We start from the raw sequence: 115,343 nt of genomic DNA on the forward strand, positions 1-115,343 counted from the left end.
CGCCTCGCCGCCGGGCACGGGCGCGAGGACGTACAGCAGCGCCTGACGGACATGGTCGAGATCATGGGGCACGCGATGGCTCAGGGTGACGCGCTCACGTTCTCCCGTGCCGACTCCGAGTTCCACTCGCTGCTCATCCAGGTCGCGGGCAACCGCATGCTGGAGCACCTGTCCGGGATCGTGTCCGCGGCCCTCCAGGTGTCGGGCGGACCGGTCACGGGCTGTGACCGGCCGAACGAGGCGGCCCTGGCGCACCACGGCCGTATCTGTGACGCCCTCGCCGCCGGTGACGGGGCGGCGGCCGAGGCGGCCATGCGGCAACTCCTCACGGTCCACCCTGAGGTGGAACGGGTCGTGCCCGCCCCACGCGAGCACTGACCGCGTTCCGCGGGCGGCGCGGCCGGGTGTGCCACCCCCCTCCTGTGGCAGCGCCTGACCGGTGATCCGCCTCCCGTCGGACCCCGTGGGATTCTGGTGATCCCACGGGGTCCGACGGCGCGAAGGGACCGATGTCCCGCGGGGCGGACGGGCCCGCACGAAATATGACCCCTTACGTCAGCGTCTGACCGTTTTTGTTCGCTTACGGGGTGTGACTCGGGCCACGCGGATTGGGCGTAACGCTAGCGGGAAGAACGCGATGACCTAAGAGGTGACTGCCGCGGAGGGAATACGGACGCCGTTCAGGGCGCTGTGCATCTTCCCGGCCCCCGCCCGCGCCGTCGGCCCATCCCCAAGCCGGCGGTCGGCTCCTGTCCACGTTGGACGGGGCCGGAAGCCGTATTCCAACGTTCCGAGAGGTTGTTCGTGTCGGCCAGCACATCCCGTACGCTCCCGCCGGAGATCGCCGAGTCCGTCTCTGTCATGGCGCTCATTGAGCGGGGAAAGGCTGAGGGGCAGATCGCCGGCGATGACGTGCGTCGGGCCTTCGAAGCTGACCAGATTCCGGCCACTCAGTGGAAGAACGTACTGCGCAGCCTCAACCAGATCCTCGAGGAAGAGGGTGTGACGCTGATGGTCAGTGCCGCAGAGCCCAAGCGCACCCGAAAGAGCGTCGCAGCGAAGAGTCCCGCCAAGCGCACCGCCACCAAGACGGTCGCGGCCAAGGCGGTGACCACCCGGAAGGCCACCGCCACCGCCACGTCGGCGGCGCCCGCCGCCGAGCCCGCCGTCGAGGAGGAGGCGCCCGCCAAGAAGGCGGCTGCCAAGAAGACGACCGCCAAGAAGGCGGCCGCGAAGAAGACCGTCGCCAAGAAGACGGCGGCCAAGAAGACCAGCGCCAAGAAGGACGACGCCGAGATCCTCGAGGAGGAAGTGCTCGAGGAGGCAGCCCCCGGCAAGCCCGGTGAGGAGCCCGAGGGCACCACCGAGAACGCCGGCTTCGTGCTTTCCGACGAGGACGAGGACGACGCGCCCGCCCAGCAGGTCGCCGCCGCCGGCGCCACCGCCGACCCGGTCAAGGACTACCTCAAGCAGATCGGTAAGGTCCCCCTGCTCAACGCCGAGCAGGAGGTCGAACTCGCCAAGCGCATCGAGGCCGGTCTGTTCGCCGAGGACAAGCTGGCCAACGCCGACAAGCTCGCCCCCAAGCTCAAGCGCGAGCTGGAGATCATCGCCGAGGACGGCCGCCGCGCCAAGAACCACCTCCTGGAGGCCAACCTCCGTCTGGTGGTCTCCCTGGCGAAGCGCTACACCGGCCGCGGCATGCTCTTCCTGGACCTCATCCAGGAAGGCAACCTCGGTCTGATCCGCGCGGTCGAGAAGTTCGACTACACCAAGGGCTACAAGTTCTCCACGTACGCCACCTGGTGGATCCGTCAGGCGATCACCCGCGCCATGGCCGACCAGGCCCGCACCATCCGTATCCCGGTGCACATGGTCGAGGTCATCAACAAGCTCGCGCGCGTGCAGCGCCAGATGCTCCAGGATCTGGGCCGCGAGCCCACCCCGGAGGAGCTGGCCAAGGAGCTCGACATGACCCCGGAGAAGGTCATCGAGGTCCAGAAGTACGGCCGCGAGCCGATCTCGCTGCACACCCCGCTGGGCGAGGACGGCGACAGCGAGTTCGGTGACCTCATCGAGGACTCCGAGGCGGTCGTCCCGGCCGACGCCGTCAGCTTCACGCTCCTCCAGGAGCAGCTGCACTCCGTCCTCGACACCCTGTCCGAGCGCGAGGCGGGCGTGGTTTCCATGCGCTTCGGCCTCACCGACGGTCAGCCGAAGACCCTCGACGAGATCGGCAAGGTCTACGGCGTCACGCGTGAGCGGATCCGCCAGATCGAGTCCAAGACCATGTCGAAGCTGCGCCACCCGTCCCGTTCGCAGGTGCTGCGCGACTACCTCGACTGAGTCAGGTCGCACGGCACGCAAGGCCCGGTTCCCGAACGGGACCGGGCCTTCGCGGTGCAGCGCCGCCGCGGGTGCGGGGTCCCGCGCGGTGGATCACTCTGGGTTTCCCACGGACACCACGGAGTGAGGAGTGCGTATGCGTCGCCGTCTGGCACGAGCTCTGTCCTGGCCCTTGGCCCTGACAGCCGCGGTACCCGCCCTGGTCATGGGCTCCAGTGCTCCTGTGGCCGCCGACAGCGTGGTCATAGGCGGCTTTCCCGTCGAGGTGTCCCAGAGCCCGTGGACGGTCGCCCTGTCCAGCCGTGACCGGTTCGGGGGTACGCGCGCGGGTCAGTTCTGCGGAGGTGTGGCGGTAGGCCGCACGACCGTGCTCACCGCGGCCCACTGCCTGGACGAGAACGTCCTGGGCGGGCCGCCGGAGCGAGTGCAGGACCTCAAGGTCATAGCCGGACGCACGGACCTGCTCGCGGACCACGACGGCCAGGAGATCGACGTGCGCCGTACCTGGGTGAACCCCGCCTACGACGGGATCAGCAATGCCGGGGACTTCGCTGTGCTCACTCTCGCCGAACCTCTGCAAGGTGAGTCGATCACCATGGCGGCCGGCGGCGATCCGGCATACACCGCGGGTCAGACCGCGACGGTGTACGGGTGGGGTGACATCTCGGGGGCCGGGGAGTACCCGGACAGTCTGCGGGCGGCGCGTGTGCGTGTGCTTCCCGATGCGCTGTGCGAAGAGGCGTATCCGGGCGGAGCGGAAGGCACCTACGACGCCACGAGCATGCTCTGCGCCGGTGAGGTCGAGGGAGGCCGGGACGCCTGCCAGGGCGACAGTGGGGGTCCACTGGTGGCCCAGGGACGCCTGATCGGACTCGTGTCCTGGGGGATCGGCTGTGGTGAGGCCGGCAACCCTGGCGTGTACATGAGGGTGTCCGACATCATGCGGACACTCGGCTGGAGACGGGCGCCGTCCGCGGGCCTGTGAGGCGTCCGGACGGAGCCTGCGCCGGGCCGGCGAACGCGGACGGGCGGTTGCCTCTGGTGATCAGAAGCAACCGCCCGTCCACCGGCCTGTGCCGGGCTGGCTCGTCGTCGGACGCGAGGTGTCAGCGCTCTTCTTCGACGGCGTTCGCGGGAACGGACGTGAGCCGCTCCGTCTCGTCCTGTATCTCAGCGGCGATCTTCTTGAGTTCCGGCTCGAACTTGCGCCCGTGGTGGGCGCAGAAGAGCAGCTCTCCGCCGCTGAGCAGGACGACGCGCAGGTACGCCTGGGCGCCGCAGCGGTCGCAGCGATCAGCGGCCGTCAGCGGGCTCGCGGGGGTCAGAACAGTAGTCACGTCGCCTCTTCTCTAGCTCGACGAGCTGTCGTACCAGGGTCAACATCCAACCAGCCCCAAAACGTTCCCGCTCGTGGCTTTTCCTCGAAAGAATCTTGCGAGGCGGCTGTCTGCTGCCGGTTGGCGGCGAATGTGCCGTATTGCGTGTCTATGTGTCTTACGGGGCTTCGCGTTGTATCGGTGGTCGGTCCTCCCGGCTGGGTTGCCGGTTGTTCATGAGGACGTGCCCGGAGCCTAAATGGTTCATGCCTCGAAGGGAACGTGATGTGTACTTCACTCCATCGAGGGATCGAACACTCATACGAGTGTGGACTAGTGTGAGTTTTCGACGAGGGTGGCGTTACAACGGCTCTACCAGGCCTCGGTACCCTCTCACCGGTGACTGAAGCCGCGCCCTTACCCACAAGGGCGCCATCCGAAATTCAGCGAGGAGCGAACCGCGTGACCGCCGAGACGTCCGTGCCGTCCACAGCTCTGCTGGCAGGAGCAGACCGGGACGGATCCAACTACACCGCGCGGCACCTGCTCGTCCTCGAGGGGCTCGAGGCCGTACGCAAGCGCCCGGGCATGTACATCGGGTCGACCGACAGCCGTGGTCTGATGCACTGCGTCTGGGAGATCATCGACAACTCCGTCGACGAGGCCCTGGGCGGGTACTGCGACCACATCGAGGTGATCCTCCAGGACGACGGATCGGTCGAGGTCCGGGACAACGGCCGGGGCATCCCGATCGACGTCGAGCCCAAGACCGGCCTCTCCGGTGTCGAGGTCGTCATGACCAAGCTGCACGCCGGCGGCAAGTTCGGTGGCGGCTCCTACGCCGCCTCCGGCGGTCTGCACGGCGTCGGCGCCTCCGTGGTGAACGCCCTGTCCGCGCGGCTGGACGTCGAAGTGGACCGTGCCGGGCACACCCACGCGATCAGCTTCCGGCGCGGTGTTCCCGGCGCCTTCGCGGGGAACGGCCCGGACGCCAAGTTCGAGGCCAAGGGCGGCCTGCGTAAAGCCAAGAAGATCCCGAAGACCCGTACCGGCACGCGCGTGCGGTACTGGGCCGACCGCCAGATCTTCCTCAAGGACGCCAAGCTCAACCTGGAAACGCTGCACCAGCGCGCCCGCCAGACGGCCTTCCTGGTGCCCGGCCTCACCATCGTCGTGCGCGACGAGTACGGGCTCGGCGAGGGCGGCAGCAAGGGCGAGGAGTCCTTCCGCTTCGACGGCGGCATCAGCGAGTTCTGCGAGTACCTGGCGAACGACAAGCCGGTCTGCGACGTGCTCCGCTTCTCCGGGCAGGGCACCTTCAAGGAGACCGTCCCCGTCCTCGACGACCACGGCCAGATGACGCCCACCGAGGTCACCCGCGAACTCGGCGTGGACATCGCGCTGCGATGGGGGACGGGCTACGACACGACCCTCCGCTCGTTCGTGAACATCATCGCCACCCCCAAGGGCGGCACCCACGTCGCCGGCTTCGAGCAGGCCGTCGCCAAGACGATGAACGAGGTACTGCGCACCAAGAAGCTGCTGCGCGTGGCCGAGGACGACATCGTCAAGGACGACGCCTTGGAGGGCCTGACCGCGGTCGTCACCGTGCGCCTCGCCGAGCCGCAGTTCGAGGGTCAGACCAAGGAGGTCCTCGGCACCTCGGCGGCCCGCCGCATCGTGAACAACGTGGTCACCAAGGAACTCAAGGCGTTCCTCACGTCCACCAAGCGGGACGCCGCACAGCAGGCCCGTGTCGTGATGGAGAAGGCCGTCGCCGCCGCTCGCACGCGCATCGCCGCCCGGCAGCACAAGGACGCGCAGCGTCGCAAGACGGCCCTGGAGTCCTCCTCGCTGCCGGCCAAGCTGGCCGACTGCCGCAGCGACGACGTGGACCGCAGCGAGCTGTTCATCGTCGAGGGAGACTCCGCACTCGGCACGGCGAAGCTCGCCCGGAACTCCGAGTTCCAGGCGCTGCTGCCGATCCGTGGCAAGATCCTCAACGTCCAGAAGTCGTCCGTGACGGACATGCTGAAGAACGCCGAGTGCGGCGCGATCATCCAGGTCATAGGAGCCGGCTCGGGCCGGACCTTCGACATCGACACCGCCCGCTACGGCAAGATCATCATGATGACCGACGCCGATGTCGACGGCTCGCACATCCGTACCCTGCTGCTGACGCTGTTCCACCGCTACATGCGGCCCATGGTCGAGGCCGGCCGGGTCTTCGCGGCGGTGCCGCCGCTGCACCGCATCGAGATCGTCCAGCCGAAGAAAGGCCAGGACAAGTACGTCTACACGTACTCCGACCGCGAACTGCGCGACAAGCTCATGGAGTTCCAGAGCAAGGGCATCCGCTACAAGGACTCGATCCAGCGTTACAAGGGCCTCGGTGAGATGGATGCCGACCAGCTGGCCGAGACGACGATGGACCCGCGCCACCGCACACTGCGCCGGATCAACCTCTCCGATCTGGAGTCCGCCGAGCAGGTCTTCGACCTGTTGATGGGCAACGACGTGGCGCCGCGCAAGGAGTTCATCTCCAACTCGGCGGCGACGCTCGACCGCTCGCGGATCGACGCGTAGCGCTTCGTCTGTCCCCGGCCGTGTGGCGCCGCCGGTCGGCACGATGGCCGGTCGCTCCCCGCGGCGATCCGGCATGCCTGACAGCCGATCACGGGCCTGTGGCGCCGCGGCTCCGCCACGTCGGCGCGGGCGCCGGGAGAAGGGCGTCCAGGTCCTGGGTGCACGCTCTCCGCAGGTATGGCTGCGAACAGTGTCTCTCCCCCCCCGGGTGGAGAGACACCGCGCCGGGAATCACCCCATGATCCACCCAGGCTCCGATCCCGTGGTCTGGGTGGATCGGTAGCGCCGTAGGCATCGGCGGCACTCGCTGCCGACATCCCCTCTCCCCGCACGGGACAGCCTCGTCCTGCCGTGAAGACCCACATCAACAACCTCTTCACCAAGACCGGACTCAAGGACCTTGCGCTGGCGGTGCGTTACGCCTACGGCAAGGGACTCACGCGGCCACCAGCGGTTTAGTCACCTGATGGGGTGAAGTGGGAGGGGAAGAAGAGTCGGGGATCTTCCCGTTCTGTCCATCCTTGGGTATGCAGCAGAGCAAGGGCCGTCCCCGCGGCGGCGGAACGGACCAGGAGAGTCCGGCCGACATCCTCGACGGCCCGGTCCCGGTCCTGGCCGAGGAGGCCGAACATTTCAGGTACGACGATCCCTGGTACGACGCTCTCGCCTCCGGTTGGGGCGAGTCGGCCGATGACGGGGCGCACGCCCATGCGCTGGTTCCGCCTGCGCGCGGGGAGGACCGAGCGGGGCCCGCGGCGGCCGATGTGTATCTGGAAGTGCAGCGCAGTGCGGCCTTTCAGGAGGTGCGACGGCGCTACCGGAGGTTCGTGGTGCCGGCGTTCGTGGCCTTCTTCGCCTGGTACGTGGGCTACGTCGTCGCTGCCACGACCGCGCCGGAGTTGATGGCGCGACCCGTCGCGGGAGCGGTGAACGTGGCGATGGTGGCGGGGCTGGGGCAGTTCCTGTCGACGTTCCTGCTCACCTGGGCCTACGCACGGCACGCGCGGCTGCGCAGGGACCGGGCGGCGCTCGAACTGCGGTGGGACACACAGGAACTGGCGCGTGGTGTGAGCGGTGACAGGCCGTGACGGGGGAACACCAGACACTGGCGTTGCTGCTCTTCAGCGCATTCGTCGCGGTCACGCTGGGGATCACCACCTGGGGCAGCCACAACAGACGCGGTTCGGCTGAGGAGTTCTACGCCGGAGGGCGGCTCTTCTCACCCATGGAGAATGGTTTTGCCATCGCGGGTGACTACATGTCGGCCGCGTCCTTCCTGGGAGTCACCGGACTCATCGCGCTGTTCGGCTACGACGGGCTGCTGTATGCCGTGGGGTTCCTCGTGGCATGGCTCGTGGTGCTGTTCCTGGTCGCCGAACTGGTCCGCAACTGCGGCCGGTTCACCCTCGCCGACGTGGTGGCGGCACGGATGAGGGAGCGGCCGGTCCGGATCGCGGTGGGAACGTCCTCGGTCACGGTCTCGGTTCTGTACCTGGTGGCGCAGATGGTCGGCGCGGGCAGCCTGGTGGCGCTGCTGCTCGGCGGTACGAGCGACGCGGCTCGGTCCTGGACGGTCATCGGCGTGGGCGCGCTCATGGTGATCTACGTGTCACTGGGCGGGATGCGGGCGACCACATGGATCCAGATCGTCAAGGCCGTCCTGCTGCTGGGGGGCACCGTCGCGCTGACGGTGCTCGTCCTGATGCGGTTCCACGGCGACGTGGACCGGCTGCTCAGCACGGCGGCCGAGCGCAGCGGGCACGGGGAGGCGTTCCTGACACCGGGACTGAAGTACGGCGGGGACTGGACCGCCCGCTTCGACTTCGTCAGCCTGGGCCTGGCCCTGGTGCTGGGTACGGCGGGGCTGCCGCACATCCTGTCCCGCTTCTACACCGTGCCCACCGCGCGCGCCGCCCGCCGCTCGGTCGTCTGGGCCGTCGGACTCATCGGTGGTTTCTACCTCATGACGATCGTGCTCGGGTTCGGTGCGGCCGCCATCGTGGGGCCGGACGCGGTACGCGGGTCGAACGCGGCCGGAAACACGGCGATTCCGCTGCTGGCGCTGGATCTGGGCGGTGGTGCGGGGTCCACGGGGGGGACGGTTCTCTTCGCGATCGTCGCCGCGATCGCCTTCGCGACGATCCTCGCCGTGGTCGCCGGCATCACACTCGCGTCCTCGGCATCAGTGGCCCACGACCTGCACGCCTCCCTGCGGCGCCGCGGAGCGAAGCCGCGCAGCGAGGTGGCGGTGGCCCGCGTCGCGGCCGTCGGCGTCGGTGTGGTGGCGATCGGGCTCGGTCTGCTGGCGCGGGACCTCAATGTGGCGTTCCTGGTGGGCCTGGCCTTCGCCGTCGCCGCGTCGGCTAACCTGCCGGTGCTGCTGTACTCCCTGTTCTGGCGCGGCTTCACCACACGGGGCGCAGTGTGGGCCGTCTACGGCGGCCTCGTCCCGGCCGTGGTGCTCGTCGTGTTGTCCCCGGTGGTCTCCGGTAGCCCCGAGTCGCTCTTCCCGGCCCTGGACTTCCAGTACTTCCCGTTGCAGAACCCGGGCCTGGTCTCGATCCCCCTCGGCTTCCTCTCGGGCTGGCTGGGGACGGTCACCTCGGCGGAGGCCCCGGACGAGGCCAAGCACGCGGAGACCGAGGTGCGGTCGCTGACGGGCGCGGGAGCGGCGTAGGGGCAGCGCGCTCGGTGAGGACACCGGCCACCAGGACTTCTGGGCCGGCGTCCTAACCGCGGGTCGCCCACACGTAACGGTGTTCCGGGCGGCCCGCGTCGCCGTACTTGAGGGTGAGCCTGGCCCGTCCTGTGCGCTCCAGGAGCTTCAGATAGCGCTGGGCGGTCTGACGGCTCACCCCGGTCCGCTCGGCGATCTCCAGGGCGGACAGGGGCCTCTCCGCGTGCATCAAGGACTGGCGGACCAGCTCCGCGGTGGTGGGGGAGTGGCCCTTGGGCAGGTCCGGCTCCGACGGTGCCGACAGCGCGCCGAAGATGCGGTCCACCTCGGCCTGTTCCGCCTCCCCGCCGCCGTCCAGGGTGCGGCGCAGTTCCGCGTAGGCCTCCAGTTTGCCGCGCAGGCCGGCGAAGGCGAACGGCTTGACCAGGTACTGCAGAGCGCCGTGCCGCATCGCCGCCTGCACGGTGGAGACGTCCCGGGCAGCCGTCACCATGATCACGTCGGTCTGGTCGCCGCGCCGTCGCATCTCCTGGACGACCTCGAGCCCGGTGGCGTCCGGCAGGTAGTGGTCCAGGAGCACCAGGTCCAGCCGCGGCAGCGTCTCCAGCCGATGCAGCGCGTCCGCCGCGCTGTGGGCCTCACCGGCGACGTGGAACCCCGGCACCTTCTCCACGTAGGCGGCGTTGACCCGTGCGACTCTCACGTCGTCGTCCACGACCAGGACCTCGATCATCACGACTCCTTCTCGGCGGTCTGCGGAGCTGCCGGCACGGTCAGGACGGCCGGTTCCGGGCCGGGCTCGGATAGGGCCTCGGGCAGGACGACGGTGAACTCCGCGCCTCCGCCGTGTGCTTCGCCGACCGTGGCGCTGCCACCCTGCCGTTCGGCCAGCCTGCGTACCAGGGAGAGCCCGAGACCCCGCTCGCGGTGAGCCGGGGGCTTCTTCGTAGACCATCCCGTGGTGAAGATCAACTCCCGGTGCTCCGGCGGGATCCCCGGCCCCGTGTCCCGCACCCCGAGGATCACCGTGCGCCCCTCGGCGCGCAGTTCGACCTCCACGCGCGCGTGCGGCTCTCCGGCGACGGCGTCGAGGGCGTTGTCCACCAGGTTGCCCACGACCGTGACGAGACCCTGCGGGTCGACGAGCCGGTCGGGCAGCCGGGTCCGGTCCGACACCCACAGGGTGACGCCCCGCTCGGCCGCGACGGTCGCCTTGCCGACCAGCAGGGCGGCGAGCAACGGGTCCTCGATCCGTTCGGTGACCTGTTCCGCGGTGGCCCGGTGATCACCGACCACCTCGCCGACGAACTCGACGGCATCGTCGTACATCTCGAGTTCCAGCAGCCCCAGAAGCGTGTGCATGCGGTTGGCGTGCTCGTGGTCCTGGGCGCGCAGGGCGTCGATCAGGCCGCGGGTGGAGTCCAGCTCGCGGCCCAACTGCTCCAGCTCGGTGCGGTCGCGCAGGGTGGCCACGGCACCGCCGTCGTCGGTGGGCATGCGGTTGGCGACCAGCACCCGCTGGCCGCGCACCGTGAGCAGATCCGTGCCGGTGACCCGTCCGGCCAGCACATCGGCCGTACGGCCCGTGCCGAGCGCTTCGTCGGGGGAGCGGCCCAGCACCGCCTCCCCGATGCCCAGCAGGCGCTGTGCCTCGTCGTTCACAAGGCGGATGCGGCCGGTGCGGTCCAGAGCGACGACGCCCTCCCGGATGCCGTGCAGCATCGCCTCACGTTCGGACAGGAGCGCCGCGATGTCCGAGAACGCCAGGTCCCTGGTCTGCCGCTGGACCCGCCGTGAGATGACCCACGCGGCGAGCGCGCCCACGGCCAGGGCTCCGCCGGCGTACGCCAGGAGCCCCGGTATGGCGTGGATCAGCCGCGCCCGGACGCTGTCGTAGGCGATGCCGACCGAGACCGCGCCGATGACGCTGCCGTCGCTGTCGCGCAGTGGCACCTTGCCCCGGGCGGAGCGGCCGAGGGTGCCGCTGTCGATCTCCATGACCTCCTTGCCGGCCAAGGCCCGGCCGGGGTCGGTGGAGACGGTGCCGCCGATCTGCTCGGGGTCGGTGTGCGACCAGCGCACGCCCCGCCAGTCCATCACCACGATGTACTCGGCCCGGGTGGCCTTGCGGATTCGCTCGGCTTCCCGCTGGACCGGGCCGTTCGGCGCGGGAGGGGTGTCCCGCAGGTCCTCCGCGAGGTCGGGCAGTTGCGCGGTCGTCTGCGCGATCGCGAGCGCGCGGCGCATGGCCTGGTCGTCCAGCTGGTTGCTCAGGGGCGCGAGGAACAGCCCGGTGGCCAGCACCGCGACTCCCGCGGCGATCACCACCTGCATCAGCAGCACCTGTGAGAAGACCCTCCGGGGCAGGCCGAAGCGCAGGCGGCGTGCGGGGGGAGTGCGGCTCATACCCACGACCGTACGTGCGGACGGCTACCTGCCCTAGACGGGTGTGGCGTGGATCTCCAGATCAATGTGGGCAAGCGGGTGCGTCAAGGTCCTCAAGGGGCAGCATCCATGCTTGACGGGGGCGTCAATACTTGATCACGGCGTCCATACCAGCAGCCCGCAGCGGTAACCCTGCGCCTCGTAGCGGAAGCCCGGATGTCAGCCGGCCAGTGCCGTCGCGAGTCGCAGCTCGCGCACCGCCACCACGTCCATCCGAGCGGGCGAACCGAGCACGGACGCCCCGCAGCTCTCCGGGCGGGGCGGCAGACCCGCGCTCTGTGCCACGTCGACCTGCCAGCGGCGTCCGTCGATGTGGGCGAGGGTCACCTCCCAGCGCGGGGCGGCGCCGGCCGTTCGGACGACGCTCAGCGCCTCCGCGGTGAATTCGCCGATCCTGGTGCGCACGGCGAGTTCGGCAGCCTGGCCGGGCCGGTCCCAGGCCGAGCTGCCCCGGCACCCCTCCACGACGATGCGCCCCTCCTGGGCGCCGTGCAGGACTTCCTTGAGGGAGTGGGCCTCGGCCCGCCCGTACGCGTATCCGTACGGCAGCACGAGCGCCGTGGGGGAGAAGCGGTGACCACCCAGATGGGTGACCTCCCAGACGCCCTCGACCCCGGACGTCGCCAGTTCGGCCGCGAGGGGACGGCCGAGGAGGGCGCAGCAGCGGTCACGCTTGCCGTTGGTGCACACGAGGGCCAGCGGGCCGCCCTCGTGGGGCCGGCCGCCGAGCAGCGCGTCGAACGTGCGGTGGTCGCCCCGGCCGAGCGCGGCGAAGTCGAGGCCGAGCAACTGCCCGGGGTCCGAGGTCGAGGCGCTGTGCAGCCACACGTTCCCCGGGACCACGTGCCCCACGTAGACCCGGCGCGTGGAAGGCATGCGGCGGTCCGCGTGGCGCCCGGGGCGGCGGATGAGCGCGATCCGCACGCCCGTGTCCTTGGCGGCCGACTCCATGGCACGCCCCAGGGCGGGGTCCAGGTGGCTCGAGGTGAGCGCCTTGGCACCCCATGGACCTGGCTGTTCCAGCAACAGCCAGGTCGTGGCGATGGCCGCGGTTCCCGAAACGGGCTCGTCGAAGTTCCGGGAGACGCTTGAGCACGTACTCACAGAGGTGAGCCTAACCTGACTTGGGTCGTGGCGGCCTCCGGCCCCGGCGCGCTCTACTCCGGCAGTGGCTGAGGAGGCTTCGGACCTGCGTAAAGACCGCTCGGCCGCATTCGCAGCGGCCGTTCGCCGTACTCCTCCAGGGCGTGGGCGATCCAGCCCGCCGTGCGGGCCACGGCGAAGATCGTCTCGCCTGCGGTCGGTGCCATGCCGCACGAGGCGGTGAGTACCGCGAGCGCCAGGTCCACATTGGCGTGCAGGGGGGTGTGGCGGGCGGTGGTCTCCACGATGTCGCGGGCGGCGAGGAGAGCCGGTTCCGCGCGGGGGATCCGTTCCAGGAGGGCGAACAGGGCACGCGCGCGTGGGTCCTCCCCGGAGTACAGCCGGTGTCCGAGGCCGGGGATACGGCGTCCGGCGCGCAGTTCGTCCGCGATCACGGGGGCCGGGTCGCCCTGTTCCAGGACGTCCTGCAGCAGCCGGTGGGCGAGCCCGCTGGCCGCGCCGTGGAGCGGGCCCTCGATCACCCCCAGCCCCGCGGAGACCGCCGCGTAGGGATGGGCGCGGGCCGACGCGGCGACCCGCACCGCCAGAGTGGAGGCGGCCAGGTCGTGGTCGACCAGGAGGGCCAGCGCGGCGTCCAGGGCGCGCAGGGAAGCCTCGTCGGGGTCCTTGCGCATCGACAGCCTGCTCCACAGCCGGTGGGCCAGGGGGCCCTCGTCGAGGCGGTGACGCCCGGCAGGAGGCAGTGCGTCGACGAGTGTGGGGATGAGGGCGCGCGCGGTGCCGAGCACGGCGTCCTCGGACAGGTCGAAACGCAGGGGGTCGGCGGTCGCGGCGGCGATCGTGGCCACCCGCAGCAGGTCCGTGGGGGCGGCGTGTTCGGGCAGTGCGTCGACGGCGCGGCGGGCGACGGCGACGGAGGCCGCGGGCGCGGTGAACGTGCTGCCCGGGCGCATGTGCCCCGTCCACAGCCACTCGGCGACCTCCTCGTAGGTGTGCCGTGTGGCCAGGTCGACCGCGTCGACACCGCGGAAGAAGTAGCGGTCGCTCTCGATGAGTGTGATGCGGGTGCGTACGGACAGCTCGCCGCCCGGACCGGAACCACCTGCGCCGTCCCGCCTGTTGCGCCGGGCGAGGGCCTCGACCTCCGTGGCGTCGAAGGTGCTGCCGCGTCCGCCGCTCACCCGCCGGCTGCTGAGCTGGCCGCGGCTGACGTACGCGTACACGGTCTCCGGCTTCACACCGAGCAGCTCGGCGGCCTCCTTGGTACTCAGCCGTCGTTCCGCGCCGAGGGGGGCGGGTTCTTGATCGCGCATGGGGGCCACCGTATCCGTCCAGCGAACCATTGACTCATCTATTGATTCAATCAATATTGACAAGCTCAAAGTCAATCATGGACAGTCAAATCAAGTCCAGGGAGGAACTCATGCCCGACAACAAGTCAGCCGCCATCCTTCTCGAAGCACCTCGGGGTCTCGCCGGAGTCGTCGTCACCGACACCCGCATCGGCGACGTCCGCGGACTGGAGGGCTTCTACCACTACCGGCAGTACTCGGCCGTCGATCTCGCGCGGACCCGCGGCTTCGAGGACGTCTGGCATCTCCTCGTGCACGGTGAGCTGCCGGACGCCGCGCGCAGCGCGGCCTTCGCCGCCGAGACCGCCGCGCTGCGCGGGCTGCCCGACGAGGTGCGAGCGGCACTGCCCGCCGTCGCGGCGGCCTGCGGACGTTCCGGACCGCTGGCCGGGATGCGTACGGCCCTGTCGCTGCTGGGCGCGGCGAAGGGGTTCCGCCCCGTGTACGACATCGACGCCGACCGGCGCCGCCAGGACACGATCGAGGCGTCCGCGGCCGTACCCACACTGCTCACGGCGCTGCACCGGCTGGGCCGGGGCCTGGAACCGCTGGAGCCGCGTGAGGACCTGTCCTACGCGGCGAACTACCTGTACATGCTGACGGGTTCGGTGCCCGCCGAGCCGCACGCACGGGCGATCGAGCAATACCTGATCTCAACCATTGATCACGGATTCAATGCGTCAACCTTCACGGCCCGGGTCATCGCCTCGACGGGCGCGGATGTGGCGGCGTGCCTGGCCGGGGCGGTGGCGGCGCTGTCAGGTCCGCTGCACGGGGGCGCGCCCAGCCGGGCGCTGGACACCCTGGACGCCATCGGCACACCGGACCGTATCGAGCCCTGGGTGCGTCAGCGGGTGCTCGCCGGTGAGCGCATCATGGGGTTCGGGCACGCGGTCTACCGCACGGAGGACCCGCGGTCACGGATGCTGCGCGAGGTCGCCCAGGGGTTCGGCGGACCGAGGGTGGACTTCGCCGTCGAGGTCGAGCGTCGGATCGAGGCCGTCCTGGCGGAGCTGAAGCCCGGCCGGGAACTGCACACCAACGTCGAGTACTACGCGGGCGTGGTCATGGAACTCTGCGGTCTGCCCCGCGAGATGTTCACTCCGACCTTCGCCGCCGGGCGGGCGGTGGGATGGAGCGCCAACATCCTGGAGCAGGCTGAGGACACGAAGATCATCAGGCCCGCGGCACGGTACGTGGGGCCGGAGGCGCCGGCGCCCGTGCCCGCCTGAGGTGTCCTCAGCCGGGTTGCGGGGGCGTCGCCCCGAGTGCCGCGGAGGGCCGGCCCCAAGACGCCCCCGAAGACGGGGAGGCGGGCGAGCACAGTGGTTCACCTCGGCATGGATCTCACGGCTCGTATTCTGGGGCGGCATCCCCATCCCCCACGTGTGCCGGGAACGCGAGCCGGTGCACGCGACGGCGCGAGAAAGGTCGCACGGTGAGCCAGCCGAGCCCGCACCCGCAGCAGATCCCGGTCGTCGTCCTGACGGGATTCCTCGGCTCGGGGAAGACCACCCTGCTCAATCACCTCCTGCACCGCAGTGGCGGCAGCCGTATCGGGGCCATCGTCAACGACTTCGGGGCGATCGAGATCGACGCCATGGCCGTGGCGGGAGCACTCGGCGACTCGACGGTCTCCCTCGGCAACGGCTGTCTGTGCTGCGCCGTCGACGCGAGCGAACTGGACCAGTACCTGGAGCGGCTCGCGGAACCCTCCCTCGGCATCGACGTCATCGTGATCGAGGCCAGTGGTCTCGCCGAACCGCAGGAACTCGTGCGGATGCTGCTGGCCAGCGAGCACCCGGGGGTTATCTACGGCGGGCTCGTCGAGGTCGTCGACGCCGCCGAGTTCGAGGACACCCGGGGCCGGCACCCCGAGATCGACCGGCACCTCGCGCTGGCCGACCTCGTCGTGGTCAACAAGCTCGACCGGGCGGTGGACGGCGAGCGCGTCCTCGGGCTGGTCCGGTCCCTCGTCGACCGGGCCGCCGTGGTCCCGGCCATTTACGGCCGGATCGACCCCGAGTTCCTCTTCGACTGCCGGCCGAGCGAGGAGCGCATCGGGCAACTGTCCTTCGACGACCTGCACGAACACGGCCCCGAGGGGAGCGAGGACCACACGGGCGCGGACCACACCGGGCATCTGCACACCGCCTACGACAGCCTGTCGTTCGTCTCGCCCGAGCCCCTCGACCCGCGCCGGCTGATGACGTTCCTCGACAGCCGGCCGGAGGGGCTGTACCGGATCAAGGGCTACGTCGACTTCGGGCCGTACGACCTCCGCAACCGCTACGCCGTCCACGCCGTCGGGCGCTTCCTGCGCTTCTACCCCGAGCCCTGGCCGGCCGGCGACGAGCGCCTCACCCAGCTCGTCCTCATCGGCTCCGGCATCGACGCCGCCGCTCTCGGCAAGGAACTTCAGGTGTGCAAGAACGACGCCCCGCACGCCGACGAGCACGGCATGTGGGGCGTCCTGCGGTACGTGCGCCATCCCGAGGAGGACGGCGCCGACCCGGCGTGGAGCGACCCGGCCTAGACCGGCCCGGCCACGACCGCCACCGTCTTCGCCAGGGACACCCCCGAGCCGTCGCGGCGCGGGTCGATCTCCGGGAGCTCGGCCGGGGTGCCGTTCTTCTGCGCCGCCAGGGCCGGGGCAGGGCCCGCCCAGGCCAGGGACAGGCAGTCCTCGCCCTTCAGGAACCGCTGGCAGCGGACTCCGCCGGTGGCGCGGCCCTTGCGCGGGTACTGGTCGAACGGGGTCAGCTTGGCCGTCGTCTGGACCGAATCGTCCAGCGTGCCCCGGGAGCCCGCGACGGTGAAGACGACGGCGTCCACGGCCGGGTCCACCGCCGTGAACGAGATGACCTTCGCGCCCTCGGCGAGCTTGACGCCCGCCACACCGCCGGCCGGACGGCCCTGCGGGCGGACCTGGGCCGCCTGGAAGCGCAGCAGTTGTGCGTCGTCGGTGATGAAGACCAGATCCTCCTCGCCGGTGCGCAGCTCGACCGCGCCGACGATCCGGTCGCCCTCCTTGAGGGTGATCACCTCGAGCTCTTCCTTGTGGGCCGGATAGTCCGGCACCACGCGCTTGACGACGCCCTGAGCCGTGCCCAGCGCCAGGCCGGGCGACGCTTCGTCGAGTGTGGTCAGACAGACCACCGTCTCGTCGTCCTCCAGGGAGACGAACTCCGCCAGCGGGGCCCCGCCCGCGAGGTTCGGTGACGGCAGCGACTCCGGAAGCTGGGGCAGGTCGATCACGTTCAGCCGCAGCAGTCTGCCCGCGGAGGTGACCGCGCCCACCTCGCCGCGGGCCGTGGCGGGCACCGCCGAGACGATCACGTCATGCTTCACGCGCTTGGCACCGGCGTCCTCCGCGAACGGCTCGCCGTTCGCCGTACGGGCCAGCAGACCGGTGGAGGACAACAGCACCCGGCACGGGTCGTCGGCCACCTGCAGCGGCACGGCCGCCACCGGGGCACCGCCCGACTCCAGCAGGACCGTACGCCGGTCGGTGCCGAACTTCTTGGCGACCGTGGCCAGTTCGGAGGAGACCAGCTTGCGCAGCTCCGCGTCCGAGTCGAGGATCCGGGTCAGCTCCTCGATCTCCGCGGTGAGCCGGTCCTTCTCGGCCTCCAGCTCGATGCGGTCGTACTTGGTGAGACGGCGCAGCGGCGTGTCCAGGATGTACTGCGTCTGCACCTCGCTCAGCGAGAACTGCTCCATCAGGCGCTGCTTGGCCTGCGCGGAGTTCTCACTGGAGCGGATCAGCCGGATGACCTCGTCGATGTCGAGCAGGGCCGTCAGCAAGCCCTCGACCAGGTGGAGCCGGTCGCGCTTCTTGCCGCGGCGGAACTCCGAGCGCCGCCGTACGACGTTGAAGCGGTGGTCGAGATAGACCTCCAGGAGTTCCTTCAAGCCCAGCGTGAGCGGCTGGCCGTCGACCAGCGCGACGTTGTTGATGCCGAAGGACTCCTCCATCGGCGTCAGCTTGTAGAGCTGCTCCAGGACCGCCTCCGGCACGAAGCCGTTCTTGATCTCGATCACCAGACGCAGGCCGTGCTCGCGGTCGGTGAGGTCCTTGACGTCGGCGATGCCCTGGAGCTTCTTCGAGCCGACCAGGTCCTTGATCTTGGCGACGACCTTCTCGGGGCCGACCGTGAACGGCAGCTCCGTGACGACGAGGCCCTTGCGGCGGGCCGTCACGGGCTCGACCGACACCGTCGCCCGGATCTTGAAACTGCCGCGGCCTGACTCGTAGGCGTCCCGGATGCCGGACAGGCCGACGATGCGGCCGCCCGTCGGCAGGTCGGGGCCCGGGACGTGCTTCATCAGGGCGTCGAGATCGGCGTTGGGATGCCTGATGAGGTGGCGGGCGGCGGCGATGACCTCGCGCAGGTTGTGCGGCGCCATGTTCGTGGCCATGCCGACCGCGATGCCCGAGGCGCCGTTGACCAAGAGGTTCGGGAAGGCGGCGGGCAGGGCCACCGGCTCCTGCTCCTGGCCGTCGTAGTTGGGGTTGAAGTCGACCGTGTCCTCGTCGATGGACTCCGTCATCAGGCTGGTCGCCTCGGCCATCCGGCACTCGGTGTACCGCATGGCGGCCGGCGGGTCGTCGTTGCCCAGCGAGCCGAAGTTGCCGTGGCCGTCGACCAGCGGGACCCGCATCGAGAAGGGCTGGGCCATGCGCACGAGGGCGTCGTAGATCGACGCGTCGCCGTGCGGGTGCAGCTTGCCCATCACCTCGCCGACCACGCGGGCGCACTTGACGTACCCCCGCTCGGGGCGCAGGCCCATCTCGCTCATCTGGTAGACGATGCGGCGGTGCACCGGCTTGAGGCCGTCGCGGGCGTCCGGCAGGGCGCGGGAGTAGATGACCGAGTACGCGTACTCGAGGAAGGAGCCCTGCATCTCGTCGACGACGTCGATGTCGAGGATCCGCTCCTCGTACGAGTCGTCGGGCGGCGGGGTCTTCGTGCTGCGGCGGGCCATCGCTGCCGGCTCCTTCTGTTTCCTGGTCGCTCGCCTATGGGCACTGATGCCGGTGATGCGAGGCCGATCGTGCTCAACCCTTCGGGCCTCCGCGCGCTCGCCCTCTCATCACCGGCGCGCCCTTCGGCTCGCTCATGCTGAAGCGTGAACGAGAACTGACGCCGACCATTGTGGACCGCCGCACTGACAACCGGGACCGCGACCCGGTCCGGGGCACATCCCGTGCTGCGGGGAAAAGGTCGCCGCCGGGAACTTCACCAGGGCTCCGCGCGCTTGCATACAGTGGCAGGACCGGCAGAAATCCGCGGTCTGAACAACCGCTCAGCGATCGAGGGGACGTACATGCCCATGGGTCACACGGCCACAGCCCAGGCAGGCTCCGGGGGCCTGACAGCGACCGAGCACCGCCTGGCCAACGGCCTGCGCGTGGTGCTCTCCGAGGACCACCTGACCCCGGTCGCGGCGGTGTGCCTCTGGTACGACGTCGGCTCACGCCATGAAGTCAAGGGACGTACCGGCCTGGCTCACCTCTTCGAGCATCTGATGTTCCAGGGCTCCGCGCAGGTCAAGGGCAATGGTCATTTCGAGTTCGTCCAGGGCGCGGGCGGCTCTTTGAACGGCACGACCAGCTTCGAGCGGACCAACTACTTCGAGACCATGCCCGCCCACGAGCTGGAGCTCGCCCTCTGGCTCGAGGCCGACCGTATGGGTTCGCTGCTGACCGCGCTCGACGACGAGTCGATGGAGAACCAGCGCGACGTCGTCAAGAACGAGCGCCGCCAGCGTTACGACAACGTCCCGTACGGCACCGCCTTCGAGAAGCTGACCGCCCTCATGTACCCGGAGGGCCACCCGTACCACCACACGCCGATCGGCTCGATGGCCGACCTGGACGCGGCGACCCTGGAGGACGCGCGCGCCTTCTTCCGCACCTACTACGCGCCGAACAACGCCGTACTCTCCGTGGTCGGCGACATCGACCCGGAGCAGACCCTCGCCTGGATCGAGAAGTACTTCGGCTCCATCCCCGGTCACGACGGCAAGCCCGCCCCCCGCGACGGCTCGCTGCCGGAGATCATCGGCGAGCAGCTGCGCGAGGTCGTCGAGGAGGAGGTACCGGCCCGTGCCCTGATGGCCGCCTACCGGCTGCCGCACGACGGCACGCGCGCGTGCGACGCGGTCGACCTGGCCCTCACCGTTCTCGGCGGCGGCGAGTCCTCCCGCCTCTACAACCGGCTCGTGCGCCGCGACCGTACGGCCGTGGCGGCCGGCTTCGGCCTCCTGCGGCTCGCCGGGGCGCCCTCCCTGGGGTGGCTGGACGTGAAGACGTCCGGTGACGTGGAGGTTCCGGTCATCGAGACCGCCATCGACGAGGAGCTCGCCCGGTTCGCCGAGGAGGGCCCCACGGCCGAGGAGATGGAGCGCGCCCAGGCCCAGTTGGAGCGCGAGTGGCTGGACCGGCTCGGCACGGTCGCGGGCCGCGCCGACGAACTGTGCCGGTACGCCGTGCTGTTCGGCGACCCGCAGCTCGCCCTGACCGCCGTCCAGCGCGTGCTGGAGATCACGCCGGAGGAGGTCCAGGAGGTCGCCAAGGCCCGCCTGCGGCCCGACAACCGAGCGGTCCTCGTCTACGAGCCGACCGCCCCCGAGACCCCCGCCGACCAGGACGAGAACGAGGAGGCGGCCCGGTGACCGAGCTCGCCACGATGGACTTCCACCCCCGGCCGCAGGCGGGCGACGCCAAGCCGTGGGCCTTCCCCGCCCCCGAGCGCGGTGCGCTCGACAACGGCCTGACGGTGCTGCGCTGCCACCGACCCGGCCAGCAGGTCGTCGCCGTGGAGGTGCTGCTCGACGCCCCCCTGGACGCCGAGCCCGCCGGCCTCGACGGTGTGGCCACGATCATGGCCCGGGCGTTCTCCGAGGGCACCGACAAGCACTCAGCCGAGGACTTCGCGGCCGAGCTGGAGCGCGCCGGCGCCACCCTCGACGCGCACGCCGACCACCCCGGCGTCCGGCTCAGCCTGGAGGTGCCGGCCTCCCGGCTCGCCAAGGGAATGGGGCTGATCGCCGACGCCCTGCGGGCGCCCGCGTTCGCCGACAGCGAGGTCGAGCGGCTGGTGAACAACCGCCTCGACGAGATCCCGCACGAGCTGGCCAACCCCTCCCGGCGTGGCGCGAAGGAACTCTCCAAGGAGCTCTTCCCGGCGGACTCCCGCATGTCGCGGCCGCGACAGGGCACCGAGGAGACCGTCGCCACGATCGACTCCGCGGCCGTACGGGCTTTCTACGAGAAGCACGTCCGCCCCGCCACCGCCACCGCGGTGGTCGTCGGCGACCTCACCGGCATCGACCTCGACGCCCTGCTCGCGGACACGCTGGGCGCCTGGACGGGCTCCCCGGCCGAGCCGCGTCCCGTGCCGCCGGTGACCGCCGACGACACCGGCCGGGTCGTCATCGTGGACCGCCCCGGCGCCGTCCAGACGCAGCTGCTGATCGGCCGGATCGGTCCGGACCGGCACGACCGCGTCTGGCCCGCGCAGGTGCTCGGCACGTACTGCCTGGGCGGCACCCTCACGTCGCGCCTGGACCGCGTCCTGCGCGAGGAGAAGGGCTACACCTACGGCGTCCGGGCGTTCGGCCAGGTCCTCAGGTCCGCTCCGGACGGCACCGGTGCCGCGATGCTCGCCATCAGCGGTTCCGTCGACACGCCCAACACCGGCCCCGCCCTGGAGGACCTCTGGACGGTGCTGCGCACCCTGGCGGCGGAGGGCCTGACCGACGCCGAGCGGGACGTCGCCGTGCAGAACCTGGTCGGCGTGGCGCCGCTGAAGTACGAGACGGCGGCGGCCGTCGCGAGCACGCTGGCCGACCAGGTCGAGCAGCACCTGCCGGACGACTACCAGGCCACGCTGTACCGGCAGCTCGGCGCCACCGGCACCGTGGAGGCCACCGCGGCGGCCGTCAGCGCCTTCCCGGTGGACCGTCTGGTGACCGTCCTCGTCGGTGACGCGGCGCAGATCAAGGCGCCTGTGGAGGCCCTCGGCATCGGCGAAGTCACCGTCGTCACCGCCGAGTAGCCGCACGCGCGTGCAGGGGCCCTGGTTGTCTTCCAAGACACCAGGGCCCCTTTATGCCCGAATTGGGATGGGAGTTGCCTGTCTGCCCTGTGGGATGCGCTACAAAAGCCGGGATCCGTTTGGGAATTGAAAGTGGCGCCGCTTAGCGTCGTCCGGGCTGTTCGTCAGGCAGTGCGCCGCGCCCGCGGCACCGGACAGTCATCGCCGAGTCCCCGTACGGCGCGAGCCAGGGGAGCCGGGGACCCACCGCAGTCCCTGGGGTGAATCGGACGCCCGCGCGTGCCGCGAGGGAGTCCGTAGGAGACCTTCCTGCTCCGAACCCGTCAGCTAACCCGGTAGGCGAGAAGGAAGGAAAGGATCAGCCACCACATGGCGTTCACTCGCGCCACCGGGAAGCACCGTCGTCCCAGCAGGATCCAGCGCGGCACCGCCCGCGCGGCGGGCGTCGCGGCCCTCGCCACCACGGGCGTGATCGGCACCGTGGCGGCCCCCGCGGCCTTCGCCGCCGAGCCCAGCGCCGAGCAGACGGGTCTCACCCCGGTCGTCACCATGGGCGACACCGTGGCCCAGCAGATCGACGCCCAGGCCGTCGCGCAGCAGCAGGCCGCCGACGAGGCCGCCGCCAAGCAGAAGGCCGAGGAGGCCGCCCGCAAGCGGGCCGCCGAGGTGGCCGAGAAGGCGAAGGACGCGGCCGAGAAGGCCCGTGCGGCCAAGGAGCGCGCCGCTCGCGAGGCCGAGCGCAAGCGCCTCAACACCTTCGTGTCCCCGATCTCCGGCTCGTACGTCTCCACCGCCTACAAGGCCAGCAGCGGGCTGTGGTCCTCCGGCAGCCACACCGGCGTGGACTTCCACGCCGCCAGCGGCACCTCCGTCCACGCGGTCGGCATGGGCGAGGTCGTCGAGGCCGGCTGGGGCGGCTCCTACGGGAACAACATCGTGATCAAGATGAACGACGGCACGTACACCCAGTACGGTCACCTGTCGTCCATCGGCGTCTCGGTCGGCCAGAAGGTGACCCCCGGCCAGCAGATCGGCCTGTCCGGCGCGACCGGCAACGTCACCGGCCCGCACCTGCACTTCGAGGCCCGTACGAGCCCCGAGTACGGCTCCGACATCGACCCGGTCGCCTACCTCCGTTCGCACGGCGTCAGCCTCTGACCGGCCACCGCGACGCTGTTCCCGAAGGCCCCGGCTCCCCGAGCCGGGGCTTTCGGCGTTCGCGGCCCCCGGACGGCTCCCTCTGAAGGCCCCCGGGACGGCTCCTTGGATGTCCGCTGTCCAAAAAATATCCATGGATTCCCGCTTGCCGTCGGAAATTCCGGCTCATTGCAATAGAGTCACGGAACACGCGCCGCTCGCCGGCGTTTCACGGGGATTAAGCGGAGGTCGGTCATGCGTATTCCCGCGCACTCGGTGTGCACCGCCATCCGGGACGACATCGTCGCGGGGGTCCACGCGCGCGGCAGCCGGCTCACCGAGGAACTCCTCGCGCGCCGCTACGGCGTCTCGCGGGTGCCCGTCCGGGAGGCGCTGCGCACACTGGAGGCCGAGGGCTTCGTCGTGACCCGCAGGCACGCAGGAGCGTGCGTGGCCGAACCCACCGAGCAGGAGGCGGCCGACCTGCTGGAGATGCGCATGCTCCTGGAGCCGCTCGGTGCGGCCCGAGCCGCCCAGCGCCGCACCGAGGCGCATCTGAAGGTCCTGCGCGGCCTGGTCCGGCTGGGCCAGGACCGGGCCCGTCGCGGCACCGGCGAGGACCTGCGCTCCCTGGGCGTGTGGTTCCACGAGACGCTCGCCCAGGCCTCCGGCAGCCCCGCCCTGACCTCGATGCTCACCCAGCTCCGCCACAAGATCACGTGGATGTACACCGTGGAGGCGCCGCTCAGCCCGGTGGAGTCCTGGACGGAGCACGGCGCGATCGTGGACGCGGTGGCGCGCGGCGACGGCGAGCGCGCGCGGGCGGTCACGGCGCTGCACGCCGAGCGCGCGACCGGGGCGCACCGCCTGCGTATCGGCTCCGCCGGGGAGCGCGCCGACCGTGTGAGGAACTCGCAACATGCCGTAAACACGGCGAGCCTGCGGCATTAACACGGCAGCCGTATACAAAGACAGGGTAATTCTCGGAGTTCCTCGGGTTTTCTCGGGGTTCCCGAGGGTTTTGTTTCTGCTGCCCGGAATCGGTAAATACTTCTCGCTGCCGACCGGTAATGGTGAAGGGCTCGTCCGGTGAATTCGGACGAGCCCTTCACTGTGCGCCGGACGGGGCGCCGGGGAAATCAGACGGTCTCGGGCAGTTCCTCGAGACCCTCGGAGACCAGCTTCGCCAGCCGGTCGAGGGCGGCGTCCGCGCCCTCGGCGTCGGAGGCGAGGACGATCTCCTCGCCTCCCTGGGCGCCGAGGCCCAGGACGGCCAGCATCGAGGCCGCGTTGACGGGGTTGCCGTCAGCCTTGGCGATCGTCACCGGGACGCCTGCGGCCGTGGCGGCTCGGACGAAGATGGAAGCGGGGCGGGCGTGGAGGCCCTCGGCCCAGCCGACGTTGACGCGGCGCTCAGCCATGTGTTGCTGCCCTTCGGTGTTCAGGGTTGTCTAGACCAGTTTCCCATATCGTGAAGCCCACCCGGAGTGGTCCTCTCGTTCCACTCCGGAGGTGCCGTCGGATCGCGGCCTCGACCCGACTGACGCCCTCCACAGACTGCCTCGCGCCGTTGTCAGGCGCTAGCCGTACTCTGGGGCCCATGCAGACCTCGCCGGACCGGCACGCGTATCCCGCCCACTGGGAAGCCGACGTGGTGCTGCGCGACGGAGGCACCGCACGCATCCGGCCCATCACCGTTGATGACGCCGATCGCCTGGTCAGCTTCTATGAGCAGGTCTCCGACGAGTCGAAGTACTACCGTTTCTTCGCGCCGTACCCGCGCCTGTCCGCCAAGGACGTCCACCGCTTCACGCACCACGACTTTGTGGACCGGGTGGGACTCGCGGCCACGGTCGGCGGCGAGTTCATCGCCACCGTACGCTACGACCGGATCGGCGCGGACGGAACGCCCGCGTCGGCACCCGCCGACGAGGCCGAGGTCGCCTTCCTCGTGCAGGACGCCCACCAGGGCCGCGGAGTCGCCTCCGCCCTGCTCGAACACATCGGAGCCGTCGCCCGCGAGCGCGGCATCCGCCGCTTCGCCGCCGAGGTGCTGCCCGCCAACAACAAGATGATCAAGGTGTTCACGGACGCCGGCTACACCCAGAAGCGCAGCTTCGAGGACGGCGTCGTCCGCCTGGAGTTCGACCTCGAACCCACCGACCGCTCCCTCGCCGTGCAGTACGCACGCGAACACCGCGCCGAGGCGCGCTCCGTGCAGCGGCTGCTGGCCCCCGGCTCGGTCGCCGTCATCGGCGCCGGCCGCACACCCGGCGGCGTGGGCCGCAGCGTCCTCGGGAACATCCGGGACGCCGGGTACACCGGCCGCCTGTACGCGGTCAACAAAGCCCTCCCCGACGGGCACAAGGAGCTCGACGGCGTGCCCGCCCACCGTTCGGTGCGGGACATCGACGGCCCGGTCGACCTCGCGGTCGTCGCCGTCCCCGCCGAGCACGTCCCCGAGGTCGTCACCGAGTGCGGCGAACACGGCGTGCAGGGGCTGGTCGTGGTCTCCGCCGGGTACGCCGAGAGCGGCCCCGAAGGACGCGAACGCCAGCGCGCCCTGGTCCGGCACGCGCGCACGTACGGCATGCGGATCATCGGCCCGAACGCCTTCGGCATCATCAACACCTCCCCGCAGGTACGCCTCAACGCCTCCCTCGCCCCCGAGGTGCCGCGCCCCGGCCGGATCGGTCTGTTCGCCCAGTCCGGCGCCATCGGCATCGCCCTGCTGTCCCGGCTGCACCGGCGCGGCGGCGGCGTCACGGGCGTCACCGGCGTCTCCACCTTCGTCTCCTCCGGCAACCGAGCCGACGTCTCCGGCAACGATGTCCTGCAGTACTGGTACGAGGACCCCGACACCGACGTCGTCCTCATGTACCTGGAGTCCATCGGCAACCCCCGCAAGTTCGCCCGTCTCGCCCGCCGGACGGCCGCCGCCAAGCCCCTGGTCGTCGTCCAGGGCGCGCGGCACGGCGCCGCTCCCCAGGGGCACGCCGTCCGGGCGACCCGGCTCCCGCACGCGACCGTGTCGGCGCTGCTGCGGCAGGCCGGCGTCATCCGCGTCGACACCATCACCGAGCTGGTCGACGCGGGTCTGCTCCTCGCCCGCCAGCCCCTGCCCGCCGGGCCCAGGGTGGCGATCCTCGGCAACTCCGAGTCCCTCGGTCTGCTGACGTACGACGCGTGCCTGGCCGAGGGCCTCAGGCCGCACCCCCCGCAGGACCTGACGACGGCGGCCTCCGCGGCCGACTTCCACGCGGCCCTGTCCCACGCGCTGGCCGACGACCGGTGCGACGCCGTCGTCGTCACCGCCATACCGGCGGTGGGGGAGGGCTCGGTCGGCGACGCGGCCCTCGCGCAGGCCCTGCGCTCGGCATCGGCTGCGGCTCCGGCCAAGCCGGTCCTGGTGGTCCACGTGGAGCTCGGCGGCCTCGCGGAAGCCCTGTCGGCGGCGGCCAGCACCGCACCGCAGGCCGCAGCGGAGGCCGATGACGTCCCCCGCCCGGCACACACGGGACGACGCATCCCGGCCCCGGATGCCCCGGTCGACGCCGAGGCCGCCGAGGACACCCACCTCATCCCCGCCTACCCCGCCGCCGAGCGCGCCGTCCGGGCACTCGGCCAGGCCGTCGCCTACGCACAGTGGCGGCGCGACGCTGCCGAACCCGGCAAGGTGCCCGAGTACGACGACATCGACGAGAAGGGTGCCGCGGCCCTGATCGAAGGCCTGCTCGCGCGCGGGCAGGGACTCACCCTCGGCACGGACGAGACCTGCGACCTCCTCGGCCACTACGGGGTTCAGGTCCACCGCGCCCTGCCCGCCCCGACCCCCGACGCCGCCTCGGAAGCCGCCCGCAGCCTCGGCTATCCCGTCGCCCTCAAGGCCACCGCCCCGCACCTGAGGCACCGGGCCGACCTGGGCGGCGTCCGTCTCGATCTCGCGGACGAGGACCAACTGCGCCGCTCCTACGCCGAGTTGACCGAGCTGTTCGGTGCGCCCGAGGAGCTGCGGCCGGTGGTGCAGCGGATGGCACCACGGGGCGTGGACGTCGTCGTACGGGCCGTCATCGACCCCGCGGCCGGAGCGGTGCTCTCCTTCGGGCTGGCCGGGGCCGCCTCGCAGCTGCTCGGTGACACGGCGCACCGGCTGATCCCGGTCACCGACCGGGAGGCGACCTCGCTGGTGCGCTCGATCCGCACCGCCCCGCTGCTGTTCGGCTGGCGCGGTTCCGCACCGGCCGACACGCGGGCCCTCGAGGAGCTGCTGCTGCGGGTGTCCCGGCTGGTCGACGACCACCCCGAGGTCGTCGCGGTCACCCTGGAGCCCGTCGTCGTCGCCTCGCACGGTCTGAGCGTCCTCGGCGCCTCGGTGCGCCTCGCACCCCCTCCCGCCCGCGACGACCTCGGCCCGCGGACGCTCCCGGCGTACTGACAGCAGGCGACCTGTCCCTCGCAGTCAGTGGTCCCCCGTAGGATGGGCGTCATGGCCAAGACCAGTACGACGACCCAGGGGCTGCGGGCGGCGATCGAGCGCAGCGGCTACTACCCGGCCCTCGTGGCCGAGGCGGTGGAGGCCGCCGTGGGCGGCGAGCCCATGCGGTCGTACCTGGTCCACCAGGAGACCACGTTCGACCAGAACGAGGTGCGGCGGCACGTGACGGTGCTCGTCCTCACGGACACCCGCTTCATCGTCAGCCACACCGACGAACAGGCCGCCGACAGCACCTCCCCGACGCCGTACGCCACCACGTCGACCGAGTCCGTGAAGATCGGCCGCATCTCGTCGGTCGTGGTCAGCCGGGTGGTCGCCAACCCCGAGTCGTACAAGCCGGGGACGCTGCCCCGCGAAGTCGTCCTGACCATCGGCTGGGGTGCCGTCTCCCGTATCGACCTGGAGCCGGCCGCCTGCGGCGACCCCAACTGCGAGGCGGATCACGGCTACACCGGCAACTCGACGGCGGACGACCTCAGCCTGCGCGTCAGTGAGGCCGGGGACGGACCGGAGACCGTGCGGGAGGCCCTCGCCTTCGCGCAGGCCCTTTCCGAGGCGACCGCGGACACGACCCGCTGATGGCGCAGCCCCATACGGCGTGGGACCAGCATCCCGAACCGCTCACCGTCGCCTCCGCACCCGTCCCCGAGTACGGCAGCGGATCGCTGGCCGACCTCCTGCCCACCCTGGCCGCCGGCCTGGGCGTTCCGGACATGAGCGCCACGATCACCGAGCTGGCCCCCGCCGACCGGAACTGCGTGTTCCTGATCGACGGTCTCGGCTGGGAGCAGCTCCGGGCGCACCCCGAGGACGCCCCCTTCATGACGTCCCTGCTCGCCACCTCCCGCGGTGGCACCGGACGTCCGCTCACCGCCGGCTACCCGGCGACCACGGCGACCTCCCTCGCCTCCGTCGGGACCGGTCTGCCCCCGGGCGCCCACGGTCTGCCCGGCTACACCGTCCGCAACCCCGACACCGGCGAGCTGATGAACCAGCTGCGCTGGCAGCCCTGGACCCCACCCGGCCCCTGGCAGCCGTACCCCACGGTCTTCCAGCTGGCGCACGCGGCCGGGGTGCACGCCGCGCAGGTCTCGTCCCCGACCTTCGAGAACACCCCGCTGACCAAGGTCGCGCTCAGTGGAGGAACCTTCCTCGGCCGGCTGTCCGGCGAGGACCGCGTGGACCTGGCGGCCGAGCAACTGGCCGCGGGCGACCGCTCCCTGGTGTACACCTACTTCGCCGAGGTCGACGGCGCCGGCCACCGCTACGGCGTCGACTCCGACACCTGGCGCGGCCAGCTCATGTACGCCGACCGCCTCGTCCAGCGCCTGGCCGAGCAACTGCCGCCGCGCAGCGCGCTCTACGTCACCGCCGACCACGGCATGATCGACGTGCCCTTCGACGAGCAGCACCGCATCGACTTCGACGAGGACTGGGAGCTGAGCGCGGGTGTCGCCCTGCTGGGCGGCGAGGGCCGCGCCCGGCACGTCTACGCGGTGCCGGGTGCGGCGAACGACGTCCTGACCTGCTGGCGTGAGGTGCTCGGCGAGCAGTTCTGGGTGGCCTCACGCGACGAGGCCATCGCCGCGGGCTGGTTCGGCCCGCGGATCGACGAACGGGTGTACGGCAGGATCGGCGACGTGGTCGCGGCCGCCCGGGACGACGTCCTGCTCATCGCCTCCGAGCGGGAGCCGAAGGAGTCGGCGATGGTCGGCAACCACGGTTCGATGACCCCCGCCGAGCAGTTGGTTCCCCTGCTCGAAGTACGCTCCTGAGACAGCCCCACCCGAGCCCGCCTCGGCCCCGCCCCGACCTCCCACGCCGAAAGGTGCTCAACTCCACATGCCCGAGCTGGTGTTCTTCTGCGGAACGATGGACTGCGGGAAGTCGACGCTGGCTCTCCAGATCGAGCACAACCGCTCGGCGCGAGGCCTGCAGGGCATGATCTACTCGCGCGACGACCGCGCCGGTGAGGGCAAGCTGTCCTCCCGCCTCGGCCTGGTGACGGACGCGGTGGAGGTGGGGGACGGGCAGGACCTCTACGGCCACCTGGTCGACCACCTCTCGCAAGGCGGCCGCGCCGACTACGTCATCGCCGACGAGGCGCAGTTCCTCGCGCCGGAGCAGATCGACCAACTCGCGCGCGTGGTGGACGACCTGGGCCTCGACGTCTATGCCTTCGGCATCACGACCGACTTCCGCTCCAAGCTGTTCCCCGGCTCGCAGCGGCTGGTGGAACTGGCCGACCGGGTCGAGGTCCTCCAGGTCGAGGCCCTGTGCTGGTGCGGAGCCCGTGCCACGCACAACGCCCGCACGATAGGCGGGGTGATGGTCGTCGAGGGCGCTCAGGTGGTCGTCGGTGACGTCACCCACTCCGCCGACGAGGTCGGCTACGAGGTCCTGTGCCGGCGCCACCACCGCCGCCGGATGACCGCGGCGACGTCCCGCGCGGCGGCCCTGTCACCGGACGTGCTGCCGGTGACGTCCGCCTGACCCCGGCCGGCTCGCCGTACGTCAGCTCGGCCGTTGCAGCAGCGCGAACCGCGCCCCTTCGGGGTCGGCCACCTTCACCACCCGCCCGTGGGCGGTGTCGTGCACCGGCTCGAGGACCTGCCCGCCCAGGCGGACGAGGTGCTCCGAGGCGTCGTCCGCGTCGGCCACCTGGAAGTACGTGACCCAGTGCGGTCCCCGGTCGCGAGGCAGGGCGTGTCCCAGACCGCGGATGCTGGCGACGGGCTCGCCGTCGAGGTGCAGGGACACGTAGTCGATGTCGGCGGAGACCACCGGTTCCTCCTCGTAGCCGAACACCGTGCGGTAGAACTTGGCGACACCGGCCGACTCGAAGGTCAGCAGCTCGTTCCAGGCGGGGGTTCCGGGTACTCCCGCGACGGCGGTGCCGAGGTGCGTGGCGGCCTGCCAGATGCCGAACACCGCGCCCGAGGGGTCGGAGCCGATGGCCAGACGGCCGGCGTCGGCGGCGTCGAGCGGGCCCACCCCGATCGTGCCGCCGCGGCTGCGCACCGTCTCGGCCGTCAGATCGGCGTTCTCCGAGGCGAAGTAGGGCGTCCAGGCGATGGGCAGGTGGCGGTCCGGGGGAAGCCGTCCGATGCCGGCCACCTCGCGCTCGTCCAGGAGGGCGCGCACATACGGGCCGAGCTGCTGGGGGCCCGGCCGGAACTCCCAGCCGAACAGCGCTCCGTAGAACTCCTCGGTCGCGTCCGGGCCGTGCACCATCAGACTCACCCAGCAGGGTGCGCCGGGCACGTGCCGAGCGGGTGTGTCGCCGTTCGGCCCGGCGGACTCCCGTGCGTCGGTCATCGTCACTCTCTTCTCGGCCTCGCGGTGGCCGTGCTCTCCGCAGCCTGGTGGGGCGGCCCTGTGGGGTGTCCCATGTCCGGGAGAATGCCCGATGTGCGGGCACCTGTCCCTCGCGGCGCGCTTGTCGGCGGTTGTCGTTCAGCTGTACAGCATGTGCTTGTTCCCGTACGCCGAGTGATCGCCGCGCTCCGGCCGAGCAGAGTAGCCGGACGAGGGCGGCTCGGCCACCCCCGTGCGCGAGGATGGGGACCATGAACGCCATCATCAGCGCATCCGATCTCGCGCAGGACCTCGCGGGATCCCGCCCGCCGGTCCTGCTCGACGTCCGCTGGCAGCTCACCGCGGCCAAGGCGGCCGGTGAGCCGCCGTTCGACGGCCGCGCCGCGTACGAGGCAGGGCACCTGCCCGGGGCCGTCTACGTCGACCTGGACCGGGAGTTGGCCTCAGCGCCTGGCGAAGGCGGCCGGCATCCCCTGCCGGACCTCGCCCGCTTCGGTGCCGCGATGCGCCGGGCCGGCGTCTCGGCCGGAACACCGGTGGTCGTCTACGACGGCGGCCAGGGCTGGGCGGCGGCCCGGGCTTGGTGGCTGCTGCGCTGGACGGGTCACCCGGAGGTGCGAGTCCTCGACGGCGGGTTGCCGTCCTGGGAGGGGCCGTTGGAGCAGTCCGTGCCGACGGTGGAAGAGGGCGACTTCGTGCCCGAGCCGGGGGTGACGGGGCTGCTGGACGCGGATGCCGCCGCGGCGCTGGCCCGCTCCGGGGTGCTGCTGGACGCGCGGGCGGGGGAGCGGTACCGGGGTGAGGTGGAGCCGATCGACCCCGTGGCCGGGCACATTCCGGGCGCGGTGTCGGCACCCACCACGGAGAACGTGGGCGCCGACGGGCGTTTCCTGCCCGCCGGGGAACTGCGCGAGCGGTTCAAGGGCCTTGGCGTGACCGAGGGGTCGCGGGTCGGCGTGTACTGCGGTTCGGGGGTCTCCGCCGCACACCAGGTCCTGGCCCTGGCGGCTGCCGGCATTCCGGCCGAGCTGTACGTGGGGTCGTGGTCGGAGTGGTGCTCGGACCCGGACCGTCCGGTCGCTGTCGGTCCGGACCCGCAGTGACCTGACACGACGAGGGGCCGTGCCCGGACGGCGCGGCCCCGTTGCTCACCGGTCGACTCGCTACTCCTGCTTCTTGCGCCGGGTCCCGAACACGATCTCGTCCCAGCTCGGGACGGCCGCCCTGCGCCCGGGGCGCACGCCGTCCGCCTCGGCCTGGCGGTCGGTGGCGCCGATCAGCCGGTCGCGGTGGCTGCCCACGCTGCGCGGCATGAGGACGTCCGCGTAGGCGGAACCGGCCGAGGCGGCGGGAGCCGGGGGCTCCTCTTCCTCGACCTCGGCGACGACGGGCTCCTCCTCGGGCTCCGCCGGGGGGAGTTCCGGAACGACCAGGTCACCGCGGAAGCTCGGAACCGCCTCGAGCAGGCTCGTCAGCGAGTCGCGCTCGCTCGTGGTCTCCTCGATGGGCTCGGATGCCTGCGCGGGCAGGCTGGGCCGCTCGCGCTCGGGGCGGTCGAGCGGTCTGTCGCGCGGCAGCCGGGCGATCCTGGGCACGAACGGGAAGCTCGGCTCGGGCGCGGACAGGTCGTCGGACTCGCCGATCAGGGAGCGCGCCTCGTCGTCGACGGCCTGGACGAGCCGCCGGGGCGGGTCGTACGTCCAGCTCGCCGAGTGCGGTTCGCCGGCAACGCGGTAGACCAGCAGAACTTCCCATGTGCCGTCGTCGCGGCGCCATGAGTCCCACTGCACGGAGTCCTTGTCGACGCCGCGCAGCAGCAGCCGCTCCTGCACGGCCTCGCCCAGGGGCGGGCCGGAGTTCTCTCCGGGGCGGCGGACGGGTGTCTTGCGGGCCCGCTCGGCCATGAAGGCGCGCTCGGCGAGCACGGGGCCCTCGAAGCGGCGCACCCGGTCGACGGGGATGCCGGCCATCTGCGCGACCTCTTCCGCGGTCGCGCCGGCACGTATACGCGCCTGGATGTCGCGGGGGCGGAGGTGGCTTTCGACCTCGATCTCGATCTGGCCGAGACGGGGACGGTCGCCGCGCACGGCGGCGCGCAGGCGTTCGTCGATCGGAAGCGTGTACTCCGTAGAGTCGGCAGCCTTCAGCACCAGCCGTGTGCCGTCATTCGAGACGGCCACGACACGCAGTTCGGGCATGGGGACCTCCCGGGTGGTGCCTGCCGACGTCACGTGCGTCGCTGCTTCCGCTAGTCGAGTGTGGCCTGCCCGGGTGCAGCCTGCCACAACCTTGCCGAGTTGCCCGGCGTGTCGGGCGCGGGCCCTGGATCGCCGTTATGGCACGGTAACCTATTCGCAACGTTAAGTGACGAACTCTGTCACCCTGTGCAACTAGCCCCCTCCCGGCGGTCCTAAAGGCCCTGTACACCCTGATGGGATACCGGACCCAGGGCTCGCAACAGTACTCCATTCGGGCCACGTGCGTGGATTGGCACGCCGCCCAACTTCTGGCAAGGGGTGGGACTTGGCCTCCCCTGCCCCCATCTCTCGATCTTGAACGTGGGGGACTTCACATAATCACCAGAATCGGAACTAAGCGTTTCGCGCGCACGTCCCCTTCTTGTGCAGTTGAACGACCCTGTACGGAAAGGCCGGCAAGGTCCGGGCGAGCGTGAAAGGTCCGACGGCGTAGAGGAGTCGGGCGATACGGGGGCGGAGAAGTCCCAGCGGATCGACCCGAACGTGCCCCAGTCGCGGGCGGCGCCGTCGCTGTGGACGCCACCTGGGGCGGCAACCTCTTCCAGCGCTTCTTCAAGCCACCGGCGAGCGGATTCGCCGTGTGGCGCCGGTGGACGCACCGCCGGTGATCGAGCCGGTCGGTCAAACCCCTCCGCGACCCGGTGGGTTCAGCGGCGCTGTCTACCGCGCGGGCCGAGCGCCGCTCGCGGCGCTCGTCGTCTTCGCCTGACGATGGCCGGAATCACCGCCTTGCGAGCCGGCATCGAGTCGCACTCTGCAACTCCCGCGTCCAGGAGGCCCCCACGGCCGGTCCGTGCGGCGCGCAGCAGAGCGGGACCGTCGCCCTCACTCGGGAGAGCGACGGGACGGGGCCCGGGCCGGCCGCCTCCCCGAGTGCCAAGGGGGAGTGAGGAGACCGGGAGCGCCACCCGAAGTGCGCCCTACGCCCCCAGAACCCTCCGCAAGTAGTCGTTCTGGAACCGCCGATCAGGGTCCAGACGATCCCGCAGCGCCGTGAACTCGCCGAAGCGCGGATACACCCGGGAGAAGTACTCGGCGTCCCGGGTGTGGATCTTGCCCCAGTGCGGACGGCCTTCGTGGGCGGTGAAGATGCGCTCGGCGGACGTGAAGTACCGCTGGTAGGGGGTGCCCCGGAACATGTGGACGGCGATGTACGCGCTGTCCCGGCCGGAGGCGGTGGACAGGGTGATGTCGTCGGCGGGGGCTGTGCGTACCTCGACCGGAAAGCTGACCCTGAGACCGGAGCGGTCGACCATCGCCGCCAGCTCACGCAGCGTCTCGACGACGGCCGCGCGCGGAACGGCGTACTCCATCTCCACGAAGCGCACCCGGCGCGGTGACGTGTAGACCTTGTACGGGATGTCCGTGTAAGTCCGTGCGGACAGGGCCTTGCTGGAGATCTGGGCGATCGCGGGAATCGTGGCGGGCACCGCGCGGCCGACCCAGTTGGCCACCTGGAACGCCCCGTTGGAGAGGAGCTCGTCCTCGATCCAGCTCTTGAGCTGCGGCACGGGCTTCTCCGGGCCCGCGCTGCGGTTGTTGCGCTTGGTGTTGGTGTTGCCGGTGTGCGGGAACCAGTAGAACTCGAAGTGCTCGTTCTCGGCCCAGAGCTCCTCGAAGTCCGCAAGGACGCGGTCCAACGGCATCGGTTCCTCGCGGGCCGTGAGCAGGAAGACCGGCTCGACCGCGAAGGTGATCGCGGTGACGAGCCCCAGGGCGCCGAGGCCGATGCGGGCGGCGGCGAAGACCTCCGGGTTCTCCTTCTCGGAGCACGTGAGAACCGATCCGTCGGCGGTGACCAGCTCCAGGCCCTTGATCTGGGCGGCGATCGAGCCGGAGTCGCGGCCCGTGCCGTGGGTGCCGGTGCTGGTGGCTCCGGAGACCGTCTGCTCCATGATGTCGCCCATGTTGGTGAGCGACAGGCCCTCACGTGCCAGGGCCACATTGAGCCTCTTGAGCGGGGTGCCTGCCTCCACCGTGACCGTCATGTTCTCGCGATCAATGCTGCGGATGCCGGTCAACAGTTGAGGACGGATCAACACACCGTCCGTCGCGGCTATGGACGTGAAGGAATGCCCCGCGCCGACCGCCTTCACCTTCAGTCCGTCCTCGGCGGCCCGCCGCACGGCGGCGGCCAGCTCGTCGACGGAGGCAGGGGTGACCTCCCGCGCGGGACGTGCCGAGACGTTGCCGCCCCAGTTACGCCACGTGCCGTTCTTTCCGTTCGCTGTGCTGCTCAACGGAGCCTCCCCGACCCGGTGCCGGTCGCTTGAGCCGGCGGAACCCGAGGAAACCCACCGCGACCGCGACGGCCCCGGCCACCGCCGGAACCCCGTACCCCGCACGCGCCCCGGCCGCGTCGATCACCCAGCCGGCCGCGGCGGAGCCCAGTGCGACTCCCACCGCGAGCCCGGTGCTCACCCAGGTCATGCCCTCGGTGAGCTGCGCGCGTGGTACGTGCTCTTCGATGAGGGACATGGTCGTGATCATCGTCGGCGCGATGGACAGACCCGCAACGAACAGCGCCACGGCCAGAAACGGCAAGTTTCCGACCAGTAGGAGGGGGATCATACTCACGGCCATTGCGCATACGCCCAGCAGCCACCGTCGTTCCGGCGCCCCGGCGAAGTGCAGCAGCCCGAAGATCATGCCCGCCACACAGGAACCCGCCGCATACAGGGCGAGGACGAGGCTCGCTGCGGCCTTGTGACCCTCCTCTTCGGCGAAGGCCACGGTGACCACGTCGACGGCTCCGAAGATCGCCCCCGTGGCGACGAAGGTGGCCACCAGGACCTGGAGCCCCGGTGCCCGCATCGCGGTGCCGCCGCCACCCTTGCGCTGCCGGGGGTGCGGCTCGGGTTCGGAGGCGCGCTGCGCGGTCAGCCAGAACACGCCGGCGGCCAGGAAGCACGCGGCGAGCAGCGGGCCGGCCTCCGGGAACCAGGCGGTGGAAAGGCCGATGGAGATGATCGGCCCGAAGACGAAGCACACCTCGTCCACCACGGACTCGAACGAGTACGCCGTGTGCAGTTGCGGCGTGCCCCGGTACAGCGCCGCCCAGCGGGCCCGGATCATCGCGCCGACGCTCGGCACGCAGCCGATGCCCGCGCAGGCCACGAACAGCACCCAGTCCGGCCACCCGTAGTGCGCGGCGAACAGCAGGACCGCCGCGGCCGTCAGTGAGATCAGGGTGGCCGGGCGCAGCACCCGCCGCTGCCCGTACTGGTCCACCAGGCGGGAGACCTGGGGCCCGGCCGCCGCGGCGGCCAGCGCGATGGTCGCCGACAGGCCACCGGCCAGCCCGTACCGGCCGGTGAGCTGCGAGATCATGGTGACGACGCCGATGCCCATCATCGACAGCGGCATCCGGCCGAGGAAGCCCGCAGCGGAGAAGCCCTTGGAGCCGGGGGCTGCGAACAGGGCGCGGTAGGGGCTGGGCAACGGGGTCTCCGGGAAGCTCGTAAGCTGCGAACGCAGTCGACACAGCTTACGGCGCGGAACGCTCACCATGCACCCGCCCGCCCCCCCCGCGGAATCGCCCGCCGTGCCCGTCCAGCCCCGCGCCGAACTCCCCGACACGCCCCGCCAGCCTCGTGAAGGCTCGTCTCGACACGTCCCGCTCCGGTCCTCGCGTGGGAGCACCCCAACGTCCGCCCGCCCGGCCCGGCCGCGCATCGCCCCCGCGCGCGTCGGCCGCGCCGGTGTCACCCGTCGTTTTCCGGCTGTCGGTGCAGGGTGGCAGGATCGACTCATGCCAGACGCGCGTGATGTCAGCCCCTACGACGCCCTGCTCCTGCTCTCGTTCGGCGGCCCGGAAGGTCCCGACGACGTGGTTCCGTTCCTGGAGAACGTGACCCGTGGGCGCGGCATCCCCAAGGAACGCCTCAAGGAAGTCGGGCAGCACTACTTCCTGTTCGGCGGGGTCAGCCCGATCAACGACCAGAATCGCGCCCTGCTGGACGCCCTGCGCAAGGACTTCGCCGACCACGGCCTGGACCTGCCGGTCTACTGGGGCAACCGCAACTGGGCGCCGTATCTGACGGACACCCTGCGCGACATGGTCCGCGACGGCCGCCGCCGCATCCTGGTCCTCGCCACCAGCGCCTACGCCTCCTACTCGGGCTGCCGCCAGTACCGCGAGAACCTCGCCGACGCGCTCGCGACCCTGGAGGCGGAGGGTCTTGAGCTGCCGAAGGTCGACAAGCTGCGGCACTACTTCAACCACCCGGGCTTCCTGGAGCCCATGGTCGACGGCGTGCTCCAGTCCCTCGCCGAGCTCCCCGAGGACGTCCGGGACGGGGCGCACCTCGCCTTCTCGACCCACTCGATCCCGACGGCCTCCGCCGACACCTCCGGCCCCGTCGAAGGACACGGCGACGGCGGCGCCTACGTGAAGCAGCACCTGGACGTGGCACAGCAGATCGCCGACGCCGTCCGTGAGCGCACCGGCGTCGACCACCCCTGGCAGCTCGTCTACCAGTCCCGCTCCGGCGCCCCGCACATCCCGTGGCTGGAGCCCGACATCTGCGACCACCTCGACGAGCGGCACGCGGCCGGCGTCCCGGCGGTCGTCATCGCCCCGATCGGTTTCGTCTCCGACCACATGGAGGTCCTCTACGACCTCGACACGGAGGCCAAGGCCAGGGCCGGGGAACTCGGTCTGCCGATGCGGCGCTCGGCCACCGTCGGCGCCGACCCCAGGTTCGCCGCCGCGATCCGTGATCTCGTCACCGAGCGGGCCGCTGTCGAACGCGGGCAGGACGTCACCCCGTGCGCCCTGGGCGCCCTGGGGGCGAGCCACAACCTCTGCCCGGTCGGCTGCTGCCCGGCCCGCGCCCCCCGGCCCGCCGCCGCGGGCGCCGACAGCACCTACGCGTGAGGAGCCCCGTGACCGACCCCCTGCACACGGACCTGCTCGACCTCGCCCAGGAAGCCGCCCACCGCGCCGGGGCGCTGCTGAGGGACGGCCGTCCGGCCGACCTCGCGGTCGCCGCGACGAAGTCCAGCCCCATCGACGTCGTCACCGAGATGGACATCGCGGCGGAGAAGCTGATCACTGGCCTGATCGCCGAGCGCCGCCCGGACGACGGCGTGCTCGGCGAGGAGGGCGCCTCCACCGAGGGCACGAGCGGCGTCCGCTGGGTGATCGACCCTCTCGACGGCACCGTGAACTACCTGTACGGGCTGCCCACCTGGGCTGTCTCCATCGCCGCCGAGCAGGACGGCGAGACCGTCGTCGGAGTCGTCACGGCCCCGATGCGCGGCGAGACGTTCCACGCGGTCCGCGGCCGCGGCGCCTGGGCCACCGGCGCCTGGGACGGTGAGCGCCGGCTGGCCTGCCGCCCCGCGCCGCCCCTGGACCAGGCACTGGTGTCGACGGGCTTCAACTACGTCGCCGACGTCCGTGCCCACCAGGCCGACGTGGCCCAGCGGCTGATCCCGCTGCTGCGCGACATCCGGCGCGGCGGCTCGGCCGCGGTCGACCTGTGCGACGTGGCCGCGGGGCGCCTCGACGGCTACTACGAGCGCGGCCTGCACCCGTGGGACCTCGCGGCGGGGGACCTGATCGCCCGGGAGGCGGGTGCCCTGACCGGTGGACGCCCCGGAGAGCGTCCGTCGGGCGGTCTGACGGTCGCGGGTACCCCCGGCGTCTTCGAGCCGCTCCAGCGCCTCCTGGAGGATTTCGGAGCCTGGCACGACTGAGCGGGCGGCCCGGAGCGCACCGCGCGACGACGAAGCACCGAACATCAGGTGAACGGCCCCCTGGGGCAACGCGACGGGCCCCGGCGCTGGATTCGCCGGGGCCCGTCGCGTACGGCCTGATCAGACGCTCGTCGCGCCGACCTGCACACCATGCTCGGCGGCGAGACGGTGCAGGTCGTCGAGCTCGCCCTGCTCCACGTCGACGAGGAACTCGTCGCCCTCGTCTCGAGCCCGGGACAGATCGGACTCGGTCGCCCTTATGCGCTGCAGAAGTCCTGCGGTGAATGCGTCCATGCTGCGCCCCCTCGTCCTGGGTCGTGGGTCGATGGCACGGGGGTGTGCCGTTCGGAAGGGACGATCACGCCGCATGTGGATGCCCAGCGCCGCTCGGCCGGGCGGCGACGGTGCCGGACACCCACGCCCACCCTGCGGCAAGCGGATTGATGCGCACCGCATGGTGGTGCGGCGCCAGCAGAGCGTGATCGTGGGATGTAAAGCCGTCCTCCCCAAGCTCCCTTCCGTGGAAACCTAACCGGAGGAGAAAATCTCGTATTCCCACTCGGGTCACCTCCTCCTCACCCGCCTTACCTCCGACTTATGGCCGAAAAGGGCAGGATGGAGGGCAACACACCAAGGCACCGTCGAAGACCCCTGCCCACGTGCGCCCAGTGCAGGGCTACGCGGGTGGACATGAGGAAGGACCAGGAACGTGCGCGTACTCGTCGTCGAGGACGAGCAACTGCTCGCCGATGCGGTGGCCACCGGACTGCGCCGGGAGGCCATGGCCGTCGACGTCGTGTACGACGGTGCGGCCGCCCTGGAGCGCATCGGAGTCAACGACTACGACGTGGTCGTCCTCGACCGCGACCTCCCCGTCGTGCACGGTGACGACGTCTGCCGCAAGATCGTCGAACTGGGCATGCCCACGCGCGTGCTGATGCTGACGGCCTCCGGTGACGTGAGCGACCGGGTCGAAGGACTGGAGATCGGCGCCGACGACTACCTGCCCAAGCCGTTCGCGTTCAGTGAGCTCATCGCGCGGGTGCGCGCCCTCGGCCGGCGCACCAGCGTGCCCCTGCCGCCGGTCCTGGAGCGCGCCGGGATCAAGCTGGACCCCAACCGGCGCGAGGTCTTCCGTGACGGCCACGAGGTGCAGCTCGCCCCCAAGGAGTTCGCGGTCCTTGAGGTGCTGATGCGCAGCGAGGGCGCCGTCGTCTCCGCGGAGCAGCTCCTGGAGAAGGCCTGGGACGAGAACACCGACCCGTTCACGAACGTCGTGCGCGTGACCGTCATGACCCTGCGCCGCAAGCTGGGCGAGCCCCCTGTCATCGTCACCGTCCCCGGCTCGGGCTACCGGATCTGATCCCCCGTGGCAGCGACCCCCGCGCCCCCGCAGGCGCCCCCCAAGCCCACCTGGGACCCCAGAAGGCCCGTGCCGCCCTTCCCGTGGCTGCGCCCGACCATCCGCATAAGGCTCACGCTGCTCTACGGCGGCATGTTCCTGATCGCCGGCATCCTGCTGCTGTCGATCATCTACCTGCTGGCCGCGCAGGCACTGCACGTGGGCAGCGACCTGCCCTTCAAGATCGTCGAGGGCAAGGTCACCAGCGACATCTGCAACCTGCCCGACCAGGCATCGCCGAGCGAGTTCAACGACGCGATGAACGCCTGCGTCAACGAGCAGCGCCGGCACGCCCTGGACGACCTGCTCAGCCGCTCGCTGCTGGCACTGCTGGGTCTGGCGGTCATCGCCTTCGCCTTCGGCTACGCAATGGCCGGCCGCGTCCTGTCGCCGCTGGGCCGGATAACCCGTACCGCCCGGGCGGTGGCGGGCTCCGACCTGTCCCGCCGGATCGAGCTGGACGGCCCGGACGACGAGCTCAAGGAGCTGGCGGACACCTTCGACGACATGCTGGAGCGGCTGCAGCGCGCCTTCACGGCCCAGCAGCGCTTCGTCGGCAACGCCTCGCACGAGCTGCGGACGCCACTGGCGATCAACCGCACGCTCCTCGAGGTGCACCTGTCCGACCCGAACGCCCCCATGGAGCTGCAGCAGCTCGGCAAGACGCTGCTGGCCACCAACGAGCGCAGCGAGCAGCTCGTCGAGGGCCTGCTGCTGCTCGCCCGCAGCGACAACCAGATCGTCGAGCGGGGCCCCGTGGACCTCGCCGAGGTCGCCTCGCAGGCCATCGACCAGGTGCACGGCGAGGCCGAGAGCAAGGGCGTCACGATCCGAGGTGAGCAGAAACCCGCGGTCGTGCAGGGCAACGGCGTGCTGCTGGAGCGAATCGCACTCAACCTCGTGCAGAACGCCGTGCGCTACAACGTGGCGGAGGGCGGCTGGGTCGAGGTCACGACCGACGTCCAGCACGGCCAGGCGGTCCTGGTGGTCTCCAATACGGGCCCCGTTGTACCGGCCTACGAGATCGACAACCTCTTCGAGCCGTTCCGGCGGCTGCGCACGGAGCGGACGGGCAGCGACAAGGGCGTGGGGCTCGGGCTCTCCATCGTCCGGTCGGTGGCCCGGGCGCACGGCGGGCACATCTATGCCCAGCCGCGTGAGGGAGGTGGACTCGTCATGCGCGTCACGCTGCCGATCTGAGATCATGTCGCCGATCAACTCGGCGACACTCGGGGATGTTCGCTTTGCGCGGAATTTCTTATGCTTCGCCGCGCGTGCGCCGTGTGTGATCGATCACAGGGACGCCTTTCCGGCCATCTACTCTCCGTGATCATGCACGCTGTCGTAAAGCCGGGAAAATCCCGGTTTTCGGGGGTCTTGATCACGGGAAGTACACGGTGAGACGCCTTTGGCGTGCAGCATTCGGACCGTGTACGGTCCCCATCGCCATCCAAGCCGATCACTCGTCAGGAGTCCGGTTGGGTGTCGATTGAGTAACAGACCTTGATGTGAGGCAAAATCTCCGCCTCAGGTCGGGCACAAGTCCGGCCTCTCACGCGTTACGTGCGCTGGAGACACCGCAGACACCCAGAGGGGGAGAGCGACCATGGCCACCGATTACGACACTCCACGCAAGACCGACGACGACGTCGACTCGGACAGCCTCGAAGAGCTGAAGGCCCGGAGGAACGACAAGTCGGCTTCCGCCGTGGACGTCGACGAGTTCGAGGCCGCCGAAGGCCTGGAGCTGCCCGGAGCCGACCTCTCGAACGAGGAGCTGGCCGTCCGGGTGCTCCCGAAGCAGCAGGACGAGTTCACATGCATGAGCTGCTTCCTGGTGCACCACCGCAGCCAGCTGGCCCGCGAGAAGAACGGTCAGCCGATCTGCCGCGACTGCGACTGAGGACGGGTCGGCCGTGACTGGCTCGACCCCTCCCTGGAAGCGCCGCTTCTCCAAGCGAAAAGCGGACGAAGGGCCGATCGACGGCCCGCAGCACCACGCGCGTGACGACGAGCGAGGCTCAACCGGTCAGGAGACGGCCTCGCTCGAACCGGCAGCGGACCGGGGTGACCTCCCGGCGGCCGTGGACGTCCCCGCACCCGTCGCGAGACGGCGGGCGGGGACGATCCGGGATCGTGCCAGGGAAGGCGCCCGCAAGGGCGGCGACCGGGCCCGCGCCGGACTCGCCTATCTCGCCGACCGGATCATCGAGCTGGCTCCGCGCGTCCCCGTACGGGACCTGGCGACCCTGCGCAGGCAGTTCCCGGGCCTCGGCCCCGAAGAGCTTGCGGACAGGCTGGTGGCGGGCGCCGCCAAGGCGACGGCGACGGTCGGAGCCGGCATCGGCGCGGCCGCGATGCTCCCCGTGCCCCCGGCGATGCCGACGGAACTGGCCGCCGAGGTCACCGGCGTCGCCGCGATCGAGCTGAAGCTGATCGCCGAGCTCCACGAGGTCTACGGCGTACGGCCGCCGGGCAACCTCAAGCAGCGCAGCACCGCGTACCTCGACTCCTGGTCGGGGGAGCGAGGGATCGACGCGACCAAGCCGTCGACCCTCAGTACGGCGCTGAACAGCCGCATGAAGCGCGAACTGCGGCAGCGGATCATGAAGCGCACGGTCCGCAACATGCCGAACCTGATGCCCTTCATGGTGGGTGCCGCGGTGGGCGCGGCCATGAACCGCGGCGAGACGAGAAAGCTCGCCGGGCGGATCCGCCGGGACCTGCGCAAGATCCAGGTGCCCTGGGAGGCCCTGGACGCGCTCCCGACGCTGGAACGTCCGGCGGACGCCCTGGAGATGGGCGAGATCACACACGACCCCCTGGGCCGCCACGAGGGCCGCCGACGCGACGACGGCGGACACGACGGAAGACGCGGCGGCGGGCGCTGAGACGGCGGGTGCGGCGATGCCGAGCCGAGACGCCGGACGCGGCGACAGCGCCGAGACGCTGGGCGAGGCGACAGGCGCTGAGGCGCTGGGCGCGGGGACGGTGCCGAGAAGGCAAGCGGGGGGACGGTGCCGAGAAGGGGCGCGGGGGTGGTGCCGAGAAGGCGAGCGCGGGGGTGGTGCCGGGACATGAGCGCGGGGACGGAGGCCGGGCCGGGGCTCGTCAACACTTCGGTCGGGTGACCTCCCGCGCGGGTGTGCTACGGCTTCGCCGTCCGCAGGGCCTCCGCCAGGCGCTCCGGCTCGCGCGTGGACAGGTACAGGTAGGGAGTCGGGTCCTGCGGGTCCGTGACCTCCACGCGCAGGGCCGTGGGGATGTACGCGCGCAGCAGGAGGAAGGCGCGCGGGTCGGCCTTGTAGGTGCGCCAGGCGCGGGCCTCCTCCGGGTCCAGCACCTCCGCCTCGCCCAGCGCCGCCAGCGGGATCTTCGCCTCGCCCGCGATCAGGGAGTCGCCGACCACGCGGATGCGCACCGAGCCGTAGGAACTCGCGGCGACGGCCGCGACCGCGGTGCCCCCGGCCAGGCCGCCCAGCGTCGGCAGCGTGCCGAAGGGGAGCAGGATCAGGGCCATCGAGACGCCCACGAGGAACGAGATCAGCCACCAGGTCCGCGGGGCGGTGAGGCGTTCTTCGTACGGGGCGGCGGAGAGCTGCATGGAGCCAAGCTTGACACGGTGTCCGGAAGGGGCCGACGCGCGGGTAAGGTCTCCGGCTGTGAGTGGTACTTCCCCGGCTCTTCAGCCCCCGGCCGACGCCGTGCAACCGGTGCGGCACCCGGACGCGCCCGCGCCCGGTGAGCTCCTCGGCGCGCACTACGGCCAGTGTTTCGGCTGTGGTGGTGACCAGCCGCACGGGCTGCACCTGGAGGCGCGGGCCGGTGACGGCGTGTCACTCACCGCAGAGTTCACCGTCCAGCCCGCCCACCAGGGTGCCCCTGGCCTCGCGCACGGCGGCGTGCTCGCCTCCGCGCTGGACGAGACCCTCGGCTCGCTGAACTGGCTGCTGCGCACGATCGCGGTGACGGGACGGCTGGAGACCGACTTCGTGCGGCCCGTGCCCGTCGGCACGATCCTGCACCTGGAGGCGGAGGTGACGGCCGTGGCGGGGCGGAAGATCTACTCCACCGCGACCGGACGCGTCGGCGGCCCGGAGGGGCCCGTGGCGGTGCGTGCCGACGCCCTCTTCATCGAGGTGAAGGTCGACCACTTCGTCGACCACGGCCGCCAGGAGGAGATCCAGGCTGCCATGAACGACCCGGACCAGGTCCGGCGGGCCCGGGCCTTCGAGGTGAACCCGTGAGCGCGGAACGACCTGTGCGCGCCGGGAGCACCACGGAGACCGTCAGCCCCTCGGGCACCGCAGGCCCGGACAGCCCCGTGACTCCTGCGAGCCCCGCGAGCCGGCCGCCGCTGCACGTACTGATCCGGCGCCTCGATCCGGAAGTGCCGCTTCCGTCGTATGCGCAGCCCGGGGACGCCGGAGCCGATCTGCGCACCACGGAGGCGTGCCAACTGGAGCCGGGCGAACGGGCCGTACTGCCCACAGGCGTGTCTGTGGCGCTGCCCGAGGGGTACGCGGCCTTTGTGCACCCGCGATCCGGTCTGGCCGCTCGCTGCGGCGTCGCCCTGGTGAATGCCCCGGGGACGGTTGATGCCGGGTACCGTGGGGAGATCAAGGTGATCGTGGTGAATCTCGACCCGCGCGAGGCCGTGCGGTTCGAGCGCTTCGACCGGATTGCCCAACTGGTGGTCCAGCAGGTCGAGAGGGTTCGCTTCCAGGAGGTGGCGGAACTTCCCGGCTCCGCGCGGGCCGAGGGGGGCTTCGGGTCCACCGGAGGTCACGCCGCGGTGGGCGGGACGAGCGGCACAAGCGGTCAGGCCGCCGTGGGCGGTCAGGCGGGTGGGAATCGATACGCTTCGGTCGTATCCGACCGGGAAGGACAGTGACGTGTTCGGACGTCGCAAGAAGAGGGATGCCGCCGAGGACGCGGCCGGCGAGACCGAGCAGGTCGTCGACGGTGTCGACACCGAGGCGGACGAAGAGCGCGAGCGCCTGAGGCTGGAGCCCGCGCCGCGCCCCGACGGCCCCTGGGACAGCTCCGAGGTCCGTGACCCGGGCGAAGGCCGGGTCGACCTGGGCGGTCTGTTCGTGCCGGGCGTCGACGGCATGGAGCTCAGGGTCGAGGTCGCGGGCGACGCGATCGTGGCGGCGACGGTCGTGCTGCGCGACAGCGCCATCCAGCTGCAGGGCTTCGCCGCGCCCAAGCGCGAGGGCATCTGGGGCGAGGTGCGCGAGGAGATCGGCACCGGAATCACCCAGCAGGGCGGCATCGTCGACGAGGTCGAGGGACCGCTCGGCTGGGAGCTGCGCGCCCAGGTGCCCGTGCAGCTGCCGGACGGCACCGGCGGCTTCCAGGTCGTGCGGTTCGTCGGTGTGGACGGCCCCCGCTGGTTCCTGCGCGGGGTCATCTCGGGTCAGGGCGCGGTGCAGCCGCAGGCCGCCGGGCTGCTCGAGCAGATCTTCCGGGACACGGTCGTGGTCCGCGGCGAGGGCCCGATGGCGCCCCGCGACCCGATCGTCCTGAAGCTGCCGAACGACGCCCAGATGGTCCCCGAGGGTGTCCAGCAGGAGGAGGGCTCCCGTTTCGCCGGCGGAATGGGTCAGCTCCAGCGCGGACCGGAGATCACCGAGGTCCGCTGAGCACGCAGAGGCACAGAGACACCAGGGCCGCATCCCGCCGGGTTTGCGGCCCTTTCTCATGCGCGGGACCTCGTCGCGGGACCTCATGCGCGGGACCCCTGAACCCCCTGCGCGGAACTCGTGAGCGGGACCTTGACGGCCCATTGGTCTGTACCTATGGTCTCCGTCCAACGCGTCTGTTCATAAAGGCGCTTCACGTTCACATACAAGAACGGAAGGCCCCCCACCTATGCGCAGAACCGCTCTCCTCGCGACCGCGGCCGCCCTCGTCGCCGGTGTCCTCACCCGGCCCGCCGACGCCGCACCCAGTGCCCCCGCCACCTTCGTCCACCCCGGAGTCACCGTCTCGCAGGGCCAGTTGGACTTCGCCCGGTCCAAGGTCAATGCCGGAGCCCAGCCCTGGAGGGGCGCCTTCGACCGGATGATGGCGAGCAAGTACGCCGACCTGAACCGCACGCCCAGGCCCCGGGCGGTCGTCGAATGCGGCTCGTACTCCAACCCGAATCTCGGCTGCACCGACGAGCGTGAGGACGCGATCGCCGCGTACACCCACGCCCTCGCCTGGTATCTCACCCGCGACGAACGGCACGCCCGCAAGGCGATCGAGCTGATGGACGCCTGGTCCGCGGTGATCAGGGACCACACCGACAGCAACGCGCCCCTGCAGACGGGCTGGGCCGGCTCCTCCTGGCCCAGGGCCGCCGAGATCATCAAGTACACCTACACCGGCACCTGGGCGAACTCCGGCCGGTTCGCCACCATGCTCCGCACCGTCTACCTGCCCGAGATCATCAACGGCTCCCACTCCAACGGCAACTGGGAGCTGTCGATGATGGAGGCCGCGATCGGCATCTCCGTCTTCCTTGAGGACAAGGCGTCGTACGACAAGGCCATGGCGAGGTTCCGCACGCGCACGGCCGCCTACGTCTACCTGGAGTCCGACGGCCCGCTGCCGAAGACCGTGCCGAGCCAGAACCTGAACACCCGGGAGAAGATCGTCAAGTACTGGCAGGGGCAGTCGACCTTTGTGAGCGGCCTCAGCCAGGAGACCTGCCGCGACTTCACCCACACCGGCTACGGCCTCTCCGCCGTCTCACACGTCGCCGAGACCAGCCGCATCCAGGGCCGGGACCTCTACGGCACCGACGTGGGCGAGCGGCTGCGGCACGGGCTCGGGTTCCACGCCAGGTACCAGCTCGGTGCCGGCGCCGAGGGCTGGCTGTGCGGCGGCTCGCTGAAGCTCGGGCTCGGGCCGGTCACCGAGGTCGGCCACAACGCCCTGGCCAACCGTCTCGGACACGCCATGACCAACACCGCGACGCTCACCCTGCGAGGCCGCCCGGCCGGCAGCAACAACCTCTTCGTCGCCTGGGAGACCCTCACCCACGGCGACAACCCCGCCTGACCCCCTGACCGGCCGGGCGCCGGGCGGGCACCCCGCTGCCGGTCCGGCCCCAGCCGTGGACCGGCAGCGTCAGGGTTCCGTCAAAGTGTGCCCAGGATCCCCTGCCCGGCGCCGCACGGGGCGCTGGACGGCCGTAGGGTCGACGCTGCGCAGTCGGCACGGGACCGGAAGACAATGGGGCGATGGCACGCGGCAAGCTTCGGATCCACCTCGGCGCGGCGCCCGGTGTCGGCAAGACGTACGCGATGCTGTCCGAGGCCCACCGCCGCGTCGGGCGGGGCACGGACTGCGTGGTGGCCTTCGTCGAGCACCACGGCAGGCCCCGCACCGAGGTCATGCTGCACGGCCTGGAGCAGGTACCGCGCAAGGAGCTGGAGTACCGCGGCGGCGTCTTCGCCGAGATGGACCTCGACGCCGTCCTCGCCCGCCGCCCCCAGGTCGCCCTGGTGGACGAACTCGCCCACACGAACATCCCGGGCTCCCGCAACGCCAAGCGCTGGCAGGACGTGGAGGAACTGCTCGCCGCCGGCATCGACGTCGTCTCCACCGTCAACATCCAGCACCTGGAGTCCCTCGGCGACATCGTCGAGTCGATCACCGGGGTGCGGCAACGGGAGACCGTGCCGGACGAGGTGGTCCGCCGGGCCGACCAGGTCGAGCTGGTCGACATGACGCCCGAGGCCCTGCGGCGGCGGCTGGCGCACGGCAACGTCTACCAGCCGGACGAGGTCGACGCCGCCCTGTCGAACTACTTCCGCCCCGGCAACCTGACCGCCCTGCGCGAGCTGGCGCTGCTGTGGGTGGCCGACCGGGTCGACGCCCATCTCACCCGGTACCGCAGCGAGCACCGGGTGTCGCAGATCTGGGGCTCGCGCGAGCGGATCGTGGTCGGTCTGACCGGCGGTCCCGAGGGCCGCACGCTCATCCGCCGGGCCGCCCGGCTGGCGGAGAAGGGTGCCGGCGGCGAGGTGCTGGCCGTCTACATAGCCCGCAGCGACGGGCTGGCCTCGGCCTCACCCAACGAGCTCGCGATGCAGCGGACGCTGGTCGAGGACCTCGGCGGAACGTTCCATCATGTCGTCGGCGACGACATACCGGCCGCGCTGCTCGCCTTCGCCCGGGGCGTGAACGCCACCCAGATCGTGCTGGGCTCCTCCCGCCGCAAGAGCTGGCAGTACGTCTTCGGACCGGGCGTCGGCGCCACCGTCGCGCGGGAGTCCGGCCCCGACCTGGACGTGCACATCGTCACCCACGACGAGGTCGCCAAGGGCCGCGGGCTGCCGGTGGCCCGGGGCGCCCGGCTCGGGCGGTCCCGGCGGGCGTGGGGCTGGCTGGTCGGGATCGTCGGACCCCCGGTCCTGACGGTGCTGCTGAGCGCCGTCGACCTCGGCCTGGCCAACGACATGCTGCTGTTCCTGGCGTTGACGGTGGCGGCGGCCCTGCTCGGCGGACTGCTGCCCGCGCTCGCCTCGGCGGCGGTTGGCTCCGTGCTGCTGAACTACTTCTACTCGCCGCCCCTGCACCGCTGGACCATCGCCGACCCGAAGAACATCGTCGCCATCGTGATCTTCGTAGCGGTCGGTGTGGCGGTGGCCTCCGTGGTCGACCTGGCCGCCCGCCGCACACAACAGGCGGCCCGGCTACGGGCGGAGTCCGAGATCCTGTCCTTCCTCGCGGGCAACGTGCTGCGCGGCGAGACCGGCCTGGAGGACCTGCTGGAACGGGTGCGGGAGACCTTCGGCATGGAGTCGGCGGCCCTGCTGGAACGGGCCGACGACGTCGGGCCCTGGACCTGCGCCGGACGGGTCGGCCCGGGGCGTCCCGTCGAACGGCCCGACCAGGCGGACGTGGACATGCCCGTCGGGGACCACATGGCCCTGGCGCTCACCGGCCGGGTGCTGCCCGCGGAGGACCGCCGGGTGCTGTCCGCCTTTGCCGCCCAGGCCGCCGTCGTCCTGGACCGCCGACGGCTCCGGGAGGAGGCCGACCGGGCCCGCGCGCTCGCCGAGGGCAACCGCATCCGCACGGCGCTGCTGGCCGCGGTCAGTCACGATCTGCGGACCCCGCTCGCCGGCATCAAGGCGGCCGTGACCTCTCTGCGCTCGGAGGACGTCGAATGGTCCGAGGAGGACCGGTCCGAACTGCTGGAAGGTATCGAGGAGGGTGCCGACCGTCTCGACCACCTCGTCGGCAACCTGCTGGACATGTCCCGCCTCCAGACCGGCACCGTCACCCCACTGATCCGCGAGATCGACCTGGACGAGGTCGTTCCGATGGCGCTCGGCGGCGTGCCCGAGGGCAGCGCCGACCTGGACGTCCCGGAGAGCCTGCCCATGGTCGCCGTCGATCCCGGACTCCTGGAGCGGGCGGTGGCCAACCTCGTGGAGAACGCCGTCAAGTACGCCCCGCCCGGCACGCCCGTGCTGGTCGCCGCCAGTGCGCTCGCCGACCGGGTCGAGGTGCGGGTCGTCGACCGGGGGCCGGGCGTTCCCGACGCGGCCAAGGATCGCATCTTCGAACCGTTCCAGCGGCACGGCGACGCCCCGCGCGGGGCCGGGGTGGGTCTCGGGCTCGCCGTGGCGCGCGGCTTCGCCGAGGCCATGGGCGGCACCCTGAACACCGAGGACACCCCCGGCGGTGGGCTGACCATGGTCCTCACCCTCCGCGCGGCGGGGATGCGCCCGGAGCCCCACCACGCGGCAGAACCGGAAAGGCAGGCCTCATGACCCGTGTCCTGGTGGTCGACGACGAGCCGCAGATCGTGCGCGCCCTCGTGATCAACCTCAAGGCACGCACCTACGAGGTCGACGCGGCCCACGACGGGGCCACCGCGCTCCGGCTCGCCGCCGCCCGTCACCCCGACGTGGTCGTCCTCGACCTGGGGCTGCCCGACATGGACGGCGTCGAGGTGATCAGCAGACTGCGGGGCTGGACCCGGGTGCCGATCCTGGTGCTGTCCGCCCGGCACTCCTCCGACGAGAAGGTCGAGGCGCTGGACGCGGGAGCGGACGACTACGTCACCAAGCCGTTCGGCATGGACGAGCTGCTGGCCAGGCTGCGGGCCGCGGTGCGCCGGGCCGAGCCGGCCCGGGGTGAGGGCGATGTGATCGTCGACACCGGTGAGTTCACCGTCGACCTGTCCGCGAAGAAGGTCGACCGGGGCGGCAAGGACGTGCGGCTCACTCCCACCGAATGGCATCTGCTGGAGGTCCTGGTGCGCAACAGCGGCCGCCTGGTCGGGCAGAAGCAGCTGCTCCAGGAGGTGTGGGGGCCGTCGTACGGCACGGAGACCAACTATCTGCGCGTGTACATGGCGCAGTTGCGACGGAAGCTGGAGGCGGACCCCGCACATCCGAAGCACTTCATCACGGAGCCGGGGATGGGGTATCGCTTCGAGAAGTGAGGGGCTTGGCCGACGGCCGGGGGTCCGGGGGTTGCCCCCCGGGGGATGCGGTATCACGGAGCCGGGGATGGGGTACCGCTTCGAGAAGTGAGGGGCGTGGCCGACGGCCGGGGGTCCGGGGGTTGCCCCCCGGGGGATGCGGTATCACGGAGCCGGGGATGGGATGTGGCTTCGAGGCGTGGGGGCGTGCCTGGTCAACGGGGGTGGTCTCCACAGGGCTACGGAGATGTCGGCACGCCCCGGTACGCTTCAGATATGAGTGCTGTTCCTCGTTCCGAAAAGCCGGTGGGCCGGTTCCGGCGCATGCTCGACCGGCTCTCCTCGTCGCAGGAGGACCTGGAGTCCGAGGAACTGCGGGAGGACAGCGAGACGGCCGGCTGCATCCGGATCGGTGACTGTCAGGACCGCGAGATAGTGACGGTTACTGGTACCTTGCGCACGGTCACCCTTCGGCCGCGCGCCGGAGTCCCCGCCCTGGAGGCCGAGCTGTTCGACGGCTCCGCCGCGCTGGATGTGGTGTGGCTCGGCAGGCGCTCCATCGTGGGGATAGAGCCCGGGCGCAAGCTGATCGCGTCGGGCCGGATCTCGATGAGCCGGGGCCGCCGGGTGCTGTTCAATCCCAAGTACGAACTGAGACCCCTCGGACGGGAGTAGCCGGTGACGTCGCTCGACAAGCCGACCGAAGAGACATCTGCGGACGACGCCCGGGCGGTGACCGAGGCCGCCCTGTTCGAGGCGTTCGGCGGCGTGCGGGGCATGGTGGAGACGGTGGTCCCCGGCCTCCTCTTCGTCACCATCTACACGATCAACAAGGACCTGCACCTGTCGGCGATCGCAGCGCTGGCCGTGTCGCTGGTGCTGGTCGTGGTCCGGCTGGTGATGAAGGACACCGTCAAGCACGCCTTCAGCGGTGTCTTCGGCGTGGCCTTCGGTGTCGTCTTCGCGATGATGACCGGCAACGCCAAGGACTTCTACCTGCCCGGCATGCTCTACACGCTGGGACTGGGCCTCGCCTACATCGTCACCACCCTGTGCGGGGTGCCGCTGATCGGGCTGATCCTCGGCCCGGTCTTCAAGGAGAACCTCTCCTGGCGCACCCGGAACCCGGGCCGCAAGAAGGCGTACGCGAAGGCCAGCTACGCGTGGGGCGCGATCCTGCTCGCCAAGTGCGCGATCCTCTTCCCGCTGTACTGGTGGGCCGACACCACGCAGCTGGGCTGGGTCCTGGTCGCCCTGAAGATCCCGCCGTTCCTGCTCGCGGTGTACCTGACCTGGGTGTTCCTGGCGAAGGCGCCCGCGCCCATCGACGTGTTCGCGGAGATGGAGGCGGAGGAGAAGGCGGCCGAGGAGCGCGAGCGGCAGGCCGCCGCGCGGTCCGCGGAGCAGTGACCCTCCACCGCTGACGGACAGGGGCGTCCCGAGTACTCGGGACGCCCCTGTCCGTTCGCTTCCGTTCGGCCGGAGACCGGCTCAGCTCGCCGCGTCGCGTCGTACGGACAGCAGGTCCTCCAGTTGCTCCTCGCGGGCCTGGGCGGCCACGAAGAGCAGTTCGTCGCCCGCCTCCAGGGAGTCCTCCCGGGACGGGGTCAGGACGCGGTTGCCGCGGATGATCGTCACCAGGGACGTGTCCTGCGGCCAGTCGACGTCGCCGACCTGCGTGCCCGCCAGGGCCGACTCCTCCGGCAGGGTCAGCTCGACCAGGTTGGCGTCGCCGTGGCTGAAGCGGAGCAGACGGACCAGGTCGCCCACGCTCACCGCCTCCTCCACCAGGGCCGACATCAGCCGCGGAGTGGAGACGGCGACGTCCACGCCCCAGGACTCGTTGAACAGCCACTCGTTCTTGGGGTTGTTCACCCGGGCGACGACACGGGGGACGCCGTACTCCGTCTTGGCCAGGAGCGAGACGACCAGGTTCACCTTGTCGTCGCCGGTCGCGGCGATCACGACGTTGCAGCGCTGGAGCGCCGCCTCGTCCAGGGACGTGATCTCGCAGGCGTCGGCCAGCAGCCACTCGGCCTGCGGGACGCGTTCGACCGAGATGGCCGTCGGCGCCTTGTCGATCAGGAGGACCTCGTGGCCGTTCTCCAGCAGTTCGCCCGCGATCGAGCGGCCGACGGCGCCGGCTCCGGCAATGGCGACCCTCATCAGTGACCGCCCTCCTCTTCGGGACCCTTGGCGAACGCCGCCTCGACCTTGTCGACCTCGTCGGTGCGCATCATCACGTGCACCAGGTCGCCCTCCTGCAGCACCGTCTGCGAGGTGGGCAGGACCGCCTCGCCGAGCCGGGTCAGGAACGCAACGCGCACGCCGGTCTCCTCCTGGATCCGGCTGATCTTGTGGCCGACCCAGGCGGTGGAGGTGTGCACCTCGGCGAGCTGGACACCGCCGGTGGGGTCGCGCCACAGCGGCTCGGCGCCGGAGGGGAGCAGACGGCGCAGCATCTGGTCGGCCGTCCAGCGGACGGTCGCGACGGTGGGGATGCCCAGGCGCTGGTAGACCTCCGCGCGGCGGGGGTCGTAGATGCGGGCGGCGACGTTCTCGATGCCGAACATCTCGCGGGCCACACGGGCGGCGATGATGTTGGAGTTGTCACCGCTGGAGACGGCGGCGAAGGCGCCGGCCTCCTCGATGCCCGCCTCGCGCAGGGTGTCCTGGTCGAAGCCGACACCGGTGACCCGGCGGCCGCCGAACGAGGAGCCCAGCCGGCGGAAGGCCGTGGGGTCCTGGTCGACCACTGCGACCGTGTGCCCCTGTTGCTCCAGGTTCTGGGCCAGTGCGGAACCCACCCTTCCGCAACCCATGATCACAATATGCATCGCGTCACACCGCGCTTCCTGCAAGCCCTCTGGGCCTCATGAATGTCGTGCTCATGTCTCTCTCTCGGCTCGCCCGGCATCGCGTCGCGACCCGCGAGCGGGCCGCCGGGCAACATCATGCCGGTGGAATCACGCCATGATGCCCTCCGGGGGCGGTGCCGCGTTCAACTGCCCGAGTCCAACGTATCCGCAAAGCCGAGGGCGTTGCCGAGGCCCTGCCTGCCGGCGGCCGGGCCGGCGGCCGTCGTGAGTCAGGAGAGCGGGAGCCGCGGAGCGGGGCGGCGGAGGGCCAGGGGGAACCGAGGGGGAGCGGGAGCGGTCCGAGCAGCCGCCCGGCCCCGAACGCTAGCGCGCCCCGGACGAGACGTCGTTGCGGCGGCTGATGCTGCGCACACTCGCCAGGGTCAGGATTCCGAGGGCGATGAGGGTGGCCGCGGCGCCGATCAGCTGGGCGGGGGTGTGCATGGGACCTCCAGGGACGGCAACGGGCCGGAAACGGACGGGGCTTAGTCATATAGGCATGGGAAGCGGGTGACCTGCGGAATCCTCAGCCGCATGCGCCTCTGAATTCACTCGGAGAGCAGACGGAACGCCGATGGGGGGTGGCGGGTGGGCGCCCCGGCAATCGAACGCCTACGATCCTCTGTTGTGTCCAAACTGACCGACGTGCCCAAACGGATCCTGATCGGGCGCGCACTGCGCAGTGACCGGCTGGGCGAAACGCTCCTGCCGAAGCGCATCGCACTCCCCGTCTTCGCCTCCGACCCGCTCTCCTCCGTGGCGTACGCGCCCGGCGAGGTGCTGCTGGTCCTGTCGATCGCGGGAGTGACGGCGTACCACTTCAGCCCGTGGATCGCCGTTGCGGTCGTCGTGCTCATGTTCACCGTGGTCGCCTCCTACCGGCAGAACGTGCACGCCTACCCGAGCGGCGGCGGCGACTACGAGGTGGCGAACACCAACCTCGGCCCCAAGGCCGGCCTCACGGTCGCGAGCGCCCTGCTCGTGGACTACGTCCTCACCGTCGCCGTGTCGATCTCCTCCGGCATCGAGAACCTGGGCTCCGCGGTCCCCTTCGTGGTCGAGCACAAGGTGCTCTGCGCGATCGGCGTGATCGTGCTGCTGACGCTGATGAACCTGCGCGGGGTGAAGGAGTCCGGCTCGCTGTTCGCGATCCCGACGTACGTCTTCGTCTTCGGCGTCTTCACCATGATCGCGTGGGGCGCCTTCCGTGGACTGGTCCTGGACGACACCATGCGGGCACCGACGGCGGACTACGTCATCAAGCCCGAGCACCAGGGCCTGGCCGGCTTCGCGCTGGTCTTTCTCCTGCTGCGCGCCTTCTCCTCCGGCTGCGCCGCCCTCACCGGCGTCGAGGCGATCTCCAACGGTGTCCCGGCCTTCCGCAAGCCCAAGTCGAAGAACGCCGCGACCACCCTCGCCATGATGGGCCTGCTGGCCGTCACCATGTTCTGCGGCATCATCGCGCTCGCCGCCGCGACCGACGTCCGCATGGCCGAGAACCCGGCCAAGGACCTCATCCACAACGGCGTCCCGCTCGGCCCCGACTACGTGCAGAACCCGGTGATCTCCCAGGTCGCCGAGGCCGTCTTCGGCAAGGGCAGCTTCCTGTTCATCATCCTGGCCGCGGCCACGGCGCTGGTGCTGTTCCTCGCGGCCAACACCGCCTACAACGGCTTCCCGCTGCTCGGCTCGATCCTCGCCCAGGACCGTTACCTGCCACGCCAGCTGCACACCCGCGGCGACCGGCTGGCCTTCTCCAACGGCATCGTGCTCCTCGCCGGCGCGGCCGCACTGCTGGTGGGCATCTACGGCGCCGACTCCACCCGCCTGATCCAGCTGTACATCGTCGGCGTGTTCGTGTCCTTCACGCTCAGCCAGACCGGCATGGTCCGGCACTGGAACCGCCACCTGGCCACGGAGAAGGACCAGGCCAAGCGCCGCCACATGATCCGCTCCCGCGCCATTAACGCCTTCGGTGCCTTCTTCACCGGCCTCGTGCTGGTCGTCGTCCTCCTCACCAAGTTCACCCACGGAGCCTGGGTCGCCCTGCTCGGCATGGTGATCTTCTACGTGACGATGACGGCCATCCGTAAGCACTACGACCGGGTCGCCGCCGAGATCGCCGCCCCCGAGGGCCCCACCGACGACCTGGTACGGCCCTCGCGGGTCCACTCGGTCGTGCTGATCTCCAAGATCCACCGCCCGACGCTGCGCGCCCTGGCCTACGCCAAGCTGATGCGCTCGGACACCCTGGAGGCGCTGAGCGTCAACGTCGACCCGGCGGAGACCAAGGCGCTGCGCGAGGAATGGGAGCGGCGCGGCATCGACGTACCGCTGAAGGTCCTGGACTCGCCCTACCGCGAGATCACGCGGCCGATCATCGAATACGTCAAGAGCCTGCGCAAGGAGTCCCCGCGCGACGCGGTGTCCGTGATCATCCCGGAGTACGTGGTCGGCCACTGGTACGAGCACCTGCTGCACAACCAGAGCGCCCTGCGGCTCAAGGGCCGGCTGCTGTTCACGCCCGGGATCATGGTGACCTCGGTGCCGTACCAGTTGCAGTCCTCCGAGGCCGCCAAGCGGCGGGCCCGCAGGCAGCAGGACTGGAACGCGCCCGGCTCGGTGCGGCGGGGGCCCGCGCAGGTGCGGTCGAAGGAGTCCTCCGAGCACAAGTCCTGAGGATCTCCCCGGACGACGGCTCGTGTGAAAGGGCCGGGTGACAGCCACGTAGACTGGTGGGCTGTTGTCCGGCCGTTTCCGTTCGGCCCTTCCCCCTCACGTGTTTTGGAGTCACCCCGCCATGCAGGCAGAACCGAGGAAGTCGCTGGTGGGGGAGGAGTACGAGGTCGAGGTCGGCCCCGTCGCCCACGGCGGTCACTGCATCGCCCGCACGTCCGAGGGCCAGGTGCTGTTCGTACGGCACGCGCTGCCCGGCGAGCGGGTCGTGGCGCGTGTGACGGAGGGCGAGGAGGGCGCGCGGTTCCTGCGCGCTGACGCGGTGACGGTGCTCGACGCCTCCAAGGACCGCATCGACGAGCCCTGCCCGTTCGCCGGCCCCGGCCGCTGCGGCGGCTGCGACTGGCAGCACGCGAAGCCCGGGGCGCAGCGGCGCCTGAAGGCCGACGTCATCGCCGAACAGCTCCAGCGCCTCGCCGGGCTCACCCCGGAGGAGGCCGGCTGGGACGGCACGGTGCTGCCCGCCGAGGGCGACAAGGTGCCGGCCGGCCAGGTCCCGGCCTGGCGCACCCGTGTGCAGTACGCCGTCACCGCCGACGGCCGGGCGGGCCTGCGCCGGCACCGCTCGCACGAGGTGGAGCCGATCGACCACTGCATGATCGCCGCGGAGGGCGTCAGCGAGCTGGGCATCGAGAAGCGGTCCTGGACCGGCATGGACTCCGTCGAGGCGATCGCGGCGACGGGTTCCCAGGACCGCCAGGTGATCCTCACCCCGAAGCCGGGCGCGCGCCTCCCGCTCGTCGAACTCGACCGCCCCGTCTCCGTCCTGCGCGTGGACGAGCGTTCCGGCGGTGTCCACCGGGTGCACGGCCGCCCCTTCGTCCGCGAACGGGCGGACGGCCGCACGCACCGCGTCGGCAACGGCGGCTTCTGGCAGGTCCACCCGAAGGCCGCGGACACCCTGGTGACCGCGGTTATGCAGGGCCTGCTGCCGCGCAAGGGCGACATGGCGCTCGACCTGTACTGCGGCGTCGGCCTCTTCGCGGGCGCGCTCGCCGACCGGGTCGGCGACCAGGGCGCGGTCCTCGGCATCGAGTCGGGCAAGCGGGCGGTGGAGGACGCGCGGCACAACCTGGCTGACTTCGAGCGCGTCCGCATCGAGCAGGGCAAGGTCGAGAGCGTGCTGCCGCGTACGGGCATCACGGAGGTCGACCTGGTCGTACTGGACCCGCCCCGGGCCGGGGCGGGCCGCAAGACAGTGGAGCATCTGTCGTCGCTGGGTGCCCGGCGCATCGCGTACGTGGCGTGCGATCCGGCGGCGCTGGCCCGGGACTTGGGGTACTTCCGGGACGGCGGCTACCGGGTGCGGACGCTTCGGGCGTTCGATCTGTTTCCGATGACGCATCATGTGGAGTGCGTGGCGATCCTTGAGCCTGCTGGGAAGGGGCACTGACCTGCGGTTTTGCCTGGTGTGCATGATGTGCGCTGTGGGCGTTACGGGCGATGTCTTGACGCACGAGCGACGCATGTGACGCGCGTCTGACGCACGCTTGACGCACTTCCTGATGAGGTGTCAGGCGTATCAAAGCCGCTCTGAGTTGGGATGGCCCTGTGGCTCACCCACCGCCTTCGGCGACGACTGCGTCGGAGGAGTGGCGGCGAGGGCAGGGCGGTCCCACGACTCCGAGGAGGGTCGGCCACGCAAGAGCGGGTAGCCGCGGCGTGTGGAACTTTCGGTGTGGCCGAGGTCAACTGGTCCACCCTGGAAGGTCAGTCACGGCGCTCACTCGGTTCAACGAAAGGCGCGAGAAATCGACCCTATGAGTTTCGGCCGAGAACGGCCCCCCGCCCATCGGCGGGACCGGCGCGCGATTCGCGCCACGTAAGCGGTCGGCCCACCCGGGCGGGGCAGGTGTGACGGCGTTCCGTCACCGCCTCACTCGGGCACCTCGGCGGTCACCGCCCACCGCGTGTCCCCGTCTAGGCGGTTCACGACGAGGGAGCCGCCGACGAGGGCCAGGCGTTCCCTCATGCCCGTGAGGCCGTAGCCGGGCGCGTGGTCAGGGTCGGGGAGACTCGAAGTCGGCGTGGCGTTCTCCACGGTGAGCCGCAGCGCGTCCGCGCGGTACTCCACCGTCACCCCGATGGTCTCGCCGGGGGCGTGCTTGGCGGCGTTGGTCAACGCCTCGCGTGCCGTCTGGACCAGCGAGACCGTGGCCGCCGGAGAGAGTGGCCGCAGTTCGCCCACGATGTCCACGTGGACCTCGCTGAGGTGGTTCGAACGGTGCTGCCCGGCGAGGCTCTTGAGTGCCTCGGGGAGCGAGGGCACATCCCCCCGCAGGGCCGCCACCGCGTTCCGCGCCTCGACCAGGCCCTCGTCCGCCAGCCGGTTGGACCGGCGCACCCGGGCCAGCGCCCCGGCCGAGTCGCCCTTCTCTATCAGTGCGGTGGCGACCTTGAGCTGGACGCTCAGCGCGCCCAGGGAGTGTGCGAGTACATCGTGCATCTCCCGTGCGATCCTGCTGCGTTCAGCGAGCGCGGCAGCCCGGGCCTGCTCCTGCTGGATCAGCTGGTTCTGCGCCAGCAGTTGCTCGGCCTGCCTGGCCCGGCCCTCGTACTGGCGCCGGTTGAGGCCGAACAGCGTCAGCACGAGGGCCAGCATCGTGTAGCCGAGCACGTATGTGAGCGGCTGCCCCGCCGCCATGCAGCTGACCCAGATGGCCACCAGGCACGCGCACGTCACGACCGTGAGGGTGCGCGCGGAGGAGGTGATCATCGAGGTGAATCTGCCGAGCAGTACGCACAGCATGATCACCGCGGTCGCGTCGTCGGAGTACCCCACCACCAGGGCCGGCAGCAGTGCGCTCGTCGCCAGCATGGCATTGGCGGCCTCGGGCCGGACGGGGTGCAGGACCATGAACAGGGTCCAGCACAACAGACTCGCCGCGTACACGCCCCAGACCCAGAGCGTGTCCTCCCTGGCCGTGACTATGGCCACGACGAGCACGGCCGTGCCAAGGAACTGCACCACGAGCCAGGCAGGCGCCAGCCGGTCCACGATGCGCCAACTACCGCGTGCGGGTGCCTTGTTCACCTTGCTCCAACGATGTCGCGCGACGGCCCCGGGATGCATGGGCGAGCCTATTTGGGGCCCGTTCTCCGATAGATGATGATCATGGCGGTCAGCACGAGGATAACCGCTGCCACCACGATGCCCATCTTCCACAGTCGGTCCAGCAGCACCGCGAAGAGGATGTCTCCCGCTTCCTCGCCGTCTGCCTGGACGGTCATGGCCGACCGCGCCGCCCGAACCGTCCCGCTCATGAGCGGCCACCGTCCTTGGTGATGCGGTCCAGGGCCCGGCGCCGATCCCGCACGATGTGCTCCACCCGCCTTCTGAGGGCGCCGAGATGGCCGCTTCGCTTGAGACCGATCAAGATCGCGAAGGCGATGATCACGAGCACTGCGATGGCGCCGACGATCAGGGCGAAGCGGATCAACAGGATGGTCATGACCGTATCGAGGTCGAGGGCCAGGCTCATATGCGTTCCTTCCGGGGAATGCCCAGAGGGTAGGAACGAGGGACCGTGCCGCGGGCCCACCCTGTGGTGGAGATCAGGGCGGAGATCCTCGGTCGGGTCCTCCCCGGCCTGCGCAGTGACCCTCCCGGCGGTCGCCCACGCGGTCTGGCCGGTCCGTGGATTGCGGGTAGGTTGGGTCGCCGAAGGAAAGCGGGGGACGCCTGGTTCGGCGCCCGCGCTCGGACCGCAAGAGGTGTGGGGGTCGCAGGCGTGGATGCTGAGCCCGGTTCGGCGCGGATTCGCGTCATGGTCGTGGATGATCAGCACATCGTTCGTGAAGGTCTGATGTCGTTGCTCGATCTGATGGATGACATCGAGGTGGTGGGAGGCGCGGCCGACGGCGCGGAGGCGGTTCGCCTGGCCAGTGAGACCTCGCCTCGGGTGGTGCTCATGGACCTGCGAATGCCGGGCATGGGCGGTGCGGAGGCCACCCGGCGGATTCTGTCGGAACACCCGGACGTGGCCGTGCTGGTGCTCTCGACGTTCGCCGACGACGAGTCCCTCGTCGACGCGCTCAACGCTGGGGCGTGCGGCTATCTGACCAAGGACGCCAACCAGGAGCAGATCGCGGTGGCCATCCGCAGCTCCGCCCAGGGTCAGTCGACCTTCGATCCGGCGGTGACCCGCCGGCTGGCCGCGGCGCTCAGCGTGCCCGCGGCGCCTGCGGTCACCCCGAGCCAGTCCCCGCAGCCGCCGTCCGCCCCGGCCCCGGCCAGGCGCCGGGTCAACCCCGACGGTCTGACTGGCCGCGAGGTGGATGTGCTCAAGCTGATCGCCCAGGGTCTGAGCAACGGGGAGATCGCCTCGACGCTCTTCATCGAGGAGACGACGGTCAAGACGCACATCAACAACGCGTTCGCCAAGATCAACGCGCGCAACCGGGCCGACGCCGTGCGCTACGCCTACCAGCGGGGGCTTGCGCACCCCTCTGACCGCACGTCACGGGACGGCCCGAACCCCTACCGTTGAGGTTCATTTGAGGTTGAGGACCCCCGAGGGGCGGGCGTGGCGTAAATCACGTCCGCGCCGTCTTAATGTCACCCCGAGGGGGCACATCCCCTCGTGGAACTCGGCCTATGCGCCTCCGGACCCCTGCGCCATCCCCAGTGCCGGGGTGTCGCAACCCCTCCACGTGACCGCGCAGCCCCTAATAGGGGTACCCCCTACTTTGATCATGCTGCCTAATATTGCTGCCATCGGCGAGTACGTCGCACCGAGCACTTAATTGAAGGTGGAACGGCAGCCAATGATTCAATCTATAACCAACACGCCCTGGCTGGTACGGTTCCGGTCGGCCTCGCAGGCCAGGACCCGTCTCGTCTGCTTGCCGCACGCGGGTGGCTCAGCATCTTTTTACTTTCCCATGACCCGGACGGTAGCTCCCGATACGGATGTTCTCGCGGTGCAATACCCGGGACGTCAGGACCGACGGTCCGAACCCTGTCTCACGGATTTGGGAGAGCTGGCCGACGAGATCGCGTCGGCTCTTCAGCCGTGGCTCGAACTGCCCACCGTCCTTTTCGGCCACAGCATGGGGGCGACGCTCGCCTTCGAGGTGGCGCGACGGCTGGAGCGGGATCCGGCATTCACTCCGCGGAGGATCATCGCCTCAGGGCGGCGCGCGCCTTCCACGCACCGTGAAGAGACGGTCCACAAGCGCGACGACGACGGCATCATCGCCGAGATGCGCCTGCTCAGTGGCACTGATGCCCGGATCCTCGCCGATGAGGAGTTCCTCCGGATGGCGATGCCGGCCATCCGGGGCGACTACACCGCGATCGAGACGTACCGGGTCGAGCCGGGCGCCAAGGTGCGCGCGCCGATCACCGTGCTCACCGGTGACACCGACGTACGGACGAGCGCGGAAGAGGCCGCCGCGTGGCGGCAGCACACCACCGGTGACTTCGAACTGCACACGTTCGCGGGCGGCCACTTCTTCCTGGCCGATCACCTGGAGCAGGTCGGCGGAATCGTTTCCGACTGTCTGCTCTAGCCGACTGCGCAGACCCGCGCCCGCATGACCAGGCGCGCGAGGGTTTTGCGGATCGCGTTCATTGACAAAGCATTTACCGCCAGGCTTTCCCTTTCCTTGCGAAAGCCCCGGCGCCTCGGGGGAGGAATATGTTCCTGGACACGCACTATGTCGAGCGGGAAAAGCAGCGGGCCCTGCTGAGAGAGCTCCTGGAAAAATCGGGTGAGGGGCAGGGGCAGGTCGCACTGCTCAGCGGTGCGGTCGCCAGTGGGAAATCAGCGCTGTTGATGCATTGCGCCGACCAAGCGTTGGCGGAGGGCGCGCTCCTGCTGGACACGGCAGGGGTCCAGGCCGAGCGTGCCCGGCCGTTCGGCCTCCTCGGCAGGATCTTCGCGAGCGCGCCGCTGGCCCCGGGGGGCCACGCGGAAGTGGCCCGGCTGATCGACGGAGTGGCCGGGGGCGAGTCATCGGTCCACGACCAGATGCTGGCCATGCCTCAGCTGAGCGCGGTTCTCCTCGACTTGGCCAAGGATCACCTCGTGGTGATCGCAGTTGATGACGTGCATGACAGCGATCAGGCCTCACTTCGGTTTCTGCTCTATCTGACCCGCCGCATTCGCCACGTCCGGATGCTGGTCATCCTGACCGAACCCGCCAGACTCGATGCGGGGAAGCGGGGATTCCACACGGAACTCGCGCACCTGCCCCACTGCACACTGCTGCGACTGAAGTTGCTGTCGCCGATGGGGACCGTAGGACTGCTCAGTGAACATTTCACGCCGTCGACAGCCGCGCGCCTCGCCCCGGAACTGCACGACATCACCGGCGGCAGCCCGCTGCTGCTCCGGGCGCTGGTCGAGGACCGCCTCACCGCCACCGAGGCGGGCGACCCGTACCAGCCGCTCGTACGAGGCGACAACTACGCACAAGCCGTCATCGACTGCCTGCACCGGTGCGGGCCCGAAACGCTGGAGATCGCGCGGGGCATCGCCGTCCTCGGGGCGCACACCGGGCCGGGGCTGCTCAGCCGCCTCCTCGGCCTCCACCTCAGGGATGCCGAGCAGGCCGTCGCCGACCTCGGCCAGTGCGGGCTCCTGAGCGAAGGCCGCTTCCGCGACGAGCACGCCGCGTCCTTGGTACGGGACGCCATGCCGGCGGACCGCCTCTCGCGGCTGCGCACCCAGGCCGCCGAACTCCTGCACCAGGACGGCTCGGCCGCGTACGACATCGCACACCACCTCGTCGCGGCCCGGGACACGGCGGACCTCTGGGCGGTCCCAGTGCTCCAGGAGGCCGCCGACTACGCCCTGGCCGACGGCGACATGGACTTCGCCCACCGCTGCCTCGCCCTCGCCCGGAACTCCTCCCGGGACGACCGGGTGCGCGCCTCGCTCACCGTCAAACTGGCCGGTGTCGTCTGGCGCACTGATCCGGCGGCCGTCGACATCGATGCCTCGACGCTCCTGCTGGACGCGAAGGCGGGCAGGCTCTCGCCCGGTGACCTCGTGGTGTCCCTCTCATATCTGGCCTGGTCGGGCCAGCTGCATGAGGCGGGAGAGGTGCTGGAGGCCCTCGAAGGCACCGAAGGCTGGTCCGGGCGCGAGGAACGGACGGCCCTGACCGCCGCCCGCCGCTGGCTGACCGTACTCAGCCCCTCGCTGGACATGGAGCCCGGCGACGAGGAGCCGATGCGCCCGGGGCCCGCAGACACCCTCGCGGGAGACGCGGAGATCGCCCACCTGCACGCCTCCTCCGCGGTGGCGGCCGCCCTGTCGGAGAGCAGGCGCGCGGACGCGGTCGCCGAGGCCACCCGGGTGCTTCAGCGCTACCGGCTCGACGACGGCTATGTGCAGCCCCTGGCCCTCGCCCTCTGGGCGCTGGTGTACGCCGGCCGGCTGGATCTCGCCGCTCCCTGGTGCGAGCGATTGCTCAACGAATCAGCAGCCCACCACGCCCGGCCCTGGCAGGCCCTGTTCACCTCCGTACGGGCCGAGACGGCCCTGCGCCAGGGTGACTTGCCCGGGGCGAGGGTGCACGCCGAAGCGGCGCTGCGGCAGTTGGGGCCGCGGGGCTGGTCCCTCGCCCGTGCCTTCCCACTCGCCACGCTGATCCAGGCGCACACCGGCATGGGGCAGTTCGATGAGGCGGAGAGCCTGCTCGGCCAGACCGTGCCCGAGGTGTTCCGGCACACCCTGCCCGGCCTGCACTACGCGCGTGCCCGGGGCCGCTGGAACCTGGCCATCGGCCGCTACCACGCCGCTCTCGGGGACTTCCTCGCCTGTGGCGAGGCCCTTGAGGAGTGGGGTATCGACGCTCCCGAGCTGGTGCCGTGGCGGCTCGACGCGGCGGAGACCTGGCTGGCCCTCGGCCACCCCGAGAAGGCCCGGAGCCTGGCCGAGCAACAATTGCTGAGCAGTCCTGACCGGGCGCGCGGCACGGCTCTGCGGCTGGTCGGCGCGACCGGCGAGGGCCGCCGCGGCCTCCAGCAGCTCCAGGAGGCGGTGGAGATACTGGAGAACGGCGGTGACCGGCTGCAACTAGCATTGTGCCTGGGAGAGTTGGGGCGCCTGTATCGGGCGATGGACGATGTGAATCGAGCCCGGATGCTCGTGCGCAAGGCGTGGCAGGTGGCCAAGTCGTGTGGCGCCGAGCCGCTCTGCCGCCAGCTGATACCGGGCGGCACGGACCCCGAACGGGAGGCGCCGCGTCACGAGCCCGTGCTGCCGCAGGACACGGCCGCGCTGACCGAGGCGGAGAGCCGGGTGGCCGTGCTGGCGGCCCACGGCAACACGAACCGGGAGATCGCGGCCAGGCTGTACGTCACCGTGAGTACCGTGGAGCAGCATCTGACGCGCATCTACCGGAAGTTGAAGGTCAACAGGCGACGCGACCTCTCGACCCGGCTGGCAGGCGGTGGCGACGCCCAGTTCGCGCTGAACGGCAGGCAAACAGTCGCCGATCTGGTTCCGATGGAGGTGACGTGCTGTGGAACCGGCAGCCGCAACTAACCGCATCTGTACCTGACCTCGACACCAGCCAGGTGTCCTGACCGGAGCTGACCATCCGGTCACCCCCGTTCCGCCAGACCGCCGCGGAACGAAAGGGGCGCAGTACTCCCGCACCGCGGGCATTGCAACGGGGAAGCGCAGTGGCAGTCGGATCCCGGCCTCGGCCGGGACAGCGGTCCCGGCCGCCGCAGCGCACATCGCAACGGGGAAGCACGACGTGCAGGCAGGACCAGCCGACCGCTGGCGTGTCCGTATCTCGTCGCCACCCGTGAGCGACGGAGGGAAGGACACGTGGCCATGACGGTGTATCGGGGCGAGGAAACGGCGCGGCTCCGCGAGTTTCTCGAGGCGGACTCCAGGACGGCGAGACCCGGCCCCCGCCTCGCGGTCATCAGCGGCGCGGCCGGCATGGGCAAGACCGAACTCCTCCATGCGGTCGCGGACTTCGCCGCGGCGAACCGGGTCACCGTCGTGAGCGCCGTGGCGGCGCCCACGGAACAGGACCTGCCGTACGCCGTCTTGGAACAGCTCCAGCAGGGCATGCCGGCCGAGCCCCAGCAGGAGCACCGGACCGACCCGGACCGCTCCGAAGCCGCGGCGCCCTCCGCGCCCGCCTCCCAGGTCCCGCTGCGAGTACTGCGTGAACTGACGCGCGAGTTCGGCGCACCGGCCGCTGCCGGGCGGGTGCTGATCACCGTCGACGACATCCAGTTCGCGGACGCCCAGTCCCGCCAGGTCCTGCAGTACCTCCTGCGACACTCCGGGTTCTCCGGGCTGTCCGTGGTGGTGACGGAAGGGCCCGCGCCGACCGGGGAGGTCTTCTCCGCCGACGCGTCGCCGGAACCGGATCGTGTGCTGCGTATGCGGCTCGGACCGCTCGGCGTCGAGGACGTCGGCCGGCTGCTCGCCGACCGGCTCCCCGCCACCGAGGCCGCTCACCTGGCCCCGGAATTCCACCGGGCCACGGGCGGCAATCCCACGCTGCTCAAGGCGCTCGCCGCGGACCGGATCCTGGTGTCGCCCACCCGCCGGGGCGGCGGGACACCGCAGGCCGGTGACTTCTTCCGGCAGGCCGTGCTGCGCTGTGTGCAGCGCAGTGGCCCCTACGCCATGGCCGTCGCACGCGGTATCGCGCTGCTCCGGGAGCCCCCAACCTCGCCGAACGTGACTCTGCTGCTCAGAGTCGAGGACCGGACGATCCGGTCGGCCGCGGCCGCCCTGGAGGACGCGGGCATCCTGCGCGGACGGCAGTTCCATCACGAAGCGATGGGGCAGGCGGTACTGGACGACCTGCCGACCGAGGAGGCCGCGCGGCTGCACTATTCCGCGGCCGAACTGCTGCACCGGAGCGGTGCCGACCCCGTGCGCGTCGCGACTCAGCTTCTGGCCCAGGACCTGCGGGGGCCGGTGGACGAGGCATGGGTGTGGGAGGTCCTTCAGGAGGCCGCCCGCCAGGCACCGGCCGGGGGTGAGCCGGACTTCGGGGTGCGGTGCCTGCAAATGGCCGAGCGTTGCTGCCGGGACGAGCCGACCCGGTTGTCCATCCGGGCCCAACTGGCCGAACTCAACTGGGGGCACCAGCCAGCGACCGCCGCCCAACAGGTGCGGTCACTGGCCCTGCCGGCCCGCGACGGCCGGCTGCCGGTCAGTTACACCCTGCGGCTGGTCCCCAAGCTCATGTGGTACGGGTACGTGGACGAGGCGACCGCCGCCCTGCGGCAGGCGACGACCGCCGCCGAGACGCACGCACCGCGCCTGGACGACGAGGTCAGGGCAACCCGGTGGCAGGTGGCCGGTACATATCCGGACGCCCTCACGGAGAACGACCGGGCTCCGTACGTCGAGCCGCGTCCGGAACCGGAGGCGGCCACCGCGTCCGCGCCCACCACGGCGACCGGATCCATGCCGCCGAAGTCCATGGCGACTCACCCCACCCCGGCCGTACTCACCACGACCGCATCCGCCCCGACGAAACCCGCCCCGGGTGCCGCGGCCCGCGCCCGGGTACGGGTCTTCGGGGCGCTGAACTCCGTACTGGGTCTGCGGTCGGAGACGACGGCGGTGGCAGACGCCGAGCAGAGCCTGCGGTCCATCATGCTGACCGAGACCACCGCCGAGATGCTGCTGGCCGCGCTGGGAGTCCTCATCCTCAGCGATCTGCTCGACTCCTCGGCCCGCTGGTGCGACCGGCTGCTGGGGCAGGCCCGCGGCAAGCGCGCCATGGCCATGCTCATGGCCATCCGGGCGCACATCTTCCTGCGGCAGGGCAATCTCACCGCGGCAGCGGAGCGAGCCGAGGCATCGCTGGCGCGGCTGCCCGCGCACGGCTGGGGCGTCGGCATCGGACTGCCCCTGTCGGCGCTGGTGGAGGCCCACACCCGCATGGGGCACCACAAGGCGGCGGCGGAACTGCTCGAACGACCGGTACCCGACGCGATGTTCAGGACCCGCTACGGACTGTCCTACCTCCACGCGCGTGCGGGGCTACAGCTGCAGACCGGGCGTCACCACGCCGCTCTCGCCGACTTCCTGCGGTGCGGCGAACTCATGATGGCCTGGGGCATGGACTCTCCCGCCCTGGTGCCGTGGCGCACCGGCGCGGCGCAGACCTGGCTGAAGCTGCAGGATCCCGAACGGGCCGCCGCCCTGGTGAACGACGAACTGTCGCGCACGCATCCCAAACATCTGCGCACCCGGGGCGCCGCTCTGCGGGTGCTGGCCGCCACCCGTCCCCTCTCGAAACGGCCCGCCCTGCTGGAGGAAGCCGTGCGACTGCTCCGCGACGTCGGTGACTCGTACACCATGGCCCTGGCGATGACCGACCTCGGCCACGCCTACAAGCGGCTCGGCGCACCGGCCAAGGGACGTGGACTGGTCCGGCAGGCGGGGCAGGTGGCCGACATCTGCGGCGCGTACGAGCTGTTCCGGTCTCCCCGGCCCGCCGCGGCCCGCGTCGCCCCCGCCCGGGTCGCCCCGGCCGGCCCCGAAGCCCTGCCCAAAGAGCCGGAACCCAGCACCGGGACCGGGATCCGCGCGGAGGAGGCCCTGACGGAGGCCGAACGCCGGGTGGCCAGGCTGGCCGCGCTCGGCCACACCAACCGCGAGATCTCCAGCAAGCTCTTCATCACCGTCAGCACGGTGGAGCAACATCTCACCCGGGTCTACCGGAAGATCAACATCAGGCGCCGACAGGACCTGCCGACCACTTTGGACTTCGATGTCGCCGACTGTGCATGAACGACAACTCCTCGCCGTGAGCGATCTGCACGTCGGGATGGCCGACAACTGGCCGATCACAGAATCCCTGCGCCCTGAGGGCGACGGAGACTGGCTGATCGTGGCCGGAGACGTCGCCGAACTGACGCAGGACATCGAACGGGCACTGCGTATGCTGGCCGACCGGTTCGCCAAGGTGATCTGGGCGCCGGGCAACCACGAACTGTGGACGCCGCGCGAGGATCCGGTCCAACTGCGCGGCGAAGCCCGCTACCGGCATCTGGTGGAACTCTGCGAAAGTCTCGGCGTGGTCACGCCCGAGGACCCCTACCCGGTGTGGGACGGGCCGGGAGGGCCCCTCGCAGTCGCCCCGCTCTTCGTGCTCTACGACTACACCTTCCGGGCGCCCGGCGCGCGGACCGAGGAGGAGTCACTGGCGCGCGCCTATGAAGCGGGCGTGGTGTGCACGGACGAGTTCCTGCTCCATCCCGACCCCTATCCCGGCAGGGCCGCGTGGTGCCGGGCGCGCGTGGCGGAGACCGAACGCCGGCTGGCGGCGCACGACCCGGGCCTGCCCCTCGTCCTCGTGAACCACTTCCCGCTGGTGCGGCAGCCCACGGACGTCCTGTGGCACCCGGAATTCGCCCAGTGGTGCGGCACCGAGCTGACCGCTGACTGGCACAGACGCTTCAACACCGCCGCCGTCGTTTACGGGCATCTGCACATTCCGCGTACCACCTGGTACGACGGGGTCCGCTTCGAGGAGGTCTCCATCGGCTATCCGCGCGAGTGGCGCAAACGGGGCCACCCACGAGGCCTGTTGCGCCGGATCGCTCCGTTCACACCGGAGACCGCGGCCCCTCAGGGCACTGCCGACCGACTGAAAGGGCCGGCATGATCAGCCAACTGATGCCGAAGACGGTCGTCTGCGCGGAAGCCTTCGAGGACGGGGAGAGGCCGGAGACTGCCCTGTACCCGCAGGAGGCGGCCCTCATCGGATCCTCGGTGCCTGAACGGCGCGCGGAGTTCGCGACCGTACGGGCCTGCGCGCGGCAGGCGCTCGCCGGTCTGGGGCTGCCGCCCTCGCCGGTGCTGCCGGGGATGCGCAACGTGCCGCAGTGGCCGCGGGGTGTGGTGGGAAGCATGACCCACTGTGCGGGTTACCGGGCCGCGGCGCTGGCCAAGGCCGACGACGTCCTGGCGGTCGGCATTGACGCGGAGCCCGACGGGCCGCTCCCCGACGGGGTGCTGGGGGCGATCGCGCTGCCCCGTGAGGCCGCGTGGGCGCTCGCCCCGGGGACGGCCGGTCCCGTGCACCGGGACCGTTTGCTCTTCAGCGCCAAGGAGTGCGTCTACAAGACCTGGTTCCCCCTCACCCGGCGAGAGATCGACTTCGATGACGCGGAGATCACTTTCAGCGGTGCCGGCGGATCGTCCGGGATGTTCTCGGCGCGGATCCTGCGTCCGGGGCGGCTGCCCGACGGGAAACCGCTGACGGGTTTCACCGGCCGTTGGCTCGCCCGGGACGGCCTGCTCGTCACCGCGATCGCGCTGGAGGCCCAGGAGCCCGCCCGCCCGTAAGGATTCGCCCGCCCACAAAAAGCGGACGCCGGTTCCGACGGTCGATCGGAACCGGCGCCCGCCGGACGCTGCCGGACGGGGGACCGGCAGCGGGTTCAGGGGGGGCTGACAGGACGTCAGGCCCGGGTCACGCGGTGGAGGTGGCGGTAGCTGTGGCGACGAGCGACTCGAGGTGGGTGACGACCTCGCCGATGCCCGGAAGGCCGAGCATCTGCCGGTGGGCGCTGCGCATGCCCGCCTGGATCCGGTCGTCGCCGAGCACCTGCTTGCAGGCCAGGGCGACGCCCTCGGCCGTCACGTCGGTGACATGGGCGCCCAGGCCCAGCTCCGTCAGCCGCTCGGAGTTGTGCAGATGGTCGCCGAACTGGGGCAGCGACACCATCGGCACACCCTGCCGGATGGCCTCACGCACACTGTTGTAACCACCATGCGTCACGAACAGCTGTGCACACTCCAGGAGTTGCTGCTGGGGCAGCCAGTCCATCACGGTCACGTTGTCCCCCACCGTGACGCCGTCGACGGGGAAGCCCGCGGTGCCCACGACCGCGTAGCAGTCGAGTGCGGAGAGCCCCTCGATGATGGCCCGCAGCGTCTCGGACGGGTGGAGCATGCCCTCGGGCGGCTCGACGCCCTGCTCCTTCATGCCCATCACCGTGGGCAGTGCGCTGCCCACCGACGCCACCACCAGCGGGCGGTCGCCCGGCAGTCCGGCCAGCTCGGCGGAAAGGCCCCGCGTGTCGTGCAGTGCCGCGGGCTGCTGGTAGGCGAACGCCTCCGGCGCCGGGTAGCGCGTGAAGGAAAACGTCTGGGGGACGCAGTCGATGCGGCTGAAGGGGTAGACCGACCACGGCTCCGTGCGGGGCGGCAGGCCGACTTCCACGCGCCGCTCGTTCAGGAAAGGCAGCAGGCCTTCGGGATCGGTGACATTAGTCGGGCCCGAGGGGCAGGAGACGTGCGGAATGCCGAGCGCTTCGGCGACCAGTACGCCGGTCAGTTCGCCACCGTCCCGCAATACCAGGTCGGGATTCCATTCCCGGGCGATCGGAATGATCCGCTCGAAGGTGGTGGTGATATGCGGGCCGCCGCCCCAGAGGATCATCTGCAACCTGTTGTCGACGACGATCTCCTCGCCGGGGTTACTCTCCTCGAAGCGGGCCCGCAGGGAGAATATGGAGTGCATGATCTCCGGAATGCCCGGCATCACGGGCCGTACGGTGACCGGCGAGCCCTCGAATACGTGGACGAGATGCTCGGGCACTGTGGCGAGAACCTCGTGGCCCGCCTCGGCCAGTGCCCGTGCCAGCGGCAGCACCTCATTGGCGTGCCCCTGAGTTCCGGTCACCGTACAGAAAACTCGCATTTCCAGATCTCCCTGACGTTCCGTGTGTGCCGAGCCGGCCCAATTTCCTGAAATGAATGTTTCCGGCCGGCGAGAGGCGGCGACAACCCCTACCCGCCCCTCCCGTCCGACGGTCAGGCAGCGGTGGTCTGCCTGGTCCGCCCCGCGGGCGCCACGGGCCGCGGCCGCCGGATCCAGCGGATGCCGACGCCGACCGTGCGGACCAGAACCATGGCCATGGCCATCAGGACGAAGAAGGCGGCCACCCCGTCGGGGTCGATCTGCTGCTCAACCGTCCACTTGCCGAAATCAGCGCGGAAGGAATCGATGTTCTCCAGCGACCAGATGAACGTGAGCCGACTGACGAGTACGACCATCCAGATGGCGAGGTAACTCCAGCCAGCCCGGGTGTAGGTCTTCCCGGTGGTCGCGTCGTTCTCGACGCTCATGGTGTAGAGCAGTCCGACACCGATGACCACGCCAATGGCGATTCCGACACCGGCTGACGTGAGATTGGGTTGCGTCGTCTTCATGTTGTGCAGCATGTCGTAGGCGAAATAAGCCACGAGTCCCAGCGGCATGAGCAACTTGAGGAGTCCGAAGCGATGCCGCCCCACCTGGGTGGTAAGGACGATGGTGATCAGGATCCCGGCCAGGAACAGAGCATCCAACATGGCGTCAGTCACTGCGTACCTCCGATTCGTTCTCGTGCTTCGTTCTTGCGTATGAAGGAAGACTAGGAGCCGCGCCATTTCCGGTCCTGAGGTCAGGGGTGGAGAAAGGGGGTGGAGACCGAGGCTTCGGTTTCCACCCCCCCTCAGCCCTCCGCAGGGAGGACCCGGACGGATCGCTACGCCGACGGGTCGAGGCGCGAGAGCCACTCGTGCACGGCCCGCGCCGTCTCGCCGGCGTGCTCCTCCATCATCGAGAAGTGGTCGCCCGCGGTGTCCAGCGCACTGTGCTCAAGGCGCCAGGAGGACTGCCAGTCAACCGTGTGCCGCCAGTTCGGCAGCGGTTCCGATGCCCTCACCAGCAGCGTGGGCGTGGCGATCGGCTGCGGCTGCCATGCGCCGAAGACGCGGAAGTACCCGGCCATCGCGGTGAGCCGCACATCGCCGAGCGCCCCCAGGCCGCCCGCCGTGGCCCCGGAGCCCGGCCCCCGCGCGTCGTCAGGGGATCCGGCGCCACCGATCCGCGTCTGGACCCCCGCGAACGCCTGCGCGTTCAGCGGATAGATGTCCATCAGGACCAGCCCGCGCGGCTGTACGCCCAACGACTCCAGCCGGCTCACCAGCGCGTGCGCCAGCATGCCTCCCGAGGAGTGCGCGGCCAGCACGAACGGCTTGCCGTCCGTGTGGGCGAGCAGCGATTCGGCGTGTGCCGCGGCCAGCGCGTCCACACTCGCCGGCAGCGGCTCCCCGGGAACGAAACCGGGCGCCGGCAGCACCGACACATCACGCACATCGCGGAGCGCGGCGGCGAACCGGGCGTACTCGTGCGGCCCCGACATCGGCAGGACCGAGGGAATGCAGACCAGTTCGGCACCGGAGTCGCCCTTGGCCAGCCGGACCACTTCCAGCTCGTCGGACAGCTCCGCGGACGACGCGAACGACGGCCGGAACTCCGAGGCGCTGGTGAGCAGCGTGACGAACTCCTGGAGCCGGCCCAGCTCGCCCGCACGCCGCGCCATCGCCCCGAACACGCTCTCCTGACCGGTCGCGGCGGGCGCATCCCCGTCCTCGGGACGCGACGCGGCCGCCGCCCCCATGGCCCGGGTGAGATAGGCGGCCAGCGCCTCTGAGGTGGGGTTCTCGAAGGCGACGGTCGCCGGCAGCCGTACACCGGTCGCGGCGCCCAGACGGTTGCGCAGTTCGACGGCGCTCAGCGAGTCGAAGCCCATCTCCAGGAACCTTCGGGTGGGAGCCACCGCGTCCGCGTCGGCATAGCCGAGGACAGAGGCGGCCTGAGTACGGACGTACTCCAGCATCGCCGCACCCCGCTCGTGCTCCGGCAGCGCGGCCAGCCGCTCCGTCAGTGACGGGCCCGCGGCCTGTGCCCCGCCGGCGGAACGCCGGGCGACGGTCTTGACCAGGCCACGCAACAGCGGCGGCACGCCCGCCGGATCCGCCTGGGCGCGCAGGCCCGCCAGGTCCAGCCGCATCGGCACGAAGAGGGTGCGCTCGTGGTGCCATGCCGTGTCGAACAGCTCAAGCCCCTCCCGCGAAGTGAGGCCGGGGATCCGGTTCCCGGTGCGGGCGGCGGCGTCCTCGCCGTTGGCCTCCCCTATCGCGCCGAGGCTGTCCAGCCACAGGCCCCAGGCCATCGAGGTGGCCGGCAGGCCCCTGACGCGCCGGTGCTGGGCGAGGGCGTCGACGAACGCGTTGGCGGCCGCGTAATTGGCCTGGCCGGGGTTGCCCATCACACCGGCAGCGGACGAGAACAGCACGAAGGCACTGAGGTCCAGGCCCTCGGTCAGCTCGTGCAGGTGCAGCGCGGCGTCGACCTTGGGGCGCATGACCTTCGCCAGCCGCTCGGGGGTGAGCCCGTCGAGGACACCGTCGTCCAGCACTCCGGCGCTGTGCACCACCGCCGTCAGCGGATGACCGGCGGGCACATCGGCGCACAGCGCTTCGAGCGCGGCCCGGTCGGAGGTGTCGCAGGCCACCAGCCGGACATCGGCGCCCAGCGCGGTGAGTTCGGCCGTCAGCTCGGCGGCTCCCGCCGCTTGCATGCCGCGCCTGCTGGTCAGCAGCAGATGGCGCGCGCCGTGCTCCGTCACCAGGTGGCGGGCGACCAGGGCGCCCAGCGTCCCGGTGCCGCCGGTGATCAGCACGGTCCCGTTCGGGTCGAGGACCGTACGCGGCACCTCACCGGCCGCCGGATCCACCCCCGCACCGCTCTCGCCGGTCACCGGGAGCCGCGCGAGACGCGGGGTCAGCGCACTGCCCGCACGCAGAGCGATCTCCGGCTCCCCGGAGGCCGCCGCGGCCCACAGCGCGTCGGCCGAGGACCGCTCACCGTCGAGGTCGACGGTGACGAACCGGTCCGGGTTCTCCGCACGCGCGGAACGCAGCAGACCCCACACCGGGGAGTCGGCCAGGCCGGGAACGTCCTCGTCGAGACCGGTGGCCACCGCGTTGCGGGTCACCACGACCAGACGCGCGTCCGCGAGACGCGGCTCCGCCAGCCACGCCTGGACCAGTTCGAGCGCCTCACGGGCCGCGCGGTGCGCGGCCTCGGCAATACCGGCCGCACCACCGGAGCCGGCTTCGGATGCCAGGCCGAGCGGCGCGAAGACCAGCTCGGGGACCGGCCCGCCCGCCGCCAACGCGGCGGTCAGCGCCCCGAGATCGGCGTGTACCGGGCCCGTCGCGCCGGGCAGACCGGCACCGAGCACGGCGTACGGTGCCTGCGCGCCGGCCGCCGGGAGCGGCAGCGGCACCCAGTCGACCTGGAACAGCGACTCGTGGTGGCGCGTGCTCGCCGCGCTCAGCTTCTCGGCCGAGATCTGCCGCACCACCAGCGCGTCGGCGGCCACGACCGGACGCCCGGCGGCGTCACCGACCTGGAGGGAGAGCGCCTCCTCGCCCTCGACCGGCGCGAAACGCACCCGCAGGGCCTTCGCACCCTTCGCGTACAGGCTGACGCCGCGCCACGAGAAGGGCAGCCACAGCCCGCCCGCGTCCGACCCGTCCGCCCCGTCGACCGTCCCCGCCGCCACGGCGTGCATCGCCGCGTCCAGCAGAGCCGGATGCACCCCGAACTCCGCCGCCGCGGAGTGCAGTTCCTCCGGCAGGTCGATCTCGGCGAAGATCTCCGAGCCGCGCCGCCACACCCCGCGCAGCCCCTGGAACGCCGGTCCGTAGCCGATCCCGGCGGCGTGGAACTCGTCGTACAGGCCGTCCACCGGCACCGCCTCGCCGCCCTCGGGCGGCCACGCCGTGAAGTCGAACGACGCGGGCGCGGCGGATCCGGCGAGGGTGCCCGTGGCATGCCGGGTCCACGGCTGCTCGCCGGTGGCATCGTCGGGGCGGGCGTGGACGCCGACCGCGCGCCTGCCCGTGGCATCCGGCGCACCGACGACGAGCTGCACCGCGACACCGCCCTCCGCGGGCAGGATCAGCGGGGCCTCGAACGTCAGCTCCTCAAGCACCCCGCAACCCACCCGGTCGCCGGCGTGCAGGGCCAGCTCCACGAAGGCGGTCCCCGGCAGCAGCACGGTGTCCAGCGCGGCATGGTCCGCGAGCCACGCGTGCGTGCGCAGGGAGAGCCGACCCGAGAGCAACAGACCGTCCTCGTCGGCCCGTTCGATGACGGCGGCCAGCAGCGGATGACCGGCCGGGACAAGCCCGGCGGACGTCACGTCACCGTCGTAGGGCCCCGGCTCCAGCCAGTAGCGGCTGCGCTGGAACGCGTACGTCGGCAGCTCCACCCGGCCCGCGGGGCTGGGGCTGATCACCGCGTCCCAGGCGGGCTCGGCCCCGGCGGCGTGGGCGGCGGCCAGGGCGCCGAGGAAGCGCCGCGCCCCTCCCTCACCGCGTCGCAGGGTGCCCTGGACGACGGCCTCGCCACCGGCGCTCTCCAGGATGCCCTGGAGCGGCACCGTCAGCACCGGATGCGGGCTGACCTCGATGAACATCTGGTGACCCGACGCCAGCAACTCGCGTACCGTGCCGTCGAACTCAACGGTCCGCCGCATGTTCTCGTACCAGTACGCGGCGTCCATCGTGGCGGTGTCGAGCAGCTCACCGGTGACGGTCGAGTACAACGGCACCCGAGCCGCCCGCGGCACGACCGGGCCGAGGTCGGCGAGGATCCGCTCCCGCAACGGCTCGACCTGCGCGGAGTGCCCGGCACCCAGCGCGCCCGGCACACGCCGCACCCGTATCTCCGCCGCCTCCATCGCGGCGACGAACTCGTCGACGGCGTCCGGCACACCGGCCACCACACACGCACCGGGCCCGTTCACCACCGCGATCGACAGCCGGTCACCGTAGGGCGCGATCCGCTCCCGCACCGACTCCACCGGCGCGAGCACGGACGCCATCGCGCCCTTGCCGATCAGCGCGAGCAGCGCCCTGCTGCGCAGCGCGACGATGCGGGCGGCGTCCTGGAGCGACAGCGCGCCCGCGACGTACGCGGCGGCGACCTCACCCTGCGAGTGGCCCACGACGGCGGCGGGCTCCACGCCGCAGGACCGCCACAGCGCGGCGAGCGACACCATCGTGGTGAACAGCATCGGCTGGAGCACGTCGAGGCGTTCCCGGTCCGGTGCGCCCGGCGCCCCGCGCAGGGCGTCGGCCACCGACCAGTCGAGGAACTCGGCGAAGGCGGCATCGCACTCGGCGACGGAGGCCACGAACACCGGCGACGACTCCAGCAGGCCCGCGGCCATGCCGAGCCACTGCGAGCCCTGCCCCGGAAAGACGAAGGCGATCTTCCGGTCCGGCCGGGCCATGCCCTGGACGATCAGCGCGTCCCCGGCCTCCTCGCCCGTCTCCGTGGCGCCGTCCGCGAGCGCCGCGAGGCCCCGCAGCAGCCCGTCACGGTCGTCGGCGACCACGGCGGCCCGGTAGTCGAACCGGGCGCGCGTGGTCACCAGGGAGTGCGCCACATCCGCCGGGTCCAGCTCGGGCCTGGCGGCGACATGGGCGCGCAGCCGTTCGGCCTGACCGCGCAGCGCCTGCTCCGACTTGGCGGACAGGAGCCAGGGCGCGGCGACCTCCGCCAGCGGCCGGGCGGCGGCCTGCGGGGAACCCTCGGCGTTCTCCACCGGGTCCCGCGGCGCGGACCCGGCGTCCACCGGCTCGGGGGCCTGCTCCAGGATCACGTGCGCGTTGGTGCCGCTGACGCCGAACGACGAGACGCCCGCACGGCGGGGCTCCCCGGACTCGGGCCACGGTCGCGCCTCCTTGAGTACCGCGACGGAACCGCCCGACCAGTCGACCTTCCGCGTCACCTCACCGACGTGCAGCGTCTTCGGCAGCACCCCGTGCCGCATGGCCATCACCATCTTGATGACACCGCCGACACCGGCCGCGGCCTGCGTATGCCCCACGTTGGACTTGAACGAGCCGATCCACAGGGGCCGTTCGGCGCCACGCGCCTGACCGTACGTGGCGATCAGCGCCTGCGCCTCGATCGGGTCGCCGAGCGTGGTCCCGGTGCCGTGCGCCTCCACCGCGTCCACCTGCTCCGGTGCGAGCCGGGCGTTGGCCAGCGCCTCCAGGATGACGCGCTGCTGGGAAGGCCCGTTCGGGGACGTCAGACCGTTGGACGCGCCGTCCTGGTTGACCGCCGTACCCCGGATGACGCCCAGGATCCGGCGGCCGTTGCGGCGCGCGTCGGAGAGCCGCTCCAGGAGCAGCATGCCCGCCCCCTCGGAGAACCCCGCGCCGTCCGCGTCCTCGGAGAACGCCTTGCACCGGCCGTCCGCCGCCAGCCCCTGCTGCTTGCTGACCTCGATGAAGGTGCCCGGCGCGCACATGACGGTCGCGCCGCCCGCCAGCGCCATGGTGCACTCGCCGCCCCGCAGTGCCTGAACCGCCAGGTGCAGCGTCACCAGCGACGACGAGCACGCGGTGTCCACGGTCACGGCCGGACCGACCAGGCCGAACGTGTACGACACCCGGCCCGAGGCCACGCTCCCCGAGGTGCCCGTGCTGAGGAAACCGCCGACGCCTTCCGGCAGCACGGGTGCCTGCGCCAGGTAGTCGGTGTTGTTCATCAGGCCCGCGAACACACCGGTCCTGCTGCCCCGCAGCTCGGCCGGGTTGATCCCCGCGCTCTCGAACGCCTCCCAGGACGCTTCGAGCAGCAGCCGCTGCTGCGGCTCCGTCGCGAGCGCCTCACGCGGCGAGATGCCGAAGAACGCGGGGTCGAACTCGGCGGCGCCGTGCACGAACCCGCCGTACACGGTGTCGGAGGTGTATCCCTCACCCTCCTCGCCGGAGCCCTGGAGCGCCGCGATGTCCCAGCCGCGGTCGGTGGGGAACTCCGTGACGCCGTCCCGGCCGTCGCGCACCAGCTCCCAGAGCCCGTCCGGGTCTTCCACCCCGCCCGGGAAGCGGCAGCTCATGCCGACGATCGCGATGGGTTCGTGCGCGCCCGCCTCCAGCTCGCCGAGGCGCTGACGGGTCTGGTGCAGATCGGCCGTGACCTGCTTAAGGAAGTGGCGGAGCTTTTCCTCGTTGGACATGGTGACGCTCTTCTCCTAGCGGGTCAGGAAATGCCGAATTCTCGGCCGATGAACTGGAACATCTCGTCGTCGCTCGCGGAGTCGATCGCGTCCGCCACCGACTCCGTCTCGGCGCCCTCGTCGCCGCGGCCCTCGCCCAGGCGGGCCAGCAGCGTCTGGAGGCGGGTGCTGATACGGACCCGCTCGCCGCCGTCCGGGTCGAGCGAGGAGAGCAGCGACTCGAGAGCGTCCAGCTCGTCGTGCACACTGCGCCCGGCTCCGTCGCCGTCGGGCAGCGCGCCCAGCAGGTACTCGGCGAGTTCGACCGGGTTCGGGTAGTCGAAGACCAGCGTGGCGGGCGGCCGCAGTCCGGTCGCCCTGCCCAGCTGGTTGCGCAGCTCGACACCGGTCAGCGAGTCGAACCCCAGCTCCCGGAAGGCACGGTCCGCGGGCACCTCCGACACACTCGCGAAACCGAGCACCGACGCGGCCTGCCGCCGTACGAGATCGAGCAGCGCGGCACGCCGCTCCTCACGCGACAGCCCGGCGAGTCGCTGCGTCAGCGTTTCGCTCTCGGCCGGTGAAGTTGCCTGCGCGGTACGGCGGTTGGGGGCGCGTACGAGTCCGCGCATGAGGGGCGGTACGCCGGTCGAGGTGGCCTGGGCGCGTACGGCGGCCAGGTCGAGGTGCATGGGCACGAGCAGGGCCTGCTCGGTGTCCCACGCGGCGTCGAGGAGGTGGAGGCCTTCGGCGTGGGTGAGGCCGGTCATGCCGCCGCGGCTCATGCGGTCGGCGTTGGTGCCGCCCAGGTCGGCGGTCATGCCGCCGGTCTGTTCCCAGGCGCCCCAGGCGAGTGAGGTGGCGGGCAGTCCGTGGGTGTGGCGGTGGTGGGCGAGGGCGTCGAGGAAGGTGTTGGCGGCGGCGTAGTTGGCTTGGCCGGGGGTGCCGAGGACACCGGCGGCGGAGGAGAAGAGGACGAAGGCGGAGAGGTTCAGGTCCTTGGTGAGGTCGTGGAGGTTGAGGGCGGCGTCCGCCTTGGGGCGGAGCACGGTGTCGAGGCGTTCGGGGGTGAGGGAGTTGATGACTCCGTCGTCGAGGACGCCGGCGGTGTGGATGACGGCGGTGAGGGGGCGCGCGTCGTCGACCGAGTTGAGCAGCGTTTCGAGGGAGCCGCGGTCGGCGGCGTCGCAGGCGGCGATCTCCACGGTGTCGGCGCCGAGTTGGGTCAGTTCGGCGGCGAGCTGCGGGGCGCCTTCGGCGTCGAGTCCTCGGCGGCTGGTGAGCAGCAGGTGGCGTACGCCGTGTTCGGTGACGAGGTGGCGGGCGACGAGGGAACCGAGGGCGCCGGTGCCGCCGGTGACGAGGACGGTCCCGGCCGGATCCAGGCCAGGGCCGGTCTGGTCGGTGGCGGTCTGGGCGGTGCCGGTGCCGGTGATGGGCTCCCGGGCCAGACGCGGCACGCACAGAGCGCCGTCACGCAGTGCGGCTTCCGGCTCGTCGGAGCCGAGGAGCGACCACAGCGAGGTGAGTTCCGAGGTCGCCTCGTCGAGGTCGAGGAGGACGAACCGGTCGGGGTTCTCGGCCTGCGCGGCGCGTACGAGGCCCCAGACCGTCGCGTTCGCCAGGTCGCGCACCGTGTCGTCCGGACCGGCGGCGACGGCACCGCGCGTGACGAACACCAGCCGGGAACCGGCGAAACGGTCGTCCGCCAGCCACTCCTGGACCAGGGACAACGCGTGATGCGCGGCCCGATGTGCGGCGGTGCCCGTGTCCGTGCCTTCGTGGGCGGGGACGGCGGCGAGAACGACCTCGGGAACGGACCCGGAGCCGGCGAGTTCCGCCAGGTCCATGACGGTCACCGCGTCGACACCGGAGCCCTTGAGCAGGCGCTGGAGGACGTCATCGGCCCCGACGACGGCACAGGAGAGCGCCTGGGCGGTCGGGTCGGCCGTGGGGGTGGTCAGTCCGGTCCAGTCGACGCGGAAGAGAGCGTCGTGCGTGGCCTCGCGGCCCCCGGTCAGCTGCTCGGCCGCGAGCGCGCGCAGCGTCAACGACTCCACCGACGCCACGTGGGCTCCTGTCTCGTCGGCGACGGTCAACGACACCGCGTTGGCGCCGCCGGACCCGGCGGTACCGGCCGGGGACAGCCGCACGCGGAGCGCGGAGGCGCCGGTCGCGTGCAGGGAGACACCGTTCCACGCGAAGGGCAGCCACGGGCCGCTCTCCGGCTGGCCCTCGCCCGGCGCTCCCACGAAGTCGCCCAGGGCCACGGCGTGCAGGGCGGCGTCGAGGAGGGCGGGGTGGAGCCCGTAGCCGCTGGTGGCGGTGGACTCGGGCAGCGCCACTTCGGCGTAGACGTCGTCACCGAGTCGCCAGGCGGCGCGCAGGCCCTGGAAGACCGGGCCGTACGCGAGACCGGCCCCCATGAGATCGGCGTAGAGGCCCTCCGTGTCCAACGGCTCGGCGCCCTTGGGCGGCCACACGACCAGGTCGGCCGAGGTGCCCGGGGTGTTCTCCGCCAGGAGACCGGAGGCGTGGCGGGTCCACGGCTCCGCGGCGTCCGCCTCGTCCGGACGGGAGTAGATCCCGACCTGACGCAGCCCGTTCTCCTCGGCGGCACCCGCCGTCACCCGGAGGGCGATACCACCGCGCTCGGGGAGGACAAGGGGGGCTTCGAGCGTCAGCTCCTCGACCAGACCGCAGCCGACCTGGTCACCGGCGTGGATGGCCAGCTCGACCAGTCCGGTCCCGGGGACGAGAACGGTGTCCATGACGGCGTGGTCGGCGAGCCAGGGGTGCGACTGGAGGGACAGACGGCCGGTGAGCAGGACGCCGTCGGAGTCGGGGAGAGCGATCGCGGCGCCAAGCAGCGGATGGCTGGTGGCGGACTGACCGAGCCCCGACGCGTCACCGGTGGTGGACAGCGGCTGGAGCCAGTAGTGCTGGTGCTGGAAGGCGTAGGTGGGCAGGTCGACGCGGCGGGCGTCGTGGCCTGCGAAGACGCCGTCCCAGTTGAGTTCGGCGCCGTGGATGTGGGCGGTGGCGATGGCTTGGGTGAGGGTTTCGGTTTCGGGGCGGTTCTTGCGGAGTACGGGCGTGAAGAGTGCTTCTTCGCTGTCGGACGCGATCTCCTGGGCCAGGGCGGAGAGGGTGCCGTCGGGGCCCAGCTCGATGTAGGTGGTGACGCCTTGTTCGGCGAGGTGGGTGATGCCGTCGGCGAAGCGGACGGCTTGGCGGACGTGGCGGACCCAGTACTCGGGTGAGCTGATGTCGTCGGGGGTGGCGAGCTGGCCGGTGAGGTTGGAGACGACCGGGATGCTCGGGGTGCCGTAGGTCAGGCCTGCCGCGATGGTGCGGAACTCGTTCAGCATGGGTTCCATGCGGGGGGAGTGGAAGGCGTGGCTGACGCGGAGCTGGTGGACCTTGCGGCCCTGTTCACGCCAGTGCTCGAGGACCTCGATCACCGCAGCCTCGTCGCCGGAGATCACGACGGATGTGGGTCCGTTGATGGCGGCGATGGCGATCTCGTGCTCGCGGCCTTCGAGCGTCTCCAGAACCTCAGCTTCGGTGGTCTGGATCGCGGCCATGGCCCCACCGGCGGGGAGGGCCTGCATGAGGCGTCCACGAGCGGCGACGAGCTTGGTCGCGTCGTCGAGGGTGAAGAGCCCGGAGACGTGCGCGGCGGCCAGTTCGCCCACGGAGTGCCCGACGAGGAAGTCAGGGGTCAGCCCCCACGCCTCGACCAGGCGGAAGAGTGCGACCTCGATGGCGAACAGTGCGGCCTGCGTGTAAACAGTGTGGTCGATCAGACCGGCGTCCGTCCCGTCCGTGCCGAAGACGACATCCTTCAGCGGACGTTCCAGATGCAGGTCGAGGTAGGAGCACACCTCGTCGAAGGCGGCGGCGAACACCGGATACGTGTCATAAAGCTCACGGCCCATTCCGGCCCGCTGGCTGCCCTGCCCCGTGAACAAGAACGCCAGCTTGCCGCGCCGCACGCTGCCTGAGGTGACGGCACCGGACGGCTCGCCCGTAGCCAACGCCTGTACACCCGCGAGGAGTTCATCGACATCGGAGCCGGTGACGACGGCCCGGTGCTCGAAGCGGGCCCGCGTCACGGCGAGGGAGTAGCCCACGTCCGCCGGACGCAGCTCGGAGTTCTCCCGCAGGTAGGAGTGCAGCCGCTCGGCCTGCGCCCGCAGCGCCCCCTCCGTCTTACCGGACAGGACCCACGGCACAACCCCACCGACCGCGCCCGGCGCGGTCGTCGGCACTGGCTCGGCTTCGGCCGCGAACTGCTCGATCACGACGTGGGCGTTGGTGCCGCTGATGCCGAAGGACGACACCGCCGCTCGGCGCGGCCGGTCGGAGCCGGACCACTCCCGTGCCTCGGTCAGCAGGGAGACGTCGCCCGTCGACCAGTCGACGTGCGGGGAGGGCTCGTCGACGTGGAGGGTCTTGGGCATGACGCCGTTGCGCAGCGCCATGACCATCTTGATGATGCCGGCGACGCCGGCGGCGGCCTGGGTGTGGCCGAGGTTGGACTTGATCGAGCCGAGCCACAGCGGCTCGGAGCCCTCGCGGTCCTGGCCGTACGTGGCCAGCAGCGCCTGCGCCTCGATCGGGTCACCCAGTCGCGTGCCTGTGCCGTGTGCCTCGACCACGTCCACGTCACCGGGTGTCAGGCCCGCCGACGCCAGGGCCTGGCGGATGACGCGCTGCTGGGAGGGGCCGTTGGGGGCGGTGAGGCCGTTGGACGCGCCGTCCTGGTTGACGGCGGAGCCGCGGACGACGGCGAGGATCTGGTGGCCGTTGCGCTTGGCGTCGGAGAGGCGTTCGACGAGGAGCATGCCCACGCCCTCGGACCAGCCGGTGCCGTCGGCGGCGCCCGCGAACGGCTTGCAACGGCCGTTCAATGCGAGGCCGCGCTGAAGGGCGAAGCTGGAGAAGGTGTCCGGCGTCGGCATGACCGTCACACCACCGGCCAAGGCCAAGGAGCACTCGCCCCGGCGCAGCGACTGCGCGGCCAGATGGAGGGCGACGAGCGAGGACGAGCACGCGGTGTCCACGGTCACGGCCGGCCCCTCGAACCCGAACGTGTACGACACCCGTCCCGAGATGACACTGCTCGATCCGCCCGTGCCGAGGAAGCCCTCGACACCCTCCGGGATCTCCGTCGGGCGCGAGGCGTAGTTGTGGTACATCACGCCGGCGAAAATGCCCGTTGAACTGCCGCGTACGGAGGCCGGGTCGATGCCCGCGCGCTCCAGCGCCTCCCAGGAGGCTTCGAGCAGCAGCCGCTGCTGCGGGTCCATCGCCACGGCCTCACGCGGGGAGATCCCGAAGAAGGCAGGGTCGAAGTCGCCCGCGCCCCGCAGGAATCCGCCTTCCAAAGCGTACGACTCTCCGTTGAGCTCCGGGTCCTCGCCGAAGACCCGCTCAAGGTCCCAGCCGCGGTCGGTGGGGAAGGGGGTGATGCCGTCACCGCCGTCGAGCAGGAACCGCCACATCCCCTCGGGCGTGGTGATTCCGCCCGGGTAGCGGCAGGCCATGCCGACGATCGCGATGGGCTCGTCGTCGGCGGGCGCGTCCGCCGAGGCCGCGGCCTCGATCACCGCATGGGTGTCCGTCAGCTCGGCCACCAAGAAGTCGGCGACGGCCGTCGCGTTCGGGTGGTCGAAGACGAGGGTGGCGGGGAGACGGAGCCCGACAGCCGTACCGAGTTGGTTGCGGAACTCGACGGCCGTCAGTGAGTCGAACCCGAACTCCTTGAACGCCTTCTCGGGGTCGACCGATTCGGCATCGGGATAGCTGAGCACCGCGGCGACCCGCGCCCTGACCAGCCCGAGCGCGAACGCGTGCCGCTCACTGGGCGCGTGCGCGACCAGCTGCTTCGCCCACTCGCCGCGCGCCGCCCCCGGAACGCCGGTGCGGGCACTACGGCGGTTGGGTGCGCGGACGAGTCCGCGGAGCAGCGGGGGTACGCCGGTCGAGGTGGCCTGGGCGCGTACGGCGGCCAGGTCGAGGTGCATGGGCACGAGGAGGGGCTGGTGCTGACGCCATGTGGCGTCGAGGAGGTGGAGGCCTTCCGTTTCGGTGAGGCCGTTGAGGCGGTGCCGGTCGGCGTCGGTGAGGTCGGCGGTCATGCCGCCGGTCTGTTCCCAGGCGCCCCAGGCGAGTGAGGTGGCGGGGAGGCCGAGGGTGTGGCGGTGGTGGGCGAGGGCGTCGAGGAAGGTGTTGGCGGCGGCGTAGTTGGCTTGGCCGGGGTTGCCGAGGACACCGGCGGCGGAGGAGAAGAGGACGAAGGAGGAGAGCCCGAGATCCCGCGTGAGTTCGTGGAGGTTGAGGGCGGCATCGACCTTGGGACGCAGGACCGCGTCGAGGCGTTCGGGGGTGAGGGAGTTGATGACTCCGTCGTCGAGGACGCCGGCGGTGTGGATGACGGCGGTGAGGGGGCGGATGTCGTCGACCGAGTTGAGCAGCGTCTCCAGTGAGCCGCGGTCGGCGGCGTCGCAGGCGGCGATCTCCACGGTGTCGGCGCCGAGTTCGGTCAGCTCGGCGGCGAGCTGCGGGGCGCCTTCGGCGTCGAGTCCTCGGCGGCTGGTGAGGATGAGGTGGCGTACGCCGTGTTCGGTGACGAGGTGGCGGGCGACCAGGGAGCCCAGAGCACCCGTGCCGCCGGTGATAAGGACGGTCCCGGGCGGGTCCAGGTCAAGGGTCGCCGGGTCGGTGCCGGTGACGGGCACCCGGGCCAGACGCGGCACGCGAACCGTGCCGTGACGGAGCGCGGCCTCGGGCTCGTCGGAGGCGATGACCGGCCACAGCGCGCCGAGTTCCGGCGACACTTCATCGGTGTCGATCAGGACGAACCGGTCGGGGTTCTCGGCCTGCGCGGACCGTACGAGGCCCCAGACGGGAGCGTTGGCCAGGTCGGTGACAGCGTCCTCGGGACCGGCGGCGATGGCACCGCGCGTGACGAAGACCAGGCGGGAGTCGGCGAAGCGGTCTTCCGCCAGCCACTCCTGAACCAGGGCCAGGGCCCGGTGAGCGGCGAGGCGTGCGGCGTCCGCTGTACCCGTGCCCTCCTCGGCATCGAGGGGGACGAAGACGACCTCGGGGATCGTGTCGGCGGCGACGAGGCCGGTCAGGTCCGCGAACAGAGGACCGTTCGCGAAGGAGGTCGCCCCACCCAGTACGGCGTAGGCCTTGGACTCGGCGTCCGGCACCGACAGCTCCGGCCACTCCACGTGGAACAGGGACTCGGCGAAGTTCCCGATGTCTGCGGTGAGTTGTTCGGTGGTGATGGCGCGGAGTACGAGGGAGTCCGCGGTGGCGACGGGGGTGCCGGTTTCGTCGGTTGCGGTGATGGATACGGCGTCGGTGCCGGCGGGTGTGAGTTTGACGCGGAGTACGGAGGCTCCGGTGGCGTGGAGGGTTACGCCGGTCCAGGCGAAGGGCAGGTGTGCGTGGTCGGTTGTTTCGGTGAAGTCGCCGAGGGCTACGGCGTGCAGGGCGGCGTCCAGGAGTGCGGGGTGCAGTCCGAAGCCGTCGGTGGAGGTGTCCTCGGGGAGGGCGACCTCGGCGTAGACGTCGTCACCGAGCCGCCAGGCGGCACGCAGGCCCTGGAACACCGGCCCGTACGAGAGACCGACCGCCGTCAAGTCGACGTAGAGACCGTCGAGTTCCACGGCCTCGGCGCCCTTCGGCGGCCACACCGACAGCTCGGGCGAGGCGACCGGGGCGGTGTCGTTCAGCGAGCCGACCGCGTGCAGGGTCCATGAGGTGTCGGGCTCGGCGTCGTCGCGGCGTGAATAGATGGCGACGGACCGGCGTCCCCCCTCGTCGGCGGCCTCCACTGCGACGCGCAGCGCTACACCCCCGTGCTCGGGGAGTACGAGCGGGGCCTGGAGCGTCAGCTCCTCCAGGGACCCGCAGCCGACCTGGTCGCCGGCGTGGATGGCCAGCTCGACCAGTCCGGTCCCGGGGACGAGGACGGTGTCCATGACGGTGTGGTCGACGAGCCAGGGGTGCGACTGGAGGGACAGCCGCCCCGCGAGGAGCACCTCGTCGGACTCCGGGATGGTCACGGCGGCGCCCAGCAGCGGATGCCCGGTCGTCCCGAGGCCGAGGCTGGTCGCGTCACCACCGGGGGCCGGCATGTCCAGCCAGTAGCGCTCGTGCTGGAAGGCGTAGGTCGGAAGATCGACGCGCTGTGCGCCCCGGCCTGCGAAGACGCCGTCCCAGTCGAGATGCCGTCCGCGTATGTGGGCTTGGGCGACGGCCTGGGTGAGTGTTTCGGTTTCGGGGCGGTTCTTGCGGAGTACGGGGGTGAAGAGTGCCTCTTCTGTGTTGGTGAGGGTTTGCTGGGCCAGGGCGGAGAGGGTGCCGTCGGGGCCCAGCTCGATGTAGGTGGTGACGCCTTGTTCGGCGAGGTGGGTGATGCCGTCGGCGAAGCGGACGGCTTGGCGGACGTGGCGTAGCCAGTACTCGGGTGAGCCGATGTCTTCGGGGGTGGCGAGCTGGCCGGTGAGGTTGGAGACGACCGGGATGCTCGGGGTGCCGTAGGTCAGGCCCGCTGCGATGGTGCGGAACTCGTTCAGCATGGGTTCCATGCGGGGGGAGTGGAAGGCGTGGCTGACGCGGAGCTGGTGGACCTTGCGGCCCTGCTCCCGCCAGTGCTCGAGGACCTCGATCACCGCAGCCTCGTCACCGGAGACCACGACGGATGTGGGTCCGTTGATGGCGGCGATGGCGATCTCGTGCTCGCGGCCTTCGAGCGTCTCCAGAACCTCAGCTTCGGTGGCCTGGATGGCTGCCATGGCCCCACCGGCGGGGAGGGCCTGCATGAGGCGTCCACGAGCGGCGACGAGCTTGGTCGCGTCGTCGAGGGTGAAGACCCCGGAGACGTGCGCGGCGGCCAGTTCGCCCACGGAGTGCCCGACGAGGAAGTCAGGGGTCAGACCCCACGCCTCCACCAGTCGGAACAGCGCGACCTCGATGGCGAACAGCGCGGCCTGCGTGTACACGGTCTGGTCGATCAGACCGGCTTCCGTCCCGTCCGTGCCGAAGACAACGTCCTTCAGCGGACGCTCAAGGTGCCCGTCAAAGTGCGCGCACACTTCATCGAATGCGGCGGCGAACACGGGATACGTCTCGTAAAGCTCGTGGCCCATTCCGGCCCGCTGGCTGCCCTGCCCCGTGAACAGGAACGCCAGCTTGCCGCGGCGCACGCTCCCCGAGGCCACGGCGCCCGACGCATCTCCGTCCGCCAACGCCCGTACACCCGCCAGGAGTTCGTCCATATCGGAGCCGGTGACGACGGCCCGGTGCTCGAAGCGGGCCCGCGTCACAGCGAGGGAGTAGCCCACATCCGCCGGACGCAGCTCGGAGTTCTCCCGTACGAAGGAGTGCAGCCGCTCGGCCTGCGCCCGCAGCGCCCCCTCCGTCTTACCGGAGAGCACCCACGGCACCACCCCACCAGCAACAGGAGCCTCGGGGGCCGCTTCGGTGTCGGCGGTCGGGGCCTGCTCCAGCACCACATGGGCGTTCGTGCCACTGACGCCGAACGACGACACCGCGGCCCGTCGGGGTCGGCCGGTCTCCGGCCACTCCCGTGCCTCGGTCAGCAGCGACACCGCGCCCGCGGTCCAGTCGATCTTCGAGGAAGGAGCGTCCACGTGCAGGGTCTTCGGCATGACACCCGCGCGCAGCGCGAGGACCATCTTGATGATGCCCGCGACACCGGCCGCCGCCTGCGTGTGACCCACGTTCGACTTGAACGACCCCAGCCACAGGGGCTGCTCCGCGGAACGCTCCTTGCCGTAGGTGGCCAGCAGCGCCTGGGCCTCGATCGGGTCACCCAGCCGCGTGCCCGTGCCGTGGGCCTCGACGACATCCACATCGGCCGTCGACAGGCCGGCGTTCGCGAGGGCCTGGCGGATGACGCGCTGCTGGGACGGGCCGTTGGGGGCGGTCAGGCCGCTGCTCGCGCCGTCCTGGTTGACGGCCGAGCCGCGGACGACCGCGAGCACCTTGTGGCCGTTGCGCTCCGCGTCCGAGAGCCGCTCCAGGAGCAGCATGCCGACGCCCTCGGAGAACCCCGTTCCGTCGGCCGCGTCGGCGAAGGCCTTGCAGCGGCCGTCGAGCGCGAGGCCCCGCTGGCGTGAGAACTCCAGGTACGTACCGGGAGTGGCCATCACGGTGGCGCCACCGGCCAGGGCGAGGGTGCAGTCGCCGTTGCGCAGCGCCTGGGCGGCCAGGTGCAGTGTCACGAGGGACGACGAGCACGCCGTGTCCACGGTCACGGCGGGGCCTTCCAGACCCAGGGTGTAGGAGACGCGGCCGGAGGCGACGCTGCCGGAGCCGCCCGTGCCCAGGAAGCCCTCCAGGCCCTCGGGGATGCCCTCCTGCGCGGGAGACGGCGTGTAGTCGGTGTTGTTCATCAGGCCCGCGAACACACCGGTCTTGCTGCCGTGCATCGACTCCGGGTCGATCCCGGCCCGCTCGAAAGCCTCCCAGGAGGCTTCGAGCAGCAGTCGCTGCTGCGGGTCCATCGCCAGCGCCTCACGCGGCGAGATCCGGAAGAAGGTGGGGTCGAAGTCCCCGGCGCCTTCCAGGAATCCACCGCGCGGCACCCGCTTCTCGCCGGTTTCGCCGACCGCCTCCTCGTCCGCGAGTGACAGGGCGTCGAGGTCCCACCCGCGATCGGCGGGGACCTCCGTGATGCCGTCCCGCCCGTCGGCGACCAGCTGCCACATCTCCTCGGGCGTGGTGATTCCACCCGGGTAGCGGCAGGCCATGCCGATGACGGCGATCGGCTCGCGATCCTTGTCCTGCGCCTCCTGGAGGCGGCGCCGGGTATCGCGCAGGTCGGCCGTCGCCCGCTTGAGGTAGTCGACCAATTTTTCTTCGTTCGACACTGAGGTCACTCCACTGTGAGGGCTACGACGTGCGGGTTTCAGGACTGGCCAAGTTCGTTGTCGAGCAAGTCGAACAACTCGTCGGCTGTCGCCGACTCCAGCGCGTCGTCCGGTGCCGCGCCGTTCGTTTCGGTCTGGGCGTCGGTCCACTTCGACATCACGGCCCGCAGCCGGGCGGTGATCGCGGAACGCTCGTCGGCGCCGCCGCCGATCTCCGCGAGCAGCGATTCGAGCTTGTCCAGCTCGGAGTGGACGGACAGCGCGGACGCGCCCGTCTCCGTGCCGAGTTCCGCCGCGAGGTAGTCGGCCACGGCGGCCGGGGCCGGGTAGTCGAAGATCAGCGTGGCCGGCAGCCGGAGCCCGGTCGCCTTGCCGAGCTGGTTGCGCAGTTCGACGGCCGTCAGCGAGTCGACACCCAGCTCCAGGAAGCCGCGCTTCGGGTCGATGTCATCGGGTCCCGCGAAACTGAGGACGGCGGCCGTCCGCGTACGGACGAGGTCGAGCAGCAGCTCCGCGCGCTTCTCCGCGGTGAGGCCGGCGAGACGCTCCGTGAACGCCTGCGACTCGACGACCGCGGTGGCCTGCCGCGCACTGCGGCGGTTGGGTGCGCGGACGAGTCCGCGGAGCAGCGGGGGTACGCCGGTCGAGGTGGCCTGGGCGCGTACGGCGGCCAGGTCGAGGTGCATGGGCACGAGGAGGGGCTGGTGCTGACGCCATGTGGCGTCGAGGAGGTGGAGGCCTTCCGTTTCGGTGAGGCCGTTGAGGCGGTGCCGGTCGGCGTCGGTGAGGTCGGCGGTCATGCCGTTCGCCTGTTCCCAGGCGCCCCAGGCGAGTGAGGTGGCGGGCAGTCCGTGGGTGTGGCGGTGGTGGGCGAGGGCGTCGAGGAAGGTGTTGGCGGCGGCGTAGTTGGCTTGGCCGGGGTTGCCGAGGACACCGGCGGCGGAGGAGAAGAGGACGAAGGCGGAGAGGTTCAGTTCGCGTGTGAGGTCGTGGAGGTTGAGGGCGGCGTCCGCCTTGGGGCGGAGCACGGTGTCGAGGCGTTCGGGGGTGAGGGAGTTGATGACTCCGTCGTCGAGGACGCCGGCCGTGTGGATGACGGCGGTCAGTGGACGCTCGTGGTCGATGGACTTGAGCAGCGTTTCGAGGGAGTTGCGGTCGGCGGCGTCGCAGGCGGCGATCTCCACGGTGTCGGCGCCGAGTTGAGTCAGTTCGGCGGCGAGCTGCGGGGCGCCTTCGGCGTCGAGTCCTCGGCGGCTGGTGAGCAGCAGGTGGCGTACGCCGTGTTCGGTGACGAGGTGGCGGGCGACGAGCGAGCCGAGGGCACCGGTGCCGCCGGTGATGAGGACGGTCCCGGCCGGGTCCAGGCGGAAGTCCGCCGGATCGCCCTCGGCGACAGGCACGCGGGCCAGCCGCGGCACGAGCACGGAGTCACCGCGCAGCGCTGCCTCCGGCTCACCGGTCGATGCCACCGAGGCGAGCCTGTCCCAGGCGCCGTGCGACGCGTCATCGGTGTCGATGAGGACGAACCGGTCGGGGTTTTCGGCCTGCGCGGAGCGTACGAGGCCCCAGACGGGAGCGTTGGCCAGGTCGGTGACAGCGTCGCCGGGACCGGCGGCGACGGCACCGCGCGTGACGAATACCAGGCGGGAGTCCGCGAGGCGGTCCTCGGCCAGCCAGTCCTGCACGAGGGCCAGCGTCCGGTGAGCGGCGAGGTGTGCGGCATCAGCCGTGTCCATGCCCTCATCGGTTGCGGCCGACTCCACGAGGACGACGTCCGGCACGGGCGTACCGGATGCGACGGCCTCGGCGAGGGCGTCGAGGCCGGCATACGTCGCGGACTCCGGGGCGCCGGACGGCAGCCCGGCATCGGTGCCGATCACGGCCAGGGTCCTGCGCACGGGAACCGGGACGGAGATGCCCGTCCAGTCCACCTCGAACAGTGACTCGTGGAAGGCGTGCCGGTCGGTGGCGAGCTGCGCGGAGTCCACCGGCCGCAGCATCAGCGACTCCACGGCCGCGACAGACGTACCGCTTCCGTCGACCGCGCTGATCGACACGGCGTTGGTGCCGGCTGCCGAGAGCTTGACGCGGAGCGCGGAGGCACCGGTGGCGTGGAGGGACACACTGCTCCAGGCGAACGGCAGAAGTGCCTCGTCCGACGCTTCGGTGAAGTCACCCAGGGAGACGGCGTGCAGCACGGCGTCGAGGAGCGCGGGGTGCAGTCCGTAGCCGTCGGTCTCGGTGCCCTCGGGGAGCGTGACCTCGGCGTAGATGTCGGTGCCGACCCGCCAGGCGGCGCGCAGGCCCTGGAAGACCGGGCCGTAGGTGAGGCCGACACTCGCCAGACCCTCGTACAGCCCGTCGAGTTCGAGGACATCGGCACCCTCGGGCGGCCAGACGGACAGGTCGGCGCCACCGTAGGAACCTCCCTCGGACAGGAGCCCGGTGGCGTGGGACGTCCACGGCGTCTCCGCCTCGGCGTCGTCCAGCCGTGAGTGGACGGTGACGCGGCGGTGACCCTCGTCGTCGGCGGCGGCCACGGTCACGCGGAGGGCGATACCGCCCTGTCGCGGGAGTACGAGCGGGGTCTGGAGCGTCAGCTCCTCCAGGGACCCGCAGCCGACCTGGTCACCGGCGTGGATGGCCAGCTCGACCAGCGCGGTGCCGGGGACGAGGACAGTGTCCATGACGGTGTGGTCGGCGAGCCAGGGGTGTGACTGGAGGGAGAGCCGGCCGGTGAGCAGGACGCTGTCGGAGTCGGGGAGAGCGATGGTGGCGCCGAGCAGCGGGTGCCCGGTGGTGCCGAGCCCGAGACTGGTGGCGTCGCCGGACGAGGCCGTCGCGTGGAGCCAGTAGTGCTGGTGCTGGAAGGCGTAGGTGGGGAGGTCGACGCGGCGCGCGCCCCGGCCTGCGAAGAGGCCGTCCCAGTTCAGCTCCTGCCCGTGGACGTGGGCTTGGGTGATGGCCTGGGTGAGGGTTTCGGCCTCCGGTCGGTTCTTGCGGAGTACGGGCGTGAAGAGTGCTTCTTCACTGTCGGACGCGATTTCCTGGGCCAGGGCGGAGAGGGTGCCGTCGGGGCCCAGCTCGATGAAGGACGTGACGCCTTGTTCGGCGAGGTGGGTGATGCCGTCGGCGAAGCGGACGGCTTGGCGGACGTGGCGGACCCAGTACTCGGGTGAGCTGATGCCGTCGGGGGTGGCGAGTTGGCCGGTGAGGTTGGAGACGACCGGGATGCTCGGGGTGCCGTAGGTCAGGCCCGCTGCGATGGTGCGGAACTCGTCGAGCATGGGTTCCATGCGGGGGGAGTGGAAGGCGTGGCTGACGCGGAGCTGGTGGACCTTGCGGCCCTGCTCCCGCCAGTGCTCCAGCACCTCGATCACGGCAGCCTCGTCGCCGGAGACCACGACGGACGTGGGCCCGTTGATGGCGGCGATGGCGATCTCGTGCTCGCGGCCTTCGAGCGTCTCCAGAACCTCAGCTTCGGTGGCCTGGATCGCGGCCATGGCCCCGCCAGCCGGGAGGGCCTGCATGAGGCGTCCACGCGCGGCGACGAGCTTGACGGCATCTTCCAGAGTGAAGACCCCGGCCACATGGGCGGCGGCCAGTTCACCCACGGAGTGCCCGACGAGGAAGTCAGGGGTCAGCCCCCAGGCCTCCACCAGGCGGAACAGCGCGACCTCAATGGCGAACAGTGCGGCCTGGGTGTACACGGTCTGGTCGATCAGACCGGCGTCCCCGCCGCTCGTGCCGAAGACGATGTCCTTCAGCGGACGCTCCAGCTGCCCATCAAAGTGCGCACACACCTCGTCGAAGGCCGCGGCGAACACGGGATACGTGTCATAAAGTTCGCGGCCCATTCCGGCCCGCTGGCTGCCCTGCCCCGTGAACAGGAACGCGACCCGTCCGCTGTTCGTGCTGCCCGAGGTCACCGCACCCGACACATCCCCGGCCGCCAACGCGGCAGTACCCGCAAGGAGTTCACCCAGGTCAGAGCCGGTGATGACGGCCCGGTGCTCGAACCGGGCCCGGGTGACAGCGAGGGAGTAGCCCACGTCCGCCGGACGCAGCTCGGAGTTCTCCCGTACGAACGAGTGCAGCCGCTCGGCTTGGGCCCGCAGCGCGTCCTCAGTCTTACCGGAGAGCACCCACGGCACGACCCCACCAGCAACAGGAGCCTCGGGGACTGCCTCGGCGTCGACGGTCGGCGCCTGCTCCAGAATCACGTGGGCGTTGGTGCCGCTGATGCCGAAGGAGGAGACGGCGGCTCGGCGGGGGCGGCCGGTCTCGGGCCATTGCTGGGCCTGAGTGAGGAGGGCAACGTCACCCGTCGACCAGTCGACGTGCGGGGAGGGCTCGTCGATGTGCAGGGTCTTGGGCATGACGCCGTTGCGCAGCGCCATGACCATCTTGATGATGCCGGCGGCACCGGCGGCGGCCTGGGTGTGGCCGAGGTTGGACTTGATCGAGCCGAGCCAGAGCGGTTCGGCTCCCTCGCGGTCCTGGCCGTAGGTGGCGAGCAGGGCCTGGGCCTCGATCGGGTCGCCGAGCCGCGTGCCCGTGCCGTGTGCCTCGACCACGTCCACGTCAGCGGGTGTCAGGCCCGCTGACGCCAGGGCCTGGCGGATGACGCGCTGCTGGGAGGGCCCGTTGGGGGCGGTGAGGCCGTTGGAGGCGCCGTCCTGGTTGACGGCGGAGCCGCGGACGACGGCGAGGATCTGGTGGCCGTTGCGCTTGGCGTCGGAGAGGCGTTCGACGAGGAGCATGCCCACGCCCTCGGACCAGCCGGTGCCGTCGGCGGCGCCCGCGAACGGCTTGCAACGGCCGTTCAATGCGAGGCCGCGCTGAAGGGCGAAGCTGGAGAAGGTGTCCGGCGTCGGCATGACCGTCACACCACCCACAAGAGCCATGGAGCAGTCACCACGCTGGAGCGACTGCGTCGCCATTTGCAGGGCGACGAGCGAGGACGAGCACGCGGTGTCCACGGTCACGGCCGGACCCTCGAACCCAAACGTGTACGAGACACGGCCGGACGCGATGCTGCTCGCACTGCCGTTGCCGAGGAAGCCCGCCACCTCGTCCGGCACCTCGGTGAGCCGGGAGGCGTAGTTGTGGTACATCACACCGGCGAAGACACCGGTCGAGCTGCCGCGTACGGAGGCCGGGTCGATGCCCGCGCGCTCCAGCGCCTCCCAGGAGACCTCAAGGAGCAGTCGCTGCTGCGGGTCCATCGCCAGCGCCTCACGCGGCGAGATCCCGAAGAAGGTCGGGTCGAAGTCGGCGGCCCGGTGCAGGAAGCCGCCCTCCAGCGCGTACTCCGACGAGGACCGCTCCGTGTCGCCGTCGAAGAGCCCGTCCAGGTCCCAGCCGCGGTCGGTGGGGAAGGGGGTGATGCCGTCACCGCCGTCGAGCAGGAACCGCCACATCCCCTCGGGCGTGGTGATTCCGCCCGGGTAGCGGCAGGCCATGCCGACGATCGCGATCGGGTCGTCGTCGGCGTTGTCGCGGACCACCACGGCGGTCGCCTCGGGCTGGGTGCCCATGACTTCACCGATGAGGTACTCGGCGACGGCCGTCGCGTTCGGGTAGTCGAAGACGAGGGTGGCGGGAAGCCGGAGGCCCGTCGCGGTGCCGAGCTGGTTGCGCAGTTCGACCGCGGTGAGCGAGTCGAAGCCCAACTCCTTGAATGCGCGGGACGGTTCGACGGTGGCGGTGTCCTCGTAACCCAGGACGTGGGCGACGTTCGTACGGACCAGGTCGAGGAGCAACGTGTGGCGCTCTTCGGGGGAGAGTCCGGCGAGGCGCTGCGCCAGGACGCCGGTTTCGACGGTCGCCGCGTGGGCGGTGCGGCGGGTGGAGATGCGGACGAGTCCGCGCATGAGGGGCGGTACGCCCGTCGAGGTGGCCTGGGCGCGCACGGCGGCCAGGTCCATGTGCATGGGTACGAGCAGGGCCTGCTCGGTGGTCCACACGGTGTCGAGGAGACGCAGGCCTTCGGCGTGAGTGAGGCCGGTCATGCCGCCGCGGTTGATGCGGTTGGCGTTGGTGTCGCCGAGGTCCGCGGTCATGCCGCCGGTCTGTTCCCAGGCGCCCCACGCGAGTGAGGTGGCGGGCAGACCGAGCGTGTGGCGGTGGTGGGCGAGAGCGTCGAGGAACGTGTTGGCGGCGGCGTAGTTGCCCTGCCCCGGGCTGCCCATGACGCCGGCGACCGAGGAGAAGAGAACGAAGGCGGAGAGGTCCAGGTCCTTGGTGAGGTCGTGGAGGTTGAGGGCGGCGTCCGCCTTGGGACGCAGGACCGCGTCGAGGCGTTCGGGGGTGAGGGAGTTGATGACTCCGTCGTCGAGGACGCCGGCGGTGTGGATGACGGCGGTGAGGGGGCGCGCGTCGTCGACCGAGTTGAGCAGCGTCTCCAGTGAGCCGCGGTCGGCGGCGTCGCAGGTGGCGATCTCCACGGTGTCGGCGCCGAGTTCGGTCAGTTCGGCGGCGAGCTGCGGGGCGCCTTCGGCGTCGAGTCCTCGGCGGCTGGTGAGCAGCAGGTGGCGTACGCCGTGCTCGGTGACGAGGTGGCGGGCGACGAGGGAGCCCAGAGCGCCGGTGCCGCCGGTGATGAGGACGGTCCCGGACGGGTCCAGGGGTGAAGCGGTGGTCTCGGCGAGGGCCGGGCGGGCCAGGCGAGGCACGCGCAGGGCGCCGTCGCGGAGTGCGGCTTCGGGCTCGTCGGAGGCCAGGAGCGGCCAGAGAGTGGTGAGTTCGGGCGACTCGGTGTCGGTGTCGAGGAGGAGGAAGCGGTCGGGGTTCTCGGACTGGGCTGCGCGTACCAGGCCCCACACGGGTGCGTTGGCCAGGTCGGTGACAGCGTCGTTGGGACCGGCGGCGATGGCACCGCGCGTGACGAAGACGAGACGGGAGTCGGCGAAGCGGTCCTCGGCCAGCCACTCCTGGACCAGGGCCAGGGTGTGGTGGGTGGCCTGGTGGGCTGCGGTGGCCGCGTCGGTGTCGTCGTAGGCGGTCAGCGGGGCGAAGACGACGTGGGGGATGGTGTCGGCGGCGGCCAGTTCAGCCAGGCCCGGGAACGCCGGTCCATCGGTGAAGAGACCCGGTTCGTCGCCCAGCACGGCCCACGTCTGAGCTTCGGCGGGTGCCGACGACAGATCGCGCCACTCGATGCTGAACAGCGAGTCGTTGAAGTTCCCGGTGCCTGCGGTGAGTTGTTCGGTGGTGATGGCGCGGAGTACGAGGGAGTCCGCGGTGGCGACGGGGGTGCCGGTTTCGTCGGTTGCGGTGATGGATACGGCGTCGGTGCCGGCGGGTGTGAGTTTGACGCGGAGTACGGAGGCTCCGGTGGCGTGGAGGGTTACGCCGGTCCAGGCGAAGGGCAGGTGTGCGTGGTCGGTTGTTTCGGTGAAGTCGCCGAGGGCTACGGCGTGCAGGGCGGCGTCCAGGAGTGCGGGGTGCAGTCCGAAGCCGTCGGTGGTGGTGTCCTCGGGGAGGGCGACCTCGGCGTAGACGTCGTCACCGAGCCGCCAGGCGGCACGCAGGCCCTGGAACACCGGCCCGTACGAGAGACCCGCATCGGCGAGGTTCTCGTAGAGACCCTCCACGCCGAGGGGCTCGGCGCCCTTCGGCGGCCACACGGACAGGTCGAAGGACGCCTCCGGCGTGCTCTCCGCGAGGAGGCCGACCGCGTGACGCGTCCACGGCACCGCGGCATCCGCCTCGTCGAGCCGCGAGAAGATCGCGACCTGCCGCCGCCCACTTCCGTCGGCCGCGTCCACGGCCACACGTACGGCGATGCCGCCACGCTCCGGAAGGACCAGCGGGGCTTGGAGCGTCAGCTCCTCCAGGGACCCGCATCCGACCTGGTCGCCGGCGTGGATGGCCAGCTCGACCAGTCCGGTCCCGGGGACGAGGACGGTGTCCATGACGGTGTGGTCGGCGAGCCAGGCGTGCGACTGGAGCGAGAGGCGGCCCGTCAGGACAATGCTGTCCGTCTCGGGCAGCGACATCGCCGCGCCGAGGAGCCGGTGCCCGGTCTTACCGAGGCCAAGGCTCGTGGCATCACCGGCTGCGGCCGTCGCCTCCAGCCAGTAGTGCTGGTGCTGGAAGGCGTAGGTGGGCAGGTCGACGCGGCGCGCGCCCCGGCCCGCGAAGACGCCGTCCCAGTTGAGTTCGGCGCCGTGGATGTGGGCGGTGCCGATGGCTTGGGTGAGGGTTTCGGTTTCGGGGCGGTTCTTGCGGAGTACGGGGGTGAAGAGTGCCTCTTCTGTGTTGGTGAGGGTTTGCTGGGCCAGGGCGGAGAGGGTGCCGTCGGGGCCCAGCTCGATGAAGGACGTGACGCCCTGCTCGGCCAGGTAGGCGATCCCGTCGGCAAAGCGGACGGCTTGGCGGACGTGGCGGACCCAGTACTCGGGTGAGCCGATGTCCTCGGGGGTGGCGAGCTGGCCGGTGAGGTTGGAGACGACCGGGATGCTCGGGGTGCCGTAGGTCAGGCCTGCCGCGATGGTGCGGAACTCGTCCAGCATGGGTTCCATGCGGGGGGAGTGGAAGGCGTGGCTGACGCGGAGCTGGTGGACCTTGCGGCCCTGTTCACGCCAGTGCTCCAGCACCTCGACTACCGCGGTCTCGTCACCGGAGACCACGACGGATGTGGGTCCGTTGATGGCGGCGATGGCGATCTCGTGCTCGCGGCCTTCGAGCGTCTCCAGAACCTCAGCTTCGGTGGCCTGGATCGCGGCCATGGCCCCACCGGCGGGGAGGGCCTGCATGAGGCGTCCACGAGCGGCGACGAGCTTGGTCGCGTCGTCGAGGGTGAAGAGCCCGGAGACGTGCGCGGCGGCCAGTTCGCCCACGGAGTGCCCGACGAGGAAGTCAGGGGTCAGCCCCCACGCCTCGACCAGGCGGAACAGCGCGACCTCGATGGCGAAGAGCGCGGCCTGCGTGTACACGGTCTGGTCGATCAGACCGGCTTCCGTCCCGTCCCTGCCGAAGACCACATCCTTCAGCGGACGCTCCAGCAGCCCGTCAAAGTGCGCACACACCTCATCAAAGGCAGCAGCGAACACGGGATACGTCTCGTACAGTTCGCGGCCCATTCCGGCCCGCTGGCTGCCCTGCCCCGTGAACAGGAACGCCAGCTTGCCGCGCCGCACGCTCCCCGAGGTCACCGCGCCCGACGCATCCCCGGACGCCAACGCCTTTACACCCGCGAGGAGTTCGTCCATATCGGAGCCGGTGACGACGGCCCGGTGCTCGAAGCGGGCCCGCGTCACGGCGAGGGAGTAGCCCACGTCCGCCGGACGCAGCTCGGAGTTCTCCCGTACGAAGGAGTGCAGCCGCTCGGCCTGCGCCCGCAGCGCCCCCTCCGTCTTGCCCGACAGGACCCACGGAACGACCCCACCGACGACCGGAGCCTCGGAGCCCGCCTCCTCGACGGTGGTGTCGACGGCAGCCGGCGCCTGCTCCAGGATGATGTGCGCGTTGGTGCCGCTGATGCCGAAGGACGACACCGCTGCTCGGCGCGGCCGGTCGGAGCCGGACCACTCCCGTGCCTCGGTCAGCAGGGAGACGTCGCCCGTCGACCAGTCGACGTGCGGGGAGGGCTCGTCGATGTGCAGGGTCTTGGGCATGACGCCGTGGCGCAGCGCCATGACCATCTTGATGATGCCGGCGGCACCGGCGGCGGCCTGGGTGTGGCCGAGGTTGGACTTGATCGAGCCGAGCCACAGCGGCTCGGAGCCCTCGCGGTCCTGGCCGTACGTGGCCAGCAGCGCCTGCGCCTCGATCGGGTCACCGAGCCGCGTGCCCGTGCCGTGTGCCTCGACCACGTCCACGTCACCGGGTGTCAGGCCCGCCGACGCCAGGGCCTGGCGGATGACGCGCTGCTGGGAGGGCCCGTTGGGGGCGGTGAGGCCGTTGGACGCGCCGTCCTGGTTGACGGCGGAGCCGCGGACGACGGCGAGGACCTGGTGGCCGTTGCGCTTGGCGTCCGAGAGCCGTTCGACGAGCAGCATGCCCACGCCCTCGGACCACGCGGTGCCGTCCGCGGCACCGGCGAAGGCCTTGCAGCGGCCGTCACCGGCCAGGCCGCCCTGGAGGGCGAAGTCGATGAACGTATCCGGGTTCGGCATGACGGTGACACCGCCGGCCAGCGCCAGCGAGCACTCCCCGCGACGCAGCGCCTGAACCGCCAGGTGCAGCGTGACCAACGAGGACGAGCATGCGGTGTCCACGGTCACGGCCGGACCCTCAAGACCGAACGTGTACGAGACACGGCCGGACACGACACTGCTGGAGTTGCCGGTGCCGAGGAAACCGCCGACCCCGTCGGGGATGTCCGTCACGCGAGCGGCGTAGTTGTGGTACATCACACCGGCGAACACACCGGTCGAGCTGCCGCGTACGGAGGCCGGGTCGATCCCGGCCCGCTCGAACGCCTCCCAGGACGCTTCGAGGAGCAGTCGCTGCTGCGGGTCCATCGCCAGCGCCTCACGCGGCGAGATCCCGAAGAAGCCGGGGTCGAACTCGGGTGCGTCGTGCAGGAATCCGCCGGCCAGCGCGTACTTCGTGCCCGGGCGCTCCGGGTCCTCGATGAACTGGTCCTCGACGTCCCAGCCGCGGTCGGTGGGGAACCGCGAGGTTCCGTCGCCGCCCCGCATCAGGAACTGCCACATCCCCTCGGGCGTGGTGATTCCGCCCGGGTAGCGGCAGGCCATGCCGACGATCGCGATCGGCTCGTCGTCGGTGAGCACCACGGGAGCGGACGCCGCCGCCTCCACGGTGTCCGTACCGCCGAACTCGGTGAGCAGGAAGTCGACCAGGGACAGCGGGTTCGGGTAGTCGAAAACGAGGGTGGCGGGGAGGCGGAGGCCGGTCGCGGTGTTGAGCTGGTTGCGCAGCTCGACCGCGGTGAGCGAGTCGAAGCCCAACTCCTTGAAGGCGCGGGCCGGTTCGACGGAGGCAGGGTTGTCGTAACCCAGGACGTGGGCGACGTGGGTGCGCACCAGGTCGAGGAGGTGTGCCTGGCGCTCCTCGCGCGTGAGGGGGGTGAGGCGCTGCGCGAGGGCGCCGGTCTCGACGGCCGCGGTGTGAGCGGTCCGGCGTGCGGGGGAGCGGACGAGTCCGCGCATGAGGGGCGGTACGCCCGCCGAAGCGGCCTGGGCGCGCACGGCGGCCAGGTCCATGTGCGTCGGCACGAGCAGGGCGGCGCCGGTCGTCCATGCGGCGTCCAGGAGCCGCAGGCCCTCGGCGTGGGTGAGGCCGCTCATGCCGCCGCGGCTCATGCGGTTGGCGTCGGTGTCCCCGAGGTCCGCGGTCATGCCGCCCGCCTGCTCCCAGACGCCCCACGCGAGTGAGGTCGCGGGCAGGCCGAGCGAGTGGCGGTGGTGGGCGAGAGCGTCGAGGAACGTGTTGGCGGCGGCGTAGTTGCCCTGGCCCGCGTTGCCCATGACGCCCGCGGCCGAGGAGAACAGGACGAAGGCGGAGAGCCCCAGGTCCCACGTGAGTTCGTGGAGGTTGAGGGCGGCGTCGGCCTTCGGGCGCAGGACGGTGTCGAGGCGTTCGGGGGTGAGGGAGCCGATGACTCCGTCGTCCAGAACGCCGGCCGTGTGGACCACGGCGGTCAGCGGACGTCCGGCGTCGATCGAGTGGAGCAGGGCCTCCAGCGCGTCGCGGTCGGCGGCGTCGCAGGCGGCTATCTCGACGGTGTCCGCGCCGAGTTCGGCCAGCTCGGCGGCGAGCTGCGGGGCGCCTTCGGCGTCGAGTCCTCGGCGGCTGGTGAGCAGCAGGTTGCGTACGCCGTGCTCGGCCACGAGGTGGCGGGCCACGAGCGAGCCGAGGGCGCCGGTGCCGCCGGTGATAAGGACCGTTCCGGACGGGTCCGGCACGACGGCCGCCGTCTCGGCATCGGCGGCGGGCACGCGCGCCAGCCGGGGCGCCCGTACGACGCCGTCACGCAGCGCTGCTTCCGGCTCGTCGGAGGCGAGGAAGGGCCACAGCAGGGCGAGTTCGAGCGACGCGCCCTCGGTGCCGGTGCCGGTGCCGGTGCCGGTGCCGGTGCCTGTGCCGCTGTCGGTGTCGCTGTCGGTGTCGATGAGTACGAACCGGTCGGGGTTCTCGGCCTGCGCGGACCGTACGAGGCCCCAGACAGGCGCGTTGACCAGGTCACGGACGGTGTCGTCCGGTCCGGCGGCGACGGCGCCGCGCGTGACGAACACCAGGCGTGAGTCGGCGAACCGGTCTTCCGCGAGCCAGCCCTGGATGAGGGCCAGCGCGTGATGCGTGGCCCGATGGGCGGCAGCGGCCGTGTCCGTACCCTCGCGGTCGGTCAGCGGGACGAACACGACCTCGGGGATCGTCTCGGCGCCGGCCAGCTCGGCCAGGCCCGGGAAGGCCCGGCCCTCGGCGAAGGAGCCCGGCTCACCGAGCACCGCCCAGGTCGCAGGCGCGGCCGACGGCACGGACAACTCGGGCCACTCCACGCGGAACAGCGAGTCGGTGAAGCCACCTCGGCCCGCCGAGAGCTGCTCGGCCGTGACCTGGCGGAAGACGAGGGAGTCGGTCGAGGCGACCGGCGCACCGGCCTCGTCCGCCATGGCGAGGGCCAACCCGTCGGTTCCGGTCGGCGTCAGCCGTACGCGCAGGGTCGACGCGGCCGTGGCGTACAGGGACACACCACTCCACGCGAACGGCAGACCGGTCCCCGTGTCCTCCTGCGGCGACGCGCTCAGCGAAGTGGCGTGCAGGGCGGCGTCGAACAGCGCGGGGTGGAGCCCGAAGCCGCCGGTCGGGGTGGACTCGGGGAGGGCGACCTCGGCGTAGACGGCCTCGTCCAGCCGCCAGGCGGCGCGCAGGCCCTGGAACACCGGCCCGTAGGACAGTCCCGTACCGGAAAGGCTCTCGTAGAGGTCCGCGACCTCAAGGGACTCGGCGCCCTTCGGCGGCCACACGGACAGGTCGAAGGAGGCCTCCGGCGCGCTCTCCGCCAGGAAACCGGCGGCGTGACGGGTCCACGGCTCTGCTTCCGAGCCCTCGGGACGGGAGAAGACGGCCACCGGACGCCGCCCGAGCGTGTCCACGACCTCCACGGTCACGCGCAGGACGACGGCACCGCGCTCGGGGAGGACCAGCGGGGCCTGGAGCATCAGCTCGTCGACGTGGCCGAAGCCCACCTGGTCACCGGCGTGGATCGCCAGCTCGACCAGACCGGTCCCGGGCAGCAGGGCCGACCCCATCACGCGGTGGTCTCCGATCCACGGGTGGCTCTGCAACGAGATGCGCCCGGTGAGGACGAGCGTGTCCGAGTCGGGCATCACCACAGCGGCACCGAGCAGCGGGTGCTCGGTCGCGGACTGCCCGAGCAGGGAGACGTCGCCCGCGGGGACGCCCATCTCCAGCCAGTAGTGGTCGTGCTGGAAGGCGTAGGTGGGCAGGTCGACGCGGCGGGCGCCCCGGCCTGCGAAGACGCCGTCCCAGTTGAGTTCGGCGCCGTGGATGTGGGCGGTGGCGATGGCCTGCGTGAGGGTTTCCGCTTCGGGGCGGTTCTTGCGGAGTACGGGCGTGAAGAGTGCTTCTTCGCTGTCGGACGCGATTTCCTGGGCCAGGGCGGAGAGGGTGCCGTCGGGGCCCAGCTCGATGTAGGTGGTGACGCCTTGCTCGGCGAGGTGGGTGATGCCGTCGGCGAAGCGGACGGCTTGGCGGACGTGGCGGACCCAGTACTCGGGTGAGCCGATGTCCTCGGGGGTGGCGAGCTGGCCGGTGAGGTTGGAGACGACCGGGATGCTCGGGGTGCCGTAGGTCAGGCCTGCCGCGATGGTGCGGAACTCGTCCAGCATGGGTTCCATGCGGGGGGAGTGGAAGGCGTGGCTGACGCGGAGCTGGTGGACCTTGCGGCCCTGTTCACGCCAGTGCTCCAGCACCTCGATCACCGCAGCCTCGTCACCGGAGACCACGACGGATGTGGGTCCGTTGATGGCGGCGATGGCGATCTCGCGCTCGCGGCCTTCGAGCGTCTCCAGAACCTCAGCTTCGGTGGCCTGGATCGCGGCCATGGCCCCACCGGCCGGGAGGGCCTGCATGAGGCGTCCACGAGCGGCGACGAGCTTGGTCGCGTCGTCGAGGGTGAAGACCCCGGAGACGTGCGCGGCGGCCAGTTCGCCCACGGAGTGCCCGACGAGGAAGTCAGGGGTCAGCCCCCACGCCTCGACCAGGCGGAACAGCGCGACCTCGATGGCGAAGAGCGCGGCCTGCGTGTACACGGTCTGGTCGATCAGACCGGCTTCCGTCTCGTCCGTACCGAAGACGACATCCTTCAGCGGACGCTCAAGGTGCCCGTCAAAGTGCGCACACACCTCATCAAAGGCAGCAGCGAACACGGGATACGTCTCGTACAGTTCGCGGCCCATTCCGGCCCGCTGGCTGCCCTGCCCCGTGAACAGGAACGCCAGCTTGCCGCGCCGCACGCTCCCCGAGGTCACCGCACCCGACACATCCCCGGCGGCCAACGCCTGCACGCCCGCGAGGAGTTCATCGACATCCGAGCCGGTGACGACGGCCCGGTGCTCGAAGCGGGCCCGCGTCACGGCGAGGGAGTAGCCCACGTCCGCCGGACGCAGCTCGGAGTTCTCCCGCAGGTAGGAGTGCAGCCGCTCGGCTTGGGCCCGCAGCGCGTCCTCCGTCTTACCGGAGAGCACCCACGGCACGGCCCCACCAGCAACAGGAGCCTCGACGGTCTCGGAGGCCTCCGCCTCCCCCGCCGTGGCCGGCGCCTGCTCGATGATGGTGTGGACGTTCGTACCGCTGACGCCGAACGACGAGATGCCGGCCCGGCGCGGGTGCCCGGTCTCCGGCCACTCCCGTACCTCGGTCAGCAAGGAGACAGCTCCCGCCGACCAGTCGACCTGCGGGGTCGGCTCGTCGACGTGCAGGGTCTTCGGCAGCAGGCCTTCCCGCATCGCCATGACCATCTTGATGACACCCGCGACACCCGCGGCCGTCTGGGTGTGGCCGATGTTGGATTTGATCGAGCCGAGCCACAGCGGCTGGTCCGCGTCGCGGCCCTGGCCGTAGGTGGCCAGCAGCGCGCCCGCCTCGATCGGGTCGCCGAGCCGCGTACCCGTGCCGTGCGCCTCGACCACGTCCACGTCGCCCGGCTCCAGGCCCGCGCCTGCCAGCGCCTGGCGGATGACGCGCTGCTGGGAAGGGCCGTTGGGGGCGGTGAGGCCGTTGGAGGCGCCGTCCTGGTTGACGGCGGAGCCTCGGACCACGGCGAGGACCTGGTGGCCGTTGCGCTCCGCGTCGGAGAGCCGCTCCAGCAGAAGGAGCCCCGCGCCCTCGGACCATCCGGTGCCGTCCGCGGCGCCCGCGAAGGCCTTGCAGCGGCCGTCACCGGAGAGGCCGCGCTGCCGGCTGAACTCGATGAAGGCGCCCGGGGTCGCCATGACGGTGATACCGCCCGCCAGTGCCAGATCGCACTCGCCCTGGCGCAGCGACTGCGCGGCCAGGTGCAGCGCGACGAGCGAGGACGAGCAGGCCGTGTCGACGGTCACCGCGGGGCCCTCCAGCCCCAGCGTGTAGGACACGCGGCCGGAGATGACGGAGGACTGGGTGCCGGTGAGGAAGTAGCCCTCGGTGCCCTCGGGGGCGTCGTGCGCGTCGATGCCGTACCCCTGGGAACCGGCGCCGATGAAGACGCCGCCCTGGCTGCCGCGCAGCGACAGGGGGTCGATGCCCGCACGCTCCAGGGCCTCCCAGGAGGCTTCGAGGAGCAGTCGCTGCTGCGGGTCCATCGCCAGCGCCTCGCGCGGCGAGATCCCGAAGAACCCGGCGTCGAAGCCGCCGGCACCGTCGATGAAGCCGCCCTCGTACGCGTACGTGGTCCCGCTGCGCTCCGGGTCCGGGTCGTACAGGTCGTCGATGGGCCAGCCGCGGTCGGTGGGGAACGGGGAGATGGCGTCGCGGCCTTCGAGGACGAGCTGCCAGAGTTCCTCGGGCGTGCTGACACCGCCTGGGTAGCGGCAGCTCATCGCGACGATGGCGATGGGCTCGTCGTCCGCCGCCGGGCCGGTGAGGGCGGCCTGACGCGCCGGGTCGGTCGCGCCGGTGTCGTCGGTGCCGAGCAGCTCGGTGAGGACGAACCCGGCGATGGCGTCGGCGTTCGGGTAGTCGAAGACGAGCGTCGTGGGCAGCGTGAGCCCGGTCGCGCCGTTCAGGCGGTTGCGGATGTCGACCGCCGTGAGCGAGTCGAAGCCCAGCTCGCGGAAGGCCGAACCGGGTTCGATCGCCGTCGCGTCGGCGTGGCCGAGTGCGGCGGCGGCCTGCGTGCGGACGAGGTCGAGGACCAGTTCCCGCTGCTCGCCCGCCGACAGGCCGCTCAGTCGCCGCGCGAGCGCGTTGCCGCCCGCGGGCTCCGCGGGACCCGCCGTCTCCGCTTCCAGGACGCTCCGTACCTCGGGAAGGTCCTCGATGAAGGGACGTCGGCGGATGGCGGAATAGGCGGGGGCGAACCGGTCCCAGGCGAGGTCGGACACGCACACCGTGGTCTCGTCGTGCGCCACGGCCTGGACCAGGGCGGACACGGCGAGTTCGGGGTTCATGCGCTTGAGGCCGACGCGCAGCATGGCCTCTTCGTCGCCGTCGGTGCCCATGCCGCCGCCGCCCCACAGGCCCCAGGCGATGGACGTGGCGGTACGGCCGTTGGCGCGGCGCCGCTCGGCGAACGCGTCGAGGAAGGAGTTGCCCGCGGCGTAGGCGCCCTGATCGGCGCCGCCCCACACCGCGGCGGCGGAGGAGAAGAGGACGAAGGCGTCCAGAGGCGTGTCGCCGAGCAGGTCGTCGAGGTGGGTGGCGCCCGCCGTCTTGGCCGCGACGACGGCGGCCACCTCGTCGAGGGCGCTGTCCATGAGCGACCCGGTGTCGCCGACACCGGCAGCGTGCACGACCGCCGTCAGCGGCCGGGCCTCGTCGGCCTCCAGGTCCGTCAGGACGGCGGCCAGCGAGTCGCGATCGCCCGCGTCACACGCGGCGATGGTGACCTGGGCGGTCCCGAGCCCGGTGAGTTCGGCACGCAACTCCTCGGCGCCGGGCGCCTGATCGCCGCGCCGGCTGGTGAGGACCAGGTGCTCGGCACCGTTGGCCGCCGCCCAGCGGGCGACATGGCCGCCGAGCGCGCCCGTACCGCCGGTGATGAGGATCGTGCCGCGCGGCGTCCACGAACCGCCGGCCGAGTCGGCGAGCGGCGCCCGGACGAGACGACGGCCGAAGATCCCCGTCGAACGTATCGCCAGCTCGTCCTCCGCGCCGAGACCGGACAGGACGTCGGTGAAGCGGGCGAGCGCGGGCGCGTCGACCGTCTCGGGCAGGTCGAGCAGACCGCCCCAGCGGTCGGGGTGTTCGAGCCCGGCCACCCGGCCCAGGCCCCAGACCTGGGCCTGCGCCGGGTCGGCGGCCCGGTCCGAGCGGCCGACGGACACGGCGCCGCGGCCGGCGAGCCACAGCGGCGCCTCGACCCCGGAGTCGCCGAGGGCCTGGACGAGTTCGAGCGTCCCGGCGAGCCCCGACGCCACGTGGGGGTGGCCGGGGTGCGGTGCCGTGTCGAGGGCGAGCAGCGAGAGCACACCGTCGACGGCGCGGTCGCCCACGGCCTCACGGATCAGCCCGGCGAGCGAGGCGCGGTCCGAGCCGGTCGCGCTCCACTCCACCCGTACGGTCGTGACACCCCGGCCGTGCAGGGCCTGCTCGGCGGCGGGCACCCATGCGTAGGTGTCACCGTCGGCCGGAACCACCAGCAGCCAGGTGCCGGAGAGACGTTTGGCCGGGGCGACGGACAGGGGCTTCCAGGTGACGCGGTACCGCCAGGCGTCGACGGTGTTCTTCCGCCGGTTCTGGCGCCGCCACGTCGACAGGACCGGCAGCGCGGCTTCGAGCCACTCGGGCTCGACCTCACCGTCGAAGTCGAGCGCGGCGGCCAGCGCGGCCGTGTCCTCCCGCTCCACGGCCTCCCAGAAACGCGTCTCCTCGGGGGCGGCGGCATGAGCGGCCGCCGCCTCCACGGGCTCAGCGGCTTCGAGCCAGTAGCGCTGGTGCTGGAAGGCGTAAGTGGGCAGGTCGACGCGGCGGGCGTCGTGGCCTGCGAAGACGCCGTCCCAGTCGAGATCCGCGCCGTGGACGTGGGCTCGGGCGATGGCCTGGGTGAAGGTGTCGGCTTCGGGGCGGTTCTTGCGGAGTACGGGGCTGAAGGTCGCGGTGTCGGTGAGGGTTTGCTGGGCCAGGGCGGAGAGGGTGCCGTCGGGGCCCAGCTCGATGAAGGACGTGACGCCCTGCTCGGCCAGGTAGGCGATGCCGTCGGCGAAGCGGACGGCTTGGCGGACGTGGCGGACCCAGTAGTCGGCGGTGCAGAGGTCTTCGGGGGTGGCGAGCTGGCCGGTGAGGTTGGAGACGACCGGGATGCTCGGAGTCCGGTACGCAAGCCCGGAGGCGATGGTGCGGAACTCGTCCAGCATGGGTTCCATGCGCGGTGAGTGGAAGGCGTGGCTGACGCGCAACTGGTGGACCTTGCGGCCCTGCTCCCGCCAGTGCTCCAGCACCTCGATCACGGCAGCCTCGTCACCGGAAACCACGACGGACGTGGGCCCGTTGATGGCGGCGATGGCGATCTCGTGCTCGCGGCCTTCGAGCGTCTCCAGAACCTCAGCTTCGGTGGCCTGGATGGCTGCCATGGCCCCACCGGCGGGGAGGGCCTGCATGAGGCGTCCACGAGCGGCGACGAGCTTGGTCGCGTCGTCGAGGGTGAAGAGCCCGGAGACGTGCGCGGCGGCCAGTTCGCCCACGGAGTGCCCGACGAGGAAGTCAGGAGTCAGCCCCCAGGCCTCCACCAGGCGGAACAGCGCGACCTCGATCGCGAAGAGCGCGGCCTGCGTGTACACGGTCTGGTCGATCAGACCGGCGTCCGTCTCGTCCGTGCCGAAGACCACATCCTTCAGCGGACGCTCCAGCTGCCCATCGAAGCGGGCACACACCTCATCGAAAGCGGCAGCGAACACCGGATAGGTCTCGTAGAGCTCGCGGCCCATTCCGGCCCGCTGGCTGCCCTGCCCCGTGAACAGGAACGCCAGCTTGCCGACCGTTCCGGCGGTCGCCGCGCCCTCCACGACCCCCGCGGCGGACTTGCCGGTGGCCACGGCTTCCAGGCCGGCCAGCAGTTCCGCGCGGTTCGTACCCGTGACGACGGCCCGGTGCTCGAAGCGCGCGCGAGAGACGGCGAGCGAGTAACCCACATCCGCGGGGCCGAGGCCCAGTCGCCCGGCGAGGAACGACGTCAGGCGCTCGGACTGGGCCCGCAGCGCGGCCTCGGTCTTGCCCGAGATCACCCACGGCACGGGGGCGTCCGCCTGCTGCGTGACGGCGGGCGGCTCCTCGGCGGAGGGCTCGGCGGCAGCCTGCTCCAGGATGATGTGCGCGTTCGTGCCGCTGATGCCGAACGAGGAGACCGCGGCCCGTCGGGGCCGCCCCGTCTCCGGCCACTCCCGCGCCTCGGTCAGCAGCGAGACGGCGCCCGCCGACCAGTCGACCTTGGTGGAGGGCTCGTCGATGTGCAGCGTCTTCGGCATGATGCCGTTGCGCAGTGCCATCACCATCTTGATGACGCCGCCGACGCCTGCGGCGGCCTGCGTGTGACCGACGTTGGACTTGAAGGAGCCGATCCACAGCGGCTGCTCGGCCGGGCGTTCCTGACCGTAGGTGTTGATGAGCGCCTGCGCCTCGATGGGGTCACCGAGCGTGGTGCCCGTGCCGTGCGCCTCGACGAGGTCGATCTGGTCCGAGGAGAGCTGGGAGTTGTCGAGGGCCTGGCGGATGACGCGCTGCTGGGACGGGCCGTTGGGGGCGGTCAGGCCGCTGCTCGCGCCGTCCTGGTTGATGGCCGAGCCGCGGACAACCGCGAGTACCTTGTGGCCGTTGCGCTCCGCGTCCGAGAGCCGCTCGACGAGGAGCATGCCCACGCCCTCGGCGAAGCCGGCGCCGTCCGCGAGGTCGGAGAAGGCCTTGCAGCGGCCGTCGGGGGAGAGGCCGCCCTGCCGGGCGAGGTCGATGAACGCCTCGGGGGTCGACATGACCGTGGTGCCGCCGGCCAGGGCCATGGAGCACTCGCCGTTGCGCAGCGCCTGGACGGCCAGGTGCAGCGTCACCAGCGACGAGGAGCAGGCGGTGTCGACGGAGACGGCCGGGCCCTCGAGCCCGAGGGTGTAAGAGATGCGTCCCGATGTGACGCTGTACGCGTTGCCGGTGCTGAGATATCCCTCCACGCCGTCGGGGATTCGGTCGAGCCGAGTGGCGTAGTCCTGGTACATCACGCCCGCGAATACACCGGTCTTGCTTCCGCGCATCGCGTGCGGGTCAATTCCGGCGTGCTCAAAGGCTTCCCAGGCGACTTCGAGGAGCAGTCGCTGCTGCGGGTCCATCGCCAGCGCCTCGCGCGGCGAGATCCCGAAGAACGCCGGGTCGAACTGTGCGGCGTCGTAAAGGAATCCGCTCTCGCGGTTGTAGAAAGTGCCCGGCTTTTCGCGGTCGGGGCTGTACAGCCGCTCGATGTCCCAGCCGCGGTCGGTGGGAAGGTCGGACACGGCGTCCCGGCCCTCGGCGACCATTTGCCACAACTCCTCGGGGGAATTGGCGCCGCCCGGATAACGGCAGCTCATGCCCACGATCGCGATGGGCTCGTGTGCCCGCGAGTCGGCCGCGCTCAACAGCTGCTTCGTCTGCTGCAGATCGGCCATTACCCGCTTGAGGTAGTCGCGAAGCTTCTGCTCATTCTGCATCTAAAGCAACCTCTTGAGGACGGACAGCACTTGGGCACCTGGGCAATACATGAGATCGCGCCGCACGCGAAACCCGGGCGGAAGTCCTTTTACGACGTGACTCCCCGGCTGGGAGACCCATTCGGCGATGCCTCGAACCGGCTGTGTATGAGCACGGGGGACACATCGACATGACTTCACATACGACGCTAGGAGATGACCACCGACCGCGGCACCCCTAACCTTCCCTAAGAGCCCCCCTACGCCCCCCAGGGCCGGCCACGCTCCTTTGGGGAGGTGACCGGCCCTGGGCCGGAGAGAATTGCCGTGGTCAGGACAGACCCAGCTCCTGGTCGATCATGGCGAACATCTCGTCGTCGCTCGCCGACGTGAGGTCCGTGGCAGCGGCCCCGGCGCCACCCCCTACGACGACCGGGCGGCCGAGCGCGGCCAGCAGGGACTGGAGCCGGTTGACGACCTTGTCGCGGTCCTCGTCGGACAGCTCGGCGGCGGAGACGGTGGCCTCAAGGCGGCCGAGATCGGCATGGACCGGGGTGGCACCCGGCCCCGCGGCGTCGGCGGAGAACTGCGTGCCGAGATACTTGGCGACCGCGCCCGCCGACGGATAGTCGAAGATCAGGGTCGCGGGGAGCCGGAGGCCGGTCGCGCCGCCCAGCCGGTTGCGCAGCTCCAGGGCGGTCAGCGAGTCGACACCGAGGTCCAGGAAACCGCGGTCCGGCTCGACCTGCCTGCTGCTGGTCAGGCCGAGCACCTTGGCGACGTTCACCTGGACCAGCTCCAGCAGCACGCCGGCCTGCTTGTCCGCGGCGAGCCCCGACAACCGCTGCGCGAGCGAACTGCCCTGTGCTTCCGCGTCCGCCGCGGTCGGCGCCGTACGCCGTGCCGGTGCCTTGACCAGCCGGTCGAGCAGAGCGGTCAGTTCACCGGACGAGGCCTGGGCGCGCAGTCGGGGGAGGTCGAGGCGCACCGGCACGGAGACGGCCTCCGCGGTGGCCAGCGCGGCGTCGAACAGGGCGAGCCCCTCGACCGAGGAGATCGTGGCCAGCCCCGATCCCGTGATGCGCCGTACGTCACCGGTGGCGAGGTTCGCGGTCAGGTCGCTGCGCTGCTCCCACAGGCCCCAGGCCAGTGAGTGGGCGGGGAGGCCGACGGCGCTGCGGTGGCGCGCGAGAGCGTCGAGGAACACGTTCGCCGCGGCGTAGTTCGCCTGGCCGGGGCCGCCGAAGACACCCGCGGCCGAGGAGAAGAGCACGAACGCGTCCAGGTCGAGGTCCTGGGTCAGCACATGCAGGTTGACCGCCGCGTCGACCTTCGGCCGCATGACCGCCTCAAGGCGCTCGGGGGTGAGCGAGCCGACCACACCGTCGTCGAGGGCGCCCGCCGTGTGCACGACAGCGGTCAGCGGACGGTCCGCGGGCACACCGCCCAGAAGAGCCGCCAGAGCCTCCCGGTCCGCGGCGTCGCACGCGGCGACGGTCGTCTCGGCCCCGAGCGCGCCGAGTTCGGCCACCAGCTCGGAGACGCCCGCTGCCGCCGCCCCGCGGCGACTCACCAGCAGCAGACGGCGGGCGCCGTACTCGCTCACCAGGTGCCGCGCCACCAGCGCGCCGAGCGTGCCGGTACCACCGGTGATCAGGACCGTGCCCTCGGGGTCGAGCCGCGGGCGGGCGGGCTCGGCGGGCGCCTCGGTCCTGGCGAGCTTCGGCACGTACAGGGCGCCGCCGCGCACGGCCAGCTCGGGCTCCTCGGAGACGGCCGCCGAGGCCAGCACGTCACGCGTCACGGTCTCCGCACCGGCCGGGTCGAGGTCGAGGAGGACGAACTGCCCCGGGTTCTCGGCCTCGGCCGAGCGGACCAGACCCCATAGGGGTGCGTGCACGAGGTCGGTGGGAGCCATGTCGGCACGCCCGGCCGTCGCCCCGCGGGTGACCAGGACGAGCCGCGACCCCCCGAACCGCTCATCGGCCAGCCACGCCCGTACGGTCTCCAACGCCCGTACGGAAGCGGCGCGAGCACCCTCCGCCAGGCCCGAGAGATTCAACGAGACGACCGGCGCGAAGGGCACGAAGACGATCTCCGGCACGGGCGCGCCCGCGTCGAGGGCCGCCGCGAGACCGGCGAGGTCCGCGTGGACCGTCGGCTCGGCCGAGCCGCCGGCCTCCCGCAGCACACCGTGCAGACCGAACCCATCGGTCCCCACAGCCGCCCACCGCCCGCCGGCGGACGCGATCGGCGCCGCCGCGACATCCGGGGCGCTCACCCAGTCGACGCGGAACAACGACTCGTGCCACGCCCCGCCGGCCGAGGACAACTGCCCCGCCGAGACGGGACGCGTCGCCAGGCCCTCCACGGAGACGACCGGGGCACCGGTGGTGTCGGCGGCCGCCAGCGTGATCCGCCGGTCGCTGTCGACACTAAGGCGTACCCGCAGACGCGAGGCGCCCTCGGCGTGGAAGCTGACACCGGCCCACGAGAACGGGAGCCGCACCTCGGCCTCCTCGCCCCCGCCACCGCTCCGCGCGGCGTGCTCGGCGCCGACGATGACGGCGTGCAGCGCGGCGTCGAGAAGCGCGGGGTGCACGACGAACCCGTCGGTCCCGGTGCCCGGGGCCAGCTCGACCTCCGCGAAGATCTCCTCGCCACGCACCCAGACCGAGCGCAGGCACTGGAAGGTGGGCCCGTACTCGTAGCCGTGCTCGACCAGACCCTCGTACAGACCGTCGAGCGCGACCTCGTCACCACCGGCCGGCGGCCAGGACATCAGATCGGCGTCCACGGCCGCCACGGTCGGCGCGAGCACACCCACGGCGTGTGACGTCCATGGTTCGTCCACGGCGTTGTCCGGACGCGAGTAGATGCCGACCGCGCGGCGCTCCGACGAGTCGGGGGCGCCCACGAGCACCTGCAACTGAAGCGCCCCGGCCTGCGGCAGTACGAGCGGAGCCTGGATCGTCAGCTCCTCGACCTGACCACAACCGACCTGACCACCCGCGTGGATCGCCAGCTCGACGAGCCCGGTGCCGGGAACCAGCACGGTGCCCATGACGGCATGGTCGGCCAACCACGGGTGCGTGCGGAGGGAGACCCGGCCGGTGAGCAGCAGGCTGTCGGAGTCGGCGGGGGTCACGGCGGCTCCGAGCAGCGCGTGCTCACTCCCTACGAGCCCCAGGCCGGCGGCGTCATGAGCGGAGGCGGGCCCTTCGAGCCAGTAGTGCTGGTGCTGGAAGGCGTAGGTGGGCAGGTCGACGCGGCGCGCGCCCCGGCCTGCGAAGACGCCGTCCCAGTCGAGTTCGGCGCCGTGGATGTGGGCGGTGCCGATGGCCTGGGTGAGGGTTTCCGCTTCCGGGCGGTTCTTGCGGAGTACGGGCGTGAAGAGTGCTTCTTCGCTGTCGGACGCGATTTCCTGGGCCAGGGCGGACAGGGTGCCGTCGGGGCCCAGCTCGATGAAGGACGTGACGCCCTGCTCGGCCAGGTGGGCGATCCCGTCGGCGAAACGGACGGCCTGGCGGACGTGGCGGACCCAGTACTCGGGCGAGCCGATGTCTTCGGGGGTGGCGAGCTGGCCGGTGAGGTTGGAGACGACCGGGATGCTCGGGGTGCCGTAGGCCAAGCCTGCTGCGATGGTGCGGAACTCGTCGAGCATGGGTTCCATGCGGGGGGAGTGGAAGGCGTGGCTGACGCGGAGTTGGTGGACTTTGCGGCCTTGCTCGCGCCAGTGCTCCAGCACCTCGATCACCGCAGCCTCGTCACCGGAGATCACGACGGATGTGGGTCCGTTGATGGCGGCGATGGCGATCTCGTGCTCGCGGCCTTCGAGCGTCTCCAGAACCTCAGCTTCGGTGGCCTGGATGGCTGCCATGGCCCCACCGGCGGGGAGGGCCTGCATGAGGCGCCCACGAGCGGCGGCGAGCTTGGTCGCGTCGTCGAGAGTGAAGACCCCGGAGACGTGCGCGGCGGCCAGTTCGCCCACGGAGTGCCCGACGAGGAAGTCAGGGGTCAGACCCCACGCCTCGACCAGCCGGAACAGCGCGACCTCGATGGCGAAGAGCGCGGCCTGCGTGTAAACGGTCTGGTCGATCAGACCGGCGTCCCCGCCGCTCGTGCCGAAGACGACGTCCTTCAGCGAACGCTCAAGGTGCCCGTCAAAGTGCGCACACACCTCATCAAAGGCAGCAGCGAACACCGGATACGCCTCGTAAAGCTCACGGCCCATCCCGGCCCGCTGGCTGCCCTGCCCCGTGAACAAGAACGCCAGCTTGCCGCGCCGCACGCTCCCCGAGGCCACGGCGCCCGACACATCCCCGTCCGCCAACGCCCGTACACCCGAAAGGAGTTCGTCCACATCGGAGCCGGTGACGACGGCCCGGTGCTCGAAGCGGGCCCGCGTCACAGCGAGGGAGTACCCCACATCGGCCGCACGCAGCTCGGAGTTCTCCCGTACGAACGAGTACAGCCGCTCGGCCTGCGCCCGCAGCGCCTCCTCCGTCTTACCGGACAGCACCCATGGAACGACCCCACCGACGACCGGAGTCTCGGAAGGCGGCTCGGCCTCGGCGGCCGGTACCTGCTCCAGAATCACATGCGCGTTGGTGCCGCTGAGGCCGAAGGACGAGACGCCGGCCCGGCGCGGGCGCCCTGTGTCCGGCCACTCGCGGGCCTCGGTCAGCAAGCGGACGTCGCCCGCCGACCAGTCGATCTTCCGCGAGGGCTCGTCGACATGGAGGGTCTTGGGCATGACGCCGTGGCGCAGTGCCATGACCATCTTGATGACGCCGACGACTCCCGCGGCGGCCTGCGTATGACCGAGGTTCGACTTCACCGAGCCGAGCCACAGCGGCTCGGCCCCCTCGCGCCCCTGCCCGTAGGTGTTGATGAGGGCCTGTGCCTCGATGGGGTCGCCGAGCGTGGTCCCGGTGCCGTGCGCCTCGACCACGTCGACTTCCGCCGCCGTCAGCCGGGCGTCCGCGAGTGCCTGGCGGATCATGCGTTGCTGGGAGGGGCCGTTCGGGGCGGTGAGGCCGTTCGACGCACCGTCCTGGTTGACGGCGGAACCGCGTATCACGGCGAGGATCTCGCGACCGTTGCGCCGCGCGTCCGAGAGCCGCTCCAGGAGGAGCATGCCCACGCCCTCGCCCCAGATCGTGCCGTCCGCGCCGTCCGCGAACGCCTTGATGCGGCCGTCCGTCGCGAGTCCCCGCTGCCGGGCGAAGTCGGTGAAGGAGATGGGCGTCGCCTGGACCTGGGCCCCGCCGGCGAGCGCGAGCGCGCAGTCGCCGCGCCGCAGCGCCTGGGCGGCGAGGTGCAGGGAGACCAGGGACGACGAGCACGCGGTGTCCAGCGTGATCGCGGGCCCCTGGAGGCCGAGACTGTAGGCGATCCGTCCCGAGGCGACGCTGTTGACATTTCCATTGGACAGGAACGGCTCGATATCGGCCGGCACGGACGGGAGAATGCAACCGTATTCGTTGTGGATCATTCCCAGATATACGCCGGTCGAGCTGCCCTTGAGTGAACCGGGGTCGATCCCGGCACGCTCCAGCACTTCCCATGACGTTTCCAGGGCGAGACGCTG

The 115,343-nt window shown here is 71.2% G+C and carries 62 protein-coding genes, 2 pseudogenes and 1 riboswitch (2 of these 65 cut by a window edge); of the genes and pseudogenes, 40 read left to right on the forward strand and 24 right to left on the reverse strand.

Going from position 1 to position 115,343, the window contains the following annotated elements:
• The 3 genes from ACIQU3_RS31220 to ACIQU3_RS31230 form a co-directional block, all read left to right on the forward strand.
• Positions 1–378: the final stretch of a FadR/GntR family transcriptional regulator gene (locus ACIQU3_RS31220; protein ID WP_403738919.1), read on the forward strand. Its footprint begins 510 nt before the window's first position; only the last 378 of its 888 coding nucleotides appear in the window; the start codon falls outside the window, past its left edge; the stop codon is at positions 376–378.
• A 426-nt stretch (positions 379–804) separates the two neighbouring features.
• Complete coding sequence (locus tag ACIQU3_RS31225; protein WP_403928958.1) at positions 805–2,346, forward strand: RNA polymerase sigma factor; 1,542 nt, start codon at positions 805–807, stop codon at positions 2,344–2,346.
• 136 nt (positions 2,347–2,482) lie between these two features.
• Positions 2,483–3,331 (forward strand): S1 family peptidase, encoded by an 849-nt coding sequence (locus ACIQU3_RS31230; protein WP_403928961.1) that lies wholly within the window; start codon positions 2,483–2,485, stop codon positions 3,329–3,331.
• A gap of 121 nt (positions 3,332–3,452) precedes the next feature.
• On the opposite strand, the gene ACIQU3_RS31235 is transcribed toward ACIQU3_RS31230, so the two are convergent.
• Positions 3,453–3,683 carry a hypothetical protein gene (locus ACIQU3_RS31235; RefSeq protein WP_403738927.1) on the reverse strand — a complete coding sequence of 77 codons (231 nt, stop codon included), beginning with the start codon at positions 3,681–3,683 and terminating at the stop codon, positions 3,453–3,455.
• A gap of 441 nt (positions 3,684–4,124) precedes the next feature.
• On the opposite strand from ACIQU3_RS31235, the gene ACIQU3_RS31240 reads away from it, so the two are divergent.
• The 4 genes and pseudogenes from ACIQU3_RS31240 (at position 4,125) to ACIQU3_RS31255 (ending at position 8,925) form a co-directional block, all read left to right on the forward strand.
• Positions 4,125–6,248 (forward strand): type IIA DNA topoisomerase subunit B, encoded by a 2,124-nt coding sequence (locus ACIQU3_RS31240; protein WP_403738930.1) that lies wholly within the window; start codon positions 4,125–4,127, stop codon positions 6,246–6,248.
• Between the two features lie 351 nt (positions 6,249–6,599).
• A pseudogene (locus ACIQU3_RS31245) lies at positions 6,600–6,707 on the forward strand (DNA-binding response regulator); the annotation flags it as partial.
• Positions 6,708–6,775: 68 nt separating this feature from the next.
• Positions 6,776–7,336, forward strand: a complete 561-nt coding sequence (locus tag ACIQU3_RS31250; protein WP_403738934.1) for a DUF485 domain-containing protein — start codon at positions 6,776–6,778, stop codon at positions 7,334–7,336.
• A complete protein-coding gene (locus ACIQU3_RS31255; protein ID WP_403738937.1) occupies positions 7,333–8,925 on the forward strand; it encodes a cation acetate symporter in 1,593 nt (530 codons plus the stop codon). The genes ACIQU3_RS31250 and ACIQU3_RS31255 overlap by 4 nt, the downstream gene beginning before the upstream one ends.
• A 52-nt stretch (positions 8,926–8,977) precedes the next feature.
• On the opposite strand, the gene ACIQU3_RS31260 is transcribed toward ACIQU3_RS31255, so the two are convergent.
• The 4 genes from ACIQU3_RS31260 to ACIQU3_RS31275 form a co-directional block, all read right to left on the reverse strand.
• A complete protein-coding gene (locus tag ACIQU3_RS31260) occupies positions 8,978–9,658 on the reverse strand; it encodes a response regulator (protein WP_403928965.1) in 681 nt (226 codons plus the stop codon).
• A complete protein-coding gene (locus ACIQU3_RS31265) occupies positions 9,658–11,331 on the reverse strand; it encodes an ATP-binding protein (protein WP_403738943.1) in 1,674 nt (557 codons plus the stop codon). Before ACIQU3_RS31265 ends, ACIQU3_RS31260 begins: the two co-directional genes overlap by 1 nt.
• 198 nt (positions 11,332–11,529) lie before the next feature.
• Positions 11,530–12,474, reverse strand: a complete 945-nt coding sequence (locus ACIQU3_RS31270) for a sucrase ferredoxin (RefSeq protein ID WP_403928968.1) — start codon at positions 12,472–12,474, stop codon at positions 11,530–11,532.
• 53 nt (positions 12,475–12,527) lie between these two features.
• Entirely contained in the window at positions 12,528–13,787 is a 1,260-nt protein-coding gene (locus tag ACIQU3_RS31275; protein ID WP_403928970.1) for a citrate synthase, read from the reverse strand.
• Between the two features lie 110 nt (positions 13,788–13,897).
• On the opposite strand from ACIQU3_RS31275, the gene ACIQU3_RS31280 reads away from it, so the two are divergent.
• Complete coding sequence (locus ACIQU3_RS31280) at positions 13,898–15,058, forward strand: citrate synthase (protein WP_403928973.1); 1,161 nt, start codon at positions 13,898–13,900, stop codon at positions 15,056–15,058.
• Positions 15,059–15,264: 206 nt separating this feature from the next.
• On the forward strand, positions 15,265–16,362 hold the full coding sequence (locus ACIQU3_RS31285) for a CobW family GTP-binding protein (RefSeq protein ID WP_403928976.1): 1,098 nt from the start codon (positions 15,265–15,267) through the stop codon (positions 16,360–16,362).
• On the opposite strand, the gene ACIQU3_RS31290 is transcribed toward ACIQU3_RS31285, so the two are convergent.
• Entirely contained in the window at positions 16,359–18,815 is a 2,457-nt protein-coding gene (locus tag ACIQU3_RS31290) for a DNA topoisomerase IV subunit A (protein WP_366714307.1), read from the reverse strand. The genes ACIQU3_RS31285 and ACIQU3_RS31290 overlap by 4 nt on opposite strands.
• A gap of 348 nt (positions 18,816–19,163) precedes the next feature.
• Here ACIQU3_RS31290 and ACIQU3_RS31295 point away from each other — a divergent pair, with 348 nt between their 5' ends.
• The 4 genes from ACIQU3_RS31295 to ACIQU3_RS31310 all read left to right on the forward strand — a co-directional run bounded on the left by ACIQU3_RS31295 (position 19,164) and on the right by ACIQU3_RS31310 (position 23,980).
• A complete protein-coding gene (locus ACIQU3_RS31295) occupies positions 19,164–20,507 on the forward strand; it encodes a M16 family metallopeptidase (protein ID WP_403739233.1) in 1,344 nt (447 codons plus the stop codon).
• Positions 20,504–21,892 carry a M16 family metallopeptidase gene (locus tag ACIQU3_RS31300; RefSeq protein WP_403928980.1) on the forward strand — a complete coding sequence of 463 codons (1,389 nt, stop codon included), beginning with the start codon at positions 20,504–20,506 and terminating at the stop codon, positions 21,890–21,892. Before ACIQU3_RS31295 ends, ACIQU3_RS31300 begins: the two co-directional genes overlap by 4 nt.
• Before the next feature lie 192 nt (positions 21,893–22,084).
• Positions 22,085–22,248: riboswitch (cyclic di-AMP (ydaO/yuaA leader) on the forward strand.
• A gap of 13 nt (positions 22,249–22,261) precedes the next feature.
• Positions 22,262–23,050 carry a M23 family metallopeptidase gene (locus ACIQU3_RS31305; protein WP_403738971.1) on the forward strand — a complete coding sequence of 263 codons (789 nt, stop codon included), beginning with the start codon at positions 22,262–22,264 and terminating at the stop codon, positions 23,048–23,050.
• A gap of 234 nt (positions 23,051–23,284) precedes the next feature.
• Positions 23,285–23,980, forward strand: coding sequence for a GntR family transcriptional regulator (locus tag ACIQU3_RS31310; RefSeq protein ID WP_403738974.1), 696 nt, complete (start codon positions 23,285–23,287; stop codon positions 23,978–23,980).
• Positions 23,981–24,168: 188 nt separating this feature from the next.
• Here the strand turns inward: ACIQU3_RS31310 and ACIQU3_RS31315 are convergent, their stop codons facing one another.
• Complete coding sequence (locus ACIQU3_RS31315) at positions 24,169–24,450, reverse strand: HPr family phosphocarrier protein (RefSeq protein WP_003993478.1); 282 nt, start codon at positions 24,448–24,450, stop codon at positions 24,169–24,171.
• Positions 24,451–24,629: 179 nt separating this feature from the next.
• Here ACIQU3_RS31315 and ACIQU3_RS31320 point away from each other — a divergent pair, with 179 nt between their 5' ends.
• The 4 genes from ACIQU3_RS31320 to ACIQU3_RS31335 all read left to right on the forward strand — a co-directional run bounded on the left by ACIQU3_RS31320 (position 24,630) and on the right by ACIQU3_RS31335 (position 30,017).
• Complete coding sequence (locus ACIQU3_RS31320) at positions 24,630–27,464, forward strand: GNAT family N-acetyltransferase (RefSeq protein ID WP_403928983.1); 2,835 nt, start codon at positions 24,630–24,632, stop codon at positions 27,462–27,464.
• 51 nt (positions 27,465–27,515) lie between these two features.
• Positions 27,516–28,103, forward strand: coding sequence for a DUF5998 family protein (locus ACIQU3_RS31325; RefSeq protein ID WP_170320912.1), 588 nt, complete (start codon positions 27,516–27,518; stop codon positions 28,101–28,103).
• Positions 28,103–29,299 (forward strand): alkaline phosphatase family protein, encoded by a 1,197-nt coding sequence (locus ACIQU3_RS31330; RefSeq protein ID WP_403738981.1) that lies wholly within the window; start codon positions 28,103–28,105, stop codon positions 29,297–29,299. The genes ACIQU3_RS31325 and ACIQU3_RS31330 overlap by 1 nt, the downstream gene beginning before the upstream one ends.
• 67 nt (positions 29,300–29,366) lie before the next feature.
• Positions 29,367–30,017 carry a thymidine kinase gene (locus ACIQU3_RS31335; protein ID WP_403928986.1) on the forward strand — a complete coding sequence of 217 codons (651 nt, stop codon included), beginning with the start codon at positions 29,367–29,369 and terminating at the stop codon, positions 30,015–30,017.
• 21 nt (positions 30,018–30,038) lie between these two features.
• Here the strand turns inward: ACIQU3_RS31335 and ACIQU3_RS31340 are convergent, their stop codons facing one another.
• Entirely contained in the window at positions 30,039–30,842 is an 804-nt protein-coding gene (locus ACIQU3_RS31340) for a VOC family protein (protein WP_403928988.1), read from the reverse strand.
• Positions 30,843–31,093: 251 nt separating this feature from the next.
• Here ACIQU3_RS31340 and ACIQU3_RS31345 point away from each other — a divergent pair, with 251 nt between their 5' ends.
• Positions 31,094–31,945, forward strand: a complete 852-nt coding sequence (locus ACIQU3_RS31345) for a sulfurtransferase (protein ID WP_403738990.1) — start codon at positions 31,094–31,096, stop codon at positions 31,943–31,945.
• A 60-nt stretch (positions 31,946–32,005) separates the two neighbouring features.
• Here ACIQU3_RS31345 and sepH read toward each other — a convergent pair whose 3' ends face one another.
• The 3 genes from sepH to ACIQU3_RS31360 all read right to left on the reverse strand — a co-directional run bounded on the left by sepH (position 32,006) and on the right by ACIQU3_RS31360 (position 36,541).
• Entirely contained in the window at positions 32,006–33,040 is a 1,035-nt protein-coding gene (gene sepH, locus ACIQU3_RS31350; protein WP_403738997.1) for a septation protein SepH, read from the reverse strand.
• A 980-nt stretch (positions 33,041–34,020) separates the two neighbouring features.
• Positions 34,021–35,340: a D-arabinono-1,4-lactone oxidase gene (locus ACIQU3_RS31355; protein ID WP_403739003.1), complete on the reverse strand. Its 1,320-nt coding sequence runs from the start codon at positions 35,338–35,340 to the stop codon at positions 34,021–34,023.
• The gene (locus tag ACIQU3_RS31360) at positions 35,300–36,541 is read right to left on the reverse strand and encodes an MFS transporter (protein ID WP_403928991.1); all 1,242 of its coding nucleotides are present in this window, start codon (positions 36,539–36,541) and stop codon (positions 35,300–35,302) included. The genes ACIQU3_RS31355 and ACIQU3_RS31360 overlap by 41 nt, the downstream gene beginning before the upstream one ends.
• A gap of 310 nt (positions 36,542–36,851) precedes the next feature.
• On the opposite strand from ACIQU3_RS31360, the gene ACIQU3_RS31365 reads away from it, so the two are divergent.
• Together ACIQU3_RS31365 and ACIQU3_RS31370 are read left to right on the forward strand one after the other, a co-directional pair.
• Positions 36,852–37,979 carry a ferrochelatase gene (locus ACIQU3_RS31365; RefSeq protein ID WP_403739009.1) on the forward strand — a complete coding sequence of 376 codons (1,128 nt, stop codon included), beginning with the start codon at positions 36,852–36,854 and terminating at the stop codon, positions 37,977–37,979.
• Between the two features lie 8 nt (positions 37,980–37,987).
• Complete coding sequence (locus tag ACIQU3_RS31370; protein WP_403739012.1) at positions 37,988–38,803, forward strand: inositol monophosphatase family protein; 816 nt, start codon at positions 37,988–37,990, stop codon at positions 38,801–38,803.
• Between the two features lie 120 nt (positions 38,804–38,923).
• Here ACIQU3_RS31370 and ACIQU3_RS31375 read toward each other — a convergent pair whose 3' ends face one another.
• Positions 38,924–39,097, reverse strand: coding sequence for a hypothetical protein (locus ACIQU3_RS31375; protein WP_234846524.1), 174 nt, complete (start codon positions 39,095–39,097; stop codon positions 38,924–38,926).
• 415 nt (positions 39,098–39,512) lie between these two features.
• Between ACIQU3_RS31375 and ACIQU3_RS31380 the strand changes: the two genes are divergently transcribed.
• The 4 genes from ACIQU3_RS31380 to ACIQU3_RS31395 all read left to right on the forward strand — a co-directional run bounded on the left by ACIQU3_RS31380 (position 39,513) and on the right by ACIQU3_RS31395 (position 43,096).
• Entirely contained in the window at positions 39,513–40,166 is a 654-nt protein-coding gene (locus ACIQU3_RS31380) for a response regulator transcription factor (protein WP_234846523.1), read from the forward strand.
• Between the two features lie 6 nt (positions 40,167–40,172).
• Positions 40,173–41,405: a sensor histidine kinase gene (locus tag ACIQU3_RS31385; RefSeq protein WP_403739018.1), complete on the forward strand. Its 1,233-nt coding sequence runs from the start codon at positions 40,173–40,175 to the stop codon at positions 41,403–41,405.
• 406 nt (positions 41,406–41,811) lie between these two features.
• Entirely contained in the window at positions 41,812–42,108 is a 297-nt protein-coding gene (locus tag ACIQU3_RS31390; RefSeq protein WP_003993510.1) for a DUF4193 domain-containing protein, read from the forward strand.
• A 13-nt stretch (positions 42,109–42,121) separates the two neighbouring features.
• A complete protein-coding gene (locus ACIQU3_RS31395; protein ID WP_403739021.1) occupies positions 42,122–43,096 on the forward strand; it encodes a hypothetical protein in 975 nt (324 codons plus the stop codon).
• 257 nt (positions 43,097–43,353) lie between these two features.
• Here ACIQU3_RS31395 and ACIQU3_RS31400 read toward each other — a convergent pair whose 3' ends face one another.
• On the reverse strand, positions 43,354–43,809 hold the full coding sequence (locus ACIQU3_RS31400; protein ID WP_403739023.1) for a DUF3093 domain-containing protein: 456 nt from the start codon (positions 43,807–43,809) through the stop codon (positions 43,354–43,356).
• A gap of 58 nt (positions 43,810–43,867) precedes the next feature.
• Between ACIQU3_RS31400 and ACIQU3_RS31405 the strand changes: the two genes are divergently transcribed.
• The 8 genes from ACIQU3_RS31405 (at position 43,868) to ACIQU3_RS31440 (ending at position 52,050) form a co-directional block, all read left to right on the forward strand.
• A complete protein-coding gene (locus ACIQU3_RS31405) occupies positions 43,868–44,452 on the forward strand; it encodes a PaaI family thioesterase (RefSeq protein WP_403739030.1) in 585 nt (194 codons plus the stop codon).
• A 77-nt stretch (positions 44,453–44,529) separates the two neighbouring features.
• On the forward strand, positions 44,530–45,099 hold the full coding sequence (gene dut / locus ACIQU3_RS31410; RefSeq protein WP_403739237.1) for a dUTP diphosphatase: 570 nt from the start codon (positions 44,530–44,532) through the stop codon (positions 45,097–45,099).
• A gap of 1 nt (position 45,100) precedes the next feature.
• Entirely contained in the window at positions 45,101–45,853 is a 753-nt protein-coding gene (locus ACIQU3_RS31415) for a DUF3710 domain-containing protein (RefSeq protein WP_366714289.1), read from the forward strand.
• Between the two features lie 229 nt (positions 45,854–46,082).
• Positions 46,083–47,258 carry an alginate lyase family protein gene (locus ACIQU3_RS31420; protein WP_403739034.1) on the forward strand — a complete coding sequence of 392 codons (1,176 nt, stop codon included), beginning with the start codon at positions 46,083–46,085 and terminating at the stop codon, positions 47,256–47,258.
• 182 nt (positions 47,259–47,440) lie between these two features.
• On the forward strand, positions 47,441–49,984 hold the full coding sequence (locus ACIQU3_RS31425; RefSeq protein ID WP_403928994.1) for an ATP-binding protein: 2,544 nt from the start codon (positions 47,441–47,443) through the stop codon (positions 49,982–49,984).
• Positions 49,981–50,661 carry a response regulator gene (locus ACIQU3_RS31430; protein WP_403928997.1) on the forward strand — a complete coding sequence of 227 codons (681 nt, stop codon included), beginning with the start codon at positions 49,981–49,983 and terminating at the stop codon, positions 50,659–50,661. The genes ACIQU3_RS31425 and ACIQU3_RS31430 overlap by 4 nt, the downstream gene beginning before the upstream one ends.
• Positions 50,662–50,916: 255 nt before the next feature.
• Positions 50,917–51,315, forward strand: coding sequence for an OB-fold nucleic acid binding domain-containing protein (locus ACIQU3_RS31435; RefSeq protein WP_403739043.1), 399 nt, complete (start codon positions 50,917–50,919; stop codon positions 51,313–51,315).
• 3 nt (positions 51,316–51,318) lie between these two features.
• A complete protein-coding gene (locus tag ACIQU3_RS31440) occupies positions 51,319–52,050 on the forward strand; it encodes a DUF3159 domain-containing protein (RefSeq protein WP_361118523.1) in 732 nt (243 codons plus the stop codon).
• An 81-nt stretch (positions 52,051–52,131) separates the two neighbouring features.
• On the opposite strand, the gene ACIQU3_RS31445 is transcribed toward ACIQU3_RS31440, so the two are convergent.
• Both ACIQU3_RS31445 and ACIQU3_RS31450 read right to left on the reverse strand, forming a co-directional pair.
• Positions 52,132–52,806, reverse strand: coding sequence for a TrkA family potassium uptake protein (locus ACIQU3_RS31445; protein WP_234846512.1), 675 nt, complete (start codon positions 52,804–52,806; stop codon positions 52,132–52,134).
• Entirely contained in the window at positions 52,806–53,477 is a 672-nt protein-coding gene (locus tag ACIQU3_RS31450; RefSeq protein WP_094053911.1) for a TrkA family potassium uptake protein, read from the reverse strand. Before ACIQU3_RS31450 ends, ACIQU3_RS31445 begins: the two co-directional genes overlap by 1 nt.
• Before the next feature lie 648 nt (positions 53,478–54,125).
• Here ACIQU3_RS31450 and ACIQU3_RS31455 point away from each other — a divergent pair.
• Together ACIQU3_RS31455 and ACIQU3_RS31460 are read left to right on the forward strand one after the other, a co-directional pair.
• Positions 54,126–56,177 carry an APC family permease gene (locus tag ACIQU3_RS31455; RefSeq protein ID WP_403739050.1) on the forward strand — a complete coding sequence of 684 codons (2,052 nt, stop codon included), beginning with the start codon at positions 54,126–54,128 and terminating at the stop codon, positions 56,175–56,177.
• 121 nt (positions 56,178–56,298) lie between these two features.
• A complete protein-coding gene (locus ACIQU3_RS31460; RefSeq protein WP_403929000.1) occupies positions 56,299–57,627 on the forward strand; it encodes a class I SAM-dependent RNA methyltransferase in 1,329 nt (442 codons plus the stop codon).
• A gap of 483 nt (positions 57,628–58,110) precedes the next feature.
• Here the strand turns inward: ACIQU3_RS31460 and ACIQU3_RS31465 are convergent, their stop codons facing one another.
• From ACIQU3_RS31465 to ACIQU3_RS31475, 3 genes are read right to left on the reverse strand one after another with little or no spacing between them, the layout of a single operon-like run.
• Positions 58,111–59,268, reverse strand: coding sequence for a sensor histidine kinase (locus ACIQU3_RS31465; protein WP_403739184.1), 1,158 nt, complete (start codon positions 59,266–59,268; stop codon positions 58,111–58,113).
• Positions 59,269–59,315: 47 nt separating this feature from the next.
• A complete protein-coding gene (locus ACIQU3_RS31470; RefSeq protein WP_403739185.1) occupies positions 59,316–59,498 on the reverse strand; it encodes a hypothetical protein in 183 nt (60 codons plus the stop codon).
• A complete protein-coding gene (locus tag ACIQU3_RS31475; protein WP_403739188.1) occupies positions 59,495–59,716 on the reverse strand; it encodes a hypothetical protein in 222 nt (73 codons plus the stop codon). The genes ACIQU3_RS31470 and ACIQU3_RS31475 overlap by 4 nt, the downstream gene beginning before the upstream one ends.
• Positions 59,717–59,965: 249 nt before the next feature.
• Here ACIQU3_RS31475 and ACIQU3_RS31480 point away from each other — a divergent pair, with 249 nt between their 5' ends.
• From ACIQU3_RS31480 to ACIQU3_RS31505, 6 genes are all read left to right on the forward strand, one after another.
• Positions 59,966–60,724 carry a response regulator gene (locus tag ACIQU3_RS31480; RefSeq protein WP_391256654.1) on the forward strand — a complete coding sequence of 253 codons (759 nt, stop codon included), beginning with the start codon at positions 59,966–59,968 and terminating at the stop codon, positions 60,722–60,724.
• Positions 60,725–61,001: 277 nt separating this feature from the next.
• A complete protein-coding gene (locus tag ACIQU3_RS31485; RefSeq protein ID WP_403739192.1) occupies positions 61,002–61,748 on the forward strand; it encodes a thioesterase II family protein in 747 nt (248 codons plus the stop codon).
• A gap of 128 nt (positions 61,749–61,876) precedes the next feature.
• Entirely contained in the window at positions 61,877–64,735 is a 2,859-nt protein-coding gene (locus tag ACIQU3_RS31490; protein WP_403929003.1) for an AAA family ATPase, read from the forward strand.
• Between the two features lie 297 nt (positions 64,736–65,032).
• A complete protein-coding gene (locus tag ACIQU3_RS31495) occupies positions 65,033–67,972 on the forward strand; it encodes an AAA family ATPase (RefSeq protein ID WP_403929006.1) in 2,940 nt (979 codons plus the stop codon).
• Positions 67,953–68,849: a metallophosphoesterase family protein gene (locus tag ACIQU3_RS31500; RefSeq protein WP_403739201.1), complete on the forward strand. Its 897-nt coding sequence runs from the start codon at positions 67,953–67,955 to the stop codon at positions 68,847–68,849. Before ACIQU3_RS31495 ends, ACIQU3_RS31500 begins: the two co-directional genes overlap by 20 nt.
• Positions 68,846–69,532 (forward strand): 4'-phosphopantetheinyl transferase superfamily protein, encoded by a 687-nt coding sequence (locus tag ACIQU3_RS31505; RefSeq protein ID WP_391256667.1) that lies wholly within the window; start codon positions 68,846–68,848, stop codon positions 69,530–69,532. The genes ACIQU3_RS31500 and ACIQU3_RS31505 overlap by 4 nt, the downstream gene beginning before the upstream one ends.
• A 127-nt stretch (positions 69,533–69,659) precedes the next feature.
• Here the strand turns inward: ACIQU3_RS31505 and ACIQU3_RS31510 are convergent, their stop codons facing one another.
• The 6 genes and pseudogenes from ACIQU3_RS31510 to ACIQU3_RS31535 all read right to left on the reverse strand — a co-directional run.
• Complete coding sequence (locus tag ACIQU3_RS31510; RefSeq protein ID WP_403739205.1) at positions 69,660–70,874, reverse strand: glycosyltransferase; 1,215 nt, start codon at positions 70,872–70,874, stop codon at positions 69,660–69,662.
• A 131-nt stretch (positions 70,875–71,005) separates the two neighbouring features.
• Positions 71,006–71,557, reverse strand: coding sequence for a hypothetical protein (locus tag ACIQU3_RS31515; RefSeq protein WP_403739210.1), 552 nt, complete (start codon positions 71,555–71,557; stop codon positions 71,006–71,008).
• Positions 71,558–71,721: 164 nt separating this feature from the next.
• Positions 71,722–78,069: pseudogene (locus tag ACIQU3_RS31520) on the reverse strand (type I polyketide synthase); the annotation flags it as partial.
• A 23-nt stretch (positions 78,070–78,092) separates the two neighbouring features.
• Positions 78,093–88,967 carry an SDR family NAD(P)-dependent oxidoreductase gene (locus ACIQU3_RS31525; RefSeq protein ID WP_403929009.1) on the reverse strand — a complete coding sequence of 3,625 codons (10,875 nt, stop codon included), beginning with the start codon at positions 88,965–88,967 and terminating at the stop codon, positions 78,093–78,095.
• Positions 88,968–89,005: 38 nt separating this feature from the next.
• Positions 89,006–109,771 carry a type I polyketide synthase gene (locus ACIQU3_RS31530; RefSeq protein ID WP_403929012.1) on the reverse strand — a complete coding sequence of 6,922 codons (20,766 nt, stop codon included), beginning with the start codon at positions 109,769–109,771 and terminating at the stop codon, positions 89,006–89,008.
• A 310-nt stretch (positions 109,772–110,081) separates the two neighbouring features.
• Positions 110,082–115,343 carry the 3' portion of a type I polyketide synthase gene (locus ACIQU3_RS31535; protein ID WP_403929014.1) on the reverse strand. It continues 369 nt past the right edge of the window, so 5,262 of the gene's 5,631 nt are visible here — the last part of the coding sequence; its start codon lies off the right edge, out of view; it ends in the stop codon at positions 110,082–110,084.

This window comes from Streptomyces sp. NPDC101110, from assembly GCF_044759525.1.
Lineage (GTDB): Bacteria > Actinomycetota > Actinomycetes > Streptomycetales > Streptomycetaceae > Streptomyces.

Excerpts from the sequence above, each read along its gene's own strand:
- ACIQU3_RS31330 (WP_403738981.1), top strand. The coding sequence starts at position 28,103 with ATGGCGCAGCCCCATACGGCGTGGGACCAGCATCCCGAACCGCTCACC.
- sepH (WP_403738997.1), bottom strand. The coding sequence starts at position 33,040 with ATGCCCGAACTGCGTGTCGTGGCCGTCTCGAATGACGGCACACGGCTG.
- ACIQU3_RS31315 (WP_003993478.1), bottom strand. The coding sequence starts at position 24,450 with ATGGCTGAGCGCCGCGTCAACGTCGGCTGGGCCGAGGGCCTCCACGCC.
- ACIQU3_RS31365 (WP_403739009.1), top strand. The coding sequence starts at position 36,852 with ATGCCAGACGCGCGTGATGTCAGCCCCTACGACGCCCTGCTCCTGCTC.
- ACIQU3_RS31335 (WP_403928986.1), top strand. The coding sequence starts at position 29,367 with ATGCCCGAGCTGGTGTTCTTCTGCGGAACGATGGACTGCGGGAAGTCG.
- ACIQU3_RS31320 (WP_403928983.1), top strand. The coding sequence starts at position 24,630 with ATGCAGACCTCGCCGGACCGGCACGCGTATCCCGCCCACTGGGAAGCC.
- ACIQU3_RS31495 (WP_403929006.1), top strand. The coding sequence starts at position 65,033 with ATGACGGTGTATCGGGGCGAGGAAACGGCGCGGCTCCGCGAGTTTCTC.
- ACIQU3_RS31400 (WP_403739023.1), bottom strand. The coding sequence starts at position 43,809 with ATGCAGCTCTCCGCCGCCCCGTACGAAGAACGCCTCACCGCCCCGCGG.
- ACIQU3_RS31460 (WP_403929000.1), top strand. The coding sequence starts at position 56,299 with ATGCAGGCAGAACCGAGGAAGTCGCTGGTGGGGGAGGAGTACGAGGTC.
- ACIQU3_RS31420 (WP_403739034.1), top strand. The coding sequence starts at position 46,083 with ATGCGCAGAACCGCTCTCCTCGCGACCGCGGCCGCCCTCGTCGCCGGT.
- ACIQU3_RS31265 (WP_403738943.1), bottom strand. The coding sequence starts at position 11,331 with ATGAGCCGCACTCCCCCCGCACGCCGCCTGCGCTTCGGCCTGCCCCGG.
- ACIQU3_RS31425 (WP_403928994.1), top strand. The coding sequence starts at position 47,441 with ATGGCACGCGGCAAGCTTCGGATCCACCTCGGCGCGGCGCCCGGTGTC.
- ACIQU3_RS31310 (WP_403738974.1), top strand. The coding sequence starts at position 23,285 with ATGCGTATTCCCGCGCACTCGGTGTGCACCGCCATCCGGGACGACATC.
- ACIQU3_RS31305 (WP_403738971.1), top strand. The coding sequence starts at position 22,262 with ATGGCGTTCACTCGCGCCACCGGGAAGCACCGTCGTCCCAGCAGGATC.
- ACIQU3_RS31340 (WP_403928988.1), bottom strand. The coding sequence starts at position 30,842 with ATGACCGACGCACGGGAGTCCGCCGGGCCGAACGGCGACACACCCGCT.
- ACIQU3_RS31275 (WP_403928970.1), bottom strand. The coding sequence starts at position 13,787 with ATGCGCGATCAAGAACCCGCCCCCCTCGGCGCGGAACGACGGCTGAGT.
- ACIQU3_RS31250 (WP_403738934.1), top strand. The coding sequence starts at position 6,776 with ATGCAGCAGAGCAAGGGCCGTCCCCGCGGCGGCGGAACGGACCAGGAG.
- ACIQU3_RS31470 (WP_403739185.1), bottom strand. The coding sequence starts at position 59,498 with ATGAGCGGGACGGTTCGGGCGGCGCGGTCGGCCATGACCGTCCAGGCA.
- ACIQU3_RS31485 (WP_403739192.1), top strand. The coding sequence starts at position 61,002 with ATGATTCAATCTATAACCAACACGCCCTGGCTGGTACGGTTCCGGTCG.
- ACIQU3_RS31295 (WP_403739233.1), top strand. The coding sequence starts at position 19,164 with ATGGGTCACACGGCCACAGCCCAGGCAGGCTCCGGGGGCCTGACAGCG.
- ACIQU3_RS31500 (WP_403739201.1), top strand. The coding sequence starts at position 67,953 with ATGTCGCCGACTGTGCATGAACGACAACTCCTCGCCGTGAGCGATCTG.
- ACIQU3_RS31435 (WP_403739043.1), top strand. The coding sequence starts at position 50,917 with ATGAGTGCTGTTCCTCGTTCCGAAAAGCCGGTGGGCCGGTTCCGGCGC.
- ACIQU3_RS31375 (WP_234846524.1), bottom strand. The coding sequence starts at position 39,097 with ATGGACGCATTCACCGCAGGACTTCTGCAGCGCATAAGGGCGACCGAG.
- ACIQU3_RS31280 (WP_403928973.1), top strand. The coding sequence starts at position 13,898 with ATGCCCGACAACAAGTCAGCCGCCATCCTTCTCGAAGCACCTCGGGGT.
- ACIQU3_RS31325 (WP_170320912.1), top strand. The coding sequence starts at position 27,516 with ATGGCCAAGACCAGTACGACGACCCAGGGGCTGCGGGCGGCGATCGAG.
- ACIQU3_RS31505 (WP_391256667.1), top strand. The coding sequence starts at position 68,846 with ATGATCAGCCAACTGATGCCGAAGACGGTCGTCTGCGCGGAAGCCTTC.
- ACIQU3_RS31390 (WP_003993510.1), top strand. The coding sequence starts at position 41,812 with ATGGCCACCGATTACGACACTCCACGCAAGACCGACGACGACGTCGAC.
- ACIQU3_RS31430 (WP_403928997.1), top strand. The coding sequence starts at position 49,981 with ATGACCCGTGTCCTGGTGGTCGACGACGAGCCGCAGATCGTGCGCGCC.
- ACIQU3_RS31445 (WP_234846512.1), bottom strand. The coding sequence starts at position 52,806 with ATGAGGGTCGCCATTGCCGGAGCCGGCGCCGTCGGCCGCTCGATCGCG.
- ACIQU3_RS31530 (WP_403929012.1), bottom strand. The coding sequence starts at position 109,771 with ATGCAGAATGAGCAGAAGCTTCGCGACTACCTCAAGCGGGTAATGGCC.
- ACIQU3_RS31450 (WP_094053911.1), bottom strand. The coding sequence starts at position 53,477 with ATGCATATTGTGATCATGGGTTGCGGAAGGGTGGGTTCCGCACTGGCC.
- ACIQU3_RS31490 (WP_403929003.1), top strand. The coding sequence starts at position 61,877 with ATGTTCCTGGACACGCACTATGTCGAGCGGGAAAAGCAGCGGGCCCTG.
- ACIQU3_RS31230 (WP_403928961.1), top strand. The coding sequence starts at position 2,483 with ATGCGTCGCCGTCTGGCACGAGCTCTGTCCTGGCCCTTGGCCCTGACA.
- ACIQU3_RS31345 (WP_403738990.1), top strand. The coding sequence starts at position 31,094 with ATGAACGCCATCATCAGCGCATCCGATCTCGCGCAGGACCTCGCGGGA.
- ACIQU3_RS31290 (WP_366714307.1), bottom strand. The coding sequence starts at position 18,815 with ATGGCCCGCCGCAGCACGAAGACCCCGCCGCCCGACGACTCGTACGAG.
- ACIQU3_RS31475 (WP_403739188.1), bottom strand. The coding sequence starts at position 59,716 with ATGAGCCTGGCCCTCGACCTCGATACGGTCATGACCATCCTGTTGATC.
- ACIQU3_RS31260 (WP_403928965.1), bottom strand. The coding sequence starts at position 9,658 with ATGATCGAGGTCCTGGTCGTGGACGACGACGTGAGAGTCGCACGGGTC.